Source organism: Tomitella biformata AHU 1821 (assembly GCF_000524475.1).
GTDB lineage: Bacteria > Actinomycetota > Actinomycetes > Mycobacteriales > Mycobacteriaceae > Tomitella > Tomitella biformata.
This window is the reverse complement of the sequence record NZ_BAVQ01000070.1, coordinates 115,344-227,597: the sequence shown is the minus strand read 5'-3', so window position 1 is coordinate 227,597 and position 112,254 is coordinate 115,344. Positions and strand designations below refer to the sequence as shown.

At 69.1% G+C, this 112,254-nt stretch carries 109 protein-coding genes, 2 pseudogenes and 3 riboswitches (2 of these 114 running past the window's edge); of the genes and pseudogenes, 55 read left to right on the top strand and 56 right to left on the bottom strand.

The annotated features are described in order from the left end of the window. Positions 1 to 498: the beginning of a PPE domain-containing protein gene (locus TBIF_RS16330; protein WP_439654237.1), read on the bottom strand. Its footprint begins 642 nt before the window's first position; 498 of the gene's 1,140 nt are visible here — the first part of the coding sequence; it begins with the start codon at positions 496 to 498; the stop codon falls past the left edge of the window. Between the two features lie 91 nt (positions 499 to 589). Further along, positions 590 to 904, bottom strand: coding sequence for a PE family protein (locus TBIF_RS16325; RefSeq protein ID WP_024795841.1), 315 nt, complete (start codon positions 902 to 904; stop codon positions 590 to 592). Positions 905 to 1,152: 248 nt separating this feature from the next. Here TBIF_RS16325 and TBIF_RS16320 point away from each other — a divergent pair, with 248 nt between their 5' ends. The 6 genes and pseudogenes from TBIF_RS16320 to mnhG all read left to right on the top strand — a co-directional run bounded on the left by TBIF_RS16320 (position 1,153) and on the right by mnhG (position 7,243). Continuing rightward, a complete protein-coding gene (locus tag TBIF_RS16320; protein ID WP_024795840.1) occupies positions 1,153 to 3,978 on the top strand; it encodes a Na+/H+ antiporter subunit A in 2,826 nt (941 codons plus the stop codon). Then, positions 3,975 to 4,412, top strand: a pseudogene (locus TBIF_RS16315) (Na(+)/H(+) antiporter subunit C); the annotation flags it as partial. The gene TBIF_RS16320 and the pseudogene TBIF_RS16315, both read left to right, overlap by 4 nt. 26 nt (positions 4,413 to 4,438) lie before the next feature. Beyond that, the gene (locus tag TBIF_RS16310; protein ID WP_024795838.1) at positions 4,439 to 6,043 is read left to right on the top strand and encodes a Na+/H+ antiporter subunit D; all 1,605 of its coding nucleotides are present in this window, start codon (positions 4,439 to 4,441) and stop codon (positions 6,041 to 6,043) included. Next, positions 6,040 to 6,636, top strand: coding sequence for a Na+/H+ antiporter subunit E (locus TBIF_RS16305; protein WP_235174801.1), 597 nt, complete (start codon positions 6,040 to 6,042; stop codon positions 6,634 to 6,636). The genes TBIF_RS16310 and TBIF_RS16305 overlap by 4 nt, the downstream gene beginning before the upstream one ends. Continuing rightward, entirely contained in the window at positions 6,636 to 6,896 is a 261-nt protein-coding gene (locus tag TBIF_RS16300) for a monovalent cation/H+ antiporter complex subunit F (protein WP_024795836.1), read from the top strand. The genes TBIF_RS16305 and TBIF_RS16300 overlap by 1 nt, the downstream gene beginning before the upstream one ends. Further along, the gene (gene mnhG / locus TBIF_RS16295; protein WP_024795835.1) at positions 6,893 to 7,243 is read left to right on the top strand and encodes a monovalent cation/H(+) antiporter subunit G; all 351 of its coding nucleotides are present in this window, start codon (positions 6,893 to 6,895) and stop codon (positions 7,241 to 7,243) included. The genes TBIF_RS16300 and mnhG overlap by 4 nt, the downstream gene beginning before the upstream one ends. 11 nt (positions 7,244 to 7,254) lie before the next feature. On the opposite strand, the gene TBIF_RS16290 is transcribed toward mnhG, so the two are convergent. The 4 genes from TBIF_RS16290 to napA form a co-directional block, all read right to left on the bottom strand. Continuing rightward, entirely contained in the window at positions 7,255 to 8,379 is a 1,125-nt protein-coding gene (locus TBIF_RS16290; RefSeq protein ID WP_024795834.1) for a glutamate--cysteine ligase, read from the bottom strand. 10 nt (positions 8,380 to 8,389) lie between these two features. Then, positions 8,390 to 9,010: a superoxide dismutase family protein gene (locus tag TBIF_RS16285; protein ID WP_024795833.1), complete on the bottom strand. Its 621-nt coding sequence runs from the start codon at positions 9,008 to 9,010 to the stop codon at positions 8,390 to 8,392. Between the two features lie 75 nt (positions 9,011 to 9,085). Continuing rightward, positions 9,086 to 9,667, bottom strand: coding sequence for a LytR C-terminal domain-containing protein (locus TBIF_RS16280; protein ID WP_024795832.1), 582 nt, complete (start codon positions 9,665 to 9,667; stop codon positions 9,086 to 9,088). 10 nt (positions 9,668 to 9,677) lie between these two features. Continuing rightward, a complete protein-coding gene (napA, locus tag TBIF_RS16275; RefSeq protein ID WP_024795831.1) occupies positions 9,678 to 10,016 on the bottom strand; it encodes a nucleoid-associated protein NapA in 339 nt (112 codons plus the stop codon). A gap of 129 nt (positions 10,017 to 10,145) precedes the next feature. Here napA and TBIF_RS16270 point away from each other — a divergent pair, with 129 nt between their 5' ends. Further along, a complete protein-coding gene (locus TBIF_RS16270) occupies positions 10,146 to 10,742 on the top strand; it encodes a peptide deformylase (protein ID WP_024795830.1) in 597 nt (198 codons plus the stop codon). Continuing rightward, positions 10,743 to 11,546 carry a GNAT family N-acetyltransferase, cg3035/Rv0428c family gene (locus TBIF_RS16265; protein WP_024795829.1) on the top strand — a complete coding sequence of 268 codons (804 nt, stop codon included), beginning with the start codon at positions 10,743 to 10,745 and terminating at the stop codon, positions 11,544 to 11,546. It abuts the gene before it with no gap. Here TBIF_RS16265 and TBIF_RS16260 read toward each other — a convergent pair. The 3 genes from TBIF_RS16260 to TBIF_RS16250 all read right to left on the bottom strand — a co-directional run bounded on the left by TBIF_RS16260 (position 11,522) and on the right by TBIF_RS16250 (position 14,452). Next, positions 11,522 to 11,878, bottom strand: a complete 357-nt coding sequence (locus TBIF_RS16260; RefSeq protein ID WP_024795828.1) for a GNAT family N-acetyltransferase — start codon at positions 11,876 to 11,878, stop codon at positions 11,522 to 11,524. The genes TBIF_RS16265 and TBIF_RS16260 overlap by 25 nt on opposite strands. Positions 11,879 to 11,981: 103 nt before the next feature. Beyond that, entirely contained in the window at positions 11,982 to 12,875 is an 894-nt protein-coding gene (locus TBIF_RS16255) for a diacylglycerol kinase (protein WP_024795827.1), read from the bottom strand. Further along, positions 12,872 to 14,452 (bottom strand): FAD-binding oxidoreductase, encoded by a 1,581-nt coding sequence (locus TBIF_RS16250; RefSeq protein WP_024795826.1) that lies wholly within the window; start codon positions 14,450 to 14,452, stop codon positions 12,872 to 12,874. Before TBIF_RS16250 ends, TBIF_RS16255 begins: the two co-directional genes overlap by 4 nt. A gap of 47 nt (positions 14,453 to 14,499) precedes the next feature. Between TBIF_RS16250 and TBIF_RS16245 the strand changes: the two genes are divergently transcribed. From TBIF_RS16245 to TBIF_RS16235, 3 genes are all read left to right on the top strand, one after another. Further along, the gene (locus TBIF_RS16245) at positions 14,500 to 15,090 is read left to right on the top strand and encodes a TetR/AcrR family transcriptional regulator (protein ID WP_024795825.1); all 591 of its coding nucleotides are present in this window, start codon (positions 14,500 to 14,502) and stop codon (positions 15,088 to 15,090) included. Beyond that, positions 15,087 to 16,598, top strand: coding sequence for a glycerol-3-phosphate dehydrogenase/oxidase (locus tag TBIF_RS16240; RefSeq protein WP_038171538.1), 1,512 nt, complete (start codon positions 15,087 to 15,089; stop codon positions 16,596 to 16,598). The genes TBIF_RS16245 and TBIF_RS16240 overlap by 4 nt, the downstream gene beginning before the upstream one ends. A gap of 200 nt (positions 16,599 to 16,798) precedes the next feature. Next, entirely contained in the window at positions 16,799 to 17,599 is an 801-nt protein-coding gene (locus tag TBIF_RS16235; protein WP_024795823.1) for an exodeoxyribonuclease III, read from the top strand. 20 nt (positions 17,600 to 17,619) lie between these two features. On the opposite strand, the gene TBIF_RS16230 is transcribed toward TBIF_RS16235, so the two are convergent. Then, a complete protein-coding gene (locus TBIF_RS16230; protein ID WP_200182756.1) occupies positions 17,620 to 18,327 on the bottom strand; it encodes an alpha/beta fold hydrolase in 708 nt (235 codons plus the stop codon). A 207-nt stretch (positions 18,328 to 18,534) separates the two neighbouring features. Here TBIF_RS16230 and TBIF_RS16225 point away from each other — a divergent pair, with 207 nt between their 5' ends. The 3 genes from TBIF_RS16225 to thiD all read left to right on the top strand — a co-directional run bounded on the left by TBIF_RS16225 (position 18,535) and on the right by thiD (position 21,800). Beyond that, entirely contained in the window at positions 18,535 to 19,185 is a 651-nt protein-coding gene (locus TBIF_RS16225; protein ID WP_038171536.1) for a TetR/AcrR family transcriptional regulator, read from the top strand. A 53-nt stretch (positions 19,186 to 19,238) separates the two neighbouring features. Further along, positions 19,239 to 19,347, top strand: a riboswitch (TPP riboswitch). Beyond that, positions 19,339 to 20,988, top strand: a complete 1,650-nt coding sequence (gene thiC, locus TBIF_RS16220) for a phosphomethylpyrimidine synthase ThiC (RefSeq protein WP_024795820.1) — start codon at positions 19,339 to 19,341, stop codon at positions 20,986 to 20,988. (Overlaps the previous riboswitch by 9 nt.) Then, a complete protein-coding gene (gene thiD / locus TBIF_RS16215) occupies positions 20,985 to 21,800 on the top strand; it encodes a bifunctional hydroxymethylpyrimidine kinase/phosphomethylpyrimidine kinase (protein WP_024795819.1) in 816 nt (271 codons plus the stop codon). The genes thiC and thiD overlap by 4 nt, the downstream gene beginning before the upstream one ends. A gap of 98 nt (positions 21,801 to 21,898) precedes the next feature. Here the strand turns inward: thiD and TBIF_RS16210 are convergent, their stop codons facing one another. Genes TBIF_RS16210 through thiO form a run of 6 tightly spaced genes read right to left on the bottom strand, consistent with a single transcriptional unit; the run spans position 21,899 to position 26,505 of the window. Beyond that, complete coding sequence (locus TBIF_RS16210; protein WP_024795818.1) at positions 21,899 to 22,720, bottom strand: adenylate/guanylate cyclase domain-containing protein; 822 nt, start codon at positions 22,718 to 22,720, stop codon at positions 21,899 to 21,901. 32 nt (positions 22,721 to 22,752) lie between these two features. Continuing rightward, complete coding sequence (locus tag TBIF_RS16205; protein WP_024795817.1) at positions 22,753 to 23,523, bottom strand: ABC transporter permease; 771 nt, start codon at positions 23,521 to 23,523, stop codon at positions 22,753 to 22,755. Next, positions 23,520 to 24,470 carry an ABC transporter ATP-binding protein gene (locus TBIF_RS16200; protein WP_024795816.1) on the bottom strand — a complete coding sequence of 317 codons (951 nt, stop codon included), beginning with the start codon at positions 24,468 to 24,470 and terminating at the stop codon, positions 23,520 to 23,522. Before TBIF_RS16200 ends, TBIF_RS16205 begins: the two co-directional genes overlap by 4 nt. Beyond that, complete coding sequence (locus tag TBIF_RS16195) at positions 24,463 to 25,209, bottom strand: thiazole synthase (protein WP_051461596.1); 747 nt, start codon at positions 25,207 to 25,209, stop codon at positions 24,463 to 24,465. Before TBIF_RS16195 ends, TBIF_RS16200 begins: the two co-directional genes overlap by 8 nt. Before the next feature lie 43 nt (positions 25,210 to 25,252). Next, on the bottom strand, positions 25,253 to 25,450 hold the full coding sequence (thiS, locus tag TBIF_RS16190; protein WP_024795814.1) for a sulfur carrier protein ThiS: 198 nt from the start codon (positions 25,448 to 25,450) through the stop codon (positions 25,253 to 25,255). Next, entirely contained in the window at positions 25,441 to 26,505 is a 1,065-nt protein-coding gene (gene thiO, locus TBIF_RS23810) for a glycine oxidase ThiO (RefSeq protein ID WP_051461588.1), read from the bottom strand. Before thiO ends, thiS begins: the two co-directional genes overlap by 10 nt. A gap of 6 nt (positions 26,506 to 26,511) precedes the next feature. After that, positions 26,512 to 26,622, bottom strand: a riboswitch (TPP riboswitch). A gap of 25 nt (positions 26,623 to 26,647) precedes the next feature. On the opposite strand from thiO, the gene thiE reads away from it, so the two are divergent. Next, entirely contained in the window at positions 26,648 to 27,289 is a 642-nt protein-coding gene (gene thiE / locus TBIF_RS16180; RefSeq protein WP_024795813.1) for a thiamine phosphate synthase, read from the top strand. After that, on the top strand, positions 27,286 to 28,236 hold the full coding sequence (locus TBIF_RS16175; protein ID WP_024795812.1) for an alpha/beta fold hydrolase: 951 nt from the start codon (positions 27,286 to 27,288) through the stop codon (positions 28,234 to 28,236). Before thiE ends, TBIF_RS16175 begins: the two co-directional genes overlap by 4 nt. Before the next feature lie 155 nt (positions 28,237 to 28,391). Here TBIF_RS16175 and TBIF_RS16170 read toward each other — a convergent pair whose 3' ends face one another. Continuing rightward, the gene (locus tag TBIF_RS16170; protein WP_024795811.1) at positions 28,392 to 29,240 is read right to left on the bottom strand and encodes an NUDIX domain-containing protein; all 849 of its coding nucleotides are present in this window, start codon (positions 29,238 to 29,240) and stop codon (positions 28,392 to 28,394) included. A 46-nt stretch (positions 29,241 to 29,286) separates the two neighbouring features. Beyond that, positions 29,287 to 30,063, bottom strand: coding sequence for an SDR family NAD(P)-dependent oxidoreductase (locus TBIF_RS16165; protein WP_024795810.1), 777 nt, complete (start codon positions 30,061 to 30,063; stop codon positions 29,287 to 29,289). A 272-nt stretch (positions 30,064 to 30,335) separates the two neighbouring features. Here TBIF_RS16165 and TBIF_RS16160 point away from each other — a divergent pair, with 272 nt between their 5' ends. From TBIF_RS16160 to TBIF_RS16145, 4 genes are read left to right on the top strand one after another with little or no spacing between them, the layout of a single operon-like run. Further along, entirely contained in the window at positions 30,336 to 31,559 is a 1,224-nt protein-coding gene (locus tag TBIF_RS16160; protein WP_024795809.1) for a GlnX family signal transduction membrane protein, read from the top strand. A 7-nt stretch (positions 31,560 to 31,566) separates the two neighbouring features. Beyond that, complete coding sequence (locus TBIF_RS16155) at positions 31,567 to 32,547, top strand: glutamate ABC transporter substrate-binding protein (RefSeq protein ID WP_024795808.1); 981 nt, start codon at positions 31,567 to 31,569, stop codon at positions 32,545 to 32,547. A gap of 37 nt (positions 32,548 to 32,584) precedes the next feature. Further along, positions 32,585 to 34,840, top strand: a complete 2,256-nt coding sequence (locus TBIF_RS16150) for a serine/threonine-protein kinase (RefSeq protein ID WP_024795807.1) — start codon at positions 32,585 to 32,587, stop codon at positions 34,838 to 34,840. 60 nt (positions 34,841 to 34,900) lie between these two features. Next, positions 34,901 to 35,893 (top strand): alpha/beta hydrolase, encoded by a 993-nt coding sequence (locus TBIF_RS16145; protein ID WP_024795806.1) that lies wholly within the window; start codon positions 34,901 to 34,903, stop codon positions 35,891 to 35,893. 11 nt (positions 35,894 to 35,904) lie between these two features. Here the strand turns inward: TBIF_RS16145 and TBIF_RS16140 are convergent, their stop codons facing one another. Continuing rightward, positions 35,905 to 36,945, bottom strand: coding sequence for an LLM class F420-dependent oxidoreductase (locus tag TBIF_RS16140; protein WP_024795805.1), 1,041 nt, complete (start codon positions 36,943 to 36,945; stop codon positions 35,905 to 35,907). Positions 36,946 to 37,081: 136 nt separating this feature from the next. Between TBIF_RS16140 and TBIF_RS16135 the strand changes: the two genes are divergently transcribed. After that, positions 37,082 to 38,158: an alpha/beta hydrolase gene (locus TBIF_RS16135; RefSeq protein WP_024795804.1), complete on the top strand. Its 1,077-nt coding sequence runs from the start codon at positions 37,082 to 37,084 to the stop codon at positions 38,156 to 38,158. Between the two features lie 13 nt (positions 38,159 to 38,171). Here the strand turns inward: TBIF_RS16135 and TBIF_RS16130 are convergent, their stop codons facing one another. The 3 genes from TBIF_RS16130 to fgd are packed head-to-tail and all read right to left on the bottom strand — an operon-like array spanning position 38,172 to position 42,508. Then, entirely contained in the window at positions 38,172 to 39,359 is a 1,188-nt protein-coding gene (locus TBIF_RS16130; RefSeq protein ID WP_024795803.1) for an acetate/propionate family kinase, read from the bottom strand. Next, the gene (pta, locus tag TBIF_RS16125) at positions 39,356 to 41,443 is read right to left on the bottom strand and encodes a phosphate acetyltransferase (RefSeq protein WP_024795802.1); all 2,088 of its coding nucleotides are present in this window, start codon (positions 41,441 to 41,443) and stop codon (positions 39,356 to 39,358) included. The genes TBIF_RS16130 and pta overlap by 4 nt, the downstream gene beginning before the upstream one ends. A 48-nt stretch (positions 41,444 to 41,491) precedes the next feature. Beyond that, the gene (fgd, locus tag TBIF_RS16120; RefSeq protein WP_038171530.1) at positions 41,492 to 42,508 is read right to left on the bottom strand and encodes a glucose-6-phosphate dehydrogenase (coenzyme-F420); all 1,017 of its coding nucleotides are present in this window, start codon (positions 42,506 to 42,508) and stop codon (positions 41,492 to 41,494) included. Between the two features lie 139 nt (positions 42,509 to 42,647). Between fgd and TBIF_RS16115 the strand changes: the two genes are divergently transcribed. Beyond that, on the top strand, positions 42,648 to 44,255 hold the full coding sequence (locus tag TBIF_RS16115) for an HNH endonuclease signature motif containing protein (protein ID WP_158506351.1): 1,608 nt from the start codon (positions 42,648 to 42,650) through the stop codon (positions 44,253 to 44,255). Positions 44,256 to 44,287: 32 nt separating this feature from the next. Here TBIF_RS16115 and TBIF_RS16110 read toward each other — a convergent pair whose 3' ends face one another. From TBIF_RS16110 to TBIF_RS16085, 6 genes are all read right to left on the bottom strand, one after another. Next, positions 44,288 to 45,643, bottom strand: coding sequence for a bifunctional adenosylcobinamide kinase/adenosylcobinamide-phosphate guanylyltransferase (locus tag TBIF_RS16110; RefSeq protein ID WP_024795799.1), 1,356 nt, complete (start codon positions 45,641 to 45,643; stop codon positions 44,288 to 44,290). Further along, the gene (locus tag TBIF_RS16105) at positions 45,643 to 46,464 is read right to left on the bottom strand and encodes an ABC transporter ATP-binding protein (protein WP_024795798.1); all 822 of its coding nucleotides are present in this window, start codon (positions 46,462 to 46,464) and stop codon (positions 45,643 to 45,645) included. Before TBIF_RS16105 ends, TBIF_RS16110 begins: the two co-directional genes overlap by 1 nt. A gap of 13 nt (positions 46,465 to 46,477) precedes the next feature. Next, the gene (locus TBIF_RS16100) at positions 46,478 to 47,509 is read right to left on the bottom strand and encodes a FecCD family ABC transporter permease (RefSeq protein ID WP_024795797.1); all 1,032 of its coding nucleotides are present in this window, start codon (positions 47,507 to 47,509) and stop codon (positions 46,478 to 46,480) included. Beyond that, positions 47,506 to 48,405 (bottom strand): ABC transporter substrate-binding protein, encoded by a 900-nt coding sequence (locus TBIF_RS16095; protein ID WP_024795796.1) that lies wholly within the window; start codon positions 48,403 to 48,405, stop codon positions 47,506 to 47,508. Before TBIF_RS16095 ends, TBIF_RS16100 begins: the two co-directional genes overlap by 4 nt. Positions 48,406 to 48,424: 19 nt before the next feature. Then, positions 48,425 to 48,580: riboswitch (cobalamin riboswitch) on the bottom strand. Between the two features lie 22 nt (positions 48,581 to 48,602). Beyond that, positions 48,603 to 49,817: an O-succinylhomoserine sulfhydrylase gene (locus tag TBIF_RS16090; protein WP_024795795.1), complete on the bottom strand. Its 1,215-nt coding sequence runs from the start codon at positions 49,815 to 49,817 to the stop codon at positions 48,603 to 48,605. Between the two features lie 60 nt (positions 49,818 to 49,877). After that, positions 49,878 to 50,288, bottom strand: coding sequence for a rhodanese-like domain-containing protein (locus TBIF_RS16085; protein WP_024795794.1), 411 nt, complete (start codon positions 50,286 to 50,288; stop codon positions 49,878 to 49,880). A gap of 309 nt (positions 50,289 to 50,597) precedes the next feature. On the opposite strand from TBIF_RS16085, the gene TBIF_RS16080 reads away from it, so the two are divergent. Both TBIF_RS16080 and TBIF_RS16075 read left to right on the top strand, forming a co-directional pair. After that, a complete protein-coding gene (locus TBIF_RS16080) occupies positions 50,598 to 51,896 on the top strand; it encodes a ferredoxin--NADP reductase domain-containing protein (RefSeq protein WP_235174798.1) in 1,299 nt (432 codons plus the stop codon). A 71-nt stretch (positions 51,897 to 51,967) separates the two neighbouring features. Next, positions 51,968 to 52,426, top strand: coding sequence for an Rv1443c family protein (locus tag TBIF_RS16075; RefSeq protein WP_024795792.1), 459 nt, complete (start codon positions 51,968 to 51,970; stop codon positions 52,424 to 52,426). On the opposite strand, the gene TBIF_RS16070 is transcribed toward TBIF_RS16075, so the two are convergent. The 3 genes from TBIF_RS16070 to TBIF_RS16060 are packed head-to-tail and all read right to left on the bottom strand — an operon-like array spanning position 52,419 to position 54,288. After that, positions 52,419 to 52,904 carry a DUF456 domain-containing protein gene (locus TBIF_RS16070; RefSeq protein WP_024795791.1) on the bottom strand — a complete coding sequence of 162 codons (486 nt, stop codon included), beginning with the start codon at positions 52,902 to 52,904 and terminating at the stop codon, positions 52,419 to 52,421. The genes TBIF_RS16075 and TBIF_RS16070 overlap by 8 nt on opposite strands. Next, positions 52,901 to 53,479 (bottom strand): TetR/AcrR family transcriptional regulator, encoded by a 579-nt coding sequence (locus TBIF_RS16065; RefSeq protein ID WP_038171528.1) that lies wholly within the window; start codon positions 53,477 to 53,479, stop codon positions 52,901 to 52,903. Before TBIF_RS16065 ends, TBIF_RS16070 begins: the two co-directional genes overlap by 4 nt. 5 nt (positions 53,480 to 53,484) lie before the next feature. Further along, positions 53,485 to 54,288 (bottom strand): esterase/lipase family protein, encoded by an 804-nt coding sequence (locus tag TBIF_RS16060; protein WP_084611736.1) that lies wholly within the window; start codon positions 54,286 to 54,288, stop codon positions 53,485 to 53,487. A 95-nt stretch (positions 54,289 to 54,383) separates the two neighbouring features. On the opposite strand from TBIF_RS16060, the gene TBIF_RS16055 reads away from it, so the two are divergent. The 15 genes from TBIF_RS16055 (at position 54,384) to TBIF_RS15985 (ending at position 72,247) form a co-directional block, all read left to right on the top strand. Next, the gene (locus TBIF_RS16055) at positions 54,384 to 56,258 is read left to right on the top strand and encodes a multicopper oxidase family protein (RefSeq protein ID WP_024795788.1); all 1,875 of its coding nucleotides are present in this window, start codon (positions 54,384 to 54,386) and stop codon (positions 56,256 to 56,258) included. Further along, positions 56,255 to 57,415, top strand: coding sequence for an alpha/beta hydrolase (locus TBIF_RS16050; RefSeq protein ID WP_024795787.1), 1,161 nt, complete (start codon positions 56,255 to 56,257; stop codon positions 57,413 to 57,415). Before TBIF_RS16055 ends, TBIF_RS16050 begins: the two co-directional genes overlap by 4 nt. Before the next feature lie 29 nt (positions 57,416 to 57,444). Beyond that, entirely contained in the window at positions 57,445 to 58,728 is a 1,284-nt protein-coding gene (locus TBIF_RS16045) for an oxygenase MpaB family protein (RefSeq protein ID WP_024795786.1), read from the top strand. 28 nt (positions 58,729 to 58,756) lie between these two features. Further along, on the top strand, positions 58,757 to 59,812 hold the full coding sequence (locus TBIF_RS16040) for a lipocalin-like domain-containing protein (RefSeq protein ID WP_024795785.1): 1,056 nt from the start codon (positions 58,757 to 58,759) through the stop codon (positions 59,810 to 59,812). Then, positions 59,809 to 61,155 (top strand): homogentisate 1,2-dioxygenase, encoded by a 1,347-nt coding sequence (gene hmgA / locus TBIF_RS16035; protein WP_024795784.1) that lies wholly within the window; start codon positions 59,809 to 59,811, stop codon positions 61,153 to 61,155. The genes TBIF_RS16040 and hmgA overlap by 4 nt, the downstream gene beginning before the upstream one ends. A gap of 11 nt (positions 61,156 to 61,166) precedes the next feature. Beyond that, positions 61,167 to 62,642 (top strand): aldehyde dehydrogenase family protein, encoded by a 1,476-nt coding sequence (locus tag TBIF_RS16030; protein ID WP_024795783.1) that lies wholly within the window; start codon positions 61,167 to 61,169, stop codon positions 62,640 to 62,642. A gap of 35 nt (positions 62,643 to 62,677) precedes the next feature. Beyond that, on the top strand, positions 62,678 to 63,883 hold the full coding sequence (locus tag TBIF_RS16025; RefSeq protein ID WP_024795782.1) for a CaiB/BaiF CoA transferase family protein: 1,206 nt from the start codon (positions 62,678 to 62,680) through the stop codon (positions 63,881 to 63,883). Between the two features lie 94 nt (positions 63,884 to 63,977). Then, positions 63,978 to 64,748: an MlaE family ABC transporter permease gene (locus TBIF_RS16020; protein ID WP_038171524.1), complete on the top strand. Its 771-nt coding sequence runs from the start codon at positions 63,978 to 63,980 to the stop codon at positions 64,746 to 64,748. Continuing rightward, a complete protein-coding gene (locus TBIF_RS16015; RefSeq protein ID WP_024795780.1) occupies positions 64,742 to 65,593 on the top strand; it encodes an MlaE family ABC transporter permease in 852 nt (283 codons plus the stop codon). Before TBIF_RS16020 ends, TBIF_RS16015 begins: the two co-directional genes overlap by 7 nt. Further along, a complete protein-coding gene (locus TBIF_RS16010) occupies positions 65,590 to 66,789 on the top strand; it encodes an MCE family protein (RefSeq protein ID WP_024795779.1) in 1,200 nt (399 codons plus the stop codon). Before TBIF_RS16015 ends, TBIF_RS16010 begins: the two co-directional genes overlap by 4 nt. Next, a complete protein-coding gene (locus TBIF_RS16005; protein ID WP_024795778.1) occupies positions 66,786 to 67,808 on the top strand; it encodes an MCE family protein in 1,023 nt (340 codons plus the stop codon). The genes TBIF_RS16010 and TBIF_RS16005 overlap by 4 nt, the downstream gene beginning before the upstream one ends. Further along, positions 67,805 to 68,806, top strand: a complete 1,002-nt coding sequence (locus TBIF_RS16000; RefSeq protein WP_024795777.1) for an MCE family protein — start codon at positions 67,805 to 67,807, stop codon at positions 68,804 to 68,806. Before TBIF_RS16005 ends, TBIF_RS16000 begins: the two co-directional genes overlap by 4 nt. Then, positions 68,803 to 70,020, top strand: coding sequence for an MCE family protein (locus TBIF_RS15995; protein ID WP_024795776.1), 1,218 nt, complete (start codon positions 68,803 to 68,805; stop codon positions 70,018 to 70,020). Before TBIF_RS16000 ends, TBIF_RS15995 begins: the two co-directional genes overlap by 4 nt. Beyond that, entirely contained in the window at positions 70,017 to 71,063 is a 1,047-nt protein-coding gene (locus TBIF_RS15990) for an MCE family protein (RefSeq protein WP_051461586.1), read from the top strand. Before TBIF_RS15995 ends, TBIF_RS15990 begins: the two co-directional genes overlap by 4 nt. Then, entirely contained in the window at positions 71,060 to 72,247 is a 1,188-nt protein-coding gene (locus tag TBIF_RS15985; protein WP_024795774.1) for an MCE family protein, read from the top strand. Before TBIF_RS15990 ends, TBIF_RS15985 begins: the two co-directional genes overlap by 4 nt. Here TBIF_RS15985 and TBIF_RS15980 read toward each other — a convergent pair. Next, positions 72,244 to 73,533 carry an adenylosuccinate synthase gene (locus TBIF_RS15980; protein WP_024795773.1) on the bottom strand — a complete coding sequence of 430 codons (1,290 nt, stop codon included), beginning with the start codon at positions 73,531 to 73,533 and terminating at the stop codon, positions 72,244 to 72,246. The genes TBIF_RS15985 and TBIF_RS15980 overlap by 4 nt on opposite strands. 172 nt (positions 73,534 to 73,705) lie before the next feature. Between TBIF_RS15980 and TBIF_RS15975 the strand changes: the two genes are divergently transcribed. The 3 genes from TBIF_RS15975 to TBIF_RS15965 are packed head-to-tail and all read left to right on the top strand — an operon-like array spanning position 73,706 to position 76,274. Beyond that, positions 73,706 to 74,320 carry a hypothetical protein gene (locus TBIF_RS15975; RefSeq protein WP_235174796.1) on the top strand — a complete coding sequence of 205 codons (615 nt, stop codon included), beginning with the start codon at positions 73,706 to 73,708 and terminating at the stop codon, positions 74,318 to 74,320. A gap of 15 nt (positions 74,321 to 74,335) precedes the next feature. Continuing rightward, positions 74,336 to 75,106 (top strand): site-2 protease family protein, encoded by a 771-nt coding sequence (locus TBIF_RS15970; protein ID WP_024795771.1) that lies wholly within the window; start codon positions 74,336 to 74,338, stop codon positions 75,104 to 75,106. 10 nt (positions 75,107 to 75,116) lie between these two features. Further along, positions 75,117 to 76,274, top strand: coding sequence for a S1C family serine protease (locus TBIF_RS15965; protein ID WP_024795770.1), 1,158 nt, complete (start codon positions 75,117 to 75,119; stop codon positions 76,272 to 76,274). A 13-nt stretch (positions 76,275 to 76,287) separates the two neighbouring features. On the opposite strand, the gene TBIF_RS15960 is transcribed toward TBIF_RS15965, so the two are convergent. The 4 genes from TBIF_RS15960 to fbaA all read right to left on the bottom strand — a co-directional run bounded on the left by TBIF_RS15960 (position 76,288) and on the right by fbaA (position 79,618). Beyond that, the gene (locus tag TBIF_RS15960; protein ID WP_024795769.1) at positions 76,288 to 77,253 is read right to left on the bottom strand and encodes a cation diffusion facilitator family transporter; all 966 of its coding nucleotides are present in this window, start codon (positions 77,251 to 77,253) and stop codon (positions 76,288 to 76,290) included. A 72-nt stretch (positions 77,254 to 77,325) separates the two neighbouring features. Continuing rightward, a complete protein-coding gene (locus TBIF_RS15955) occupies positions 77,326 to 77,916 on the bottom strand; it encodes a class I SAM-dependent methyltransferase (protein ID WP_024795768.1) in 591 nt (196 codons plus the stop codon). A gap of 93 nt (positions 77,917 to 78,009) precedes the next feature. Then, positions 78,010 to 78,426, bottom strand: coding sequence for a DUF3151 domain-containing protein (locus TBIF_RS15950; protein WP_024795767.1), 417 nt, complete (start codon positions 78,424 to 78,426; stop codon positions 78,010 to 78,012). Between the two features lie 157 nt (positions 78,427 to 78,583). Beyond that, positions 78,584 to 79,618, bottom strand: coding sequence for a class II fructose-bisphosphate aldolase (fbaA, locus tag TBIF_RS15945; RefSeq protein ID WP_024795766.1), 1,035 nt, complete (start codon positions 79,616 to 79,618; stop codon positions 78,584 to 78,586). Positions 79,619 to 79,782: 164 nt separating this feature from the next. On the opposite strand from fbaA, the gene TBIF_RS15940 reads away from it, so the two are divergent. The 4 genes from TBIF_RS15940 (at position 79,783) to TBIF_RS15925 (ending at position 83,153) form a co-directional block, all read left to right on the top strand. Continuing rightward, on the top strand, positions 79,783 to 80,535 hold the full coding sequence (locus TBIF_RS15940; protein WP_038171522.1) for a VTT domain-containing protein: 753 nt from the start codon (positions 79,783 to 79,785) through the stop codon (positions 80,533 to 80,535). A gap of 2 nt (positions 80,536 to 80,537) precedes the next feature. After that, the gene (locus TBIF_RS15935; RefSeq protein ID WP_235174792.1) at positions 80,538 to 81,179 is read left to right on the top strand and encodes a DedA family protein; all 642 of its coding nucleotides are present in this window, start codon (positions 80,538 to 80,540) and stop codon (positions 81,177 to 81,179) included. A gap of 110 nt (positions 81,180 to 81,289) precedes the next feature. Beyond that, entirely contained in the window at positions 81,290 to 82,417 is a 1,128-nt protein-coding gene (locus tag TBIF_RS15930; RefSeq protein WP_024795763.1) for a TIGR03364 family FAD-dependent oxidoreductase, read from the top strand. A gap of 31 nt (positions 82,418 to 82,448) precedes the next feature. After that, entirely contained in the window at positions 82,449 to 83,153 is a 705-nt protein-coding gene (locus TBIF_RS15925) for a phosphonatase-like hydrolase (protein ID WP_024795762.1), read from the top strand. Positions 83,154 to 83,166: 13 nt separating this feature from the next. Here the strand turns inward: TBIF_RS15925 and TBIF_RS15920 are convergent, their stop codons facing one another. Continuing rightward, entirely contained in the window at positions 83,167 to 83,865 is a 699-nt protein-coding gene (locus tag TBIF_RS15920; protein ID WP_235174790.1) for a TrmH family RNA methyltransferase, read from the bottom strand. A gap of 70 nt (positions 83,866 to 83,935) precedes the next feature. Between TBIF_RS15920 and TBIF_RS15915 the strand changes: the two genes are divergently transcribed. Then, on the top strand, positions 83,936 to 84,301 hold the full coding sequence (locus tag TBIF_RS15915) for a hypothetical protein (protein WP_024795760.1): 366 nt from the start codon (positions 83,936 to 83,938) through the stop codon (positions 84,299 to 84,301). Here the strand turns inward: TBIF_RS15915 and TBIF_RS15910 are convergent. Beyond that, a complete protein-coding gene (locus tag TBIF_RS15910) occupies positions 84,298 to 85,098 on the bottom strand; it encodes an SDR family oxidoreductase (protein WP_024795759.1) in 801 nt (266 codons plus the stop codon). The genes TBIF_RS15915 and TBIF_RS15910 overlap by 4 nt on opposite strands. Positions 85,099 to 85,414: 316 nt before the next feature. Between TBIF_RS15910 and TBIF_RS23805 the strand changes: the two are divergent. Beyond that, positions 85,415 to 87,231, top strand: a pseudogene (locus TBIF_RS23805) (zinc ribbon domain-containing protein). 82 nt (positions 87,232 to 87,313) lie between these two features. Next, a complete protein-coding gene (locus TBIF_RS15900; RefSeq protein WP_024795758.1) occupies positions 87,314 to 87,760 on the top strand; it encodes a hypothetical protein in 447 nt (148 codons plus the stop codon). A gap of 4 nt (positions 87,761 to 87,764) precedes the next feature. Here TBIF_RS15900 and TBIF_RS15895 read toward each other — a convergent pair whose 3' ends face one another. From TBIF_RS15895 to TBIF_RS15870, 5 genes are all read right to left on the bottom strand, one after another. Then, positions 87,765 to 88,523 (bottom strand): lysoplasmalogenase family protein, encoded by a 759-nt coding sequence (locus TBIF_RS15895; protein ID WP_084611733.1) that lies wholly within the window; start codon positions 88,521 to 88,523, stop codon positions 87,765 to 87,767. Positions 88,524 to 88,534: 11 nt separating this feature from the next. Next, a complete protein-coding gene (gene pyrE, locus TBIF_RS15890) occupies positions 88,535 to 89,068 on the bottom strand; it encodes an orotate phosphoribosyltransferase (protein ID WP_024795756.1) in 534 nt (177 codons plus the stop codon). 165 nt (positions 89,069 to 89,233) lie between these two features. Continuing rightward, positions 89,234 to 90,010 (bottom strand): SDR family NAD(P)-dependent oxidoreductase, encoded by a 777-nt coding sequence (locus TBIF_RS15880; RefSeq protein WP_024795755.1) that lies wholly within the window; start codon positions 90,008 to 90,010, stop codon positions 89,234 to 89,236. A gap of 32 nt (positions 90,011 to 90,042) precedes the next feature. Continuing rightward, entirely contained in the window at positions 90,043 to 90,747 is a 705-nt protein-coding gene (locus TBIF_RS23800) for a TtfA family protein (RefSeq protein ID WP_038171519.1), read from the bottom strand. Positions 90,748 to 90,816: 69 nt separating this feature from the next. Continuing rightward, a complete protein-coding gene (locus tag TBIF_RS15870; protein WP_024795754.1) occupies positions 90,817 to 91,527 on the bottom strand; it encodes a DUF5666 domain-containing protein in 711 nt (236 codons plus the stop codon). Positions 91,528 to 91,660: 133 nt separating this feature from the next. Here TBIF_RS15870 and TBIF_RS15865 point away from each other — a divergent pair, with 133 nt between their 5' ends. Then, positions 91,661 to 92,092: a VOC family protein gene (locus TBIF_RS15865; RefSeq protein WP_024795753.1), complete on the top strand. Its 432-nt coding sequence runs from the start codon at positions 91,661 to 91,663 to the stop codon at positions 92,090 to 92,092. Between the two features lie 162 nt (positions 92,093 to 92,254). On the opposite strand, the gene TBIF_RS26490 is transcribed toward TBIF_RS15865, so the two are convergent. The 6 genes from TBIF_RS26490 to TBIF_RS15835 form a co-directional block, all read right to left on the bottom strand. Beyond that, positions 92,255 to 92,386: a hypothetical protein gene (locus TBIF_RS26490; protein WP_268746916.1), complete on the bottom strand. Its 132-nt coding sequence runs from the start codon at positions 92,384 to 92,386 to the stop codon at positions 92,255 to 92,257. A gap of 168 nt (positions 92,387 to 92,554) precedes the next feature. After that, on the bottom strand, positions 92,555 to 95,101 hold the full coding sequence (clpB, locus tag TBIF_RS15855) for an ATP-dependent chaperone ClpB (RefSeq protein ID WP_024795752.1): 2,547 nt from the start codon (positions 95,099 to 95,101) through the stop codon (positions 92,555 to 92,557). A gap of 159 nt (positions 95,102 to 95,260) precedes the next feature. After that, entirely contained in the window at positions 95,261 to 96,865 is a 1,605-nt protein-coding gene (locus tag TBIF_RS15850; protein ID WP_162472301.1) for a flavin-containing monooxygenase, read from the bottom strand. Positions 96,866 to 96,992: 127 nt separating this feature from the next. Beyond that, the gene (locus TBIF_RS15845) at positions 96,993 to 97,802 is read right to left on the bottom strand and encodes an SDR family NAD(P)-dependent oxidoreductase (RefSeq protein ID WP_024795750.1); all 810 of its coding nucleotides are present in this window, start codon (positions 97,800 to 97,802) and stop codon (positions 96,993 to 96,995) included. Positions 97,803 to 97,812: 10 nt separating this feature from the next. Further along, on the bottom strand, positions 97,813 to 98,640 hold the full coding sequence (locus tag TBIF_RS15840) for a mycofactocin-coupled SDR family oxidoreductase (RefSeq protein ID WP_024795749.1): 828 nt from the start codon (positions 98,638 to 98,640) through the stop codon (positions 97,813 to 97,815). Position 98,641: 1 nt separating this feature from the next. After that, a complete protein-coding gene (locus TBIF_RS15835) occupies positions 98,642 to 99,439 on the bottom strand; it encodes a mycofactocin-coupled SDR family oxidoreductase (RefSeq protein ID WP_024795748.1) in 798 nt (265 codons plus the stop codon). Positions 99,440 to 99,666: 227 nt separating this feature from the next. Here TBIF_RS15835 and TBIF_RS15830 point away from each other — a divergent pair, with 227 nt between their 5' ends. From TBIF_RS15830 to TBIF_RS26735, 3 genes are all read left to right on the top strand, one after another. Beyond that, on the top strand, positions 99,667 to 100,428 hold the full coding sequence (locus TBIF_RS15830; RefSeq protein ID WP_024795747.1) for an IclR family transcriptional regulator: 762 nt from the start codon (positions 99,667 to 99,669) through the stop codon (positions 100,426 to 100,428). 24 nt (positions 100,429 to 100,452) lie between these two features. After that, positions 100,453 to 101,391 (top strand): LipP1 family hormone-sensitive lipase, encoded by a 939-nt coding sequence (lipP1, locus tag TBIF_RS15825; protein ID WP_024795746.1) that lies wholly within the window; start codon positions 100,453 to 100,455, stop codon positions 101,389 to 101,391. Positions 101,392 to 101,578: 187 nt separating this feature from the next. Further along, positions 101,579 to 101,782: a hypothetical protein gene (locus TBIF_RS26735; RefSeq protein WP_372435124.1), complete on the top strand. Its 204-nt coding sequence runs from the start codon at positions 101,579 to 101,581 to the stop codon at positions 101,780 to 101,782. Here the strand turns inward: TBIF_RS26735 and TBIF_RS15815 are convergent, their stop codons facing one another. Together TBIF_RS15815 and TBIF_RS15810 are read right to left on the bottom strand one after the other, a co-directional pair. Continuing rightward, positions 101,783 to 102,448, bottom strand: coding sequence for a PadR family transcriptional regulator (locus TBIF_RS15815; protein ID WP_024795745.1), 666 nt, complete (start codon positions 102,446 to 102,448; stop codon positions 101,783 to 101,785). Positions 102,449 to 102,488: 40 nt separating this feature from the next. Next, positions 102,489 to 104,033 carry an AMP-binding protein gene (locus tag TBIF_RS15810; protein ID WP_038171596.1) on the bottom strand — a complete coding sequence of 515 codons (1,545 nt, stop codon included), beginning with the start codon at positions 104,031 to 104,033 and terminating at the stop codon, positions 102,489 to 102,491. Between the two features lie 280 nt (positions 104,034 to 104,313). Here TBIF_RS15810 and TBIF_RS15805 point away from each other — a divergent pair, with 280 nt between their 5' ends. Then, the gene (locus TBIF_RS15805; RefSeq protein ID WP_024795743.1) at positions 104,314 to 105,474 is read left to right on the top strand and encodes an FAD-binding oxidoreductase; all 1,161 of its coding nucleotides are present in this window, start codon (positions 104,314 to 104,316) and stop codon (positions 105,472 to 105,474) included. Here the strand turns inward: TBIF_RS15805 and TBIF_RS15800 are convergent. The 5 genes from TBIF_RS15800 to TBIF_RS24575 all read right to left on the bottom strand — a co-directional run bounded on the left by TBIF_RS15800 (position 105,471) and on the right by TBIF_RS24575 (position 110,297). Next, positions 105,471 to 105,887: a heat shock protein transcriptional repressor HspR gene (locus TBIF_RS15800; RefSeq protein WP_024795742.1), complete on the bottom strand. Its 417-nt coding sequence runs from the start codon at positions 105,885 to 105,887 to the stop codon at positions 105,471 to 105,473. The genes TBIF_RS15805 and TBIF_RS15800 overlap by 4 nt on opposite strands. Then, a complete protein-coding gene (gene dnaJ / locus TBIF_RS15795) occupies positions 105,887 to 107,047 on the bottom strand; it encodes a molecular chaperone DnaJ (protein WP_024795741.1) in 1,161 nt (386 codons plus the stop codon). Before dnaJ ends, TBIF_RS15800 begins: the two co-directional genes overlap by 1 nt. Before the next feature lie 91 nt (positions 107,048 to 107,138). After that, positions 107,139 to 107,795 carry a nucleotide exchange factor GrpE gene (grpE, locus tag TBIF_RS23790; RefSeq protein WP_024795740.1) on the bottom strand — a complete coding sequence of 219 codons (657 nt, stop codon included), beginning with the start codon at positions 107,793 to 107,795 and terminating at the stop codon, positions 107,139 to 107,141. Beyond that, complete coding sequence (dnaK, locus tag TBIF_RS15785; protein WP_024795739.1) at positions 107,792 to 109,645, bottom strand: molecular chaperone DnaK; 1,854 nt, start codon at positions 109,643 to 109,645, stop codon at positions 107,792 to 107,794. The genes grpE and dnaK overlap by 4 nt, the downstream gene beginning before the upstream one ends. Positions 109,646 to 109,955: 310 nt before the next feature. Next, positions 109,956 to 110,297: a hypothetical protein gene (locus TBIF_RS24575; protein ID WP_148302295.1), complete on the bottom strand. Its 342-nt coding sequence runs from the start codon at positions 110,295 to 110,297 to the stop codon at positions 109,956 to 109,958. 685 nt (positions 110,298 to 110,982) lie between these two features. Here TBIF_RS24575 and TBIF_RS15770 point away from each other — a divergent pair. Continuing rightward, positions 110,983 to 112,254, top strand: partial view of a (Fe-S)-binding protein gene (locus TBIF_RS15770; protein ID WP_024795736.1) — the 5' portion only. It continues 1,836 nt past the right edge of the window; the window shows 1,272 of its 3,108 coding nt (coding positions 1-1,272); its start codon is at positions 110,983 to 110,985; its stop codon lies off the right edge, out of view.

The following is a 112,254-nucleotide window of genomic DNA, read 5'->3' as shown; positions in this document are numbered from 1 at the left end:
CAGGGTGGAGGCGGACTCGTAGCCCTCCATGGCGAGAGTGGCGCGGATGTCCATCTCCCGCTCGGCGGCCTCGTTCGCGGCGACAGCCGCGCCCAGGCCCGCGCCGGTCGACGCGGCGGCGACGGTGGTGGCGGCCATCGCGGCCTTGGTGATCGCGATCTCCGCCGGGCTCGGCATCACCACCGCCGAGGCGAGGTACGAGGCGGCGCCCGCGCCGGTGGTCCCGCTCATCCGACCGGCATGCTCGATGGTCTCGCCCATCCACACCCCAAAGTTGGCGAAGCTCGCCAGGGCCATATCGCCGGCCGGGCCGCGCCAGCCCGCGGCCAGGCCGGTGACGGTGCCGGCGAGGATCACCGAGGCCTCGGTCAACTGCGTGGCCAACGCGCCCCACGACGCGGAAGCCGCGCCCAGCGGCACCGGCCCCGGCCCCCCATAGAGTTCAATCGACATCCTCGTGGCCCCCCGCGGGAACCAGACCACCCCTGTGAAACCCATCATTTGCGCCCACCCCTAAATGAGACATCCCGGCCCGCGAAAAATAGCTGAGAACCACGACATATAGCGTCAATTTCAACTGTTGGACTACCTACAGAATGATGTCGAGGGCAGCCGAAGTGATAATTTCCTGTTGCAGATAAGCGGCGGCCTGCACGCGTAACAACTCTGCGGCGCGGCGCAATTCCCGGGCGCCGGTCTCAGCCGCGATATCGAAGCTGTCGGCCACCTGGTGCTGGTTGCGCGAGACTGATCGGGAGACTTCCTCCAGCGCAGCGGGCATTACGTGCACCGTCGGGCTGTGCGCGGCGCGGGAGATGCTGATCTGCTCCGCGATGCCGTCTAATTGCGCCGCGGCGGCGACAAGCGCGGCCGGGCTGACAAAAACAAAAGTGCCATTCCCCATAAAGATCTCCCCCAGGTGCCAATCCCACAGTGCAATCTCGACCGACCACGTGGCGTTAGCAACCCCTGCTACCCGGCCGGTCGAGATGTGCTCTTACCTGTCCCCCCAATGCGACGAAAAGAAATTACCACAGGAGGCGGATCCGCGTCTAACTTTTTTCGGTTTTTAGGGCCGCTGACCTTGCGAACAGGGGCGTAACACTAGGATTAACGAGTCCCAACCGTCGACGAGCCCGGCTGGAGCAGTACTTGATCACCATTCTCGGCGCGCACGCGCTCGCTGCCGCACTCGCGCCACTCCTCGTGCGCTGGCTCGGTCGCAACGCGTTCTATCTGCTCGCCCTAGTGCCCCTCGGGGGCCTCGTCTGGGCGATCACGGACTGGGACTCTGGGGCCCGCATCGACCGTGCGTGGGTGCCCGAACTGTCGATGAACTTCTCGTTCAGATACGACTCGCTGGCCCAAGTGCTGGTGGTCCTTGTGCTCGGCGTCGGGGCCCTGGTGCTGGTCTACTGCGCGCGGTACTTCAAGGACACAGAGCCGCGCCTCGGCCTGTTCGCCGCCCAGCTCACGGCGTTCGCGGGCGCGATGTTCGGCCTCGTGCTCAGCGACAACATGCTCCTACTCTATGTCTTCTGGGAGATCACCACGGTGCTCTCCTTCCTCCTCGTCGGCCACTATGCGGAGCGTGCCACCAGCCGCGACAGTGCCACCAAGGCCCTGCTGGTGACGACTGCGGGCGGGCTCGCCATGCTCGTCGGCATCATCGCCCTGGGCCAGCGCAGCGGCACCTACCTCCTGTCGGAGCTGGTCGCGGACCCGCCGACCGGCCTGCTGGCCAACGTCGCCGTCGTGCTGCTGCTCATCGGCGCGCTGAGCAAGTCCGCCATCGTGCCCTTCCACTTCTGGCTCCCCGGCGCCATGGCCGCGCCCACCCCCGTCAGCGCTTACCTGCACGCCGCGGCGATGGTCAAGGCCGGCATCTTCCTGGTGGCACGGCTGGCGCCAGGCTTCGCGGACGCGCCGACCTGGCGGCCGACGGTCATCACGCTCGGCCTGCTCACCCTGATCCTCGCCGGCTGGCGGGCGCTGCGGGAGCACGACCTCAAGCTAATCCTCGCGTTCGGCACCGTCAGCCAGCTGGGCTTCATGATGGTGCTCATCGGCATGGGCACGCGCGACGCCGCGCTCGCCGGGCTCGCGATCGTCGTGGCGCACGCGCTGTTCAAGTCCGCCTTGTTCATGATCGTCGGAGCGGTCGACCACACCACTGGCACCCGCGATATCCGGGAGCTCGCGGGGCTCGGCCGAAAATCGCCGGTGATGGCGATCATCGCCGTGGCCGCGGCGGCCAGCATGGCTGGCGCGCCCCCGTTCCTGGGCTTTGTCGGCAAGGAGGCCGCCTTCGCGGCGATGGAGGACAGCCCGGTGTTGGCGTGGGTGGTGCTCGGCGGTCTCGTCGTGGGCTCTACGTTCACCGTGGCGTACACGCTGCGGGTGCTCTCCGGCGCGTTCGCGGGCAAGGGCGTCCCGCCAAGCCCCGCCGTCGTCTCGATGCACAAGCCGGGCGTGCTGCTGCTGCTCGCGCCGGGCACTCTGGCCGCGTTGGGACTGGTCGCAGGCCTGATGCCGGGGACGATGGATCGCCTGCTGGTGCCGTACGCGGACACTGTCGGCCCCGCTTCCGACCATCCGGGTTACCTGTCGCTGTGGCACGGCTTCTCGCTGCCGCTATGGCTGACCGTCCTGGTGTTCGCCGCCGGCATCGCGTTGTTCTTCGCCCATGGCCGCGTGACCAAGGCGCATCTGCGCAATCCCCCGCTCGGCAACGCCGACCGCGTCTACGCCTGGGCGCTGCGCTCGGCGGACCGCATCTCGCTGCGGATGACCACCTCCACCCAACGCGGCTCGCTGCCCCTGACACAGGGCACCATCCTCGTCACACTCGTCCTGCTGCCGTCGGTCACGCTCTTGGTGTTGGGCCGCCCGCAGCTGGACCTGAAGCTGTGGGACGTGCCGTGGCAATTCGCGATCGGGCTGCTCATGGTGGTGCCCGCCCTGGCCGCCACGGTGCTGCGCAACCGCCTCGCCGCGGTGCTGATGATCGGCTTCACGGGCTACGGGATGGCGATGATCTTCGCCCTGCACGGTGCCCCGGACCTGGCTCTGACTCAGTTCCTCGTGGAGACCCTGCTGCTGGTGGTGTTCGTGCTGGTGCTGCGCAAGCTCCCGCCCGAGGCGGCCCCGCGAGTGGAGACGCACCGCGCGCTGGCCACGTTCCGGAGCATGCGCGTGGCGGTCTCCGTGCTGGTCGGCACCATGATCGCGCTGCTTGGCGCGTATGCGATCAACGCCCGCACCGCGGCCCCGATCTCCGCGCTTTTGCCCGAGGCCGCGTATGACCGCGGCGGCGGCAAGAACGTCGTCAACGTCCTACTGGTCGACATCCGCGCGTGGGACACGCTCGGCGAGGTGTCGGTGCTGCTGGTCGCGGCCACCGGCGTCGCGAGCCTGGTCTTCCGCCACCGCCGCTTCGGCGCGGCCCTGCGGGTGGCCGACGCACCGGACGAGCTGTACCGCAAAGACACGCGCGTGACCCGCCTGCGCGGGTCCGGTCTGACGGACACCATGGCCCGCTCCCTGGTGCTGGAGATGACGACGCGCCTGGTCTTCCCCACCGTCATGGTGCTCTCGCTGTATTTCTTCTTCACCGGCCACAACCATCCCGGCGGCGGCTTCGCTGGCGGCCTGACGGCGGGCCTGGCGCTGACGCTGCGTTACCTCGCGGGTGGGCGCTATGAGATCGGCGAGGCGCTGCCGGTGGACGCCGGGAAGCTGCTGGGCGTCGGCCTGCTGTTCTGCACGGGCACCGCGGTGGGGTCATTGCTGCTCGGCGCCCCGGTGCTGTCATCGGCGATCTTGGAGGTGACGCTGCCGCTGCTCGGCGAAATCAAGCTGGTCACGGCGCTGTTCTTCGACGTCGGCGTGTATCTGATCGTCGTCGGCGTGGTCTTGGACATCCTCCGCAGTCTCGGCGCGCGACTCGACTCGAAGACGGAGGTGAAGCTGCAGTGACCGCAGATTTCGGCCTGCTCATCGTCGTCGGCGTCCTCGTCGCCGCCGGCGTCTACCTGCTGATGGACCGCTCCATCCTGCGCATGCTGCTGGGGCTCATGCTCGCGGGCAACGGCATCAACCTGCTGATCCTCGTCGCCGGCGGTGCGGCCGGGACCGCGCCGATCATCGGCAGCAGCTCCAACGTCTACACGACGATGGCCGATCCCCTGGCCCAGGGCATGATCTTGACCGCGATCGTCATCTCGATGGGGCTGGCCGCGTTCGTGCTGGCCTTGGCCTACCGCGCGTTCACCGCCAGCAACACCGATGACGATATTGAGGACGATGAGGAAGACACCAGGTTGAGCCTGCGCACCGCCGCCGAGGACCCGGCGCTCGACCGTTCGAGCGATCCGCGCACCGGCGAGGCCACCAAGGCAGGCGACGTGTTCGGCCCCGAGAACGCCGGTGAGCGCTGATGGACGAGGCGAACATCATCGACACGCTCATCCCGCTGCCCGTGCTCCTGCCGTTCTTCGGCGCCGGCATCGCCATGGCGCTGGGCCGCTTCCGCCGCGCCCAGCAACTCGTCAGCATCGCGGTCCTCGCCGTCGGCGTCGTCGTGGCCGGCGCCCTGCTGGTGTTCGCGGACCGGCATGGGGCGCGCGCGCTGCAGGTCGGCGGCTGGGACACCCCGATCGGCATCACGCTGGTCTCCGACCGGCTGTCGGCCCTGATGCTGGTGATCGCGTCGATTGTGCTGCTCGCGGTCATGGTCTACTCCGTGGGCCAAGGTATCCGCGACGGCGACGAGCACCAGCCCGTCTCGATCTTCCAACCCGCCTACCTGGTCATGGCCGCGGGCGTGTCCAACGCGTTCCTGGCCGGCGACCTATTCAACCTGTATGTCGGCTTCGAGGTGCTCCTGGCCGCGAGCTTCGTGCTGCTGACCCTGGGCGCCAGCGCGGACCGCGTCAACGCGGGCGTCACCTACGTGATGGTCTCGATGTTGTCCTCGCTGGTGTTCCTCGCCGGCATCGCGTTCACCTACGCCGCGACAGGCACGTTGAACCTGGCGGACCTGGCGAACAAGCTCCAGGACGTGGACGTGGGGGTCCGCAGCGCCATCTTCGCGGTGCTGCTGGTGGCGTTCGGCATCAAGGCTGCGGTGTTCCCGCTGTATAACTGGCTGCCAGACTCCTACCCCACCGCACCCGCCCCGATCACCGCCGTGTTCGCGGGGCTGCTGACCAAGGTCGGCATCTACGCCATCATCCGCACGCACACGCTGATGTTCCCCGGCGGGGAGCTGAACACGGTGCTGATGGTCGCCGGCCTGCTCACGATGCTGTTCGGGATATTCGGCGCGATCGCGCAGTCCGACATCAAGCGGCTGTTCTCCTTCACCCTGGTCAGCCATATCGGCTACATGATCTTCGGCATCGCCCTATCCAGCTCCCTGGGCTTGACCGGCGCGATCTTCTACGTGGCGCACCACATCATCGTGCAGACGTCGCTGTTCCTGGTGGTCGGGCTGATGGAGCGCCAGGCCGGATCGGCGTCGCTGCTGCGCCTGGGCGGACTGGCTGCCGCGAGTCCGCTGCTGGCGCTGCTGTATCTGATACCGGCGCTGAACCTGGGCGGCATCCCGCCGTTCTCCGGGTTCATCGGCAAGATCACGCTGTTGCAAGCGGGCGCGGAGGACGGCTCAGCGCTCGCTTGGGTGCTGGTCGGCGGCGCGGTGATCACCAGCCTGCTCACGCTCTACGCCGTGACCCGCGTGTGGACAAAGGCCTTCTGGCGACCGCGCGATGACGCCCCCGATGGCGATATAGTCGCGGCCCGCCCGCAGGTGCTTCTCGACGACGTCGGCGACATCGCCCTGCAGGACCGCGAGGACGTCGGCCGGATGCCGGTGCTCATGGTCGGCGCGACGGTCGCCCTGGTGGCCGTGGGCCTGGCCATGACAGTCTTCGCCGGCCCCCTCGTCGGCTACAGCGAGCGGGCCGCCGACGGGCTGCTCGACCGCTCCGTCTACATCGACGCCGTGCTGGGCGACACTGGATTGGGGGGTGGGCAGTGACCAACTTCGTCGAGCGCCTCCGCATGCCGATGACACGCCGGGACGTCCTGATCCGGGTCTGGGCGATGGCGTGGCTGACGTTCGTCTGGGTGTTGCTGTGGGGACAGATCACCATCGCGAACATCGTCGGCGGCATCTTGGTGAGCCTCATCGTGCTGGTGCTCATGCCATTGCCGCCGGTCCCCGTCGAGGGCAAGCTCCACCTGCTCTCGGCACTGCGCCTGCTCGGCCGCATCCTGGTGGACCTCGCCAAGTCCAGCGTCGAGGTCGCCTGGCTGGCCTGCCGGCCAGGCTCCCCGCCGTTGACCGCCATCTTGAAGGTCAACGCGAAGGTGAAGTCCGACCTGGTGCTGGGCCTGCTGGTCGACGCGATCAACGTGGTCCCCGGCACCATTGTGCTGGAGGTCGATCGCACCAAGCGCGACCTCTACATCCACGTGCTCGACGTCGGCACCCCCGAGCGGATCGAGCGGTTCTACACGATGGTCGCGCACTTGCAGCACCTGTTCATCCGGGCCTTCGAGCGCGAGGAAGACTGGCAGCCACACGAGTACCCCAGCGACTCGTTCCACCACGGGGAGGAGACCCCCTGATGACCGTGACCATGACCATCGCCGGGATCTTCCTGGTGCTCGCCGCGCTGCTGTCGATGTTTCGGCTACTGCGCGGGCCCAGCACCCTCGACCGCCTGGTGGCCCTGGAGATGGTGGCGTCCGTGTCCCTGTCCGGCATGGCCGCGTGGGCCGCGTTCAGCCAGGAGTCCGCCGTCCTACCCGCGCTCGTCGCGCTGGCGCTGCTCGGCTTCATCGGCTCGATCAGCGTGCCCCGATTCCGGGTGCGTGACCGCGGATGAACACCTTCCTCGACATTGTCGCCAGCGCCCTGGTCCTGATCGGATCCTTGTTCGCGCTCACCGCGGCGATCGGCTTGGTCCGATTCCCAGACACCATCAGCCGCATGCACCCGTCCACCAAGACGCAGGTCTTCGGCCTGCTGCTGATCCTCATCGGCGCCGGCATCCGGCTGCGCGGCAACGTCGACATCGGCATGCTCGTGCTCGCCGGGCTGTTCACCTTCATCGTCTCGCCGGTGTTCGCGCACTTGGTGGGCCGCACGTCCTACCGTGAGCGCGGGCTGCGCGCGGACCTGGTGACGCGGGATGAGATGCCGCCGGAGGATGAAGACGACGACGACCTCTAGCGGTTCAACCTCTAGCGGTCTAGCTCGTGGACCAGTGAGTCCACGACCGCGCGCAAGTCTCCGCCCGTGGCCTTCGCGACCGCGCGCTGGCGTTGATACGACGCGCCCCGACGGGGGATCTCCGACACCTGGGAGAGCTCGCGGACGCACCCGAGTTCGGCGGCGATCGGCTCCAGGCGGTTCAGCAGCTCGTCAAGGTCGTCGGTGACGAGGCGCTCGGAGTTGTCGGCGCCCACGATCACCTCGGCGTCTAGGCCGTAGCGGGCGGCGCGCCACTTATTCTCCTGCACGTGCCAGGGCTGCAACGACGGCAGTGTCTCGCCCGCGTCGAGCCGGCGGTCCAGGTCCACCACGAGGCATTGGATGAGCGCGACGATCGACTCGAGCTCCGCCACGGTGGGGATGCCGTCGCACACCCGGATCTCGATGGTGCCCAGGTGCGGGGCGGGGCGGATGTCCCAGCGGATCTCGTTGAGGTGGTCGATGATGCCGGTGGCCATCTGGTCGCCGATGAAATTCTCGTACTCGGACCACTCGGCGAATTGGAAGGGGAGGCCGGCGGTGGGCAGCTGCTGGAACATCATCGCCCGGTTGCTGGCGTAGCCGGTGTCCTGGCCCGCCCAGATCGGCGAGGACGCGGACAGCGCCAGCAGGTGCGGATAGTGCAGCAGCAGCGCGTTGAGAATGGGGAACACCTTGTGCTCCGAGGAGATGCCCACGTGCACGTGCACGCCCCAGATGAGCATCTGCCGGCCCCACCACTGGGTGCGGGAGATCAGCTCGAGGTAGCGGTCGCCCTCGGTGAGCTGCTGCTCGTTCCACTGTGCGAAGGGATGTGCCCCCGCGGAGATCAGGTCGATGCCCAGCGGGTCCGCCGCCGCGCGCACCACGCGCAGGCTGCCGCTCAGGTCGTCCATCGCCTGGGGCACGGTCTCGCAGATGCCAGTGACCAGCTCGACAGTGTTCTTCAGCAGTTCTTTGTGCACGTGCGGGGTCACGCCGCCGAGCTGGCGCTGCACAGCCTCGAACAGCGGATCCGCATCGTTGCGCAGGTCTCGCGAGGCGCGGTCGACCAATGCGAGTTCCCACTCCACGCCAATAGTGGGACGTGGAGAGCCTGCGAAGGGAACTCGCATCGGCCTGTGACTACTTGTGCTCGATGACGCCGCACGCGATGCGGGACGACGCGTCCGCGTCCCCGCCGATGACCAGCGCGGTGCCGGGCGCGTTCGTCAGCTCGTCGACCTTGAAGCCGCCGCTGGTGGTCGTCAGCGTGCCGATGCCGTCGCCGTCGACCAGCAGGGTGGGCAGGTCGCCGGCCTTGGGCACGCCCGGGGTGCTGTTGGTCGGGTCGTTCAGCACGTCGCCGGCCGACGCGAAGTCGACTGCCGCGTCGCACACGCCGGCCGAGGTGACGGCCAGGCTGTGGAAACCGGGGGTCAGGCCGTTGACGGCCAGGGTGACAATGGTGCCCAGTCCGGAGCCCTGGAACTCCGCCGTGCCGACATTCGCGCCCGAGGCGCTCTTGAGCGTGGCGACAACCAGCGGCTCATCGACGAGGCCGATGTCCTGGGTGCTGGCGACCCCGCTGGCTGTGGGGGCCGGCGACGGGGTGAAGACGGGGGGCAGGGTGCCGATGCCGGGCGGCTGGTCGCTGGGCTCTTGATGCGCGCTGCACGAGGACAGGGCGATGGCCGCGATGACCGCAACCGGGACCACGGCCAGCAGTCGGCGACTCTGCCGCACGTGCTGTGAACTATTGCTCATGTGTCTACTCCTTCGAAGTTAATGGAGAGCATATCGAGGCGTCGGGCCAATAGCGCACGGCCGTCAGCACTGCGGCTAATTCGTGCCGTCGCCGGCGAGAATCACGATGAGGCCGGCAGGCGCGTCGGCGATGCCGTCGAAGCGGGGGGCGACGGTGAGACCCATGTCCTTGCCCAGCTTGTCCGCGGCGTCCTTCGCGCCGGACTCGGTCCCGTAGAAGACCGTGCTCTCCGAAATCTGCCCCTCGGCGTAGTTGCTGACGTCGGTGACAGTCCAGCCTCCGGCGCGCAGATGGTCGGCGGCCGTGGCGGCCAGGCCGTCGACCGTGCTGTTGTTGTAGATCCGCACCGGCACGCGCTGCAGGGCCGCCGAGTTGGCGGTGGTGCTCGCGCCCGTGGAGGTGGCGGTGCTTGCGGGCGTGCTCCCGGCGGGCGGCGCCGCGGTGGCGGCCGTGCTGTTGGCGGGCGAGGTGTTGGCGGGCGTGGTGGCGGGCGGAGCCGGGGTGGTCGTCGCGGCCACGGCCGTCTCGCTCCCGTCGCTGTCGGAATCGCTGAGGCCAAGCCAGCCGAGGCCGGCGAACACGATGGCGGCAGACAGCAGGACCATCGCTAGGGCACGGAGTGGCAATCCCGGGGATTCGGGCGAAGGTGTACTCACCGCTGAGAGTTTAGGTGACCTGGAACCCGAGCCGACGGGCCGCTCGCGCCTTTTGCCTGCTGGCACGCAAACGGCGCAGTCGCTTGACCAACAACGGGTCGGCGGCGAGGGCCTCGGGACGGTCCACCAAAGCGTTCAGGACCTGGTAATAGCGAGTGGCCGACATACTGAACATCTCCTTGATGGCCTCCTCCTTCGCGCCAGCGTACTTCCACCACTGGCGCTCGAAGGACAAGATGTCATGCTCACGTCGGCTCAGCCCGTCCGCACCCGTGACATGCACGTCCACCGCCGACTGATCGACCTGCGGCTCCTGGGCCTGAGACTTTCGCGCCGTTGCGCCGTCCATCGTGCTCCTCAACCACTGAATTACAACCCTGTAGTTCCCCGGGCCATTCAACCACGCCAGCGGCCCTAAAGCGCGGCGGTGGCAAGGCGCGTCGGAAGTCCGGGCGCCCGCCCACTATTCTCTTCAGTCATGGCAATCCTCCCTATCCGGATCGTGGGCGATCCGGTGCTGCATGAACCCACCAAGCCGGTCACCGGTGAGATCTCTGAAGTGGCACAGCTGATTCAAGACATGTACGACACCATGGATGCCGCGCACGGGGTTGGCCTGGCCGCGAACCAGGTCGGCGTGGCGCTGCGCATCTTCGTCTACGACTGCCCCGACGAGCGGCGCGACGGCATCAGCTCTGATGTCCGCCGCCGCGGCGTGGTGATCAACCCGGTCCTGGAGACCTCCGAGATCCCGCAGACCATGCCGGACGAGGACGACGACGTCGAGGGGTGCCTCTCAGTCCCCGGCGAGCAGTACCCGACGGGGCGCGCCGACTGGGCGAAGGTCACCGGTGTCGACGCCGAGGGCCAGCCCATCGAGATCGAGGGCCACGGCTTCTTCGCGCGCTGCCTGCAGCACGAGGTGGGCCACCTTGACGGCTTCCTCTACCTGGACTGCCTCATCGGCCGCAATAAGCGCGCCGCCAAGAAGATCGTCAAGCGGATGGGCTGGGGCGTCCCCGGCCTGGAATGGGTCCCCGGGGAGCAAGACGATCCTTTCGGCCATGACGACTAGATGAGCAACCCTCAGGTGGGCGCCCGCGTCGTGCTGCGGTATCGGCGGCCGGCGGGCTCGGTGCCCTCGCAAACCGACGTCATCGGCATCCTCGAGGTGCTGCGCCCCCACGTGGGAGTGCGCGGCGCCGACGGGACGCTGACGACGGTGGCCCCCGCGGACGTGATGGTGCTCAAGGCCATCCCGGCCAAGCCGGTGCGCACCTCGAGCATCCGCACGCTCGAGCATGCTCTGGCCCTCGCGGACCCGGCGACGGAATGCGAGTGGGTGGCGGGCTGGGTGGTGCGGGCTGGGGCCGCTGCGGTCCCCCTGGCTGACCCCTCGATGCCTGAGGGCGGCTACTTCCACGACCTGCTGGGCGAGCCCACGATGCGCGCGCTCACCGCCTGGTACGCCGCACGTGGGCTGGCCCTGCAGCTGCGGCTGCCGGACCGGCTGGCTCGACCTCCCGCTGGCTGGCACACGTTCGGGGAGCGGCTGGTTCTCACGATGGATCTGCCCGCAGACCTGCCCAGCCCCGAGCCCGCCCCGCTGGACCGGGTGCTGCTGTCTGCGGCGCCCGACGAGCCGGCCTGGGCCGTGCTCGAGCTGGGCAGCGATACTGGAGACGTGGATCCTGAAGAGTTGCGCCAGCGCATCGGGGCGCTACTTGGCGAGAGTGCCCGACGCGGCGCGGACCGGGCGGTGATCGAAGTGTCCTCGGCCCTAGAAGAGGCCGCGGCGCGCGGGTTGGGCTTCGGCGATCACCACCGGGTCCGGCACGTGCGGGTCGAGCTAACTCACTCGACCAGCAGCGACGCGTAGTCCGGGTTCTTCCCGACGAACGCCTGCACGTAGGTGCAGACGGGCTGAATACGCCAGCCGCGTTCGACCGCGGTGTCGAGCGTGTGCCTGACCAGCACCGCGGCCAGGCCACGATGCCAGTAGTCCTCCATCACCACGGTGTGCATCAACGCCACGACACAGCCCGCGCCCGCCCGGCCCGGGGTGCAGTCATCGCCCTCGACGGAGTACCCGATGATCCCGACCAGGTCGCCCTCCACCCACAGCTCGAAGCGGTCCTGCGCGGTGTTCTCGATTATCTGCAGCGATGGCGTGCCGACGCCGCCCGTCGTGGCTGCCTTGTTCACTGTCATCGCACCTCCTCCGCTCGATGGTGTCACTGTCCTGTGTAACACCGAATTCTAAGAGAATGGTCCTCATCCTCTCTTAGTTATCAGGCGTTCCGTGGCCGATCGGCTATTCCGGCACCAGCACCGTGATCGCCTCTGGCACGGCCGTCACAGTTACCGGCAGTGGTCCCACATATTCTCCGTCCGCATACGCGTTGATCCCGGGCGCGGAGATCTGCACGCTGGCCACGCGGTGCGTCTCCACCGCGTCGAGCTCGATGTGCGTGCCTTTGAACACCGTTGGGAACAGCCGCGCCAATCGCAGCCGGGAGACAAAGTTGATGATGGTGATGTCCACCAGTCCGTCCAGCGGGTCGGCGCCGGGACAAATTTGCATGCCGCCGCCGTAATACTGGGTGTTGCCGACGGCCGCGAGCACGACGGAGCGCTCGAGCACCTCGCCGCCTGCGAGGGTGAGGCGGAACTTCAGGGGCTTGAGGTTGAGGAACTCCGCGACGATCGCCAGGTTGTAGCGCATCCGCCCGTGCGGCCAGGTCATCCGGTTGGTCCGGTCGCTGACGAGGGAGTCGAAGCCCGTCGCCAGGACGGTCCCGAACCATTTCGCGGAGCCGTCGGCCATCTGCGCGTGGCCCAGATCCATCGTCTTGCCGTGGCCTGCCAAGATCACATCGGCAGCGGCCTCCGGATCGCCGGTGGGGACGCCGTGCTCGCGGGCGTGGTCGTTGCCGGTGCCTGCGGGCACTATGCCGAGCGGGATGCGGGTCTGGGCGAGGGCCTGCAGGGCGATCGAGATCAGCCCGTCACCGCCGACCGCCACAAACGCGTCGGGCCGCTCCGCCACTGCTGTGCGGGCCTGTGCGAGGGAGTCAGCCGCGTCGGCGCCGACGATCTCGGTGACCTCCGCGCCCTTCGCCCGCAATCGCGCGATCGCGCGGTCCGCGATGTGCCGGGCCTTGCCGTGCCCGGCCAGGGGATTCGTGAGCACCACGACGCGTGTCATGGGATGAGCTTGCCAGGGTTGAGGATGCCCGCGGGGTCAACCGTGTTCTTCACCGCCCGCAGGATGGTCGCGCCCAGATCACCGATCTCGCTCGCCATCCAGTCCTTATGGTCCGCGCCGACTGCGTGATGGTGCGTGATGGTGCCGCCGTTCCCGACGATCGCGTCCATCGCGGCCGTCTTCGCCTTGTCCCACTGCTCGAGCACATCGCCGCGTTGGCCGGCGACAACGGTGAAGTACAGCGACGCGCCCGTCGGGTAGACGTGCGAGATATGGCACATGACCAGGGCGGGGGTGCCAGTTTCGGCGAGTGTGTCAACCAGAGCGGTGGTGACGGCGGCCTTAAGGTGGTGCAGGTTGGCCCAGGTGGTGGCGGTCTCGAGCGTCTCGCACAGCGCGCCCGCGGCGAGGAGTCCGTCGCGCAGATAGGGCGCGCCGAAGCGGCCCTGCTCCCAGGCCTGGGCGGGCTCCGCGCCGAGCGAGCGGCCGCCGTGGGCCAGGAGAACCGCGCGGGTCTCGTCGTGGCGAGCCGCGGCGTGCTCGACGGTGCCCTCGAACGTGGTGATGGCCAGGCAGCCACCGGTGATCTGCTCCCCGCCAATCTTGTCCGTGGTGGCGAGGTTGACGCCGGTCTCCATCTCGTCGGACAGCCGCATCACGGTGGGTCCGGCGCCCTGCTGCTCGACGGCGCGCAGCGCGGTGGCGCCGGCGGCGAAGTCCTCGAACGTCCACGCCTCGTAGTGGGTGGCCTCGGCGACGGCGTGCACGTGCAGGCGCACCGAGGTGATCACGCCCAGGGTGCCCTCGGAGCCGGCGAACAGCTCCCGCAGGTCCGGGCCGGCGGCGGAGGCTGGAGCCCGCCCGAGGTCTAGGAGGCCGACCGGGGTAATCACGCGGAGGCCGGCGATCATGTCGTCAAAGCGGCCGTAGCCGGCGGATGCCTGCCCGGACGACCGGGTGGCCGCGAAGCCGCCGATGGTGGCGAACTGGAAGCTCTGCGGGAAGTGGCCCAGCGAGAAGCCGTGCTCGCCGAGGAGCCGCTCCGCCTCGGGGCCGGTGACGCCCGCGCCCAGCACGGCCTCGCCGGAGATCACGTCGATGGACTCGAGCCGGTCGAAGCGGCGCAGGTCGAGGGAGATCACGGCCTGGAACTGGCCACGAATGGGGTCGACGCCGCCGACGACACTGGTGCCGCCGCCGAACGGGACCACCGCGATGGCGTGCTCGGCGCAGTAGCGCAGAATCTCCGCGACCTCGTCCTCCGTGCCAGGGAGCACCACGGCGTCGGGCGCATCCTGCTCGCCGGTGTCCTTGCGGCGCAACAGGTCCGGAGTGGATTTGCCGCCAGCGCGCGGGAGCCGGTCACCGTCGAGGACGCTCACGTACGCGGCGCCGACGAGCACGGCGAGGGCGTCGAGGTCCCTTTCGGAGATCGCGGAGGGGCGCAGCCGAACCTCGGCGGCCGTGAGTTGCGGGGCCTCGTCGGCCTCGACGCCCAGCGCCTGCTTCAGGAGCCCCTTGAGGCCCTCGCTCAGCGGCTTGGCGGCGGCGGGGTCCCCCCAGGCGTCCCACTTCATGGGCGGAAGGTCCAGCGTGTGATCAGTCATGCGTTACAGTATTACATATGCTGGAACTCCGTAACGATGAATTGACCGAGGCGGATCCCCTAGAGTCCGCGATCCTCGACGCCGCCGCCAGCTGCGTGCTCGACCTCGGCCCGGACCGGATGACCATCGCGGAGATCGCCCGGCGCGCGAACCTGAGCCGGCCCACCATCTATCGCCGCTGGCCCAGCGTGGAGGCGATCGCGGTGGCCCTCCTGACCCGCGAGATCCTCACCGTCGCCGGCCGAGCCCCGTGGCAGGGCGATAACCGCGAGGCCCTCGTGGCGCGCGCCGTCGCCGTGGCGGACCTCGTCGGCCGCAGCCCGGTGTTCGAGGAGCTGCTGCTGGCGTCCCCGCAGATGTTCATGACCTACACCTTCCAGCGCCTCGGCACCAGCCAGCGCGCGCTGATCGACGTCATAGCCGGGGCCCTCGAGCTCGGCCAGGCCGGTGGCTCCATCCGCGCCGGGGACCCGCGCCAGCTCGCGGCCATGGTCCTGCTGACTGTGCAGTCCACCATCCAATCCGCCCGCATGGTGGAGCCCATCCTCGACGCCGCAGCCCTACGCGCCGAGCTCACCCATCTGCTGAACGGATACCTCCGACCATGAACGCACCAGCCGTGAACACTTCTCTGAACGCCGCCCGCCGCACCGCCGACCTCGCCGCATTGGCCGATGCCGGCTCCGTGGATCTGCTGGTGATCGGCGGCGGCATCACCGGCGCGGGCATCGCACTCGACGCGGCCGCGCGCGGGCTCTCGGTCGCCCTGGTGGAATCCCGCGACCTGGCCTTCGGCACCAGCCGCTGGAGCTCGAAGCTGGTGCACGGCGGCCTGCGCTACCTGGCCACAGGCAACGTCGGTATCGCGCGCCGCAGCGCGATGGAGCGCGGGATCCTCATGACCCGCACCGCCCCGCACCTGACAACCGCGCTGCCGCAACTAGTTCCGCTGCTGCCCTCGATGAGCCCCTTCGCCCGGGTCCTCGTGCGCGCCGGCTTTTTCGCCGGCGACGTGCTGCGGATCACCGCGCGGACCCCGTCGTCCGTCCTGCCCCGCAGCCACCATGTTTCCGCTCAGGCCACGATCGAGTTGTCCCCCACCGTCGCCCGCGCCGGACTCAAGGGCGGCTACGTGAACTACGACGGACAGCTGATCGACGATGCCCGCCTCGTCGTCGCCGTCGCCCGCACCGCGGCAGGGCTCGGCGCGCGCATCCTGACCCGGGTGGCCGCCAGCGACGTCACCGGCGAGCAGGCCACGCTCACCGACACTGTGACCGGCGCGGCCTTCCAGCTGCGCGCGAAGGCCGTCGTCAACGCCGCCGGAGTGTGGGCCGGCGAGGTCGACGAGTCCATCAAGCTCCGCCCCAGCCGCGGCACGCACCTGGTGTTCGACGCCGCCGCCTTCGGCAACCCCACCGCCTCGCTCACCGTCCCCATCCCGGGCGAGACGAACCGCTTCATCTTCGTCATGCCGGAACAGCTCGGCCGGGTCTACTTGGGCCTGACCGACGAGGACGCGCCCGGCCCCATCCCCGACGTCCCTGAGCCCACCGAGCCGGAAATCGACTTCCTCCTCGACACCATCAACACGGCCCTGGACCGGCAGGTGACCCGCGCGGACATCACCGGCTCCTACGCCGGGCTGCGGCCGCTGATCGACAACGGCGAGGGCCGCACCTCCGACCTCTCGCGCGATCACGCCGTCCTCGAGTCCCCCAGCGGCATCGTCAGCGTGGTCGGCGGCAAGCTCACCGAATACCGGCATATGGCGGAGGACACCGTCGACCGGGCGCTTAAGCTGCGCGGGCTCACCGCACGCCCATGCACGACGCGCAACCTGCCGCTGGTGGGCGCCTCCGGTCCGGTCGCGGGGCCCGAGTCGCTGATCGCGCGGTTCGGCGGGGAGTCCGCCGCTGTTCTTTCCGAAGCCACCTGCCTGAACCCCCTGGAGCCGCTGGTCGAGGGCCTGGACGTGACCCGGGCCGAGGTGGAGTTCTCCATCGCGCACGAGGGCGCCCTGGACGCCGACGACATCCTGGACCGGCGCACGCGCATTGGGCTCGTCGCGGCAGACCGGGAGCGGGCGCTGGACGCAGTGGAGGCGTTCTTCTGACCTGACCGCCTGCCCCCGCTATCCGCCGCGGCTTTCCCGATTCGCCGCGATTGCAATCACGGCGGCGCGGTGAAGCTGAGGCGTCTGGCGAAAGACCTCGCCTCGCTGACGCACCTTGACCTCGCTGACGTTGCAACCGGGGCGAGGACAAGGTGCGGGGGCCAGGCCGAGGATGGGCGTGACCCGATAGCCTGGGCGGCATGCGAATTGCTACGTGGAACGTGAACTCTGTGCGGGCTCGGGTAGACCGGATCACCGACTGGCTGGTGCGCACCGAGACCGATGTCCTGCTCGTGCAGGAGACCAAGTGCAAGGACGCCCAGTTCCCCACCGAGCGGTTCACCGAGCTCGGCTACGAGGTGGCGCACTTCGGCCTCTCGCAGTGGAACGGTGTCGCGGTGATCTCCCGCGTCGGGCTCGAGGACGTGCAGACGCAGTTCGCCACGCAGCCCGGCTTCCACAAGGACCCCGAGGAGGAGCAGGCCCTCGAGGCCCGCGCGATCGGCGCCACGTGCGGCGGCGTGCGCGTGTGGAGCCTGTACGTGCCGAACGGGCGCGAGCTGACGGACTCGCACTACACGTACAAGCTGGACTGGCTGGCCAAGCTCAAGGACGAGGCCGCATCGTGGCTTGCAGCCGATCCCCAGGCGCAGATCATGCTGGCCGGCGATTGGAACGTCGCGCCCACCGACGAGGACGTCTGGGACCCCGCCGTGTTCGAGGGCAAGACCCACACCTCCGCGCCCGAGCGCGCGGCCTACTTCGCCTTCGAGGACGCCGGCTTCACCGAGGTCACCCGCCCGCACACCCCCGGCCCCGGCGTCTACACGTACTGGGACTACACGCAGCTGCGCTTCCCCAAGCGCCAGGGCATGCGCATCGACTTCGCGCTGGCCTCCCCCGCGCTGGCCGCCCGCGTCACGGGCGCGTCGATCGACCGCGAGGAGCGCAAGGGCAAGGGCGCGAGCGACCATGCGCCGGTGATCGTGGAGCTGGACTGACTCGCCAGGCCCATTCCTGACTACCGAGTGGTGACCAGCGACTGAAAGTACTGCCCGACGGCCGCCCCGAGGGCGGCCGAGTCCACCTGATGCGTCTGTCCGGGCAGCACCGTCAACGTCCCAGCGGAGAGGCGTTGCGCGAGTTGCTCGGCCGCGATCGACAGCCACGCGGGGCTGTCTCCACCGCTCATCACCAGGGTCGGGGTGTGCACGCCCGCGAACACGTCCAGCGAATCAGGACGCCCACGCATCGTGTCGTCCATGATCCGGCCGTCGTAGGCGACGGTGTGGCCGATCTGCTCGAACATCGCCCAGAACGGCTGGTCGACCATGCCCGCCACCATCTCAGCCGGCAACCCCACCGCCTCGGTCATCATGATGTGCACCGCGTCGCCGGGCCGGCCCGCCGCGACGACGGCATCGAGCCGCTCGACGTAGTCGCCCGGGACGGGGTCCCGATCCGTCGACACAACGAAGGGCGGCTCGTAGCATGCGAGGCCGTCAATAGGCAGACCGGCAAGTGCGGCACGCAACGCGAGGACGGCGCCCGACGACACCCCCAGTGCGAAACCGTGCCCGCCGAAGTGCTCGAGGAGAGCGCCGATGTCCTCAATCTCCCGCTCGACGGCATAGGTGCCCCCGTCGCCGCTTTCCCCCCGTCCGCGACGGTCATAGGTGACCACTCGGAACCGATCGCCGAGCTGGCGCCCGAGCTCACCTTGGCTCATGTCCAATGCACGGAACTGAGTCGCGCCGTCGATGCTAATGACGACAGGGCGGCCTTCCTCTCCGATGACGCTATACGCGATCGCGGTACCGTCTGCACTCCGGACTGTGTGGCTGTTCATAGCGGTTCCTTCAGTTCAGCTAATTTCGGTACCGATCGGTACCCATGGGAATTACGGTACTGTTCAGTACTGTGGAGATCAAGGCTTATGAGTGAATCACCTAGAACTGGTGGCCGGACCGCCAGCGAGAAAGCCGATGCGAAACGTCGGCAGATGATCGAGGCGGCCCTCGAGGTCTTCATCGCGAACGGCTATGTCGGCACCTCCACCGACGAGCTGGCCGCCGCCGCCGCGGTCTCCAAACAGACGCTCTACCGGGTCTTCGGCGACAAGGAAGGCGTGTTCGCCGCGCTGATCCACGATGCCAGCGACCGTATTGACGATCCTTTCGCGCCCTTGGCGGAGCAGATGGCGGACGCAGAGACGGCCGAGGCAGCGGTACGGCTATTAGCGATGCAGTTCGCCCGCTCGATCATGAGTCCACGAGTACAGCAACTGCGCCGCCTCGTCATCGCCGAGGCCAACCGCTTTCCCGAACTGGGGCTGCTCTTCTGGCAGCGTGGCTTCGTCCGCGTCTCGGACTCGGTGGGCCGCTGCCTGCAGATCCTCGACGATAGGGGGCTGTTGGCGATTCCCGACACCGCGATGGCAGTGCAGCATTTCGCCGGAATGCTGCTCTGGATCCCCAGCAACCAGATCATGTTCGCCGGAGCCACCTTGCCTGTCTCGGGAGAGGAGCTCGAGCGGATAATCGCTGCGGGAACCACGGCGTTCCTGCGCGCCTACCAACCGGGCTGACGGACCCCGGCGCCATGGTCTAGCCTGGGCACGTCACTACGACACCACGACAATTTCATCACCACGGGGGCTCGCACCAGCGGGCTGAGAGGACGGCTAGGGCCGTCGACCGTATGAACCTGACCGGATAATGCCGGCGTAGGGAGATCTCACATGCTCGACAATTCTGCGGCCATCACCTTGGGTCCCATCCAGGGCAGCCACAAGATCCACCAGCCGGTTCCCGGCACCGCTCTCACCTTCCCCGCCCGCCGGATCAAGCTCACCAACGGCGAGCACCTGGATGTGTATGACACCTCCGGCCCATATACCGACACCGCCGCGAATATCGACCTCGACAAGGGCCTTGAGCCCATGCGCGACGGGTGGTCACGGCCCGAGCCCATCGACGGCGCGGCCACCCAGCTGGCCTGGGCTCGCGCCGGCATCATCACCGATGAGATGCGCTATTGCGCTGCGCGCGAAGGGGTCTCACCAGATTTGGTGCGGGACGAGGTGGCCCGCGGGCGCGCCGTGATCCCCGCCAACCATAAGCACCCGGAGTCCGAGCCGATGATCATCGGCAAGGCCTTCGCGGTGAAGATCAACGCGAACATCGGCAACAGCGCCGTGCGCAGCTCCATCGCGGACGAGGTCGAGAAAATGGTGTGGGCCACCCGCTGGGGCGCGGACACCATCATGGACCTGTCCACCGGCAAGGAGATCCACACGACGCGCGAGTGGATCATGCGCAACTCCCCCGTCCCCGTCGGCACGGTCCCGATCTACCAGGCCCTCGAGAAGGTCGACGGCGACCCGACCAAGCTGACGTGGGAGCTGTACCGCGACACCGTGATCGAGCAGTGCGAGCAGGGCGTGGACTACATGACCGTGCACGCGGGCGTCCGCCTGCGCTTCGTCCCGCTCACCGCCAAGCGCGTCACCGGCATCGTCTCGCGCGGCGGCTCAATCATGGCCGCCTGGTGCCTGGCGCACCACCGCGAGTCGTTCCTCTACGAGCACTTCGAGGAGCTCTGCCTGATCCTGCGTAAATACGACGTGACCTTCTCCCTGGGCGACGGGCTGCGCCCCGGCTCCATCGCCGACGCCAACGACGAGGCCCAGTTCGCGGAGCTGCGCACGCTCGGCGAGCTGACAAAGGTCGCGAAATCCCATGACGTGCAGGTGATGATCGAGGGCCCCGGCCACGTGCCGATGCACAAGATCGTCGAGAACGTCCGCCTCGAGGAGGAGCTGTGCGAGGAGGCTCCCTTCTACACTTTGGGCCCCCTGGCGACGGACATCGCGCCCGCGTACGACCACATCACGTCCGCCATCGGCGCGGCGATGATCGCGCAGGCCGGCACCGCGATGCTCTGCTACGTCACGCCCAAGGAGCACCTGGGCCTGCCAAACCGCGACGACGTGAAGGTCGGTGTGATCACCTACAAGATCGCCGCGCACGCCGCCGACCTGGCCAAACAGCACCCCGGCGCGCAGGACCGCGATGACGCCCTCTCCCGCGCCCGCTTCGAGTTCCGCTGGGTCGACCAGTTCAACCTGTCGCTGGACCCGGACACCGCCCGCGAATACCACGACGAGACGCTGCCGGCGGAGCCCGCGAAGACCGCCCATTTCTGCTCCATGTGCGGGCCGAAGTTCTGCTCCATGCGCATCTCCGCGGACGTGCGGGCGTATGCCGAGGAGAACGGCCTCGAGACGCAAGAGGACATCGACCGCGTCATCGCGGAGGGCATGGCCGCGAAGTCCGCGGAGTTCGCCTCGCGCGGCAACCGCGTCTACCTCCCGCTGGCCACGTCATGACCGCCGTCCCGACTCGCGTCCTGACCATCGCCGGTTCAGACTCCGGCGGCGGGGCCGGCATCCAGGCCGACCTGCGCACCATGGCGATGTCCGGCGTCCACGGCTGCGTCGCCATCACCGCCGTCACGGTCCAGAACTCCTTGGGCGTCACCGAGATTCATGAGATCCCGCCCGAGACCGTCGCCGCGCAGATCCGCAGCGTCGTCACCGATATCGGTGTGGGCGCGGCCAAGACCGGCATGCTCGCGTCGGCCCCCATCATCGAGGCGGTGGTCGAGGCCTGCACCGAGGTCGGAGTGGGGTCAGGCGGCGTCCCGCTGGTGGTGGACCCCGTCTGCGCGTCGATGCACGGGGACTCCCTGCTGGCGCTGGACTCCCTCGACGCGCTGCGCACGAGGCTGTTCCCCATCGCGGACCTCGTCACCCCGAACCTCGACGAGGTGCGGCTGCTCACCGGCATCGATGTGGTGGATGCCGCCGGCCAGCGCAGGGCCGCCGAGGCGCTGGTGGGCCTGGGCGCGCGGTGGGCGCTGGTCACCGGCGGGCACCTGCGCACCGCCGAGCGCAGCGTCGACGTGCTCTTCGACGGCGACGAATGGTTTGAGCTGACCCGGGACTGGGTGCCGACGCCGCACGATCACGGTGGCGGGGACACCCTGGCGGCCGCGATCACGTGCGCGCTGGCGGCAGGGCTGGACATGCCGGAGGCCGTCGCGCACGGCAAGGAGTGGGTGACGCGCTGTCTGCAGGCGGCCTATCCGCTGGGCTCGGGGCGCGGGCCGGTCTCCGCGTTCTGGCGGCTGGACGGCTGACGCGGCCGACACCCTCGCCCCCGTACCTCGGCCCCGCCCCAGTTGCAACGTCAGCCAGGTCAAGTTACGGGGGCGAGGGCGCAACTGGGCGGCGGGTGCTAGCAGCGCACGAGCTGGAACATCCGCAGATCCTCGGGGACCCCGCGGGCGCGGTTGAGGAAGAACCTGCGATGCTCCTTCACCTTGAGCCCGCGCTGGCGCAGCCAATCCGCGTCCAACGCGTCGAGGACCACCTCGGAGACCACGACGTTGCCGTCGCGGCCGGCCTCCATCATGCGGGCGGCGATGTTCACGTCCACGCCCAGCCAGTCGTCGCCGATCCGGCGGGGATGCCCGCTGTGGATGCCGACGCGCATCGCAGGACGGTAGCCATCGAGGTCCACCTCAGCCAGATTGGCGAGCGCGGCGTGCATCGCCTCGACGGCGACTGCGGGTGAGCGGAAGTCCGCCATCAGCCCGTCCCCCATGCGCTTGACCACCCGGCCGCCACGGGCCACGATCTCCGGCTCCACGGCCGTCGCGACAGCGCGCAGGAGCCGTAGGGTGTCCTCGTCACCGACCTCTAGTGCCCAGGTGGAGAACGCGACGAGGTCGGTGAAGACCAGCGTGACCTCGGCGTCGCCCTCGCCCTTGCCGGACCATTCGCGCAGCGCCTGCCACATCTGCAGCGCGGCGAAGCCGACCTCCCGGGACGCGCCCGGCGAATCGTGGAACAGCTTGTCCGCGGCCCGGGCGATCGCGCGGGCACTGCCCTCGCCGGCCGCCGAGAGCGGATCGCCGAAGCTGTGATCGCCCGGCAGAACCCGGCGCATACGGCGGACCGCCTCGACCGCATGCGGCGCCTGGTCCAGGCTGCGTAGGCGCTGGGCGGCCCGGGCAACGCGGCTGGGCTCCTGCGAGTCGGACTGAGGGTTGCTCACCCGCACAACACTAGGCGACCGACCGCATATTCTCAGGCATCGCGCTTGTTGACCACAACCATGCTCAACCCCAGCACCACCGCGACGAAGCCTGCGAAATACGCGAGACCGCCCCACGGACCCCAGTGGAAATCGAATCCGGTGGACTGCAAGGAGATGAAGTGCAGCATGTTGGCGAATGGCAGAAACACGTAGATGTCCCGGCCGATGCTGCCCATCACGCCGATGATCGACTCGATCACTAGCGGCCACAACACCAGCAACGCGATCGCGCCCGCAGACTGGCGCAGCAGAGCGCCCACCGCGACAGCCAACACGGCCGCCAGCACCGCGTAAATCACGAGCCCGTAGATTGCCCGCCACTGATCCGCCGACGTGATGTCCATGTGGATGAGCGGGCCGGTCCCCGCGATCGCCTTGGCGAGGTAGTACGCGCCGAAGGTGACGACGCCGATAAGGACCGCCGCCAGCACCGCAAGGTTCAGCGCCTTCGCGCCGATCACCAGCGAGCGGTTCGGCACCGCCTGGAAGGTTGAGCGGATAACACCGAATCGGTACTCGGTGGTGACTGCGAGGGCCGCCATGATCATCACGACGAGGATCCCGAACTGGGAGATGCCAGAGACCGCGACGTCCGGCGTCAACAAGAACTGGTTGGCCGGGTCGCCGGTGTCCAGGTTGCTGCGGCCCAAGAGCGCCATCAGCACAGCGATGCCCAACCCCAGCGCAGCGATGGCGAAACTGCACCACCACGGCGACCGGGTCGAGGTCAACTTGATCCGCTCCGCGGCGAGAACACTCATGACTGGGCCTCCAAAGACTGTGCCGCCGGGTTGCTTTCGGACGCGCTGCCATGGAATTCCACCTGGTCAGCGGTGAGGTTCATGAACGCCTCCTCCAGGGAGCCGGTGTGCCCGGCCAGCTCGTGCAGGGCGAGCCCGCTCGCGGCAGCCAAATCGCCGATCTGGTCCGTGCTGGCGCCCGAGGCGATCAGGGTGTTGGTTGTGGGTTCGTCGATGACGTCGATGCCCGCCTGCTGGAGCATCGCGCGCAGTGCGTCCAGCCGCGGCCCGCGCACCCGCACGGTCGATTTGGTCGAGCGGTCGACGAACTCGTCGACGGTCGAGTCCGAGATCAACCGGCCCTTGCCGATCACGATCAGCTGGTGCGCCGTCAGCGACATCTCGGTGAGCAGGTGGCTCGAGACCAGCACCGTGCGGCCCTCCGCGGCCAACTGCTGCATGAACTTTCGGATCCAGACGATGCCCTCAGGGTCAAGACCATTGACCGGCTCGTCGAACAACAGCACCTCTGGGTCGCCCAGCAGCGCGCCGGCCAGCCCCAGGCGCTGTGCCATGCCCAGGGAGAATCCGCCGGCGTTCTTGCCGGCGACGTCCGAGAGCCCGACCAGACCGAGCACCTCGTCCACGCGCGCGACGGGCAGGTTGTTGGACGCCGCCATCCAGCGCAGGTGCGCGTGCGCGGACCGGTTGGGGTGCACCCACTTGGCGTCCAGCAGAGAACCGACGGTCCGCAGCGGCTGCTTGAGAGCCCGATACGGCTGGCCATTGATCGTGGCGGTCCCCGCGGTGGGCCGGTCCAGGCCCAGGATCATGCGCATGGTGGTGGACTTGCCAGCACCGTTCGGCCCCAGGAAGCCGGTGACGATGCCTGGCTTGACGATGAACGTCAGATCGTCGACCGCGAGCGTGCTGCCGAACTTCTTAGTCAGCCCCTTGACTTCAATCATGGCTACCAGCATGCACGCCGGAGCCCAGAATCGCATACTTTCCGGGCGAGGACGCCTGCGCCCAAAATCGTTTCGGGACCCGCCCCGCCCTGCGCGCCAACCGGCCCCCCGTCACGGCAGCGGCCATTGCCGACGCCATCATCGCGGGATCCTCCGCCCGGGTCACGGCGGTGGCCAGGAGCACCGCGTCGCAGCCGAGCTCCATCGCCAGGGCCGCATCCGACGCCGTGCCGAGCCCCGCATCGAGCACCACGGGCACGCCGGCCTGGGCGACGATCATCTCAATGTTGTGCGGATTCAGAATGCCCAGCCCGGTGCCGATGGGCGAGCCCAGCGGCATCACCGCCGCGCAGCCGATGTCCTCGAGCCGCCGGGCCAGCACCGGATCGTCGGTGGTGTACGGCAGGACGGTGAAGCCATCGTCGACGAGTTGCTCTGCGGCGGAGACCAATTCGACAGCATCGGGCAGCAGGGTGCGCTCGTCGGCGATCACCTCCAGCTTGACCCAGTTGGTGCCGAGCGCCTCGCGGGCCAGCTGCGCGGTGAGCACCGCCTCGGCGGCCCCGCGGCAGCCAGCGGTGTTCGGCAGCAGCGCGATGCCGAGGCGCCGCAGCAGGTCCAGCACGCCGGTGCCGCCGGTCGCGTCGACCCGTCGCATCGCCACCGTGGTCAGCTCCGTGCCCGACGCGATAAGCGCCTGCTCGAGTGAGTCCAGGCTCGACGCGCCGCCAGTGCCCATGATCAGGCGGGAGCTCAGCTCGCGGCCGCCGATTCGCAACAGATCAACCACCTTGCACCGCCGTGAGGACCTCGAGCGCCCAGCCGTCGCGCACGTGCTCCCCCCACCGTGAGCGGGGCAGCACAAACCCGTCGAGCGCCACCGCGACGCCCTCGCACGGCAGCCCGAGCCGGTCGAGCAGCTCCTCGACGGTGCACGGCGCGGCGATCTCGTGCGTGTCTCCGTTGATCGTCAATTCCATGAGAACCTCCCTGGATCAAGGCATTTCATCTGAGGCAGCGGATTGCCGCCCAGTTCGGCGAGCACCGTGTCGACGGTGATCGCCATCATCAGCACCCCGTTGCGGCCGTGCCCGGTGGCCGCGATCGTGGTGTCGGACAGTCGGCCGACGAGCGGCAGGTTGTCGGGGGTCATGGGGCGCAGGCCTGCCATCGCATCGGCCAGCTCGTATTCGGCGATCGAAGGCAGCACGGCCTCCGCGTCGGCGAGCAGATCCCTGACCCCGGCGACGGTGACCTGGCGGTCCTCGCCGTGCTCGCACATCGTCGCGCCCACCACCACGCCGTCGGGTCGCGGCACGAGGTAGACATGTCGCCCGCGGACGAGGGCACGGATCGTGCAGGTGGGCGGCTCGGGGGTGCCGGGGCGGCGGCGCAGCCGGAGGATCTCGCCCTTGACCGGGCGCACGGGCAGGCCGGGCCGCAGGGCGGCGGAGTCGCTGCCGGCGGCGAGCACCACCTGGCCGGGCAGGTCCGTCACCAGGTGCGGGATCAGCTCGGCCCCAGCCTCGGCCGCCGCCGTGCGTAGCGCGCGCAGCAGGGCCCGGTTGTCGACGGCCAGCTCCGGCTCGACCCACAGCCCACCGCGCAGGTTCTTCGCCAGGGCTGGCTGCGCGTCGCGGACCTCGCCGCGGCCCAGGCGCTGGAAGGCGTGGCCCTGCGCGCGCAGCCAGCGGTCCTGGGTGTCCAGCTCCGCGGCGTCGGCGCTGTCGGCCGCGACGAGCAGGGTGCCGCGCCCGGTGAGCACGTCGATCCCGGTGTCCGCCAACAGCTCTGCCGCGAGTGCGGGCCACCGCGCCAGGGACTGGGCACCGACATCGAGGACCTGGTCCTCACCGGGCCAGCCCTCGCTGAACGGCGCGAGCATCCCGCCCGCCGCCCAGCTCGCCCCGGTCTGGGGCACACCGTCGGCCAGCAGGGGGTCGTAAATTCGGACTGTGTGGCCGCGCCGGGCGGCCTGCCAGGCGATAGCCGCGCCGATCACGCCGGCGCCCACGATGGAGATATCTGAATTCACCGCTTGTGTTCCCACTGCTCCTCTTCCTGCGCCGGCATGATCCGGATCAGGTTTGACGGTCGGAGCGGCGCGCTCCCTCTCAGCCCCGCGAACCTCGGGACTCCCGTGTGACAGCTCCACCCTAGTCGCTACGGTCGAGCACATGCAGACCCCTCGCGAAAGACTGGCCGACGCCCGCCTCTATCTGTGCACCGATGCCCGACGCGCCACCGGCGACCTCGCCGAGTTCGCGGAGGCGGCCCTGCGCGGCGGGGTCGACGTGATCCAGCTGCGGGAAAAGGGCCTGGAAGCCCTGGAGGAGCTCGCCGCGCTGGCGATCCTGGGCGCGGCGGCCCGGCGCCACGGCGCGCTGCTGGCGGTGAACGACCGCGCGGACCTGGCGTTGGCTGCCGACGCGGATGTGCTGCACCTGGGCCAGGGCGACCTGCCGGTGGCGCAGGCGCGGCGGATCGTCGGTGACCACGTGGTGATTGGGCGCTCCACCCACGACTCCGCCCAGGCCGCGGCGGCCGCGGCCGAGCCGGGCGTGGACTACTTCGCCACCGGCCCCTGCTGGATCACACCTACCAAGCCGGGCCGTCCCGCGGCGGGGCTGGACCTGGTGCGATCCACCGCGGCAGCCGCGCCGACGCGGCCCTGGTTCGCGATCGGCGGCATCGACCTCGAGCGCGTGCCCGAGGTACGCGCGGCCGGGGCGGATCGGATTGTGGTGGTCCGCGCGATCACCGAGGCAGCCGACCCTGAGGCGGCGGCCCGGGCGCTGCGTGCGACGGTGACGGCATGACCCAACTTGAGAACGGTCTATTCATCGAAGAGGCCAGGCCCGCCGCGGAGACCGGCGTGCCCGTCGTGCTCTGCCACGGCTTCCCCGGCTCCTGGCACAGCTGGCGCAACCAACTTCCCGTCCTCGCCGCCGCGGGCCATCGCGCGATCGCCCCGGACATGCGCGGGTACGGACGCAGCCTGTCGCCGAAAGACCCCGCCGACTATGACCGCGCCACCACCGTCGCGGACATGACCTCGCTGCTCGACGAGCTGGGGATCGAGAAAGCAGTGTTCGTCGGCCACGACTTCGGCGCGCAGCTGACCTGGGACCTGCCCTCATGGGCCCCGGAGCGGGTGGCCGGGTTGATCCAGCTCAGCGTGCCGCGGATGCCGCGCTCCCCCATCGCGCCGTCGCAGGCCTACGCGTATATGGCCCGAAAGCACTTCCTGCACTTCCACTACTTCAAGGAGACGGGCGTCGCGGACGCCGAGCTCGACGCGCGCCCCGCCGAGTTCCTGCGCCGACTCTTCTTCGCGCTCAGCGGCGCCGGCGACTACCTCTCCTGCTGGGACTTCCCGGCCGAGGGGAACGGGTATCTCGATGTGCTGCCCGAGGCTCCCGCGCTGCCGTGGCCGTGGCTCTCGGAGGAGGACTTCGCCTACTACGTCAGCGAGTTCACGCGGGCGGGATTCACGGGCGGGCTCAACTGGTACCGGGCGGCCGACGCGGTGTGGGAGCAGAACGCGGGCCGCGACGACCAGCCGATCACGGTGCCGACGGCCTTCATCGCCGGGGCCGAGGACCCGGTGCTGACCATGATGGGCCGGGAATGCCTCGACACCATGGCGGGGCTGGTCCCGGGCCTGCGCTCCACCACCGTGCTGCCGGGCGCCGGGCACTTCGTGCAGATGGAGGCGGCCGACAAGGTCAACGCGGCGATGCTGGAGTTCTTAGGCGGGCTCTAGCAGCCGCCGGCCATCCACGCCGCGGCTTCGTAGATCCGCTGCGCTTGCAACCGCAGCGCGGATGGAAAGCCGCGGCGACAACCATGAAGGCGGACTCGTCGCCGGCCCGCACGTCGGTTGGGCCCAGACCGGGAACCAGTCCCACCCAGCCAGTCCTACCCCAGCCAGTCCAGCACCCGCCCCGGCGAGAGCACCTGCGCGGAGACCGGCAGCCGGGCCCGCAGGCCGCGGTCGGCGGTGACCACCAGCGTGGTCACACCAGCATCGGTCGCGAACTCGTGGGCCAGGTCGGTGATGGCGTCGTCGCCGCTGCCGGCGGCCCGCAGCACGCGGATGCCGTCCTGGTCGGCGGCGGCCCGCGCGTGGCCCTCGAGCACCGCGACGATCTCGGCGGGCCAGCCGAAGGCGTGGTCGGGCAGCTCAAGGGTGCGGGGCAGCGCGGCGCGCAGTTGGGCGAGCATGCGCTCGGCGGCGCCGGGGCGGTCGCGCCACCAGCCGTCGGGCCGCGAGCCGACGAGGTTGGCCATGTCGACGAGCAGCCGGGTGGGCCGGACCCGCAGGTCCGGCCAGGACGCGCCGAAGCCCGGGTGCAACGGCATCGTCGCCACCTCGGCCTCCGGCACCCACGCCAGCTCCACGCTCTCGTGGTTCGCGACGGTCGCCAAAGCTGTTGCGGCGTCGGCGATCACGGTGGTGTAACACCAGGTGGCGGGGTCGCCGGCGGTCCGCCGGTGGGTGCGCACCGCGATGGAAATCGGTTCTAGACCGCCCTCCTCGGCGGCCTCGCGGACCGCGGCGGCCACCACGTCCTCGTGGCTGTCGCGGGCGCCGCCCGGGATAGACCAGGTGCCGCCCTCGTGGCTCCACGCGGCGCGGTGCTGCAGCAGCACAACAGGATTGCCGTCGGACCCGGGCGCGCGCAGCAGCAACCCGGCCGCGCCGAACTTGCCCCAGTGCTTCTGCCCGTCCGAGCCCTTGGCCCAGCCGTCACCATCACCCTGCATCGATGCCCACCTCCGCGTTTCCGACCCCAGCGTAGGTCGTCCCGGATCAGCTCGGCGTGCCAGGCAGGCCCGGGTAGTAGGTGCCGGCCGACCAGCCGCCGTCGACGGCCAGCTCCGCGCCGTTCATGTACGAGGCGTCGTCGCTCGCCACGAACGCCGTCACGCGCGCGACCTCCTCGGGCAGCCCGATCCGGCGCAGCGGCACGTTCTGGTAGTTGGCCTGCAGCTCATCGCCCTCACGGCCGAAGGGGTTGCCCAACGCGGTGTCGACGCCGCCGGGGTGCACCGAGCACACGCGGATGCCCGACGGGCCCAGCTCCAGCGCCTGCGTCTTCGTCAGCCCGCGCAGCGCCCACTTGCTCGCGGTGTAGGCGCTGAGCCCGTTCACGCCGCGCAGCCCGTCCACCGAGGAGATGTTGACGATGACGCCCTTGCCGGCCGCCTTCATCACGGGCACCACATGCTTCGCGCCCATCATCGGCCCCAGCAGGTTCACGCCGAGCAGCGTCCGGGTGGCGTCGACGTCAAGGCCCTCGACGGACGAGAACTGCAGCATCCCAGCGTTGTTCACCAACACGTCGACGCGGCCGAAGCGCTCCACGGCGAAAGCTACGACGGCGGCCCAGCTCGCCTCGTCGCTCACGTCGAGGCCTCTGAACACCGCGTCGCCACCGATGTCCGCCGCCAGCGCGCGGCCCTTCTCCTCGAGCACGTCGGTGATGACGACCGTCGCGCCTTCGGCGGCGAACAGCCTGGCGGTGGCCTCCCCCATGCCCTGCGCCGCGCCGGTGATGATCGCTACCCTGCCGTCAAACCTGGACATCTCGCACCCTTCGTAGTGGAGGGCCATTGTCGGCCCCACCCGCGACGTGCCGCCCGGGTTCTTCCGCCAGCCAGGACGCCGGATTCAGTACATACTGTGCGGTGTCCGCATAACATGCAGAATTGCACGTGTTGTCGAAATCTGGGCACAAGGCGAAGGGGGTAGCGGTGCTTGAGCGTGGTCGGAGCCGGCTGCACGCCTGGCGGCCCCCCACCCCGTCACGATCCGACCTGGCCAGGGCGCGCCGACGCGCCAGCGGTTGGCAGGACATTGTGGCGTCCACCCCTGGCCGGCTGGCCGGCATCGGCGTCGTGCTGATCCTGCTGGCGCTAGGCGCGGGTTTCCTCGCGGGCTCTGGCACAGACGCCCAGCAGGTCCGCATCAAGACCCTGCGCCAACATTCCGAGCCGCTGGCCAACGCCGCGCAGGGGCTCTACAGCTCGCTGTCGGTGGCCGACGCGTCCGCGGGCACCGCGTTCCTCGCGGGCGGGCTGCAACCCGTCGAACTGCTGGACCGCTACAACCAGGCGCTCGGCACCGCGAGCGCCGCGCTGTCCACTGCTGCGATCGGTGTGGACCCCAGCGACGCCGAGGCGAAGCACCTGCTGGCACAGATCGGCAGTCAACTCCCGATTTACACGGGCCTGGTCGCAACCGCCAACTCCAACAACCGGGCCGGCAATCCGGTAGGCGTGAGCTACCTCAGCGAGGCATCCAACCTGATGCAGGGCACCATCCTGCCGGAGGCGCAGCAGCTGTACTCGGATCAAGCTGCCATCGTGAGCCAGCTGGAAAAACGCAATTCGACGCTCGATTGGGCGCCGCTCGCCCTGACCGCTCTCACCCTCGTGATGCTCGTGTACTTCCAGATCCGCATCGCGCGGCAGAGCCGTCGAGTGTTCAACTTCGGGCTCCTGCCGGCGACGCTGGCGATGGCAGTGCTGCTCGGGTGGCTCCTCACCGCGGGCCTCATCTCCAGCTCCTACAGCCAGCGCGCGCTCACTGAGTCCAGCCAACCGATGGGCGAGCTGACCAGCGCGCGCATCCTCGCGCAACAGGCCCGCACCGACGAGACGATGAACCTGCTCCAACGCGCCAACACGTCGATACAGTACAACGCGTTCGAGGACCGTCTCGACGAGATCAGCCGGCTGATCAGCGAGGTCTCGAAGCCCGGGTCCGGCGACACCACCACCCAGATCGACGGCTGGCGGCGCTCGCACCAGATCATGGAGGACCGGCTCGGGTCCGGGGACTACCCCGGCGCGGTCGCGGCCACCATCAGCACCGACTCGGCGTCGTCCGCCAGCCATTTCATCGCGCTGGACCGGGACCTGAGCGAACAGATCGGCCAGTTGCGCGGCAACGGCCAATCCGCGGTGAACAGCTCCTATAATGCGTTGACACTCTTGGACGTCGGCTCAGGCGTGCTGTCAGTGGCGGCCGCGCTGCTCATCGGCCTGGGCCTCTGGCCCCGACTCAGCGAATACCAGTAGGTGCGATATGCGTAGGCCGTTGCTCACGTCCGTCGGAGTTCTCGCCTCGCTAGTGCTGCTGGCCGGTTGCGGCACAAGCGATTACGCGGCGCCCATCGTCGCCGAGTCCGTCGGCCCGCCGCTGCCCAGCGGCGCCGTCCTTCTACCGTCCACCGGCACCCCTGCCCCCGTCGCGGTCAATTGCGCCGATGCCGGGAGCCTGCGCCCCGACCCCGCCGTCCAGGCCGATCGCGTGCGCACCAGCAGCGGCTCGGTCGAGCGCATCCGCGAGCGCGGCCGCGTCATCGTCGGGCTGGACCAGGGCAGCAACCTGTTCAGCTTCCGAGACCCGCTCAGCGGCGATCTGCTGGGCTTCGACGTCGACGTCGCACACGAGGTGGCCCGCGACCTGTTCGGCAACCCGGACCGGGTGGAGTTCCGCTTCCTCAGCTCCGCCGAGCGCGAGCAGGCGCTACAGGACAGCACCGTCGACATGGTGATCAAGACGATGACGATCACGTGCAAGCGCGCGGAGACCGTGTCCTTCTCCACCGTCTACTACCTCGCGCACCAGCGGATCCTCGTCACCGCGGACTCTAAGGTCGAGGACGCTTCAGGCCTCGCCGGCAGCCGGGTCTGCGTCGTCGCTGGCACCACCTCCATTGGCGCGCTCAAACAGGCCCAGCCCGCCGTCTCGATCATGACGGTGCCCAGTTGGGGCGACTGCCTGGTGGCGCTGCAGCAGCGGCAAGTCGACGCCGTCAGCACCGACGACACCATCTTGGCCGGCATGGTCGCGCAGGATCCCAACCTGAAGATCGTCGGCCCGCCCATCGAGGCCGAGCCCTACGGCATCGGCATGCACAAGGGCGACGACGACCTAGTCCGCTTCGTCAACGGGACGCTCGAGCGGATCCGGCAGGACGGCCGCTGGAATCAGTTCTACGATCGGTGGCTGAAGGTCCTCGGCCCCTCCCCCGGCCCCCCGCCGGCGGTCTACTCAGACTAGTTCCCGCCCCCCAGATCGAGAAAGGCCCGGTCCCAACATGATTGAGGAATATGGTCTCGAGCCCACCATGCGCGGCACCCGGGGCACGATGCGATCACGGCCAGCTGTGGGCACGCCCACCAGCACCAGCAGCACGGGAACCCGGCACACCCGGGCCCGCACCCGCGCGGGTGCCGCGCGGCTCGCGGACGGGCTCGTCGAGGTCCCGATCGTGGAGCCGGCCGATCCCGCGTCGGCGGTATTGACAACCCCGATCGTCGCCGAGGGCCGCCGGTTCTGCGGCAAGTGCGAGAAGCCGGTCGGCCGCGCCAGCCCAATGGGCCCCGGCCAGCCAAGCGGGGTCTGCGCCGACTGCGGGGCCCCCTATAACTTCACGCCGCTGCTCCAGCCGGGCGATGTGGTTGCCAATCAGTACGAGGTCCAAGGCTGCCTGACACACGGCGGCCTCGGCTGGATCTACCTGGCTATCGACCGCAACGTCAGCGACCGCTGGGTGGTCCTCAAGGGCCTGCTGCATTCCCAGGACCCCATGTCACAGGCCGTCGCCCTGGCAGAGCGCGAGTTCCTGGCGGAGCTCTCGCATCCGAGCATCGTGAAGATTTTCAACTTCGTCGAGCACCCTCGGCCCGACGGCGGCGTGGTCGGCTACATCGTCATGGAGTACATCGGCGGGGTGTCCCTCAAGGGCCTGGCCGACGGCGGGAAGCTGTCGATCGAGCACGCCATCGCCTACGTGCTGGAGATCCTGCCCGCCCTCGAGTACATGCACTCGCTGGGCCTGGCCTATAACGACCTGAAGCCGGACAACATCATGATCGAGGAGGACCACCTCAAGATCATCGACCTCGGGGCGGTTGCCGGCATCGACAGCTACGGGTTCATCTACGGCACGCTCGGCTTCCAAGCCCCGGAGATCATCGAGACGGGGCCCAGTCAGGCGTCGGACATCTACAATGTGGGCCGCACCCTGGCCGTGCTGACCGTAGGCGTCGCCAAGAAGCACGACCGTTACCTTGACGAGCTGCCCTCACCGGAGGATGAGCCGCTGTTCATCGAACACGAGTTTTACTATCGGCTGCTCCTGCGCTGCACTGATCCCGACCCGGAGCTGCGCTACCCGACCGCCCGCGCGCTCGCCGCGGACCTGACCGGGGTGCTGCGCGAGCTCCTGGCCAAGAAGACCGGCATTCCCATGCCAGGGCTGTCCACGCTGTTCAGCCCCCCGCGCACCAGCTTCGGCACCAACCTCGCGATTGCCAGCACGGACCAACTCGTCGACCGGAACGCCGAGCGCCCGCTACTGCAGGCTCGGACCATTGCCGACGCGCTCCCCGTGCCGCTGGTCGACGGGGAGGACCGGGCGGCCCTGCAGATCGCGGCGGCCGCGCACAGCCAGCCCGCAGAGGCCCTCGACATGCTGCGCCGCATCCACGACGAGCACCAGCGCGACGCGGCCGCCGACGCCACTGAGGGCCGATCCGGTCCGCCCAGCGTCGAGATCCCGCTCGCCGAGGTGCGCGCCTACCTGGACCTGCACGAGGCCAACCACGCGCTGGAGCTACTGGACCAGTTGCGCCGAGACCATCCCCCGAACTGGCGCTTCGACTGGTACGGCGGCGTCGGCGCGCTGCTGACGGGCGAGCTCAACGACGCCTTCACCCAGTTCGAGTCGGTGCTCTCCGACCTGCCCGGCGAGCAGGCCCCCAAACTGGCGCTGGCGGCGACGGCCGAGCTGGTGCTGGACCACTGGGAGAGCGACGAGCCCGACGAGTGGCGCCACCTTGCGAAGCGGTATTACCGCAGCCTCTGGTGCAGCGACCGTGCGGTGGTCTCGGCCGCCTTCGGCCTCGCCCGACAGCTCGCCCCGCTGGGCGACCGCGCCGGGGCCATCGAGGCCCTGGACCAGGTCCCGACCAGCTCCCGGCACCGCGACGAGGCCCAGATGACGGCAGCGCTGCTGCTGGTCCACAACCGCGATATCGCCACCATCACCGAGGCGGATCTGGCGGACGTCGGCCGTCGCATCGAGTCCCTGCCCCCAGATGAGCGGCGCACGCTCCAGTTGCGAGCCATGGCCTCCTCCATCGCGCTCACGTGGCTGCGCGATGGCGGAGCCCCCAGCGGAGCGCCATTCCTCGGTGCGCCATTCCTCGGGTCGTCCTTCACCGAGGCCGGTCTGCGCGGGACCACCGAGCAGACGCTGCGCGCGCTCGCGCGGAACGTGCCCAACCGCCGGCACCGCTACCGGCTGGTGGACCTCGCGAACAGGGTGCGGCCGCGCACGTGGCTGTGAACTAGTCCTATTTGGGATATCCTCCCCGGGAGCACGAATTCCCGAAGTTCTAGGAGCATCATGTCTGGCCTCAGACTATTCAGCCGCCGCGCCGCGATCGCCAGCGCCGCAGCGATCGGCGCAGCGATGAGCCTCGTGGCCCCCGCCGCCGCCGCGCCCGCGCCGCACATCACCGGCATCACCGAGATCGGCCCGCAGATCCTGCAGGTCGACGTGTACTCGCCGAGCATGGACCGGGTCATCCCCAACACCGTCCTGCGTCCCCGCGGCGGCGGCAGCGCGCCCACCCTGTACCTGCTCAACGGCGTGCGCGGCGGCACGGACGGCATCGGCTGGCTGAACAGCAGCGACTATGAGGACTTCTTTGCGGACAAGAACGTCAACGTGGTCACCCCCATCGGCGGCCCGTCGAGCAACTACACGGACTGGCGCTTCGACGACCCCCTCCTCGGCCCGGCCCAGGCCAACCAGTGGCAGACGTACCTCACCCAGGAGCTGCCCGGCGTGATCGACGCCCAGTTCCACACCACCGGCCGCAACGCCATCGCGGGCCTGTCGATGTCCGCAGGCCCGGCACTAGACCTGGCCATCCAGGCTCCCTGGCTCTACGACGCGGTGGGCGCGTACAGCGGCTGCCCCATGAACAGCGGCATCTTCGGCACCGCGCAGGTGGCTGGTGTGGTCGCGGCCTCGGGCGGCAACGCGTTCAACATGTGGGGCCCGCCCGGCGATCCGCACTGGGCGGCGCATGATCCCTACCTGCGCGCCGGCGAGCTCCGCGGCACGGCCGTCTACCTATCCGGCGCGTCGGGCATCCCCGGCCCTGTCGACAAGCTGCCCCCGCTCATGGTGGTCGGCGCGGCCGTCGGCGGCGGCACCGCCGTCGAGGCGATCGCCAACGCGTGCACCGCCACGATGTCCCAGCGGCTGAACGAGCTCGGCGTCGCGCACACCTACAACTACCGCGACCAGGGCGCCCACACGTGGGGCCTGTTCGAGGCGGACCTGCGCAACTCCTGGTTCACCACCCTGGGGCCGGCGCTGAACAGCTGAGGTTCGGACAGCTAGCCGCAGATCTCGCGGAGCTGCTCAATCAGCGCGATCCGGCCAGCCGCGTCGGCGGCCAACGGCATGACGTTCAGGGTGGTCACCCCGGACTCCGCGAACGCGGCGACCCGCTCCTCGACATAGGACTTCGGGCCGATGAGGTTGGTCGCGCGCACCAGCTCGTCGGGCACCGCGGCTGCGGCCTCCTCCTTGCGGCCGGCCAGGTACAGCTCCTGGATCGTCGCCGCGGCCTCGCCGTAGCCGTAAGTCGTGGCGAGGGTGTTGTAGAAGTTCTTGCCCTTCGCGCCCATGCCGCCGATATAGAGCGCCATGTGCGGCTTGACCCACTCATGCATGTGGTCGACGTCGTCGCCGATCGCAAGGGCCGGGGAGGCGTAGACCTGCAGCTTCCCCAGGCTCGCGTCGCGCTTGGCTTTGCCGGCGGCCAGCGCCGCGCCCCACGCGTCCTGCGCCCGCTCCGGGTGGTAGAAGATCGGCTGCCAGCCCTCTGCGAGCTCCGCGGTGAGCTCCACATTCTTCGGCCCCAGCGCGGCCAAGATGATCGGGATGCGCTCGCGGACCGGGTGGTTGATCAGCTTGAGCGGCTTGCCCAGGCCCGTGCCGAACTCGGCGGGCAACGGGATCTGGTAATTCTTGCCCAGGTGCTCCACCTTCTCGCGGCGCCACACCTGGCGGCAGATCTCGATGATCTCGCGGGTGCGGCCCAGCGGGGCGTCGTACTTGACGCCGTGGAAGCCCTCGATCACCTGCGGGCCCGACGCGCCCAGGCCCAGCGTGAAGCGGCCGTTGGACACGAAGTCCAGGCCGGCGGCGGTCATCGCGGTCAGCGTGGGCGTGCGCGTGTAAATCTGCAGGATGCCCGACGCGAGCTCCAGGTTGGTCGTCTTCGCGGCGAGGAAGCCGAGCTGGCTCACCGCGTCGAAGGAGTACGCCTCGGGGACGAACGCGATGTCCAGTCCGGCGCTCTCGAGATCCGCCGCCTCGGCCGCGGTCTCGGCGAAGCCGCCGCTGTAGTTAAGGGCCATGCCAATGCGCATTCGGTACCTCGCTCTGGGAGTCACTCGGGTGTCTTCCGACAGTCAACCAGACGGTGACTGGGCGCACTCTATGAGCCGACACGCGCTATTGTTCTCAAATACAACAGCTAGCCTCTCCCGCCAGATCGGAACCGCCATGCTCGACATCTCCTCTCGCCCCGACGCCGGCGCCCTGGCCGTCGCCGCTCGCAACGCCTGGGCGCTGTCCCCGTTCGGCGAGGGCATCGAGGCACCGAGCCCGCTGCCGTCCACCGTGGTCTACTCCGCGGCGCACTGCACGGTGCGGCTCTACCACGGCCCCGCCGACGCCAGCCTTAACCCGGTGCTGCTGGTGCCGCCCCTCGCGGTCCCCATCAGCTGCTACGACCTGCGCGCGGGCCAGAGCTTGGCCGCGCACCTCGTGGCCAGCGGGCGGCCCACGTACGTGGTGGACTACGGCCGGATCCGCTACGCCGACCGCGGTATGGGCTTCGAGGACTGGTTCGCCGACATCGTGCCCACGGCCCTCCGGCAGGCCTCCGCGCACGCGGGCGGGGCCCAGCTGGACATCATCGCGTGGAGCCTCGGCGGCACCATCTCGCTGCTGACCGCGGCCGCCAACACCGGCCTGCCGCTGCGCTCGATCACCACGCTCGGCACCCCCATCGACTACCGCCACAACCCCAGCACCACACCGCTGCGCCTGGTCGGCAAGCTCGTCCCACCGGCCGTCATGTCGTCGGCCCTGTGGGCGGTCGGCGGCATCCCGTCCCCGCTCGTGAAGGTCAGCTACCGGTCGACGGCCCTGCAGCGCGAGCTCACCCGCCCCTGGTTCATCACCCGCAACCTGGCCAACTCCGAGTCGCTCGCCCAGATGGAGGCCATCGACCGGTTCATGTCCGCGATGCCCGGCTACCCGGCGCGGCTCTACACACAGATGCACCAGCGCCTAATCCTGCGCAACGACCTGATGCGCGGTGTGCTCCGCTTCGGCGAGCACCGGGTAAACCTCGCGGACGTCGACGTCCCCGTCCTTGCCTTCGGTGGCGCCAGCGATGTGCTGGCGCCCCTCGACTGCGTCGCGCCGATCGCGGACGTGCTCACCGGCGCCCCGTCCGTACGCGTCGAGGTGGTGCCGGGCAGCCACCTGGGCATGGTCTCCGGCAACCAGGCGGAGGAGCACACCTGGCCGGTGATCGACGAGTTCCACTCGGAGCTCTGCGTGCCGGTTTAGGCTTCAGTCCGGTTTAGACGAACTTCCAGGCCGCCTTCGCGATCGCGAGCTCCTCATTGGTGGGCACCACCAACACCTTCGTCCGCGAGCCCGGCGTCGAGATGATTCGGGCCTCGCTGGACCGCTGGTCGTTGGCCGCGATGTCGATCTCGATGCCGAGCGGCTCGAGGCCGGAGAGCGAGTCCGCGCGGATCGAGGCCGCGTTCTCGCCGACCCCCGCGGTGAACGCGATCGCGTCGACCCGCCCGAGGACCGCCAGATATGCGCCGACGTATTTGCGCAGCCGGTGCGTGTACACGTCGTAGGCCAGCTTGGCGCGCTCGTCCCCCGCCGCGACCTTGAGCGTCAGCTCCCGGAAATCGTTGCCGCCGGACAGGCCCTTGAGCCCCGAGCGCTGATTGAGCAGCTCATCGAGCTGCGGGACATCCATCCCCGCCGCCCGGCCCAGATGCAATAGGGCGCCGGGGTCGATATCGCCCGGGCGGGTGCCCATGACCAGGCCCTCTAGGGGCGTCAAGCCCATCGAGGTCTCCACCGCGACGCCACCGCGCACCGCCGAGGCCGACGCCCCGTTGCCCAGGTGCAGGACGATTGTGTTGACGTCTGCCAACGGACGGTCCAGCACCTTCGCGACCTGCTCGCTCACATACTGGTGCGAGGTGCCGTGGAAACCGTAGCGCCGCACCCCGTACTTCTCGGCGACCTCGGTGTCGATGGCATAGGTGACGGCCGCCTTCGACATCGTGTGGAAGAAGCCGGTGTCGAACACGCCAACGTGCGGCAGATCCGGGAACCGTGCCTGGGCGACGCGGATACCGATCACGTTGGGCGGATTGTGCAGCGGCGCCAGATCCGCGAGCCGCTCGATCTCCGCGATCACCTCGGGTGTGATCAGCGTCGGGTCATAGAACACCTCGCCGCCATGCACGATCCGGTGTCCAATAGCCGCGATCCCCGCGTCCTCAAGGGCCAGCCCGGTGTCCGCGAACATCCGGTAGGCCAGATGCAGGCCCGCCTCGTGGTCCGGGATCGGCCCCTGGAACTCCGACTTCACGCCGCGGTACTTGTGCTCGATATGCCCCTCGACCTCGCCGATCTGCTCCACCAGCCCAGATGCCACGACGGCCTCGGCGTTCGGGTCCAGCAGCTGGTACTTGATCGAGGAGGAGCCGGAGTTGACGACCAGCACGAGCTTGCTCATTCGGTGACGCCGTTCTCTTGCGCTTGGACGGCGGTGATCGCGACGGTGTTGACGATGTCCTGCACCAGGGCCCCGCGGGAGAGGTCGTTGATCGGCTTGTTCAGGCCCTGCAGGACCGGACCGATCGCGACCGCGCCCGCGCTGCGCTGCACCGCCTTATAGGTGTTGTTGCCGGTGTTCAGGTCCGGGAAGATCAGCACCGTGGCCTGCCCCGCCACGGCCGAGCCGGGCATCTTCGAGGCGGCAACGCTCGGCTCGACGGCCGCGTCGTACTGGATGGGCCCCTCCACCAGCAGGTCCGGGCGGCGTTCGCGCACCAGCGCCGTCGCCTCCCGCACCTTGTCCACGTCCGCGCCGGAGCCGGACTCCCCCGTCGAATAGGACAACATCGCGACTTTGGGGTCGATGCCGAACTGCGCGGCCGTCTGCGCCGAGGAGATCGCGATGTCCGCGAGTTGCGTGGCAGTGGGATCGGGCACGACGGCACAGTCGCCATAGGCGAGGACCCGGTCCGACAGGCACATTAGGAAAATGCTGGACACCGTGGACACGTCGGGCACCGTCTTGATGATCTCGAAGGCCGGGCGGATGGTGTGCGCGGTGGTGTGGATCGCGCCGGAGACCATGCCGTCAGCCTTGCCCAGGTGCACCATCATGGTGCCGAAGTAGGAGATGTCGTTCAGCACCTCGGCGGCCCGGTCCTTGGTCATGCCCTTGTGGGCGCGCAGCCTCGTGTACTCCTCCGTGAACTCCTCGCGGAACTCCGAGGTGGCGGGGTCGAGGATTTGCGCATCGTCGATCTCGAGGCCCAGCTCCGCGCCGCGCTGCCGGATCGCGGTCTCGTCGCCGAGGATCGTCAGGTTCACGATGCGCCGGCGCATCAGCCGGCCCGCGGCACGCAGGATGCGGTCGTCGGAGCCCTCCGGCAGCACGATGTGCTTGCGGTCGTTCCGGGCCCGGTCCAGCAGGTGGTACTCGAACATCTGCGGGGTGACCACCGACGGGATCTGCACCTGCATCCGGCCCAGCAGCGCCGGCCCGTCGATGTGCTGCTCCATCACGGCCAGCGCGGTGTCCACCTTGCGCATCGAGCCCACGCCCACGCGGCCCCGGGTGCGCGACGCCGTCTCCGCCGTTTTATACGTGCCGAACTCCGAGGTGACCAGTGGCAGCCGCGGCTTGAGGCCCTTGACCAGAGCGTCGATCGCCGGGTGCGGCATGAGGCCGCCGTTCAAGATAATGCCGGCCAGGGATGGGAAGCCCTCGGCCTCGTGCGCCATCACCAGCGCTAGGAGGACGTCGGAGCGATCCGCCGGGACGATCACGACCTGCCCCTCTTGGACACGCTCGAGGATGTGCTCGGCGGTCATGCCGCCGACCATCACGCTCATCGCCTCGCGGCGCAGCAGCTCCGGGTCGCCCGAGTACAGCTCGCCGCCCATTGCGTCGCGCAGTTCCCCCATCGTGGGCGCGACCAGCAGCGGCACCTCCGGCAGCACCCACGCGGGCAGCTCGGTTGCGCCGACTGCGGTCTTGATGGCGTCGAGCTGGTCCGGGTCGCTGCGGTTGACGATGATCGCGACCGCGTGCGCCTTGACGGCGCGCAGCTCGGACAGGCACATCTGGGCGATCTTCTCGATCTCGGATGCGGTGCGCTCGCGGCCGCTGATCGCCACCAGCACCGGCGCCCCGAGGTTGACCGCGATGCGCGCGTTGAACGTCAGCTCGGTGGGGCTGACGACATCCGTGTAGTCGCTGCCGATGATGACGACGGCATCGCACTGGCTCTCGACCTCGTGGTACGCGGCCACGATCTCGCTGAGCGCGGACTCCGGGTCCTCGTGCACCCGCTCGTAGGTCACACCGAGGCATTGCTCGTAGCTCAGATTCGCGGTGGCATGCTCAAGCATCAGCTCGAGGATGTAGTCCGGCTCCTCCGTCGACCTCGCGATCGGCCGGAACACACCCACCCGCGCGGCCGAGGCTGCCAACAAGTGCAGCAGCCCCAGCGCGATGGTCGACTTACCTGTGTTCCCCTCCGGGGAGGCGATGAAGATGCTGGAGGCCCTTGGCTCGGCGGTCATGGCTGACAGCGTAGTGGGGACCGCCGACAGCCGTCAGCCCAGCGTTGCTTATCCGAGGGCGCGCAGACGCGGCGCCAAGTCCCGCTCGAACAGTTCCAGGAAGCGGCGCTGGTCATGGCCGGGAGCGTGGAAGACCAAGTGGTTCAGGCCCGCATCCGTGTACTGCTTAACCTGCGCGACGGCATCCTCCGGGTCCGAGGCCACAATCCACCGCTTCGCGATCTGCTCGATCGGCAACAGATCCGCGGCCCGCTCCATCTCGATCGGGTCGTCAATGGAGTGCTTCTGCTCCGCCGTCAGCGACAGCGGCGCCCAGAACCGGGTGTTCTCCAGCGCCTTCTCATGGTCGGTGTCGTAGGAGATTTTGATTTCGATCATCTTGTCGATCTCGGCGACATCCCGCTCCACCTTCGCCGCGCCCTCGTGCACCGCGGGGATCAGCTTCTCGGTGTACAGATCCATGCCCTTGCCCGACGTGCAGATGAACCCGTCCCCCGCCCGGCCCGCATAACGCGCCACAACAGGCCCGCCAGCGGCGATATAAACGGGAATGCCGCCCTCGGGCACGTCGTAGATCGACGCGCCGCGGGTGGAGTAGTAGTCACCGTCGAAGTCGATGCGGTCCCCGGTCCACAGCTCCCGCATCAGCCGCACGGACTCACGCAGCCGGGCGAAGCGCTCCTTGAACGCGGGCCACTCACCCGTGAAGCCCGTGGCGATCTCGTTGAGCGCCTCCCCGGTGCCCACACCGAGCATCACGCGGCCCGGGAACAGGCAGCCCATCGTCGCGAAGGCCTGCGCGATCACGGCCGGGTTGTAGCGGAAGGTCGGGGTCAACACGGAGGTGCCGAGCTGGATTCGCTCGGTGCGCTCGCCGACCGCCGCCATCCACGCAATAGAGAACGGGGCGTGCCCGCCCTCGTGGCGCCAGGGCTGGAAGTGGTCGGACACGGTGGCGGAGTCCATGCCGTGTTTTTCGGCGAGCACCGCGATCTCGACTAGCTCACGCGGGCCGAACTGCTCCGCCGACGCCTTGAACCCAAGCTTCAATTCAGTGCTTGCCACTTTGCGCTCCCTTATTGCCCTGGTTGTTGACGGGCGATTCTCGTTGCTCGAAATCTAGCAGCAGGCTCTGACATGTCTGCCGGGCATATTTGATTTCCCTGAAATCCCTTCCGATTTGATACGAATGGATATACGATGGATGACAACATCGAACCAATGGGGGTATCCGATGCTCGCGGATTTGAAGATTTTGGGCGATCTTTCCCACTGGCGCGAGTCTCTGCCGGATCCCGCCACGTTGAGCGCCATCGCGGTCGCAAACCTATTGGATGACCTGCATCGATTAGAGGCATCCTTCTCGGAGGCCAAGCTCGCGGCCGTCGCGCAATTCACCGACCAGCGCACGGAGGATTACCACAAGATCGGAGTAATGACCTCCGACGCCGTCGAACTCGTGGAATCCGAGATCGGTGTCGCGATCACCGTCAGCCGGACCCAGGCAGGCGGGCTCATCGGCCTCGCGATGTCCCTGCGAGACCGCCTCCCCCGCGTACGCGAGGCGCTCAAGTTGGGCCAGCTGGACACCTATCGGGCCCGTCAGATCGACTCCGCCACCGCCAATATCGGCGAGGACCTCATCGACACCGTCGAGAAGGAGTCGCTCAAAAAGATCCTCGCCGGCCCCGGCAACAAGCACCACGGCCTCACCGGCAAGCGCCTGACCAACGCGGTGGGCCGCGTCATCAACAAACTCGATCCGGACGGCGTCCGCGAGCGCCGCGAACGCAAGCGGGACGGGCGTTATGTCGGCATCAGCCCGGAGGACAACGGCAGCGTGTTCCTAAACGGCAGCCTGCCCGCAGAAGACGGCCGCAAGCTCGACAGCCGTCTGCGCGAGCTCGCCGGCACTGTATGCCGAAAGGACGGCCGCACCTTCGACCAGCGCAAGGCCGACGGTCTCATGGCCCTGGTCGACGGGCAGTCTGCGCTACGTTGCCTTTGCGGGAACCCGGACTGCGCCCACACGGGTATGCCCCTGGCGACCGCCCGCAAGCCCTTGGTGCACCTGATCATGTTGGGCTCCACCCTCGCCGGCGAGGACGAAGAGCCCGGCTATCTCGACGGCCACGGGCTCGTCGATGCCGACCACGCCCGCAATATCGCCAAGGACGCGGATCTCGCGCCGGTGCAGCTGCCTGACGACGTCACGGCAGAGCGGGCATCCCCCAGGTCCTCGCCACCGGAATCGGCCCTGCGTTACCGCCCCTCGGCCGCACTCGACACCTGGGTCCGAATTCTCGGCGGCATGTGCCAATGGCCGCACTGTGATGCCCCCGCCTGGAACTGCGATCTGGACCATACGACGCCCTTCGACCACGAGAATCCGGGTGAGGGCGGTCCCACCACATCCGGTGGGCTCACGCCGTACTGCCGCAATCACCACCGCATCAAGCACTCCGGGCTTTGGGACGAGAGCCGGGACGACAACGGCGACATCATTTTGGCCTCGCCCATCGGACTGCTCTACCGGACCCCGGCCGCGGGACTGCTGTCCGTGCTGGGCATCACCCCCGACGAAGTGGTGGACCCCAAAAAATCTCAGAACACAGCAAAATCCCAGCGCCGCAGACGAACTCGCCAGGAGGACAAGGCGGCGAAGGTGCGGGCGGAGCGCAACCGCCAGCACACCCGCAGGCTCCGTGAAAACGCCGAGAGAACTCGTGCCCGGGCCGCACGCCAGCGGGAGCGGATCGCGGAGAACTGGGAGAAGTTCGGCTGGAGCCCGGATGACCCGCCCCCGTTTTGACCCTCCCACTTTTTGATCAGCCCACTTTCTGATCAGCCCCGCAACGGCACCGGGATACCGGCGACGACGAGCACCACCTGCTCGGACTCGGCCGCCATCTGCGAGTTCAGTTTGCCGAGCAGGTCCCGGAACAGCCGCCCCGATGCCGTCGCCGGCACCACGCCGCTGCCGACCTCGTTGCTGACCGCGACCGCCCGCGCGGGGCAGGCCCGCCACGCCGCGACCAGTTCCCGCATGTCCTCCTCCACGAGCTCGATGGGCCCGCCATCCCAGGCCTCGCGCAGGTCGATCCGCGCGGTCAGCCACGTGCCGAGGCAGTCCAGCAGGATCGGGATCGTGGCCGTGCGCAGCAGCTCCGCTATCTCGACGGTCTCGGCTGTGCGCCAAGCCGCCGGCCGCCGCCCCTGGTGCAGCTCCACCCGCGCGGCCCACTCTGGATCATCGCGCCCGCTGCCGCCCGTCGCCAGGTATGTCACAGCGGGCTCGGCCGCCAGCAGTTCCTCGGCGTGCACGGACTTCCCGGACCGCACCCCGCCGAGCACCAGCGTGCGGCTGGCAGCACCCGCGCCCTGACTGTCACCCTGGCCAAGTTTCATGATCTCTCCGTCCGCACCGGCGCGTGCCCCCCACCCGCGCAGTATCTCCGCCAGCTCGTTCGGCGGCGGGTTGTAGTGGCTCAGATGTACAGCGACCACCTCCGTCGCCGCGTTGGCCGCCCCGGATTCGCGCAGCTGGGCCAGGGTCCGGGGGAAGGACTCCAGATCGTGATGGCCGGCGTTGTGCCCGCGCAGGTTGCCGAAGGTCTCCTCGAGGAACACCGCGTCGAAGCCCGCGCCCGCGATCGCCGCGTGGGTCCCGGCGGGCAGCGGCCCGGTGTCAGTGGCCCACAAGAGTCGGTGACTGCCACGCGAGACGTCGTAGAGCACCGCGCCGCCGCCCAGCACCGACGGATGCGCGGCCTCGAGCACCTGTACCCGGTAGGCGCCGCGCTCGGAGACCAAGTCCACCGAATCCCCGGGCTCGACCTCGAGAAAGCGCACCAGGTCCGCCGGGCCCACCCAGTCCCGGCACTGATCCAGCGCCTCCTTCGGCCCCACCAAGTCCAGGGGCTCGGCACGGTCGGCCCAGTGCCGGAACAACAGCGCCGCCGGCCCCACATGGTCGGGATGGCCGTGCGTGAACAGAATGTGGCGCACGTGCTTCAGGGTGTGCCCCGCCCGGACCGCGGCGCGTGGGGCTTCCGGCCCGCAGTCCAGCATCAGGGTCTGGTCGACCAGCGCCGCCGTCTGGCCACGCACATTGCCCTGCGCCGCCGCGCAGGAGGCGCAGCCGCAGAACGGGCTCGGCCACCCGTCCGCGCTGCCGGTGCCGAGCAGCAGAATCTCCATCAGCGAACCTCCTCGTCAAGTGCGGCAGCGGGCGGGCGCAGCGGCAGCACCGCCAGCAGGCCGCCGCGTTCGAGGACCTCGACGCGGGCGCCGTACACCTCCGCGATCCGGTCAGCCCGCAAGACTTCCGCGGCGGAGCCGTCGGCCACCACCGTGCCGTCGGCCATCATCAGCATCCGCCGTCCATATTGGCTGGCCAGCGTGAGGTCGTGCATCGCCGCGACCACCGTGATGCCATCCGCCACCCGCATGCTCTCGACGAGCTCGAGCACCTGCTGCTGATGGCCGATGTCGAGCGCGCTCGTCGGCTCGTCCAGCAGCAGGATCTGCGGCTGCTGCGCAAGGGCTCGGCCGAGCACCACCCGCTGCAGCTCGCCGCCGGACAGGTGCGTCGCCTGCCGGCCAGCCAGCCCACCGAGGTCGAGCCGGTCGATGATCTCCTCCACCACCTGGCGGTCCGCCGCCGACTCCACGCCGAACCGCGGCAGGTGCGGGGTGCGGCCCAGCGAGATCAGCTCGGCGACGCTGACTCCCTCGGGGACCACCGGGCGCTGCGGCATCAGCGCCACGGCCCGGGACATCTCGCGTCGGCTCGCGGACAGCGGATCCAGGCCGCCCACCATCAGCTGGCCGGTGATCCGCGTCCCCTTGCCCACCGGCAGCAGTCCCGCCAGCACATGCAACAGCGTTGTCTTGCCCGCCCCGTTGGGCCCCACCACCGAGACCCAGTCGCCGCAATCCACCCGCAGGTCGACCCCGCGCAGCACCGACTGGCCACCGCGGGTCGCGCTCAGGTCCGAGCAGCTCAGCACCGTCGTCATGCCAACACCGCCGTCATGCCACGCCCCGGCTACGCCGCAGGACCACCAGGAAGAACGGGGCGCCGATCGCCGCCGTCACAACGCCGATCGGCAGCTCGGCCGGCGACATCACGGTCCGCGCCAGCAGGTCGGCGAGCACCAGGAATGTCGCGCCCACCACCAGCGACAGGGGCAGCAACAGCCGATGGCCCGGGCCGACGAGCAGGCGCACCGCATGGGGCACCACAATGCCGACGAAACCGATCAGGCCGCTGACGCTGACCACGGCCGCGGTGCCCAGCGTCGCGATCGCCACCAGGAGCAGGCGGACCCGCGCCGGGTTGACGCCCAGGCTGGCGGCCTCGACGTCGCCGACCGCCATCACATCGAGCATCCGCCCGAACAGCAGGATCACGACGATGGTCACCGCCACGTACGGCAACACCACCACCACATCCGTCCACCCATTGGTGCTCAGCCGCCCCAGCAGCCACGAGTACACCTGCTTGAGGGAGTCGCTGTAGCGCTGCATCACGAAGGTCTGGCCCGCGTTCGCGAAGGCCGCCACCGCAACGCCCGCGAGGATGATCACGACCTCGCTGCGGTTCCCGCCCACGCTGCGTCCCAGCATGTAGGTGGCCGTCACCGCCGCCACACCACCGACGAACGCGGCCACGGGAATGCCGAAGGTCCCCGCCCCCAGACCCGCCACGATTGCGAGCGTCGCCCCCAGCCCCGCGCCGCTGGAGACGCCCAGCAGGTACGGATCAGCCAGAGGATTGCGGAATACGCCCTGGTAGGCGGCCCCCGCGATAGCGAGGGTCGCACCCACCAGGGTGCCAAGCACGACGCGCGGCAGCCTGATGTTCCACAGGATGGCGTGCTGCTGCGCGGTCAGGCCGGAGTCGACATCGACCAGCGGCACCGCGTTGAGCAGGTCCAGCAGGACGCCCCGCGGGGACAGTCCGGCCGGCCCCACCAGCGTCGAGCACAGCAGCGCGCCGAACAGCACCACCACCGCCGCGATCACGATCAGGGTCTTGCGGGTGGTCCCAGTGCTGGTCACCGCACGGGCTGCGGGGCGGGACTGCTCTGCATGATCTGCGCCAGCGACTCGACCATGTCGACGATCCGCGGGCCCCACCGGCTCGCAATGTCAGCGTCGAGCGCGTAGATGCGGCCGTCCTTGACCGCGGCGACCTCGGCCCAGCCGGCCCGCGCGCCCACCGTCTCGGCGGTGACCGAACAGCACTGGGCGTCGGCGAGGAAGATCACCGACGGGTTCGCGGACACCACATACTCCGACTGCAGCTGCGGGTACGGGTTGCCGGCTCCGACCGCGTCGGCGATGTTGTCCAGGCCGAACAGTCCGTAAACCTGGCCGAGGAACGACGCGCTGGTGACGGTGTAGAGGGTGTCGTCGAGCTCGTGGAAGTAGGTCAGCGGCGTCTCCGCGGCCGGCACACTCGCGACCGCCGCGGCGATCTCCGTCTGCATGTTCTTGACCAGCTCTACCGCCTCGGCGATGTGGCCGGTAGCCCCGCCGATCTGCTCAATCTGGGCGTACGCGTCGTCGAGGGTGGCCGGCGCCGACAGCTGGAGCAGCTCGACACCCGCGGCCTGGAGGCTAGAGGCCAGGTCATCCGGCGCGTCCATCGCGATTACCAGATCCGGCGAGTGGCCGAGGATCGCCTCGACGTTTGGCGTGAAGCCGGACAGCTCGGTCGTGGGCACGCCCGCCGGGTAGTTGGACTGGTCGTCGACCGCCACCACCTGATCCCCCGCGCCGACCGCCCACAGGCTCTCCGTCGCGGACGGGCTCAGCGAGATGATGCGCGACGGCGTCGGGCCGACTTCACCCTCGGAGCCTGAGGACTCCGAGTTGACGCCACAGCCCGCCACGACCACCGCCACCAGCAGCGCTATCAAAGTCGAGAACAGCAGCTTCCAAGATTTCCGCACAGCGCAAGTCCTTCATCCGAGGATCGACCGCCGCGACACAGCTGACCTGGCTTATTCGGACCGCGACGAGGTGGCGGCCGACTTCACAGTTGCGGGACAGCGCCGGATTCCACCGGACTTCACTGGTTGACGCGGCGCCCCGACAGGAGTCGGGACGCCTCGCAGTCTAGCCGTCGGGCTCGGCCCTCCCAGCCCAGCTACGGGCGGAGCGCCTGCTCCAGGTCCTCGAGGAGGTCGTCGATGTGCTCGAGGCCCACCGAGAGCCGCACGACGCCGTCGGTGATGCCAATCGCGGCGCGCCCCTCCGGGCCCATCGCACGGTGCGTCGTCGTGGCCGGGTGCGTGGTCATCGACTTCGCGTCGCCCAGGTTGTTGGAGATGTCGATGATCCGCAGCTTGTTCAGGAACGCGAACGCCCGCGCCTTCGCCTGGTCGGCCGGGGCATCGAGCTCGAACGTGATCACGGTGCCGCCGCCGGACATCTGGGTCTTCGCCAGCTCGAACTGCGGGTGGGAGGCCAGGAACGGGTACTTGACCCAGCTCGTCGCCGCGTTGTCCTCGAGGAACTGAGCGATGGTCAGCGCGTTGGAGGCCATGCGCTCCACCCTCATCGCCATCGTCTCCAGGCCCTTGACCAGCGTCCACGCGTTGAAGGGGCTCAGCGATGGGCCGGTGTGGCGGATCAGGTGTTTGACGGGGCCGCCGATGAAGTCCGCGTCGCCCAGGATCGCCCCGCCCATCACGCGGCCCTGGCCGTCGATGTGCTTGGTGCCCGAGTACACGGTGATGTCCGCGCCCAGGTCGAAGCTGCGCTGCAGGATCGGCGTCGCGAAGACGTTGTCGAGCACCACCTTCGCCCCCGCCGCATGGGCGAGCTCGCTGACCCGGCGCACGTCCACGACCTCCTGCATCGGGTTCGACGGCGTCTCGAAGAACACTGCCGCCGTCGGCACGGACAGCGCCTGCTCCCACTGGTCGAGGTCGGTGCCGTCGACGAACACGGTCTCCACGCCCCAGCGCGGCAGGATCTCGTTGCAGATCACGAAGCAGGAGCCGAACAGGCTGCGCGAGGCCACCAGCCGATCGCCCGACCCGCACAGTGCGGCGAGCGCCGTGAACACCGCGGACATGCCCGACGCCGTCGCGTAGCAGGCCTCCGCGCCGTCGATCAGCTTCATGCGGTCCTGGAACATCTCGACCGTCGGGTTGCCGTAGCGCGAGTAGACGAAGCGCTCCACCTCGCCGGTGAACGACGCCTCCGCATCCTCCGCCGTGTCATAGACATAGCCGGAGGTCAGGTACAGCGCCTCGGACGTCTCCTGAAACTGGGACCGCGCGAGGCCACCGCGGATACCGAGCGTCTCGGGGCGGACGGTGTCGGGCAGTTGACTCTTGTCGGGCAGCAAGCTCATGTCGGGCTCCAAAATTCGATCAGTCAGAAGAGGGGGCGGGGCAGGTCGAGTGCGGACAGCTCACGACTGCCGCCACGGCAGTCCAACCGCTCGCCAGCCCACCGCGCCGCGACGCCCGTTCTCATCCAGACCGCCCTCGAAGCCGTCGAGCACGTTGTAGGCCGGGCCCAATCCCGCGTCGGTCGCGGCGATAGCGGCACCGATGGACCGCTGGCCCGAGCGGCACACGAAGATCACCGGACCCGACTCGATGCCGTGCTCACGCAACTGCTCCACAAACCCCTGGTTCGGGGCGCCGGAGGGGAACCCCACCCACTCGACCAGCAGCGCCGGCCGGCCCAACTCAGCGGTGTCCGGCACTCCGACGAACTGCCACTCGGCGGCGGTCCGCACGTCTACGAGCACCGCGTCCGGATGCTCTGCCAGCATCTGCCACGCCTGCTCCGGGGTGATGTCGCCCGCGTAACCCACAGCCATCGAACTCGCCACATCCACCACCGCTATTTCTCCCACACTTGGTTTGCCAACATGCTATGCGCGCCAGCATCGGCACGCTCCCCATTTTGCACCGGCCTGGAATCGAACTCCACGCAGGTCTGGCTAGGCACGCGGACCGGCGGCGGTGACACTGTCAGCTAAATCACATTCATACTTAGGGTGCACTGTGCCCTAGACTGGCCATTCATCTATCTGCAACCGAGAAGGTATGAAGTGAATCGTCCACTGCGCGTCGCCATTGTTGGAGCAGGGCCTGCTGGTATTTATGCCGCAGACGCCTTGATGAAATCCGATACTGCGACGACCGGTTGTGGGGTTTCAATCGATCTTTTCGAGCGCATGCCCGCCCCCTTCGGCCTCATCCGCTACGGCGTGGCCCCCGATCACCCGCGGATCAAGGGCATCGTGAACGCCCTCCACAAGGTGCTCGACAAGCCCAGCGTGCGGCTGCTCGGAAACATCGATTACGGCACTGACATCACCCTAGAGCAGCTGCACTCGCTCTACGACGCCGTCATCTTCTCCACCGGCGCCAACGCGGACCGGCCCCTCGACATCCCGGGCATCGACCTCGACGGCAGCTACGGCGCCGCCGACTTCGTGTCCTGGTACGACGGCCACCCCGACGTCCCGCGCACCTGGCCCCTCGATGCCAAGCACGTCGCCGTCCTCGGCGTCGGCAACGTGGCGCTCGACGTGGCCCGGGTGCTCGCCAAGACCGGCGACGAGCTCCTGGCCACCGATATCCCCGCCAACGTCTACGCCGGCCTCAAGGCCAACAAGGCGACGGATGTGCACGTGTTCGGCCGTCGTGGCCCGGCGCAGGCGAAGTTCACGCCGCTCGAGCTCAAGGAGCTCAACCACTCGCCGACCATCGAGGTCATCGTCGCGCCCGAGGACATCGACTACGACGAGGCCTCCGAGCTGGCACGCCGCAACTCGAAGATCGTGGACCAGGTCGCGAACATCATCCAGGACTACGCGCTGCGTGACCCGGGTGAGAGCCTCAACCGCATCCACCTGCACTTCTTCGAGAGCCCCGTCGAGATCCTCGGCGCCGATGGCAAGGTCACCGGCCTGCGCACCGAGCGCACCGAGCTCGACGGCACCGGCAACGTCCGCGGCACCGGCAAGTTCAACAACTGGCCCGTCGAGGCCGTGTACCGCGCCGTCGGCTACCTCTCGCAGAACATCAAGCAGCTCCCGTTCGACGAGCAGGCGGGCACCGTTCCCAACGAGGCCGGCCGCGTCACCACCGAGGACGGCGGGCACTTCGACAAGACGTACGTCACCGGCTGGATCAAGCGCGGGCCCGTCGGCCTGATCGGCTCCACCAAGGGCGATGCCAACGAGACCGTGGCCTGCCTGGAGGCTGACTTCCTCGCCGGCAAGCTGGCCGCTCCGACCGACTCGTCCGAGGACGCCATCATCACGCTGCTCGACAGCGCGCAGAAGGCGTACACAACCTGGGATGGCTGGCACAAGCTCGACGCCTACGAGCGCGGGCTCGGCGAGCCCGAGGGCCGCGACCGCGTGAAGGTGGTCGAGCGCGAGGACATGCTCCGCGCGTCGCGGGAGTGACCACCTAGAACCGCGATGTGGGCCGGGCCGAAATGGCCTGGCCCACATGCATATTTCACTAGGGGCGATCCATGATCATCGAACGAGCTTCCGTCATCGACGCACCGGCTGACAAGGTCTGGATCCGCGTTGTGACCCCGGAGGGCATCAACCACGAGATGCGCCCCTGGATGACGATGAGCATGCCACGAGGAGCCGACTCCATGACCATCGACAACATTCCCGTCGGCCAACCCATCGGCCGGGCCTGGCTGCGCCTATTCGGCATCGTGCCATTCGACTACGACTCCCTGACCATCGCCGAACTCGATCCCGGCCGACGGTTCCACGAAAAGTCGACGATGCTGAGCATGCGACGCTGGGAGCACGAACGCACCCTCATCCCCCGCGAGGACGGCCGTACCGGACTGCACGACCGAGTCACCTTCGAGCCCCGTGGCCCAATATCGCTCGCGGCACCCGTGATCGGGCGCGTGCTGCACGCCTTCTTCGGCCACCGACACCGGCGCCTCCAGAGCTACTTCAGCTGAAGGCCACCACCGCGGCCAGCCACAGCCCCGCCGCCGCCAACGCCCCCACCAGCTCCACCAGCATGGACAGCCCGACGGCCTTTGTCGCGGCCCACGTCGAGACCCAGGCTGGGCTGACGGCGCGCAGCCGGATCAGCTCTGCCACAAAGGTGCCCAGGAGGAAGCCGAGGACCAGGCCCACCACCGGCACCACGAAGAAGCCGACGATGCCGACGAGCCCGCCCACAATCAGCGCGCGCGTGGGCACCCCGCCGTCGCGGAGCCGCTGCCCCGGCCAGGTGTATTTGACGATGCCCGAGCCCACCAGCAGCACGAACGCGATCGCGAAGACCACCCAGGCGGCCGTCGTGCCCGTCATGATCGCCCACACCAGGAGTGCGATGCCGATGATCAACGCCCCCGGCAACACCGGCAACACAACCCCGACGAGGCCGACGAGGATGGCCAGCCCGATGAGGAGTTCCCCCGTGGCGCTCACGCGAGCGGGCGGTTGCCGGAGGTGAGCACCGCGATGATGTCGCGGACCTCGGCGAGGGTGGGGGTGGGCAGGCTGCCGCGGCCGTGCACGAAGCCAATGCCAGCGTAGACCAGGGTGCCGGCCCGCAGCCGCGCGTCGGCCTCGTCGAAGCCGAGCTCCTCCATAGTGTTTGTGACGACCTCGAGAATGCGCTGGTCGAGGCTCTGGACAGACGCTGCGACCTGCTCGTTGGTGCGCGCCCAGTCCCGGACCGCCCGCTCCACCGACCAGGCGCGGTCCTCGATGAGCAGGCTGGCCATCCACTCCAGCCGCTGCTCCACGGGCATCGTGGCCAACACGTCCAAGCCTCGCACCGCGTCATTCTGACTGGCGCACCACTGGTCTGCCACCGCCGCCATCAGCGCGTTGATGTCGACGAAGTGCCAGTAGAAGCTGCCCTTGGTGACGCCGAGCTCCGCGCACAACGTGGAGATCTTGACCCCGGCCACCCCCTCGCGGACCAGCAGGTCGAGGGCCGCGGAGGTCCAATCGGCCACGGACAGGCGTACCGTCCGGGGTTTTTCCTGAGCCGTCATGTGCTCTAGCTTCCCACTTCCGCGAGTGCTTCGAGCAACAGCACCTGCACGTCGGGATCGTCGGCCAGCCCGAAGTGCGTGGCGGTGTTGGACGGGTACCGGTCCTGCACGATCACGCCGGCCATCTCCGGAGCCAGCCCCGCCAGCGGCGGCTGCTCCAGCAACCCGGTGCGCGACGCGATGTTGGTGTACTCGACTCCCGCCGTTACGAGGCCGTCGCGGCGCAGGTCCACCAGGAAGTCCGAGCCCGCGATCAGGTCGCGGCAGCCCGCGCAGACCGGGTCGACGATGGGCCGCTCGAGCTCTAGAACCGCGTCGTAGGCGCCCACCTCCCGGCTGATCCGCTCCATCGTCGCCAGCTCGCCGATGTTGGTTCCGTTCCACAGCGGGCCCAGGGTGATGAGCGCCGCGATGCCCGACGTGGACGGGGCGCGCTGCAGATGCCGCTGCGCCGCGAGGGAGCCCGCGCCATGGCCGACGAGCACCACCGGGCCCGCCCGGTCCAGCGTCTCCTCGATGGCCGCCCCGACCTCCCCCGACGCCGAGTCGAGCGCGCCCCGGCCGGCGAAGGGCCCGAGCGGCTCACCGTAGGTGAGCGCCTCGACGCACCAGCCGGCGGCGCGGAGCACCTCGGCCGTGCTGTCCCACTCGCCCGCGTCACGGGCCATGTCGTGGATCAAGACCACGGTGGCGGGGCACGTGGGGACGGCCGCCTGCGCCCCGCCTGCCAGCAGCGTTCCCGTGAGCAGGAGCGCCGACACCGCCGCGCCCAGCCAGGGCCGCCGCTTCGATCCGCGTGATCTAACCATTGACTCTCCTCATTCAGCCCGTCATGATGTGATCCATACCATACAGTTTGGTACGGAGTTGCGGACGAAACTTTGAGACCCGGAGGCAGTAGAAGATGGATCGTGGTGGATGGCCCGAGGTGCTCGCGCCGGGTCGGGTGGGACGGCGAGAGGTGCTGCGCGGGCTCGCGCTGGGCGGTGCGGTTCTAGGCGGCGGCCTTATGGCGGCCGGCGGCGCGGGACTGCTCGGCGCGCGGCGTGCCCAGGCCGAGTCCGCCGAGTTCCGCAGCCCACTGATCTTCCACTCCCCACGGCTGGAGCCCTTCGCTGACGAGCTCCCGATGCTGCCGACGATCACCGGCAGCGCCCTCACCCTCGCCGCACGGGTCGGCTCGCACAGCTTCCACCGGGACCTGCCGGCCGTCCCCTCCCTGGGCTACAACGACATGGACCACCTGGGCCCGACCATCGAGGCCCACACCGGCCAGCCCCTGCACCTGACCTTCCGTAACGAGCTCGGCGCACATCCCCTCGGGCGCGACATGGACCACACCCTGCACGGGGTCGACCACTCGTACATGACCCACCCGCCCACCTCGTTCCACCTGCACGGCGGGGCCACCCCGCCCGAGAGCGACGGGAACGCGATGCAGATGTCGCGGCCCGGGCAGGCTCACGACCACCACTTCCCCAACGCGCAGCAGTCCTCCCAGCTCTGGTACCACGACCACGCGATGGGCATCACGCGGCTGAACGTCTACGCCGGCCTGGCGGGGATGTACCTGCTGCGCGACCAGTACGACACGGGCCTGCCCGGCAACCCCCTGGGCCTGCCGGCCGGCGAGTTCGAGATGCCGCTGGTCCTGCAGGAGAAGATCTTCACCGACTCCGGCGCGCCCAGCGCCCGTTCCACGCCAGTGGTGCCGGAGGGCAGTTGGGAGGGCGGCGCCGTCGGGGACGTCGGCCTGGTCAACGGCAAGGTGTGGCCGCGGCTGGCCGTCGCGCGCGGGCTGTACCGCTTCCGCCTCATCAACGCCGCCTCCTTCAGCGTGTGGACCCTGTATCTGAGCAATCACATGCGGTTCTGGGTGATCGGCAACGACGGCGGCCTGCTCGACGCGCCCGTGGCCGTCGACCGGCTGCGCGTCGCCCCCGCCGAGCGCTACGACATCCTCGTCGATTTCTCCGGCCTAGCCCCCGGCGAGAGCGTCGAGCTGCGCAACGACGAGGAGCCGCCGTTTCAGGCTGCGATTCTCGGCGAGGTCGCGATGCCGGTGTTCTGCCGATTCATCGCCGGCGCCGGCAGCGGATTCACCGGCCCTATCCCGCAGTCCCTACGCGGCGGGCCCTGGCAGCCGCCCGCACTGCCGCCGGCGGACACTCCGACGGTGTTCCGCGACGTCACCGTCAGCCAGCCGTACGCGCTGTGGATCCCGCCCGCGATCATGACCCTGAACAACCTGCACTACACGGACCCGGACATCGAGATGCCGCGCCAGGGGACGGTCGAGCAGTGGAACATCATCAACATCACCCCGGATCCGCACCCGATCCACCTGCACCTGATCATGTTCCGCATCCTCGGCCGCCACCCCCTGCGCACCCTCGAATACCAGGCGGCCCACCCGCAGCCGGCGGTAGGCACCAAGTGGACGCCATCCGCCGAGAACTTCCTCGGCGGCCCACTGATCCCGCCCCAGCCGTGGGAGAGCGGCTGGAAGGACACCGTGCTGGTGCCCGGCGGATCCGTCACCCGGATCATCGTCTACTTCCCCACCGCCGACGAGCTGGGCTTCGACCCCGACGCCGTCTTCTCCAGCCAGCCGAGCCAGCCAGGAAATATCGCGCCCGCCCACCACGAGGACATGCACGGCGGCGATCAGCAGGGCGGCGATCTGCAGGGCGGCGACCTGCAGGGCTACGTCTGGCATTGCCACTTACTCGACCACGAGGACCACGACATGATGCTCCGATTCCGGACAATCGTATGACCACCCAACCGGCTGACCACTTCCAGCGGATCCCGTACGAGCCGGCTGCCGACGGCCGCATCGAGATGCACTCCGGGCTCAGCCGCCACTACCCGGTGCTGCACGGCAACCTCGTCGAGCCCGACGGCCCCGCGCCCTCCCGCGAGGTGGGCGTGCTCATGGCGCATCCGGCGTCGAACTTCCTGTCCCACTTCCTACTTCGGCCCATCGCGGCCGCCGGAATCCCGATCATGGCGATGAACACCCGCTACAGCCAGAACGAGCCGGCGCTGATCATGGAGCGGGCCGCCGTCGACCTCGGCGCGGGCATGCGCTGGATGCGCGAGGAGTTGGGCTTCAAACATGTGGTGCTGCTGGGCTTCAGCGGCGGGGGTCCCCTCTCCTCCTTCTATCAGGCGCAGGCGGAGAACCCCACCGTCACACACACCCCGGCCGGGGACCCCGCCGACCTGGCCGCCGCGGGCCTGATACCGGCCGACGGGCTCACGCTGGTGGGTGCCCATGCCGGCCGCGCCCGGGTGCTGCGCAATTGGATCGACCCCGCCGTCACCGATGAGGCCGACCCCACCGCCACGAACCCCGGGCTGGACCTTTACGCGCCGGGGCGCACGCTGCCGCTGGACCGCAAGTGGGTCGCCGAGTATCGCGCGGCGCAGCTGGCCAGGATCGACCGCATCGACGACTGGGCCCGCGCCGAGTTGGAGCGGGCGACCGCGCGCGGGGACTCGGACCGGGCGTTCACCGTGCACCGCACCGTGGCGGATCCGCGCTTCCTCGACACCACCCTGGACCCAGGCGATCGCCAGCCCGGCTGCATGTATGGCGACCCACGCCCGGCCAACACCGCCGCGGGCGGCCTCGCCCGGTTCTGCACCGCACGGAACTGGTTGAGCACGTGGAGCTTTCGTCAATCCAACGCCGACGCGCTGCGCAATCTGCCGCAGGTGAAAGCCCCCGTGCTGGTCGCGCCGCTCATGGCAGACCAGGCCGCGTTCCCGTCCGAGTCCCGCGCCATGTTCGACGCCGTCGGCGGCCCCGAACGCGAGCTCATCGAGCTGGCCGGGCTCAACCACTACCTGGTCGACCAGCCGGACGGGCCCGGCGTCGTGGTCCGCACCATCCGCGACTGGCTCGGCCACCGCAACCTCATCGCATAGCCGCAATCTCACCTGATTAGGAGCAAACCATGACCGTCACCCCGCTAGCAGACGCGGCCCCGACCACCGCGCAGGACCGCTGCCCCCAGCACTTCCGATACTGGGAGAACCTCGCGGACCCCCGCGTGCAACGCGTGGTCCGGGGCGTCAAGAAGGTCACCGGTTTCGACCTGTTCCCCACGACCGCGCAGGCCACCGCCTTCTGCGATGACATGTACGCCGGAGATCCCGTCGCCGAGTTGTTCGTCGCCGAGGTCTTCGACGGTGCCATCGGGCCCGCGGAGGGCCGCGCGATGGTGCTCCAGGCCGTCCAGCACGGTGTCGAGACCGTGCCGAACGCGCCCGAGTCCATGAAGACGCTGTTCCGCGAGTTCGAGGATGTCCCCGCCTGGGTGGACCCGGACCTTGTCGAGGCTGGCGCCGCGGTGTGGCGGCGCTGGGGCACCATGCTCTTCAGCGTGGCCGGCGCGACCACCCTCGAGATCTACACCGAGGCCGCCGTCGCCACCCCGCTCTCCCTGGCCGGGGGTTACGCGGGAGACAACGCGCTGCGCAGGTTCCTGGAGACGGCCAAGTTCTGGATCGACCTGTCCCAGCCCGGCGCGCTACTGACCCCCGGCTCGCAGGGCCGGGCGACGGCGATGATGGTGCGCGTCATGCACGTGAATGTCCGTCGGCGCGTCGCCGAGCACCCCGAGTGGCGCGCGGAGGACTGGGGCCTGCCGATCAGCCAGGCCTACATGCTGCTCACCCTCATCGGCGGCAGCGTCGCACCGGCGGTGGCGCTGTGGCCGCTCGGCTACCAGACCACGCCCACCGACATGCGCGCGCTGCTGCACTTCCAGCGCTACATGGGCTACCTGCTGGGGATCCGCACCAAGTGGTACCCGGAGTCCGTCGGCGACTGCATCCGCGCGCTCGCGATGACGATCATCTCCCGCTCCTACGACGCTGGCGAGCACGGCGCGGAGCTCGTCGAGTCCTTCCCCCGCGCGTTCGGCCCCCGCGATGGACACCGAGGCCTGCGCCGCCTGCGCGAGGGGTACAACCTGCGCATCTACTCCGCCTACACGGCGCTGTTCATGGCCCCGCGGACCCGGGCGCGCTACGACATGCCGCGCGCGTTCCCGTGGGTGCTCATCCCCATCGCGCGGATCCCGCTGGTCACGACGATGGAGCTGGCCCGCCGGTTCGTCCCCGGCGCCGGCCCGGCCCTGGAGAAGCTCATGGTCTGGCACCGCGAGAACTGGCACCACGCGCAGATGGACGGCCGCGAGGCCGAGTTCGAGGCCAAGGGCGCCCTGCGCCGCTAACCCACCCCACCGAACAACGGAGAAGAACATGGCAGTGCGCACAGTCGTCGAGGCCTGGACCGGTCCCGGTCGGAAAGACGGCGCCATCGCGCCGTTGGCCCCCGAGTCCAACGGCGCCCACCCGACGGACGACAAACTCGGCTTCGAGCATTGGTACTTCGACGCCCTCCTCGACGACGGCCACATCATCGTCGGGTTCCTGCAGACCCGGGAGCTGGTGGCCCGCAAGGCCGGGGTGGAGCTGCACGTCTACTCCCCCGACGGGTCCCGGCGCGAGATCATCCGCCATTACCCGGACTCGCAGGTCAGCGCCGCAGCCGACCACTGCAAGGTGCAGATCGGCCAGAACACCGCCGAGGCGTTCTTCGACGAGGGCGAGCTGCCCGTGCACCGGGTGCACCTGGCAGAGGACGACCTGGTCTTCGACCTCACCTTCCACAGCGAGGTCCCCGGCTGGATGCCCGGCCGCGGCGAGACCACCTATGGCGACCGCGAGTTCTTCGCCTGGGCCGTCGGCGCGCCGCGCGCGAAGGTGACGGGCACGGTGCGGATCGGCGACCGCGTCATCGAGGCCACTGGCCGTGGCTACCACGACCACAACTGGGGCGTTGGCGACATGAAGCGGATCATCGACCGCTGGTATTGGGGCCGGCTGTACATGGACGACTTCACGCTGGTCTACGCGACCGTGCTGACGCAAAAGGGGTACGGCGCGCACTGGGCCACCCCGCTGATGCTCGCGCACGGCGCGGACATCGTGCTCAGCACCGGCGAGCTCGAGGTCACGCCTGGACCCATGCGCTTCCACCCCGTCGCCAACCGCGAGTACCCGTCCTCGCTGCGGTTGACCGTCGACGGGCAGGTGGACCTGCTGCTGGAGGTCCAGGAGATCGTGCACGCCCACGACTTCCTGGCCGATGTGCCCGTGGTCCGCACCGCCCTCATCAAACCTCTGGTCAACAAGCTTCTCGGCCGGCCCGGGTACTTCCGATTCCGCTCCAACTTCACGCTGACCGTCACCCTCGACGGCGAGACGCATACCCGGACTGGCACGACGCTGCATGAGATGGTGGCCTTGAAGTGACGGTGCTGGACTACCTGTCCGGTTTCGGCAACGAGCATCAGAGCGAGGCCGTCGCCGGGGCGCTGCCACGCGGGCAGAACTCGCCGCAGCGCGCGCCGCTCGGGCTGTACGCCGAGCAGCACAGCGCCACCGCGTTCACCGAGCCTCGCGCGGTCAACCGGCGCAGCTGGGTCTACCGCATCCACCCGTCCGCGCGGCACGGCGCGTTCCGGCCGCTGCCCGAATCCCCCCCGGCGCACCCCGGCTGGGCCAGCGCGCCGATCGCGGCGGGGATCGCCGACCCGAACCGTCTGCGCTGGGACCCGCGGCCGGCGCCCACCGGCCCGACGGACTTCCTCGACGGCGTCGAGACCGTCGCCGCCAACGGAGATGTGCTGCAGCGCAGGGGGATCGGGATCCACCTGTACTGGGCCACCGCCCCGATGGCGGACCGCTACCTGTGCAACGCCGACGGGGAGATGCTGATCGTCCCGCAGGACGGGGCGCTGCTGCTGCGCACCGAGTTCGGCCTGCTGCGCGTCGAGCCCGGGGAGTTCGCCGTGATCGGGCGCGGCGTGCGGTTCGCAGCCGACCCCGCTGGCGCCAACCACTCGGCCCAGGCTCCCCAGGCTCCCCACGCTCCCCAGTCCAAGGGATACGTCTGCGAGAACTACGGGCAGCCGTTCACGCTGCCGGAGCTGGGCCCCATCGGCGCGAACGGCCTGGCCCACGCCCGGCATTTCCACTACCCCGTGGCCGCCTATGAGGACCTCGAGCGCGAGGTCACGCTGGTGCAGCGCTTCGGCGGCCAGCTGTGGGAGACCACGCTGGACCACTCGCCGCTCGACGTCGTGGCCTGGCACGGCAATCACGGCGCGTATAAATACGACCTCGCGGATTTCGCCATCATGGGCTCGCTCAACGTGGACCACCCCGATCCGTCGATCTTCACCGTCCTGACCTCGCCAAGCGGGATCCCGGGGCAGGCGAATGTGGACTTCGCCGCGTTCCCGCCGCGCTGGGTGACGGCCGAGCACTCGTTTCGGCCGCCGCATTTTCACCGCAACGTGATGACGGAGTTCATGGGCCTGGTGCGCGGGGTCCACGACTCGAAGGCCGAGGGGTTCGTCCCCGGCGGGGCCAGCCTGCACAACATGTGGGCGGCCCACGGCCCGGACCGTGAGACGTTCGACCTCGCGTCGCACGCGGAGCTGGCCCCGCAGTACCTCGCGGGCTCGCTGCCGTTCATGTTCGAGACCCGGCTGCCGCTGACCGTCACCGCCGCCGCGCACGCCGCCGCCCACCGACAGCCCGACTACGACCACTCGTGGTCGGGACTCGCCCGCCAGTTCCCCCGTGATTGAGAGGATCCGCCATGACCAGCACCGCCCAGGCTCTCCCGTACACGATCCCCACCCCCGAGCTCTTCATCGACGGGGACTACCGCCCCGCCGTCTCCGGCGCCACCTACACCTCGGTGAACCCGGCCACCGAGGAGAACGTGGTGGACGTGTCCGCCGCGGATAAGGCCGACATCGACATCGCGGTGCGCATCGCGCGGCTCGCGTTCGAGCAGGGCCCGTGGTCGCGGATGTCGGGGCCGGACCGCGGCAAGATCCTGATCCGCGCCGCCGAGCTGATCGAGGCCGACGCGGAGAACCTCGCCGGGCTCGAGGCCATCGAGATGGGCAAGCTGTTCGGGCACTCCGTCGCCGGGGACGTGCCGTGCGCGGCGGACACGTTCCGGCACTTCGCCGGCTGGGCCGACAAGATCACCGGGACCACCGCGCTGCTGCCCGACTTCGGCCCGCAGCCGCGGTTCGGCTTCACCATCCGCCAGCCGCTCGGCGTGATCGGGTGCATCACCCCGTGGAACAACCCCCTCGTGATCGCCGCGTGGAAGGTCGCGCCCGCCCTCGCCGCCGGCAACACCGTGGTCCTCAAGCCCGCCGAGGACGCGGCGCTGTCGACGCTGCGGCTGGCCGAGCTGCTCGCCGCGGCGGGGCTGCCCGCCGGGGTGTTCAATGTGCTGCCCGGGCTCGGCGAGGCTGCCGGCGCGGCGCTTGCCGCGCATCCGGGGATCGACAAGATCTCGTTCACCGGCAGCGCGCGGGTGGGCCGGCAGATCCAGTCGCTGGCCGGCGACACCTTTCGCAAGGTGACCCTGGAGCTGGGCGGCAAGTCCCCGCAGCTGATTCTCGCGGACGCGGACTTAGAGCAGGCCATGCCGTGGATCGCGATGGGCAACTTTTACCACCAGGGCCAGGTCTGCGCAGCCGGCACCCGGGTGCTGGTGCACGAGTCCCGGCTCGACGAGGTGGTGGCCGGGCTCGCGGAGGTGGCCCAGTCCAGCGTCGTCGGCGACCCCTTCGACGAGGCGTCCACCATGGGCACCATCGTCAACCGCAAGCAGCTGGACCAGATCTTGCGCTATGTCGAGACCGGCCGGGCGGAGGGCGCGACGCTGGTGACCGGCGGCAACCGGATCGGCGAACGCGGCTACTTCGTCGAGCCCACGGTGTTCGTCGGCCACAACGACCTGACGATCGCGCGCGAGGAGATCTTCGGCCCCGTCGCCACCGTCATCCCCTTCCACGACCTCGACGAGGCGGTGCGCCTGGCCAACGACACCAAGTACGGGCTCAACGCGATGGTCTACTCGCAGAACCTCTCCGCCACCCATTCCCTCATCCCGCGCCTGCGGGTGGGCACAGTGTGGGTCAATGGCTGGGGAGTTCCCGACGTGAGCATGCCGTGGGGCGGGCGCGGCGGCAGCGGTATCGGCCGCGAGCTCGGCCGCAGCGGCCTCGAGGCGGACACGGAGGAGAAGACGGTCTACCTGGGACTCTGACGGAGAATCGACCAGCGAGCAGAGTGGAGTGGGACATGGGCGAGGCAGGGGCACTGGATGGCTACCGGGTACTGGAGCTGGGCACGCTGATCGCCGGGCCGTTCGCGGGCCGGCTGCTCGGGGACCTCGGCGCGGACGTGATCAAGATCGAGGCCCCCGACCGCCCCGACCCGCTGCGCACCTGGGGCCAGGCCGAGCAGGACGGGTACCGCTTCTTCTGGACGGTCCACGCCCGGAACAAGCGGTCGATCACCCTGGACCTGCGCCAACCCGCCGGGCAGGAGGTCTTCCTCCAACTCGTCGAGCAGTCGGATGTGGTGGTGGAGAACTTCCGGCCCGGCACCCTCGAGCGCTGGGGGCTCGGCTACGACGTGCTCAGCGCCCGCAACCCCGGCCTCGTGCTTGCGCGGGTCTCGGGCTACGGGCAGACGGGCCCGATGGCCGACAAGCCCGGCTACGCGTCCGTCGCCGAGGCCGTCAGCGGGTTCCGGCACCTCAACGGCTATCCAGGCGAGGCGCCCCCGCGGATCGCGCTCTCGCTCGGCGACTCCCTGGCCGGGATGTTCGCCGCGCAGGGCATCCTCGCGGCGTTGCTCGCGCGCCAGCGGACCGGGCGCGGGCAGGTGGTGGACGTGGCGCTGACGGAGTCCTGTCTGGCGGTGCAGGAGTCCGCGATCCCCGACTTCGACCGCGGCGGGGTGGCCCGCGGGCCGTCGGGCACCCGCTTGGACGGGATCGCGCCGTCCAACATCTACCGCTCCGCGGACGAGAAGTGGGTGGTGATCGCGGCGAACCAGGACACCGTCTTCGCCCGGCTCTGCGCCGCGCTGGGCCGGCCGGAACTGTCCACGGACCCGCGGTTCGCGGACCACCTCGCGCGGGGCCGCAACCAGGACGAGCTGGACGCGATCATCGCGGCCTGGGCCAGCGTCCGCCAGGCCGGCGAGCTCATCGAGACCCTCACCGCGGCCGGCGTCGTGGTGGGCCCGGTGAACACGATGGCCGAGGTCTTCGCGGACCCGCAGGTGCGCGCGCGGGAGATGCTCGTCGAGCACCACGACGAGCGGATCGGCGAGGCGGTGCTGGGGCCGGGGATCGTGCCCAAGCTCAGCGACACCCCAGGCTCGGTACGCCGGGCCGGGTCCGCCGCGCCCGGCCGCCACAACGACGAGGTGCTGGGCGATCTCCTGGGCCTCTCCCCGCAGGCCCAGCAGCAATTCCAGGACGACGGCGTCATCTGAGGAGCAGCCCGGATACTATGTGACGATCACCACATGTAGACCAAACCATACTGTATGGTCTTGAGAATCTCTGCTCACATCAACTGGAGGCCGCATGGGCGCGAATAATTTCGCCAGCACCGCAGCACGCGGCCTCGGCGAGTTCTACGCGATGTGCGTCGACACCTTCCGGGCGCTGGGCCGACGCCCCTTCCAATGGCGCGAGTACCTGCTGCAGTGTTGGTTCATCGCCCGGGTCTCCATCCTGCCGACGGCGCTGATGGCCCTGCCCTTCACCGTCCTGGTGGTGTTCACCCTCAATTCCCTGCTCACCGAGATCGGGGCCAGCGACCTCAGCGGGGCCGGCGCGGGCCTGGGCGCGATCACCCAGATCGGCCCCCTCGTCACCGTCCTCGTAGTCGCCGGAGCCGGGGCCACCGCCATCACCGCCGACCTGGGCTCGCGCACCATCCGCGAGGAGATCGACGCGATGGAGGTCCTCGGCCTGGACCCGGTGCCGCGGCTGGTGCTGCCCCGCATGCTCGCGTCGATCACCGTTGCGATGCTGCTCAACGGCGCCGTCTGCGCCATCGGGATCGTCGGCGGCTTCTTCTTCTCCGTGTACCTGCAGGACGTGACGGCCGGCGCCTACGCCTCCGGCATCACCCTCCTCGTCGGCCCCGGCGACCTGGTGCTGTCCGAGATCAAGGCCGGCCTGTTCGGCATGATCGCCGCGCTCGTGGCCTGCCACCGCGGGCTGGCGGTCACCGGCGGGCCCAAAAGCGTCGGCGAGGCCGTCAAGGAGACCGTCGTCTTCGCCTTCATGGCCCTGTTCGTCGTCAACACCATCCTGACCTCGGTCGGCCTGACGCTGAATTCGTGGTGACCGCGATGAGCACGCAGTTCCCCCGCACCCGCCGCGGCTACCGGCGGGTGCTCGGGGTCGTGGACACCATCGGCGACCAGGCCACGTTCTACGTCTCCGCGATCTTCTCGATGGGCCGCGCCCTGCGGGTCTACCGGCGTGAGACCGTGCGACTGCTCGCCGAGATCAGCATGGGCACCGGCCTGCTCGCGGTGATCGGCGGCACCGTCGTGATCATGGGGTTCCTGACCCTGTTCGCCGGGGCCACCGTCGCGGTCCAGGGGTACAGCTCGCTCGGCGAGGTCGGCGTGTCCGCCCTGACCGGCTTCCTCAGCGCCTACGTCAACATCCGCGTCGTTGCGCCCGTCACCGCCGGCATCGGGCTGGCCGCGACCATCGGCGCAGGCACCACCGCCCAACTCGGCGCGATGCGGATCAGCGAGGAGATCGACGCCCTCGAGGTCATGGCCATCCGCTCGATGCCCTTCCTGGTCAGCACCCGCGTGCTCGCCGGGCTCATCGCCGTGGTGCCGCTCTACTCGATCGCCGTGCTGGCCTCGTTCCTCGCCAGCCGCATCGCGACGGTGCAGTTCCTCGGCCAGTCCGCCGGCGTCTACGACCACTACTTCACGACGTTCCTCATCCCGTCAGACGTCCTGTGGTCCTTCGCCCAGGCCATCGCGATGGCGCTGATCGTCATGCTGATCCACTCCTACTACGGCTTCCGCGCCACCGGCGGCGCGGCCGGCGTGGGTGTGGCGACCGGGCGGGCGGTGCGGGCCTCCCTGATCGCCGTCGTCACCGTCACCCTCCTCATCTCGCTCGCCCTCTACGGCGGCGCCCGACAACTCCACCTCGCCGGATGAGCGGCCGACGCTCCGAGGCGCGCGCGACGGTGCTGCGCCGGCTCGCCGCACTGGGCCTGGTCGCGGCCCTCGGGGCGGTGATCGCGCTCTCGCTCGCGTCCTATCGCGGCGGCGTCGGCGGCGCGGTGGCCATCACCGTGGACAGCAGCCGCTCGGGGCTGGTCCTCGAGCCGGGGGCGATGGTGAAGATGCACGGCGTCCAGGTCGGCACCGTCACCACCGTCGCCCACCACGGCGCCGGGGCCCGGCTCGAACTGCGGCTCGACGCCGACTCCGCGCGCCTCATCCCCCAGGACGTGGCGGCGGAGATTAGGTCCACCACCGTGTTCGGCGCGAAGTTTGTCCGCCTGAGCGCGCCCACCCCGGCCACACCGGCCCAACCCATCGCGGCGGGGACCGTCATCCCCACCGACCGCGTGACGGTGGAGATCAACACCATCTTCGAATCGCTCACCACCGTGCTCTCCGCCGTCGAGCCGCAGAAGCTCAACGCCACGCTGACCGCCCTCGCGCAGGGGCTCCAGGGCCGCGGCGACGCGCTGGGCGAGTCCGTCGAGAACATCAACGTCTTCTTGGCCGAGCTGAACCGCCGCCTGCCCACCCTTGAGCACGACATCACCGCCGCCGCCGATCTCGCCGTCGTCTACGCCGACGCCGCCCCAGACCTGCTGGCGACGCTCGCGCACCTCACCCCCACCGCCCGCACGATCGCCGAACGCGACGCCGAGCTGCGCGCCACCCTGCTCGGCGCGATCTCGATGTCCGACGCCGGCCAAGCGCTGCTGGCCGAGAACGCCGACGACATCGACGCGGCCCTCGCGACACTGCGGCCCACCGCGGCCCTGCTGGGGCAGTACTCCGGCGGCATCACCTGCTTCCTGATGGGCGTCGACGAGACCCGCAAACTCGCCGAGCCCGTCTCCGGCGGCAACGGCGCCACGATGCTGCTGAACTCGACGCTGCTGCTCGGTGTCGAGCCCTACACCACGCCCGAGAACCTGCCGGTGGTGCAGGCTTCGGGCGGTCCCCGCTGCGGCGCGCTGCCCAAGCTGACCATCGCGGACGTGCCCGCGCCGTATCTGGTGGCGGACACCGGCGCGAACCCGTTCGGGCTGGGCCAGACCGCGCCGCAGCTGCGGCCGGACTCGCTGCTGCGGGTCCTGCCGTTCCCACCCGCGGTTCAGGGACCGCGATGAGCCTGCGGCCGGTGGTGCTCCGGCTCTCCGTCTTCGTCACCGTGATGGTGCTGATCCTGGTCGGCATGTTCATCGTCCTGGGCGAGTACCGCTTCGAGTCCCACACCACCTTCGAGGCCGAGTTCACCGACGCGTCCGGGCTCAAACGCGGTGAGTTCATCCGGGTGGCGGGGATCGAGGTCGGCACAGTGTCCGACGTGCGGGTGACCGCCGACGGGCGGGCGTTGGTGACCATGGACGTGCGCCCGGACTACCCGGTCACCGGCCAGACCCACGCGAGCGTCCGCTACGCGAACCTGGTGGGCGATAGGTACTTGGAGCTGCACAGCGGACCAGGCGACCCAACCCCGCTGCCCGCCGAATCCCGCATCGGGGCCGACCGCACGTCGCCCGCGCTGAACTTGGACGAGCTGCTGGGCAGTTTCAAACCGCTGTTCCGGGCGCTCGACCCGCCCCAGGTGAACAACCTGACCCAGGAGCTCATCGCCGTGTTCCAAGGCCAGGGCGGCACCGTCGCATCGGTGCTGGCGCACACCGCCACCCTGACCGCCGCCATCGCGGACCGCGACGAGGTGGTCGGCCGGGTGGTCGAGAATCTCAACACTGTGCTGGGCACCCTGTCCGACCAGCGGGAGGACCTCGTCGCGGCGCTCGGCCACGCCCAAGAGCTCGCCACCGGGCTCGCCCAGGACAACGCCCGCTGGGGCCCGGCGCTGGCGAGCATCGACGAGTCCGCCATCGCCATCACCGGCCTGCTCACCGAGGCCCGCCCGCCCCTGGCGGAGACCGTCCACGAGCTCGGCCGCGCCGCCGCCCAACTGGACGAGGGCCAGGCCACCCTCGAGAGCGTCATCACCCGGCTGCCCGCGGCATATGACTCGCTGAGCCGACTCGGCGCCTACGGCAACTTCTTCAACTACTACCTGTGCGGCATGCGCATCAAGATCAGCGGCCCGGACGGCCAAGACCTGGCGATGCGCTTCTTCGGGCAGACGACGGGCAGGTGCGCGCCGCGATGAGACAGGCCAGAGAGCTCAACCCCATCCCGATCGGGATCATCGGCACCGTGGTGATCGCGCTGCTCACGCTTGCCGCGCTGAACCTGCGCGCCCTGCCCTTCGTGGACAGCGCCACCGGCTACCGTGCCCTGGTCACCGAGACTGCGGGCCTGAGCGTCGGCGATCCCGTGCAGGTGGCCGGCGTGACCGTCGGCTCCGTGCGGGAGGTCCACATCGAGGGCGCGACGGTGGCCATCACCTTCGGGGTGGACGACGCGATCGAGATGGGCGAGCAGACCCGCGCCGACATCGCCACCGCGACCGTGCTCGGCACCAAACTGCTGCGCGTCACCCCCGCCGGCGAGGGCCGCCTCGATAAGGGCGCGACCATCCCGCTAGAGCGCACCAGCTCGCCGTATCAGCTGACGAACGCGCTGGGCGACCTCACCGACACCGCCCGCGAGATCGACTCCGGCCAGCTCTCCGACTCCATGCGCGAGCTCGCGGGCGTCCTGCGCGAGACCCCCGAGGACCTCAGCGCAGCCCTCGACGGGGTGACCCGGCTCTCCCAGACCGTCGCCTCGCGCGATGAGTCCCTGCGCGAACTGCTCGAGCACGCCGAGAACGCCACCGGCGCGCTGGCCCAGCGCAGCGAGCAGGTGGAGGCCCTGCTCGTCGACGGCGACGCGGTGCTGGTGGAGCTGATCCGGCGTGCGGCGGCCATCGAGTCCCTGAGCACCCAGATCGGCACGCTGTCCCAGCAGCTGACCGGACTCGTCGCGGACAACCGGGACCAACTCTCCCCCGCGCTGGCCCACCTCGAGTCGGTGCTGGCCATGCTCAACGCGAACCGGGACGACATCGCCGGCGCCATCGAACGCCTCGGGCCGTACGTGACCGAGCTCGGCGAGGCCGTCGCCAGCGGTCCGTACTTCAACTCCTATATCCAGAACCTGCTCCCCGGCCAGCTGATCGAGCCATTCGTGCGAGCCGCGCTGGGCGAGGAGGCGCCGAAATGACCGGCCGCCACAAGCTCCTGGCCGCCGCGCTCGGGCTCCTGCTCCTAGCCGCCATCTCCTACGCCTGGGTGCCGCGCGCCACCACCACCGAGGTCACCGCCCTGTTCAGCAGCACCACCGGCCTCTATAAGGGCGACGACGTGCGGATCATGGGCGTGCGGGTCGGCGAGATCACGTCCATCACCCCCGCCGGCGACCTGGTGGAGGTCGCATTCGAGTTCGACGACGCGTACCCGGCGCCCGCGGACGCGCAGGCGCTGATCGTCTCGCAGAGCCTGGTCTCCGCGCGGTTCATCCAGCTCACCCCTGCCTATACCGGCGGGCCCCGGCTGGCCCCCGGCGCGCTGATCCCACCGGCCCGCACCGCGTCCCCCGTCGAATGGGACGAGATGAAGGCCCAGCTGGCCCGCCTGGCGCAAGACCTGGGGCCCGATCCCGGGCAGGACTCCGGCCCACTCGGCGAGGTCGTCGACGCGCTCGATGAGAACCTGGCCGGCCAGGGGCAATCGCTGCGCCAGACCCTCGACACCCTGAGCGCCGCGCTACGCACCCTGGACGGCGGCAGCGAGGACCTGTTCGGCATGGTCGGCAACCTGCGCGTCTTCGTCTCCGCCCTGGCCGGCAGTAGCGGGCAGATCACCGCCTTCAACGAGAACATGGCGGTGGTCTCCGGGATTCTGGCGAGCAACGGCCCGCAGCTGGAGACCACCCTGGCCGAGCTCGACGTGGCCCTGCGCGACGTCGAATCCTTCGTGCGGGACAACCGTGGCCAGCTCACCAGCTCGGTGGCCGAGCTTGCGGGCACCGTCGACCAGCTCGCCGCGCAGCGCGCGGGGCTCGCGCAAATCCTGCACGTGGCGCCGACGGCGCTGTCGAACCTGACCAATATCTACCAACCCGCCCACAACGCGGTGGTCTCGGCGCTGGCGCTGAGCAACTTCGCGAACCCCGCCAACTTCATCTGCTCCGGCCTGGCCGCCGCCGAGCAGGTGGGTCCGGAGCGCGGCGCGCAGCTGTGCGTCGAGGAGCTGGGGCCGGTGCTGCGCCTGCTCACCACCGCGTACCCGCCGATCGCGTCGAACCCCACCCGGGGCGTCGGCGCGCTGCCTGATCAGCTGGTCTACTCCGAGCCCCACCTGGCCCTGCCCCTGCTGCCACCCGCCCGCGAGACGACGTCCGTATTGGATCTCCTGACCATCGAGGTGCCCGAATGATGCGGTTCGGATCCAGATTGCTCGCCCTAGTTCTGTTGGCGGCCACCGCGCTCTCGGTCGCGGGCTGCCAGTGGCGCGGTGTCAACTCCCTGCCCCTGCCGGGCACCGAGGGCCGCGGCGACGGGGCCTACGCGGTGCACATCCAGCTGCCAGACGTCGCCACGATCGACCGCAACTCCCGGGTACGGATTGGGGACGTCACCGTCGGCCGCGTCTCCGACCTCGCCCTCCAGGGCGAGCACGCGCTGGTCACCGTGATGGTCAACGGCGATGTGGAGCTACCGGCCAACGCGGTCGCGAAAATCGGCCAGACCTCCCTGCTGGGCTCGCCGCACGTGGAGCTGTCGGCCCCGGTGTCCGAGCCCGCGCACGGCCGGCTCGAGGCCGGGGCGACGATCCCGCTGGCGCATGCCGGGGCCTATCCCACCACCGAGCAGACGCTGTCCTCGCTCGCGGTGGTGCTCGGCGGCGGGGGCCTGGACCGGATCCGCGAGATCAATGTGGAGCTGAACTCGGCGCTCAGCGGCCGCGAGGATGCCGTCCGAGACCTGCTCGCACATCTCGACGAGCTCCTGACTTCAATGGACGGGCACCGCGCCGAGATCACCCGCGCCATCGACGGCCTGGACCGCCTGGCCGTGGAGGTGGCCGCGGAGTCCGACGTGCTCGCCGAATCCATCACCGTGCTGCGGCCGGCGCTCGGCGTGCTCGCGGAGCAGCGGCACGAGCTCACGTCGGCGCTGGAGTCCCTGGGCCAGCTCGGCGATGCGGCGACCCGCGTCATCGACAGCACCCAAGCCGACCTGGTCGCCAACCTGCGGGACCTCGCGCCGGTGCTCGCCGCGCTGGCCAACTCCGGCCCCTCGCTCACCGACTCCACCGGCTACATGTTCACGTTCCCCTTCCCCCTCGACACGTACGCCAACGCCGTCCGCGGGGACTACGCTAACGGCGAGGTGACCCTGGACCTGCGGCTGCCGACACTCGATGACGCGCTGCTCCTCGGCACCCCGCTGCACGGCTCGCTGGGCGGGAACCCATGAGGCACACCAGACTCGTGCGCGTGCAGCTGGCGCTGTTCACGGTGTGCGCGATCCTCGGCATCGGGGCGATCGGCGTGTACTACGCACAGATCCCCCAGTCGCTGGGCATCGGCCGCTACACCGTGACAGTCGAGCTCGCGGACGGCGCGGGGCTGTACCCGAACGCCAACGTCGCCTACCGCGGCACCACCATCGGCAAAGTCGAGTCGCTGACGATGACGGCCGCCGGCGCGACGGCGACGCTGTCCCTCGAGTCCGCCGCCCCGGTTCCCGCGGACCTCGACGCGAGCGTGCGGAGCATGTCCGCGATCGGCGAGCAGTACGTGGACCTCGCGCCGCGCCGCGCCGGCGGGCCGCAGCTGGCCGACGGCGACGTGATCACCGCCGACCGCACCAGCCTGCCCGAGGACATCGGGCCCCTCCTCGACCAGCTCGAGGCGGTGCTCGACGACTCCGGCCTCCAGTCGCTGCGGTCCGTGTTGGACGAGTCCAATCTGGCGCTGCAGGGCACCGGTCCGCAGTTGGCCCAGGGCGCGGACGCGCTCATCGGCCTGTCCACCGGGGCCGCCGGCGCCAGCGCGGACCTCGGGGCACTGCTCGACGACTCCGCGCCGCTGCTCGACGCGCAACTGGCCAGCAGCGACGCCATCGCCGGTTGGGCCCGGTCGATGTCCACGTTCACCACACATCTGAGCGCCGCGGACAGCTCCCTGCGCGGGGTCCTCGAGCACGGTGGGCCTGCCGCCGCGGAGACCTCCGCCCTGCTCACCGCCCTGTCGCCGGAGGCCCGTCGCCTGCTGCCCGCACTGCTCACCGTGGCGGAACTGGCGAAGGTCTACAACGCGTCCATCGAACAGATCCTGGTGCTCTACCCCGCGATCATGGCGACCACCCAGTCCGCGGGCCTGCCCAATGTGGACGATCCCGGCCAGAACACCTTCTTCGTGAACGAGCTCAACGACCCACCCCCCTGCATCACCGGCTTCTTGCCCCCGGCGGAGCGGCGCTCGCCCACCGAGACCGATGTGCCGGCGACGCCGCGGGACCTGTTCTGCAAGCTGTCGCAGGACTCCCCCATCGCCGTGCGCGGGGCCCGCAACCTGCCGTGCCAGGAGAACCCCGGCCGCCGGGCCCCCACGGTCGCGCTGTGCCAGGACCCGGTGGGGTTTGTGCCGGAGGGCTAGCGGATGATCTCCCGGCGCACGATGGTCTCGTCGCGGCCCGGGCCGACGCCGATGCAGGACATGTACGCGCCTGAGAGCTCCTCGAGCCGCAGCACGTAGGCCTGCGCGGTGGCGGGCAGATCCTCGAACGTGCGGGCCGCGGTGATGTCCTCGGTCCAGCCCGGCATCTCCTCGTAGATCGGCTTCGCGTGGTGCACGCCGGTCTGCGACATCGGCATCTCCTCGACGCGCTCGCCGTCCACGTCGTAGGCGACGCAGATCGGGATCGTGTCCAGGCCGGAGAGCACGTCGAGCTTGGTCAGGAAGTAGTCCGTGATGCCGTTCACGCGGGTGGCGTAGCGGGCGATGACGGCGTCGAACCAGCCGGTGCGGCGGCCGCGGCCGGTGGTCACACCGACCTCGCCGCCCTTGTCGGCCAGGTACTCGCCGAACTCGTCGAACAGCTCCGTCGGGAACGGGCCCGAGCCCACGCGCGTGGTGTAGGCCTTGAGGATGCCGAGCACGGTCGTGATCTTCGTCGGGCCGATCCCCGAGCCCACCGCGGCGCCGCCGGAGGTGGGGTTCGAGGACGTCACATACGGATATGTGCCGTGGTCGACGTCGAGCAGCGTGCCCTGCGAACCCTCGAGCAGCACCGTGTCGCCGGCGTCCAGCGCCTGGTTCAGCCGCAGGCGGGTGTCCGTGATGCGGTGCTTGAAGCCCTCCGCCTGCTGGAGCACCTCGTCGACAACCTGCTGCGGGTCGAGAGCCTTGCGGTTGTAGATCTTGACCAGCACCTGGTTCTTGAACTCCAGGGCGGCCTCGACCTTCTGCGTGAGGATCTTCTCGTCGAGCACGTCCGCGACTCGGACGCCCACGCGGGCGATCTTGTCCTGGTAGCAGGGCCCGATGCCGCGGCCGGTGGTGCCGATCTTCTTGGCGCCGAGGTAGCGCTCGGTGACCTTATCGATGGCCACGTGGTACGGCATGATCAGGTGCGCGTCGGCGCTGATCAGCAGGCCTGTGGTGTCCACGCCGCGGGCCTCGAGGCCGGCCAGCTCGGTGAGCAGCACGCCGGGGTCGACCACCACGCCGTTGCCGATGACATTCTGCACACCCGGGGTGAGGATGCCCGACGGGATCAAGTGGAGGGCGAACTTTTCGCCGTTCGGCAGAACGACGGTGTGCCCGGCGTTGTTGCCACCCTGGTACCGCACCACCCATTGGAGGCGGCCACCAAGAAGGTCTGTCGCCTTGCCCTTGCCCTCATCGCCCCACTGGGCGCCGATCAAGACGATCGCCGGCATCGTTTCTCCTGTTGTCGATTCGAAGCTGCAGGTCACTGCCAATCTCAGGCAGTAGCCAGTAGGCCAGCCTAGTCCAGGGGTCCTCCCCGTATCGACTCAGCACCAAAAACTCAGGATCGCCCCACCGTGTCGCTACGATGGGCGGGTGCTGCTGCGCTGTGGAAATACGCCCGTGCCGGTCACGTTGTCGAGCCAAGACCTCGTGGCCGTTTCTGCTGTCCCCACCCGTGAGGAGCTGTTGGACAAGTTGCCCCGCGGCGGCACCGGGCCCCGGATTGTGGTGATCGGTGGCGACGCCGCATTGGCCGCGGTGCTCACGCACCTGATGCGGCACGAGCGGCTCGACGTCGAGCTGGCGTTTGTGCCCGAGTCCCGCACTCCCGCGTGCAAGATCTACCGGCTCGACCATGGCTCCAAGGCCGCCAAGCGCGCGCTCGACGGCGAGGCCCGCGCGACGCCCCTGATCCGGGACGACCTCGGCGTCGCCCTGGTCGGCTCGGCCGTGCTCAGCGGCCCCGACGGCGGCAAGCTCACCGGCGAGACGTACGTCGACAATTTTCAGCTGTTCACCGGCATCGGCCCCGGCGTGGAGATCCGGCCCCTCGCCAAGGCGCCCGGACTCGAGGCCGCGCGGGTGGGCGGCCTGCGCCGCAAGTGGGCGAGGGGCCGCGCCGCGCAGACCGGCGCCGTCTCCGCCCGCCTGGTGCGCGACGGCATCCTCGAGCGCAAGCAGCTCAAGCGCTCCACCTTCTATCGCGACGCCAACGACTGGCTGCTGGTCCGCTAAAAGCGGCGGTTGCAGATGACAAGCCACCTGAGCCTCCGCCAGATTCGTCCGAGCCCCGTGTTCGTGGGCATCCTCGCCGTGACTATCGTGGCCGGCGTATTCGCCTGGACCATCGAGGGGAACCTGACGGCCACCCGGATCAGCGTGTTCGTGCTGGTCTTGGCGGCCTGGGTCGTGTCGCTGTGCCTGCACGAGTTCGCGCACGCGGTCACGGCCTGGCGGCTCGGCGACCTCGATGTCGCCGCCCGCGGCTATCTCACCCTGAACCCGCTCCGCTATAGCCACCCGCTGCTGTCGCTGGTGCTGCCGCTGGCGTTCATCGCGCTCGGCGGGATCGGCCTGCCCGGCGGCGCGGTCTACCTCAACACCGCCCACCTGTCCCCCGGCCAGCGCCGACGGATCTCCCTCGCCGGGCCCGCGGTGAACCTGACCCTGGCCGTGGTCCTGCTCGCCGTCATCGCCGCGTTTGGCCGCGACGGCACCCATCAGGGCTTTTGGTTCGGGCTCAGCTTCCTCGCGTTCCTGCAGGTGATGGCGACGGTGCTCAACCTGCTGCCGATCCCTGGCCTCGACGGTTACGCGCTCCTCGAGTCCAGGCTGTCGGGCGACACCCGTCGGGCCCTCGACCAATTCGCCCCCTTCGGGCTGCTCGCCGTGTTCGCCCTGCTCACCATCCCCCAGCTCAACCGCGTCTTCTTCGACGCCATTTACTGGCTGTTCGAGCTCTCAGGGGTGCCTCGTGGCTACTCGATGACAGGCTTCGCGTTGTTCAGGTTCTGGTCATGAGGCGGGTCAGGTGAGCCGACGGCTATTCACCGCAGTCGCCGCCACCGCCCTGGCCGCGACCCTCGCGCTGGGCGTCGGGGTCGGCGAGCTCTCCCCCCACACGATCACCACCCTGGCCCCGGCCCTGACGGCCCCCGCCGAGCAGGACACCACGGGCGGGCTCGCGACCGAGCTCCCCCCTCTGCCCAATCCCGACCCCACCGCCCCGCCCGGCGCGGACGCCGACGCGCTGTCGGCGAGCATCCGGCCGAGCGTGGTCACCATCTGGTCGGACCTGCCCGCGGAGCCGGGCTTCACGCTGCGGGGCGCGGGCACCGGGGTCCTGCTCGGCGAGGACGGCCTGGTGCTCACCAACAACCACGTGATCGCCGGGGCCACGGGGGTGCGCGCCACCCATGTGGACACCGGGGCGGACTACTCGGCCGAGGTGCTCGGCTACGACCGCACCCGCGATATCGCTGTCCTGCAATTGCGCGACAACGCCGGGCGGACTCCGTCGGGGCTGCCGGCGGCGTCGCTGGGCGACTCCGCGAGCGTCGACGTCGGGCACCTCGTGGTCGCCGTCGGGAACGCCGGCGGCACCGGGGTGCTCACCACGTCTCCGGGCACCGTGACCGCGCTGAACCAGTCCATCACCGCGCAGGATGACAACGGGCGGGCAGAGCAGCTCGGCGGCGTGATCCAGATCGAGGCCGGCATCCGCCCAGGCGACTCCGGCGGGCCACTGCTCGACGCCACCGGTCGCGTCATCGGCATCAACACCGCCGCCTCCAAGTCCGCGGACCCCGACGTGCCGGGTGGGCGCGGTTTCGCGGTGCCCATCTCCGACGCGATGGCCGTGGCGGACCACGTGCGCGGCGGCGCCTCGATCGACACCGTGCATGTGGGGCCCACCGCCGTGCTGGGCGTGCGGGTGACCACGCGCACGGACGTCCCAGCCGGCGCCGAGGTCATCGAGGTCTTGCCCGGCACCGCGGCCGAACGGATCCGGCTGCGCCCCGGCGACGTCATCATCAAGGTCGACGACGTCCACATCGCTGACGCCGCGGCGCTGACCGCCCTGATCGACCAGCGCGGGCCGGGCGATGCGCTCGTGGTGCACTGGCTCGACTCCGGCGGCAACCGCTTCAGCGCGACCGCCTACCTCACCGAGGGCCTACCCGCCTGAGGGTTCTGAGGGTTTAGCGATCCCCCAGCACCCGCTCCGGGCAGTCGTCCCGCGACCTCGCGTCGTGCTCGCCGCTCATGGCCGCGTGATCCACCTGCAGCGTCGTGTGGGTGATCTCGAAGCGCTCATGCAGCATCTCCTCGAGCTGGCCGCGCACCGCATGGCAGGGCGCGTCGTCCTCGACGATCACATGGGCCGACAGGGACGGGAACCCGGAGGTCACCTCCCAGATGTGCAGATCATGGACCTCCACCACCGTCGCGGTCGCAGCGATCTCCGCGGAGACCACGAGGGGGTCGATCCCCCGCGGCGCCGCCTCCAGCACCACCCGGCCGCCCTCGCGCACCAGCGAGTAACCGGCCTTGAACATCAGGGCCGCCACCAGCAGCGACGCGATGGCGTCTGCCCGCACGAAGCCGGTCAGGTAGATCACCGCGCCCGCGACCGCCGTGCCGATGAACGCGTACAGATCCGTGAGGATGTGCTGGTAGCTGCCCTCAACATTCAGCGACTGCCGATTGGCCTTGCTGAGCACCCACGTCGCGAGGAGGTTCACGGCCACCCCGACCATCGCCACGATGAACACCAGCGCGCCGTCCACCTCGCCGGGATTGAGCAGTCGGCGGATCGACTCGAAGGTGAAGTACACGGCCAGCACCAGCAGCGTCGCACCGTTGAGCAGGGCAGACAGGATCTCGGCGCGTTTGAAGCCGAAGGTGTATGAGCCCGTGGCCGGGCGCGCGGCCATTGCCATCGCAAATAGCGACAGCGCGATCGCGCCCGCGTCCGAGACCATGTGCGCGGCATCCGCGAGCAGGGCGAGGGAACCGGCCATGATGCCGACGACGATCTCGCCCGCCATCAGCGCCAGCAGCAGCGCCAGGGCGATCCATAGATAGCGCCGGTCCGCGTCGGCACTGATCGTGTGGCTGTGCGCGTGGCTGTCCTGGACGGCAGCGTGATTGTGGGTCGACGACATACCTCGCATCATATGCAGACATGCGCATGAATGCCAGGGGTAGTCCTGCGCGCGGTGCGCCCGCGCCTCGAGTCAGGCCCGGCGCAGGACGCTGACCGCGAAGTCGGCGTCCGCGGTCCACGGCTTCAGATCCCACGTCGCGAACCGCTGCTCCACGCGCAGCCCGGCCGCCGCGACATGCGCGTCGAACTCGTCGACGGTCAGCGTGCGGCCCATCCCGAAGCCCACCACCAGCACGCCGTCCGGGGTGAGGTGCCGCGCGACGGCCGCCAACACCTCGGGCTCGGTGCCAGGCGCGACGAAGCAGATGACGTTGCCGGCCATCACGGCCAGGTCGAAGGGCTCGCGCGGCGCCAGGTCCAGCTCCGCCAGGTTCTGCACCAGCCACTCGGGCCCGGGGTGGTCCTCCCCGGCGGCCGCGATCAGCGCCGGGTCCACGTCGACACCGACCACACGGTGCCCCCGCTGGTGCAGCTCGCCGCCGAGCCGGCCGGGCCCGCAGCCCGCGTCGAGCACGTGGGCGCCGCGGGGCGCCATCGCGTCGATCAGCCGCGCCTCCCCCGCGAGGTCCGCGCCCTGGGCGGCCATCTCGCGGAAGCGGTCGATGTACCACTGGGAGTGATTTTCGTCGTTCTCGGAGAACCAGCGCGGGGTAGAGGTCATGCCCTGCACACTAGCCACCGCGTCGACTTCTGAGACACGGCTGCCCCGCCTGGCATCGCCAGACGGGGCAGATCAGTCGCGGTCAGCGAAGCTCTAGCCCAGGCCCAGCTCGCCGGCGGCCTTGGGATCGCAGTCCTCGAGCAGTGCGAGGCAGCGCTCGAACTCCTCGGTCTCGCCGATCTCGCGGGCCGCGCGGGCCAGCGCCGCCACCGCGCGCAGGAAGCCGCGGTTGGGCTCGTGGCTGTAGGGCACTGCGCCGAAGCCCTTCCAGCCGTTGCGGCGCAGCTGGTCGAGGCCCCGGTGGTAGCCGGTGCGGGCGTAGGCGTAGGCCATAACGGGCTCGCCGGCCTCGAGTGCGGGCTCGGCCAGGGCGGCCCAGGCGATGGAGGCAGAGGGGTGCTCGGCCGCGACGGACTTGGGGTCGGCGTGGTTGAGCAGCGCGGACTCGGCGTCGTCGTCGCCGGGCAAAAGGGTGGGCGCGGGGCCCAGGAGGTCACCAAATGAGGTCATGGGTCCATTGTGCGCGACCAGGCGACGCTCTGGCCAACCCGCGGTGACCACTCCACAGGCCAATCCAACGCACTTCGCGGACGAAACTGAGCGTGGCGGCCGCTGTAACGACCGCAAACTCACGTTTCGCCCGCGAAGTGGGGAGAGCTGGAAAAAATCAGGCGCTGACGGACTTGCCGGCGGAGTTGAGGTCCTGGCAAGCCTCGACGACGCGGTCGGTCATCGACTGCTCGGCCTTCTTCAGGTAGCTGCGCGGGTCGTAGAACTTCTTCGAGCCGACCTCGCCGTCGACCTTCAGGACGCCGTCGTAGTTGCTGAACATGTGGGCGGCGATCGGACGCGTGAACTCGTACTGTGTGTCCGTGTCGACGTTCATCTTGATGACGCCGTAGCCCAGCGCCTCCTCGATGTCCTCCACCGACGAGCCGGAGCCGCCGTGGAAGACGAAGTCGAACGGGTTCGAGCCCTCGGCCAGGCCCAGCTTCTTCTCGGCGATGCGCTGGCCCATGGCCAGGATTCCGGGCGTGAGCTTGACGTTGCCCGGCTTGTACACGCCGTGCACGTTGCCGAAAGTGGCGGCGAGCAGGTAGGCGTGCTCGTTGCCGGCGCCCAGCGCGTCGACGGTCTTCTCGAAGTCCTCGGCGCTGGTGTAGAGCTTCTCGTTGATGGCGTTCTCGACGCCGTCCTCCTCGCCGCCGACGACGCCGATCTCGACCTCGAGGACGATCTTCGCGGCGCGCGAGAGGTCGAGCAGCTCCTTGGCGATCACGAGGTTGCGCTCGATCGGGACTGCGGAGCCGTCCCACATGTGCGACTGGAACAGCGGATTCTGGCCCTTGTTCACCCGCTCCTGCGAGATGGCGATCAGCGGGCGCACGAAGTTGTCCAGCTTGTCCTCGGGGCAGTGGTCGGTGTGCAGTGCGACGGTGATGTCGTACTTCGCGGCGATGACGTGCGCGAACTCGGCGAGCGCGACGGAGCCGGTGACCATATCCTTGACACCCAGGCCGGAGCCGAACTCCGCGCCACCGGTCGAGAACTGGATGATGCCGTCGCTGCCGGCCTCGGCGAAGCCGCGGATCGCGGCGTTGATGGTCTCGGATGAGGTGCAGTTGATAGCCGGGAAGGCGAACGTGTTCTTCTTGGCACGCTCCAACATCTCGGCGTAGACCTCGGGAGTTGCGATAGCCACGAAACGGACCTCCATGAAGAGTTTGCTGAGGCGGCGCCGGGCAAGGCGAAGCCGCCGTCTGGTACCTGCAGTATGGCAAGGCCGGGGCGAATAGTCTCCCCTGCGTCCATTGAACCCGTCACAGCGTCCCCGTCTCGCCGCCGCCAACGGGTACTGTGGGCCGAGTGATTACGCTGGCGGCCTCTGAGTCCGTGACAACCAACCTGGCTCTCCTGCCTAGTTTCCTGGACCCGGTCAACCTGCTGAACTCCTTCGGCACGTGGTTCCTGCTCGGGCTGCTCCTGATCGTCTTCATCGAGTCAGGCCTGTTGTTCCCGCTGCTGCCCGGCGACTCTCTGCTGTTCACCGCGGGCCTACTGGTCGCCGGCGGAGCCGCCGTCAGCGAGGTGGGGATCAATCCCGACGCGCAGGGTGCGTTCGCTCCGCTGTGGCTGCTGCTGATCGCCATCCCCATCGCCGCGATCCTCGGCGATCAGGTGGGATACATCATCGGCAAGAAGGGCGGCGCCGCCCTGTTCAAGTCGAACGACGCCAAAATCTTCAAGAAGTCCTACATCGACGAGGCCCACGCCTTCTTCGAGAAGCACGGCCCCATCACGATCTTCCTGGCCCGCTTCGTGCCGATCGTGCGGACCTACGCGCCGCTGGTCGCTGGCGCCTCGAACATGCGCTACCGCACGTTCATCACGTACAACATCATCGGCGGCATCGTCTGGGGCGCGGGCGTGACCTTGCTGGGCTACTGGCTGGGCCAGATCACGTTCATCCAGAAGAACATTGACATCATCTTCATCGGCATCGTCTTCGTCTCCGTGATCCCGATCATCATCGAGGTCGGCAAGCGCTTCCTGGCCTCCCGCAAGGCCGCTCCCGCTGCCGCCACCGCTCCCGCCACCGCCGTGCTCGACGGCGAATGAACGTGGGCGCGATACTCGAGCATCTCCAGTCCGCCGGACCCAGCATGATGTGGCTGGTGATCGTCGCGGTGGTGTTCGTCGAGTGCGCCTTCCTGGTGGGTATCGTCCTGCCCGGCGATTCCATGCTGCTCGCCGCCGGCATCCTGTTCGCGTCCGCCCACGCTCCCGGGCGGGTCACCGCGCTGGCCATCGGAGTGTTCGTGGCCGCGATCGCCGGCAACCACCTCGGCTACCGCATGGGCAATCGCTGCGCCCATAAGCTCTCCGCACGCGAGAACGCCAAGCTGATCACCCCGAAGAACCTGGCCAAGGCGACCCAACTGCTGGACAAGTACGGATTCTGGGGCGTCGTCCTCGCCCGCCTGGTCCCGTTCGTCCGCACCCTCTGCCCGCAGGTGGCTGGCGCCGCGTCGATGAATCAGCGCACCTTCGCCTCCGCCACCGCGGTCGGGGCCCTGCTGTGGGCGCCCGCGGTCCTGCTCGTCGGCTACTTCGGCGGCGCGCAGATCGAGAAGGTGAGCTGGCTGATGCCGGCCGTGCTGCTGGGGATGCTGGCCTTCCTCGTCGCCTCGACCGCCCTCGGCTACTACAAGCTGCGCTGCGACAAAGCCGAACCGGCCGCGCTCGAGCCCGCCACCAGTTAAATAGCATGGGCCTGCCCCGTTCGGGGGTCCTCCGTGAACTACTCGCACTGTTCACTTTTCGTTCGCCAGCTTTCCACCGCTAGGCCAGAGACGTCCTAGATAGTCACCTCATGCACATAGTGGTGATTGGCGGCGGAGTTCTGGGCACGGCCCACGCTCTCGAGGCAATCCGGCGCGGGCACAGCGTGACCCAGCTCGAGCGCGAGCCCGAGTCGCGCGGCGCGACCGTCCGCAACTTCGGCCTGGTCTGGGTCAGCGGGAGCACCGGCGGCGAGCTCGCCCCGGCCCTGCGCTCCCGACAGCTGTGGGCAGACCTCGCGAAGGACGTGCCCGGGATCGGCTTCCGCGCCGCCGGCTCGATCACCCTGCTGCGCACCGAGGCCGAGTTGGCCGTCGCCCGTGAGGCCGCGCAGCGCCCCGACGCCGCCGAACGCGGCTTCACCCTCGTGGACCCCGAGCAGGCCCGGGCCCTGAACCCCGCCCTGCGCGGAGAGTTCCTCGGCGGCCTGCACTGCGCCAACGACGCCGCCGTCGAGTCCCGCATCGCCCTGCCCGCCATCCGCAAGCACCTCCACGCCAGCGGCCGCTACACCTTCCTCGGGGGCGCCGAGGCCCGGGCCATCCACTCGCACAGCGGCGGGGTGTCCATCCGCGACGAGCACGGCGGTCGCCACGACGGCGACCTCGTCATCTTCTGCCCCGGCGCCGCGCTCGGCGGCCTGGCCCGCGAAGTCGCCGGAGACCTCCCCCTGCGCCGCGTCCGGCTGCAGATGATGCAGACCGCGCCGCTCGGCGAGCAGCTGACCACCGCGATCGCCGACGGCGACAGCCTGCGCTACTACCCCGGCTTCGCCGGCCCAGCCCTCGACGAGCTGCGCGCCGCCCAGCCCCAATCGCCGGTGGCGGCCGAGCACAAGATGCAGCTGTTGTGTGTGCAGCGCCTGCACGGCGGTCTGACCATCGGCGATACCCATGAATACGACGAGCCATTCAACTTCGACGTCGACGAGGCCCCCTACCAGCACCTCGCCGGGACCATGGAGGAGCTGCTCGGGCGCGTCCTGCCGCCCATCACCCGCCGCTGGGCCGGCGTCTACAGCCAGTGCCTGGATCCGGACGAGCTGGTGCACCGCAGCGAGGTCGCCCCCGGCGTCTGGGTCATCGCGGGCCCGGGCGGGCGCGGCATGACACTCGGGCCCGTTCTCGGCGAGCAGACGGCCGACCTCCTCGGCCTCTGACATCTCTTCCCACCGAACAGTAAGGACCACCATGAAACCGCACCACCCCATCCGTCTCGCCGTCCTCGACATGGCCGGCACCACGATCGCCGACGGCGGACTCGTCATCCAGGCCTTCGAGGAGGCCGCGTCCATCGTCGGGCATGACGAGATCGTGCTCTCGGATAACGGCACACCCGCCCCCGAGGTGGCCCGCCAGTTCGCTCTCGACACGATGGGCCAGCCCAAGATCGTCGTGTTCCGCGAGATTTTCGGCGACGAGGACCGCGCCCAGCTGGCCAACCGCGTATTCGAGGACTCCTACGACCGCCTGATCCAGGAGGGCCAAGCGGAGCCGATCCCCGGCGCGGAGGAGTCCATCAGGGCGCTGCGCGGCGCCGGCATCAAGGTGGCCCTGACCACCGGTTTCAGCCGCGTGACGAAGGACCGCCTGCTCGACGCCCTCGAGTGGCACGAGATCGCCGACCTCACGCTCGCCCCGTCGGACGCCGGCCGCGGCCGCCCCTACCCCGACCTGGTGCTCACCGCCGCGCTGCGCCTCGAGATCGACGACGTGAAGCAGATCGCGGTCCTCGGCGACACGGCCAGCGATATCGCCACGGGCTTGAGCGCCGGCGCGCAGATCGTGGCCGGCACGTTGACCGGGGCGCACTCCGCCGACGAGCTGACCGCCGCCGGCGCCACCCACATCGTCTCCAACGTGAGCGACTTCGCCGCACTGCTGCTCAGCCGCTAATCACCGGGCAGGTCTACCAAGCGGCGGCCAGGTCCGCATGCTGGCGCACCCAGGTGTGCATGACGATGCCGGCCGCGACCCCGGCGTTGATGCTGCGGGTCGACCCGAACTGCGCGATCGAGACGGTCAACGCCGCCTGACGCTGCGCCTCGGCGCTGACCCCCGGGCCCTCCTGGCCGAAGAGCAGCAGGCAGTTGCGCGGCAGTTCGACGCGCTCGATCGGCTCCGAACCCGGCACGTTGTCCACCGCCACCACCTCGAGGCCGTGCGCCGACGCGTACTCCATCAGCTGCTCCACATCCTCGTGGTGCTCGAGGTGCTGGTAGCGGTCGGTGACCATCGCCCCGCGCCGGTTCCAGCGCCGCCGACCCACGATGTGCACGGCCGCGGCGGCGAAGGCGTTGGCGGTGCGCACCACGGTGCCGATGTTCGCGTCGTGCCCGAAGTTCTCGATGCCGATGTGCAGCGGATGGCGCCGCGAGTCGATGTCCTCGACAATGGCGCCGCGGGTCCAATAGCGGTACGCGTCGACCACGTTGCGACGGTCCCCGTCGGCCAGCAGCTCGGGGTCGTAGCGGGGGTCGGTCGGGAGCGGGTCGGTCCGCTCCTCGCCCCACGGTCCGACTCCCACGGGGTGCGAGTTCCACTCGGTGGGGCCGGCCGCGGGGTCAGCGGGCACGGGCGGGGGATTCTCGGAAATGGGCTGGGGCACGGTCCGACCGTACTCTGGAGCGGGCCGCGACCACGCTGGCCGTCCTCTGCCGTTCGATACAGGAGATTTTGTGAGCATCAACCGATTGATCGTCCGCCTGCTCGCGCCGCTCGCCATGGCGCTGTTCGTCGTCGCGATCACCATCGGCCTGTCCCAGCCGACGCTGGTGGAGACGGCCAACGGCGCCGTCGTCTGCGCGTCCGCCTTCGGCACCGGCGATATCAGCGGCGCCACCGAGACCGGCCAGGCGAGCTGCGCCGCGCTGACCTCCGAGCGCCAGATGTGGTCCTTCAGCCTGTTGGGCATCAGCCTCGGCCTGCTGGCCGGCGTGTTCTGGGTCGCGCTCTCGACCAGCCGCACCCCGGAGCAGACGCCCGCCACCCAGTGGGTCGACTACCCAGCCGCCGGCCCCGTGGATCCCGCCGACCCCCGCTAGGCCTTCGTGATCCGGCCGTTGATCACCCGCAGCAGCCAGCTGGGGGAGATCGCGGCCAGCGAGAACATCGCCCGGGCCTGCAATCCGACCGGGCGATGGGCCGAGCGGGCCAGCGTCGCCAGCCAGTGGCTGGGGCCGCGCACGGTTTCCAGGATGGCCTCGGCGACATCCTCGGCGGTCAGGTGCACGCCAAGCGACCTCGTCGAGCCCGTGTCCATCCCCACGATCATCGACGTGTCGACGAACAGCGGCCACATGGCGGCGACGCGGATATTGTCGGCCCGCCACTCCAGGTCCAGCGCCTCGGTGAGCCCGCGGACCGCGAACTTGGTCGCGCCATATGTGGCCAGCTCGGGCTGCCCGTAGATCGCGGACGCCGAGCACAGGTTGACGACCTGCGCGTTCGGCGTCCCCTTCAGATACGGGAAAGCGGTGTGACAGCCGTTGAGCGTGCCCAGCACGTTGACGTCGACCATCCGCTGCTGCGCGGCCAGGGGGACGTCGGCGAAGCGGCCCGAGGACAGCAGGCCGGCGTTGTTGATCAAGATCGTGAGCCGGCCGTCGTCCGGCTCGGTGAATTCCGCGAGCCGCGTCTGCCAGGCGTCGGCGTCCGTCACATCCAGAATGCCGGTGCTGATCTGCCGGCCGGACTTCGCCGACTCCTTGGCCAGCGACGCGAGCCCGGTCTCGTCGACGTCGAACGCCCCGACTCGATAGCCGGAGCGCGCGAAGAGCAGTGCGGTGGCGCGGCCGATACCGGACGCGGCGCCGGTGATCACGACAGATGGTGTTGGCATCACACCAGGCTAGTCAACGATGGACCCAGATTCATCCACAACCGGACATCGACCTTCGCCGTCTCCCGGCCATGGTCCAGTGGACAGGGGAGGAAAGTCAGGTTCAGGACCGATATGGATCCGCAGTCAATGTCAGAGGTCGGGGTTACTCTTGAGTCCCTGGATAGGCAGACAATTGAAACCCCTGGCAGAGGAGCTAATGGATGACTTCACTGCGCTGCTCGCTTCATTCTCCGGATGCCGCAATCAGTTCTAGGCGGGGACCCGCTACCATCGACCGCTCGAGGCCGCCGCACCGTATCCCTGGACACCAACCATGACCAGCGCGGGATTGTTAGTTGCGCGGAAACTGGCCGTCACCAATCGTGCATTCATGGCGGTCGACGACGCAACAGGGGACCCGATTGGGCTTGACGACATAGATACTCGCGCCGGGTGGCTGCTCGACTTGATCACCGAGTCCGGGGCGGAGCTACTGGGCCGGCTGTGGCGGCCCACCACCTTCGACACCCTCGCCGCGGGCAGGGACCGGACGGCCCGGCGTCTGCCCCTGCAGGGGAATGCCGTGGCCGCGCGACTCGGCTGGACCCCGCACTACCCAGACGGCGTCTACGTCCCGTCTCGAGTGGGCCGTGTGGTGACCGGGCAAGTCGTTGCAACCCTGCGCACCCTAGCCCACCGTGACCGCGCGATCATTGCGCTCGCCGCCCGATTCGACCCCGAGAGCGGTCACCTTGCGCCACAGATGAAGGAGGATGTAGATGTGCCGGCGGCGTTCGCCCGCGGGGTGTACCGGCAGCTGGTCGCCTGGGCTCGCCGCCACGCCCAGGATAACGGCGGGCAAACCGTGTCGACGTCGGTGTCGCGATTGCGGGTCACCGACATGCAGGCCGTACCCGGGTTCGCACGGATCGCGAGGCTTGCCGCTGCCGACAAGCAACTCGCCCACCTCGCCGCGAACGACACCGACCTCGTGCTGACGGTGACGATGCCGACCTGCCCGAACCCTGCCCACCGAGCGGATTGGCGGCGAGTGCGGCTCACCGCTGCGATACCCCCACATCTGCGTGATCGTCCAATTACCCAGTGGCATCTGCCCACCCTGGAGATCGATCACCGGGGCTTATTGTGGCGGTGCGCGATAACCGAGTTGGTGCCCGCCACGAATGCGGACACTGCGACGCGGGCTGTGGGGGTGGACTGGTCACCTGCAACGTTGGGGGCTGCCGCCGTCGTAGCCGAGATTGCAGATGGGCTGGTGTCGGACTTCCACGGCTGGACCTACGACGACCGCGGCCTCGGAATCAAGCTCGCCCGCCTACAGATCGAGGGGCAGATGCTCCACCGCAAGGCCGCCCGGCTACGCCAGCTCGCCGCCACCGCCCCCGCCCGTGTTCGCGTCCAGCTCGAGTCGAAAATCTCGGCCTGGACGGTCACCGCACAGCTGTGGGGACCAAACGGCGAAGGATCAATCGGGAGTTGGCATTCCACTTCGCCCGTCAGACCACCGATTACGCGACTGCCGCAGGAGCGCAGGCAATTGGAGTGGAGGACCTCGCCACCCTGGAGCCGCGGGGGCATGGGCGGGTCAACAACAACCGTGCCGCACAGTCCGCCCGCCGCAAGGCCACCGACGCGCTCGCTCACACTGCGGCTGGGGCCGGTATCGAGGTAGTGATGGTGCCCGCGCGTGGGTCGTCCTCACTGTGTCCAGGCTGCAACGAAAGAGTCTCCCGCCCCAGCGGATACCACTCTGCGTGGTGCGCCCGATGCCGGGTTGGAGGAAATCGGGATCATGTGGCGGGGGTCAACTTGGCCAAGCGAGTTCTGGTGGGCAAGTACAGGGTGGTGCGCCGGCGCGGGCAGATGCCGCGCGTGAAGACTGCGGAGCATCAGCCGGTGCGCAAATGCCGAGACAAGACCGGGCCGACCCCTCCGCGGCCACGACATCGCCGAGTCCGCCACAGTAACAACGGACCCCAGCTTTCAGGGTCGGGGGTGAAATCCAAGAATCATGTTCCTGCGCCACAAGCGTCGGTGTGGGACACAGTCAAGCCCGTTGCGCCGCAAAGCGTGGCGGGTAGCCGTGCATCACATGGCCTGCACCTAATGCCGTCAAGGTGTCGGAAGTAGCAGATTCATGTAGACGCTAGACTGAATATCCCGCACCTTCATGCGGGAGTCGGTTTTGCTGCCAAGTCTTTGGAGCTGGGCCATGGACCACAAGAGAGCAATCCGGGGCGTGATCGCGGTGACCGCCCTATTCTTCGTCGCCCTGGCGATCTGGGTGACCTTCCTCGCGCCGCACGCGCCCGAGGGCACCCTGCCGTACGAGATCGCCATCCTTGTCTTCGGCTACGGGTTCCTGCTGGGCCTCGCGCTGCTCTGGGCGCAGCGCGCCTCACGCGCCGATCGCAAGCTCTACAAGCACGGCTATGAGGGCTGGGCCACCATCACCTCGGTGCGAACCATCCCAGACCCGGACGCCGCCGGCGAGCGCGCCGAGCTGGAGTTGAAGTTGACGGTGCCCGGCTCAGAGTCCTACGCCGGCAAGCTGGTGCGCACGATGAACCGGCATGAGAGGACGGTGCTGGTCGTGGGCGCGACCGTCCCCATTCGCGTCGACCCACACAATAGGGACCACATCATGTTGTGCCCGTAGGTCGTCAGCGCCTGCGCAGGCGCAGCATCCCCTCAATCAGCATCACGTGCGCGGCCGCATAAGTCGCGATGACGAGGCCCTCGGCGAGTCGCTTGCTGGTCTCGCCCTTGAGGAACATCCGGCGCACCACGATCGACGCGTCGGACACCGAGAAGACGAGGCCGCCCGCGGCCAGCCAGGTCCGCGGGTCGTTCCGCTCCGGCACCGGGATCCCCGCGACCTGTCGCGCGCCGGGGGCCAGAGCCGGGTCCGACGCGAGGGTGGCGGTGGCGCCCAGCGCGAAGCTGTAGGCCGACAACGGCTTCGCCACCGCCGGCAGGCGCCAGAACAGCAGGCCCGAGCCCGCCGCGGCTGTCGCGGCCTGTGGCAGCGCGGTGGCCACATGCGGCTTGGCCCCCGCCTGGCGCAGCACCGTGGTGTAGGCGGACTGCATCACTCCGAAGGACGAGGCCCCGCGGACCAGTCGGTCGTCGTTGTCCGCGTCCACCATGAACACGTCGCCGACGGTGGCCGCGGCCAGGCCGACGAGCAACAGCGTGGTGTCGATGCCGTCGAGGCGCTTATCGCGGTACTCGCGGATGACCCGGGCAGCGAGCGCCGGCGCCATCACGGACTTGGACGCGTACTGCAGCCGCTTGTCGCCGCTGAGCGCGAGCACGGTCGTCGCCACCGAGGACGCCAGGTAAACGCTGTGCTCGGGCAGCACCTCGCGCTTGCCGCGGATCACGTCCGCCAGCGCGGCGCGGACGTCAGCTGCCTTCATCCGTGAGGCCTTCATGCCAAGCCCAGATCGTCGAGCCCCAGCAGCGCGCGGTACGGCACTCCCTCAGCCTCGATGACCTTGTCGGCGCCGGTGGCCCGGTCCACGACCGTCGCCACGCCGACCACAATCGCCCCGGCATCCCGCAGCGCACGCACGGCGGTCAGCGGCGAGTTGCCGGTGGTGGTGGTGTCCTCCACCACGAGCACTCGCTTGCCGACAATGTCCGGGCCCTCGACCTGGCGTTGCATGCCGTGCGCCTTGGCGGCCTTGCGGACCACGCAGGCGTCGATGGGCCGGCCGGGGGCGTGCATGATGGCCATCGCCACCGGGTCCGCGCCCATCGTGAGCCCGCCCACCGAGTCGAAGTCCCAATCCGCGGTCAGCTCGCGCAACTGCGCGCCGATCAGCGGCGCGGCGCGGTGGTGCAGCGTCGCACGGCGCAGGTCCACGTAGTACTCGGCCTCCTGGCCGGAGGACAGCGTCACCTTGCCGTGCACCACCGACAGCTCGCGAACCAACTGCGCCAACTCGTCTCGATCGTTCATCTGCCACCTTGCCTATGCGGGGCGTCGTGCCCATGTCGTGCCTGAAAGTCTGCTATTTCTTGTTCTGCCGCCGGCCCCGCAGCACACTGCGGGTCGCCAACCCCATGAACGCGAGCACCGGCAACACCCCGAACAACACTGTTTCCATCTACCCTCCCCAACCGGCTAGGTGCGGCCGCGCGCCTGTCCGAACCTGCCCGCCACCTGCCGCACGATCCCGCGTGGGATCAGCCGGCTCGCCGTGGTCAGCACCTTGTACTGCGCGCCCGGCACGCTGATCACCTTGCCCTTGGCCAAGTCCCGCATCGCCGCCGCGACCAGCTTGTCGACGGTGAGCCACATGAACGACGGCATCGTGGACATCTCGATCCCCGCGCGGCTGTGGAACTCCGTGCGCACAAATCCCGGGCACAGTGCCATCATCCGCACGCCGGTGCCGGTCAGCCCGCCGTCGAGGCCCTCCGTGAACGAGACCACCCAGGCCTTGCTCGCCGAGTACGTCGAGCCGCGGCCGGACACCAGCCCGGCGACGCTCGCCACGTTGACGATGCGGCCGCTGCCGCGCGCGATCATGACCGGCAGCGCGGCACGGGTTAGGTCCATGACGGCCGTGACGTTCACGTCGAGCTGGCGCTGCAGCAGCGCGTGCTCGGCGGTCCAGAACTCGCCGCTGGTGCCAAAGCCCGCATTGTTGACCAACACGTCCACCCCGGCCGCCAACCGCTCGGACACCTTCTCGCGGTCCGCCGCGACCGACAGATCCGCGGCGAGCACCTCGACCTCGACGCCGTGCGTCAGCCGCAGGTTCGCCGCGAGGGCTGCGAGCTTGTCCGCATCACGCGCGACGAGCACCAAATCGTGTCCGTCCACGGCGAACCTCGTCGCGAAACCTGTGCCGATGCCGGAGGTCGGGCCGGTGATGAGGGCGACGGGTCTAGTCATGCGGTCGAGCCTACGTCGTGCTCGGCCGTCGGTCACGGATGTCCGGGGTCGTGGACAGCGGGCGTCGGCGCGGTGCGGGGGCGATCTGGCGGCAGCACCCGCAGCAGGCTCGAGAACCTGGCCAGGGCGGCGATCGCGTCGTCCCAGTCGTTCGCGCTCGCGGTCTCGGCGAGCCAGCAGAACGACCAGTCACCCTCGCTCCAGAGCACCTCGATCACCTCGGGGGCGGCCTCAGCGAAGGCGACCATGCGGCGATCACAGACGCGCCGGGCCACATCGAGGTCGTCGGAGAACGCGAAGAAGCGGCCCACCGCGCCCAGGATGTTGACCTCGTCCTCGCGGGGTGCCGGGGAGGTCTCCGAGCGCAGGTCGAACACCACGGCCGAGCCGATAGGCCGCTGCAGCGCGAGGATCGTGATTGTCTCGACCTGCTCGGACTGCTTGCCGCCCGGCGTCTCGACGACATCGGCGAAACGGAGATCGAAGAGATACAGCTGGGATCCCTCGTAGAGTCCGCCGGCGACCTCGACAGCGTGACCGTCCTCGACCTCGTCGAACACGCCGCGCTTCCAGCGGCCCTCAAGAGAGTCCATCGCGGGTGTGTAGTCGAGGCCGCGGATGGCCGCCCACTCGGAGCGCGAGTGCTTCGCCGGCTCCGGGCGCGCGCGGTCCAGATACATCAGCATGACGGCGCCCAGGAGCGCCAGGCCAGCGAGGACAAACCAGAATGTAGACATCACCTGACAGTTTAGGCAATGCGGCCGGAGCCCGGTGAGACTGTCCTGCGAAATGGCGTCCGGACGCGTTTAGGAGGTGCCGCTGCCGAGGTCGGGGAAGGCTCCCGCGATAACCAGTTCGGCGGTCATCACGCCGTCAGGTCCGCTGACGCCTTTGACCAATACCGGGTCGCCCACGGACAGGTTGCGGACCCCGCCGCTGCCGCGCAACGTCGCGACGCGGGTGCTGTTCGTGGTGGTCACCCGGCAGGAGACGCCGTCGAGGCCCTGGACTGTGAAGTTCGCCCCGTTGATCGCGGACACTGTCCCCACCGCGGCGCCGAGGGCGATCGTCGTCGAGGACACCCCCGCGTCGGTGGTGCTCGGTGCGCCAACTGCCGGCGACTGCGCGGCGGTGGGCGCAGGGTCCGTCGTCGCCGGGGCCTGGCCGCCGATCTGCGCCTGCCCGGTCGTGGTCACCGACGCCAGCCGCTGGGTGGAGTTGTCGCCGCTGCCACCGATCAAGTATCCGCCGGCCAGTCCGATCACCAGCAGGCTCGCGCCCGCGACGCTGGCCCCGACCAGGCCGACCGTGCGCCGCGCCCGCTCAGGCTGCGGCGCGGACGGAGCGGGGCTGACGGGAAACGGATAGCCGGGGGCTGACGGGTGGTTCGGCGTCGACCACTGGGTTGCTGGACGCTGCGTTGTCGGATGCTGTGCCGCCTGCGTGGGAAACTCCCGCGTGGAATTGCTGGCATCGGGTGCGTCGCCATAGGGCCATTTGTCCTCGTTGTCTGCCATCAGTCCTGTCAACCTCCCTCGCGAAGTCCGGTTCGAGTGTCCGTGTTGGATAGTGCGTCCAGGCTAGGCGCCCATCCTGAGTGCAGCCTGTGAACAGGACGTTCCCCCACCCTGATCCACCTAGAATAGGGCGATGGATCAGCGCGTGCATTTCCTCACCTTGTCCACCGCCGACCTCGACGCCGCCCGCGCGTTCTACGCGGACGCGCTGGGCTGGACCCCTGCCCTCGACGTCCCCGGCGAGATCCTCTTCTTCCAGGTCGCGCCCGGCCTGATGCTGGGACTATTCGACGCGGTGAAGTTCGCCGAGGACCTGGGCGGAGGCGGCGAGGTCGGCCCGCCGGCCGGGGTGACGCTGTCGCACAACGTCGAGAGCCCGGCCGCCGTGGCGACGCTCGTCACCAAGATGGCCGATGCCGGCGGCACCGTCCTGAAGGCGCCACAAGAGGGGAAGTTCGGCGGCATCTTCCACGCTCATGTGCGTGATCCCAACGGCGTGGTCTGGGAGATCGCCCACAACCCGCACTGGCGGGTCGACGCCGACGGCCGGGTCATTCTGGGCTGAGCCTGCTCCTCCCCCCCATTCGCCGCGGGTTTCCATCCGGGCCGCGCTTGCAACCGCGGGACGGCTGGAAAGCCGCGGCGTTCTGCGCGTGGCACGAACTCCCCCTCGCACAGCACTGCGCCCGAGTCCTAGAACAGAGCTCGGGCGCAGTTGTCGTCTGGGTTAGCGGCGGCTGGAGCGTGCTCTCACCGTCTGCCGCTCGTCGCGCGCGCTGAAGTTCAGGTCGCGCCCGTCACCGGACATGCTGACGGCCACCACGGCCACGATGGCGATCAGCGTGATTGCGATAATCATTGGCTCATCCCTTCTGCTTTGCCCCCTGCAACTAGGGCGGTGGGCCGCACAATGCGGTCCACTTCGATCGAACCAGTCCGCCACACTCGGCGTCTACCTGTAACTGTCGGTAACGTGCATGATCTGCGTCATGCCCGGCACCGACAGGAGGCCGGCGTCACAGAGGCGTCAGCCGAGCACCAGGCCCGAGCCGTCCTCCGCCACCGTGACCGGCACCGGGTCGCCGTCGCGGATCTCGCCGGCGAGGAGCTTCTTGGCAAGCTGGTCGCCGATCGCCTGCTGGATGAGCCTGCGCAGCGGCCGCGCGCCGTAGGCGGGGTCGTAGCCACGGCTCGCGAGCCACGCCTTCGCGGGCTGCGAGACGTCGAGGGTGAGCCTGCGCGCCGCCAGCCTGGTGGCCAGCTGCGCCAGCTGGATGTCGACGATCGACTCGAGCTGGAGCTCCGAGAGCGGGTCGAAGATCACGACGTCGTCGAGCCGGTTGATGAACTCCGGCTTGAACTTCGCCTTGACCGCCGCCATCACCTGCTCCTTATCGCCGCCGGCACCGAGGTTCGAGGTGAGGATCAGGATGGTGTTGCGGAAGTCGACCGTGCGGCCCTGGCCGTCGGTGAGCCGGCCGTCGTCGAGGACCTGCAGCAGGATGTCGAACACGTCCGGGTGCGCCTTCTCGACCTCGTCGAACAGCACCACCGAGTACGGGCGACGCCGCACGGCCTCCGTGAGCTGGCCGCCGGACTCGTAGCCGACATAGCCGGGGGGCGCGCCGACGAGCCGGGCCACCGAGTGCTTCTCGGAGTACTCGGACATGTCGATGCGGACCATGGCGTGCTCGTCGTCGAACAGGAAGTCCGCGAGCGACTTCGCCAGCTCGGTCTTGCCCACGCCGGTCGGGCCGAGGAACAGGAACGAGCCCGTCGGCCGGTTGGGGTCGGCGACGCCAGCCCGGGCGCGCCGCACCGCGTCCGAGACGGCCTGCACCGGCTCCGCCTGGCCGACCACGCGCTTGCCCAGCTCATGCTCCATGCGCAGCAGCTTGGCGGTCTCGCCCTCAAGCATGCGGCCGGCGGGGATTCCGGTCCACGCCGCGACGACGTCGGCCACATCGTCCGGGCCGACCTCCTCCTTGAGCATGAAGTCGGCGTTCGCCCCGGGCTGCGGGGTCGCGGCCTCGAGCTGGCGCTCCAGCTCGGGAATGCGGCCGTAGCGCAGCTCCGCGACTGCGCCGAGGTCGCCGTCGCGCTCCGCACGATCGGACTCCCCGCGCAGCGCCTCGAGCTGCTCCTTGAGCTCGCGGACCGCGTCGATGGACTGCTTCTCGTTCTGCCAGCGCGCCATCAGCTGGTTGAGCTTCTCGCGCTCGTCGGCCAGCTCCTCGCGCAGCTTGGCCAGTCGCTCCTTCGAGGCGGCGTCCTCCTCCTTGGCGAGGGCCACCTCCTCGATCTCGAGCCGGCGCACGATCCGCTCGACCTCATCGACCTCCACGGGCCGCGAGTCGATCTCCATGCGCAGGCGCGACGCGGCCTCGTCGACCAGGTCGATGGCCTTGTCCGGCAGGAAGCGGGAGGTGATGTAGCGATCCGACAGCGTCGCGGCCGAGACCAGCGCGGAGTCGGTGATGCGCACGCCGTGGTGCACCTCGTAGCGCTCCTTGAGCCCGCGCAGGATGCCGATCGTGTCCTCCACCGACGGCTCGCCGACGAAGACCTGCTGGAAGCGGCGCTCCAGCGCGGCGTCCTTCTCGATGTACTTGCGGTACTCCTCGATCGTGGTCGCGCCCACGAGGCGCAGCTCGCCGCGCGCCAGCATCGGCTTGATCATGTTGCCGGCGTCCATCGCGGACTCGCCCGTGGCGCCGGCGCCGACGATGGTGTGCAGCTCATCGATGAACGTGATGATCTGGCCGTCGCTGCCCTTGATCTCGTCGAGCACGGCCTTGAGCCGCTCCTCGAACTCGCCGCGGAACTTCGCGCCGGCGACCATCGAGCCCAGGTCCAGGGAGACGACGGTTTTGCCGCGCAGGGACTCCGGGACGTCGCCGTCGATGATGCGCTGGGCCAGGCCCTCCACGATCGCCGTCTTGCCGACGCCCGGCTCGCCAATGAGCACCGGGTTGTTCTTGGTGCGCCGGCTCAGCACCTGCACGACGCGGCGGATCTCCGTGTCACGCCCGATCACCGGGTCGAGCTTGCCCTCGCGGGCCACGGCGGTCAGGTCCGTCGAGTACTTCTCGAGGGCTTGGTAGGTGTTCTCGGGGTCCTCGGTGGTCACGCGAGTGTTGCCGCGGACGCTGACGAAGGCCGCTCGCAGCGCCTCGGCGCCGGCCCCCTGCCCGGAGAGCAGGCGCGCGACGTCGGAGTCGCCAGTGGCCAGGCCCACCAGCAGGTGCTCGGTGGAGACGTACTCGTCCGACATCTCCGCGGCGAGCTTCTGCGCGGTGGTGACCGCGGCGAGCGACTCACGGGAGAGCTGCGGCTGCGCCGAGGCGCCGGAGGCCGACGGCAGCGCCGTGACCAGCCGCTGCGCCTCGCCCTTCACCAGTGCCGGGTCGACACCGACGGCCTGCAGCAGCGGACCGGCGATCCCGTCGGACTGCTCGAGCAGCGCCACCAGCAGGTGCCCCGGACGAATCTCCGGATTGCCGTTGGCCGCGGCCGATTGCAGGGCGGCGCTGAGCGCCGCCTGGGTCTTCGTCGTGGGATTGAATGCGTTCACTGGCCACCCCTTTGGTGAGACGTTGGTGCGTTCGCAGCCCGGCGGTCGCTGTGGACCAGCCTAGTCAGCCTGGCATCAGCCGGGCCACAAACTTGCTATTGCCTCACTCAACTACCATCAAGTTGAGTCTATTCCGCTCAACCTTACGAGTGGCCGAGATCACCGCGCCGGAACCAGCTCGAAGCCCTTATAACCCGCCGCCGCAACCTCCGCGATCTGGCGGCCGTAGTTGCCGAAGCCGCCCGCGTAGAGCATGAACACCCGTGGCTTGCCCTCGATGTTGGCGCCAAGATACCACGAGTTCGCCTGTGGGAAAAGGGTTTTCGCGGCCAGCTCACCGCACTGGGCCATCCACTCCGCGGCGGCGTCCGCGGCGGCCTCGGCGGTCGCGAGCCCGTTCGCATCGAGGTGCGCAATGAGGGCCCCGATCCAGTCCACATGCTGCTCGGAGGCGAGCACCATGTTCGCCAGCACGCCGGGGCTGCCCGGGCCGGTCACGGTGAACAGGTTGGGGAAGCCGGGCACGCCGATGCCGAGGTAGGTCTGCGGGCCGGCCGTCCACTCCTCGCGCAGCAGCGCACCACCGCGGCCGCGAATGTCAATGCGGTCGAGGGAGCCTGTGATCGCGTCGAAACCAGTGGCGAACACGATCGCGTCGAGCTCGTAGTGCGCATCCGTCGTCTGGATCCCCGTCTCGTCGATAGCCGCGATGGGGGCCGCCCGCAGGTCGACCAGCGTGACGTTGTCGCGGTTGTACGTCTGGAAGTAGCCGGAGTCGGTGACGATCCGCTTCGTGCCGATGGGATGGTCGGTAGGCACCAGCGCGTCGGCGATCGCCGGGTCCTCGATGACCGCGCGGATCTTGCGCTCCGCGAAATCGCGGGCCAGATCGTTGGCCTCGAGGCTGCTCATCTGGTCCGCGAACGTCTTGCCGAACAGGACGCCGCCCCTCTCCCAGTAATGCTCGAACTCCGCCTCGCGCTCCGCCGCCGACACCTCGAGGGCGCTGAGCGGGTTGGGCACGAATGGGGAGCCGCCGCCGCTGAGGAAGGACTTGCGGCGGCGCTCGGCGTAGCCGGCCTTCTGCTCGCTGCGGGTGGCCTCGTCCAGGGGCCGGTTGCAGGCGGGCACCGAGAAGTTGGGCGTGCGCTGGAATACCTTGAGCTCCGCGGCCTGCTCCGCGATCAGCGGGATGGACTGGATGCCCGACGACCCGGTGCCGATCACGCCGACGCGCTTGCCCGAGAAGTCGAAGCCCGCGTGCGGCCAGTTGCCCGTGTGCAGGATCTCGCCGGCGAAGCTGTCGCGACCCGGGACGTTTGGCAGGTTGGTCGTGGACAGCGCGCCGGTGGCGAACACGCAGAACCGCGCGGTGACCGCGTCGCCCTGGTCCGTGGTGACGCGCCAGGTGCTTGCGTCCTCGTCGAAGGTCGCCGACTGCACGCGGGTGTCGAAGCGGAACCCGTCGCCCAGGCCGAACCGGTCCGCGACGTGCTCAAGGTAGCGCAGGATCTCCGGCTGGGTGGCGTAGCGCTCGGACCAGTCCCACTCCTGCTGCAGCGCGTCGTCGAAGGAGTACGAGTAGTCGACGGACTCCACGTCGCAGCGGGCGCCCGGGTACCGGTTGAAGTACCAGGTGCCGCCCACGCCGGAGCCCGCCTCGAAGCCCTGGACGCTCAGACCTTGCCCGCGCAAGCGGTGCATCGCGTACAGCCCCGCGATGCCCGCGCCGACCACCACCACGTCCACGTTTTTTCTCGCCATGCCCATTCCCGTCTCACTCAATTAGCTCGTCTGACCTGCACGCTACGATCCGCGCGGCCCTCCCGGAATAGCCCCTTCCACCAGGTGGGCCATTCTCAATGCTGTTTTGGCACAACAGATCTGACGGTCAGGTCTCACCGGGACGTAGCGCGCCAGACAGCGTCCGAGCCCGGATGCCGGCCAGCCGCTCGAAGGCCTCGGAGTGCGTGAGGATCCAAAACTCGTCGCGGGCGATGCCGTCGAACAGCAGCCGTGCGGCCGTCTCCGCACTGATCCCCTGCTCCCGCACCGCGTCGCGCCAGCGCGCCATCTCGTCGGTCGCCCCCGGGACGGGCTCCGCGTCCTCGAAGATGTTGGTCGCGACGTGGGCGGGCGCGAATACCGACACCTTCACCTGCGGGAATTCCGCCGCGCACTCCAGGTAGAGGCACTCGGTCAGCGCCTGTACTGCATGCTTGGAGGCGGTATAGGCCGCCATCCGCGGCATGATTCCGATGCCGCCAACAGAGCTGGTGTTGACCACCCGCGATGGGCGCGGGTCCGCGCCCATCCGCGGCACGAAGGAGCGGATGCCATGGAAGACGCCGTTCACGTTCACCTCCAGGACCCGCCGCCACTGCTCGGCCGGGATGTCCCAGGTAGGCCCCACGGATTCGAGCCCCGCGTTGTTCACCAGCAGCTCGACGGCACCGAACTCCCTGTAGACGGCATCCGCGAGCGCGTCGACCTGATCCGGGTCGGTGACGTCCGTGGGCACCGCGAGCACCGAATGCCCCTTCGCTGCAAGTTCTCCCGCGACCTCCGCCAGACGCTCCACAGAGATGTCCGCCAGCACCACGCTCATCCCGGCCGCGGCGGCATGCCGGGCTATCGCCGCGCCGATGCCGCTGCTGGCACCGGTGACGACCGCCGTGCCGCCGAACCCCTGTGAGACCATCGCCATTCTCCTATCGCGCGCAGTGGCCGGCGTCGACGGGCAACGTCGCGCCGGTGATGTATCGAGCCTCGTCGGAGGCCAGGAACAGGCTCGCGTTCGCGACGTCCCGCGGGTCCAGCAGCGGGACCGGCAACAGGTGCATCGTCTGTGCGGCGGCCTCGAACTGCGCCTGCGTCGGCTCCGCCACCCCGGGTACGAAAGTCCGCATTGTGGCCGGGTTCTGCACCATGTCCGTGCGGGTGTTCGCGGGGTGCACGGTGTTGACCCGGATGCGGTGCGGCGCAAGCTCCTTTGCCAGAGACCGCATGAGCCCGACGACGCCGTGCTTGGCCGCGGTGTAGTGGCCGACGCCCACCAGCCCGCGCAGTCCCGCGATGGAGCTGACCAGGATTATCGAGCCGCCCTGGTCGGCGTTGATCATGTGCGGGATCGCCGCTTTGCAGGTCTTCCAGACACCGGTGAGGTTGACGTCCAACATCGTCTGCCACACCTCCGCCGGCATCGTGTCAGCCGGACCGGATGAGCTGATTCCCGCTGTGGCGCAGACGATGTCGAGCCGTCCCAGCTCCCTCACTCCCCGCGCGACAGCGGCGTCCAGCGCCTCCTGGTCCCGCACATCCGCCACCGCCGCAATGGCCCGACGCCCGAGCGCCTCGACCTGCCGCACCGTCTCCGCGAGATCTGCGCTGGTCGCGCCTGGCGTCGTGGAATGTTGCACCGCCGCGCAGCGGTCCACCAGGATCAGGTCCGCGCCCTCCTCCGCGAACCGCACCGCTTGCGCTCGCCCGATCCCGCGCGCCGCGCCGGTGATCAGCGCGGCGTTTCCGTCGAGTCTCATATCAGCCCACCTTCTGCGTCAGTCCGGCGTCTACCACCATTTGCAGCCCCGTGATGTAGCGGGCCTCGTCCGAGGCGAGGAACAGGACCGCGTTGCTCACGTCCACTGCCTCCACCCACGGCACCGGCAAAAGGTGGTTCCTCGAGAGGACCTGTGCCACGTCGTCGGCCGTCGGGGCCGCGAGGTCCGGTCGCAGCCGCGCGAAGGTCGCGGGATTGATGGTCATCGCCGTGTCCACTGCGCCGGGGTGCACGGTGTTGACCCGGATCGACCGCGGCCCAAGCTCGTTCGCCAGAGTCCGGGCCAGCCCGACGACGGCGTGCTTGGCCGCGGTGTAGTGCGAGGCGCCGGCCACCGCCTTGATGCCAGCGGTCGAGCTGATGATGATTACCGAGCCGCCGCCGGGCCCCAGCGCAGCGACCCCCGCCTTCACGGTGTGCCAGACGCCGGTGAGGTTCACGGCCATCGAGCGCTCCCAGAGGTTCTCGTCGATGGTCCACGACGGCCCCGGGTTCTCCGTCACGCCGGCGTTCGCGACGATGGTGTCGAGTCTGCCCAACTCCGCCACGCCCGTGCCGACCCCGGCCTCGACGGCTGCCAGGTCGCAGACGTCGGCGACGGCCGTCACGACGCGCCGCCCATGCGCCCGCACCATCATCGCGCTCTCCGCCAGCGCGCCTTCAGCGACGTCGAGCGCGATGATGTCCGCGCCCTCCTCCGCTAGTCGCACTGCGTGCGCACGCCCCATCCCGGCTCCCGCGCCGGTGATCAGCGCGACCTTTCCTGCCATCCGCAACATTGGTGGTCCTCTCTGTTCATGCGCTGACGTTATGGACAGTGGTCGCCGTTCAGCGGACGGTCGCCCATCTGACGGGACATTCCCGCCGGGGTAGACGGAGAGATGGATCAGACCCGGAGCACTTAGCCCGATCCCCTTCCCAACCCCGCCCCAATGTGCAACCATTGTCCTAACAGAAACTAGCAGTTCAACACCACATTACGACGTGAATCCTCGAAGGGGTCCGCATGACCACAGCCGATACCGCGCCGACGGCCATCATGGAACGCATCTCGCTGGTCCTCGACACCTTCGAGGGGCCGGGCCACCTGACATTGGCCCAGGTCACCCGGCGGACCGGCCTGCCCCGCTCGACAACCCACCGCATGCTGGAGCGGCTGGTGGCTATGCGGTGGCTCAGCCGCGAAGGCAGCAACTACGAGCTCGGGACCAGGCTCATAGAGCTGGGGTCGCTTGCCGTGCAGCAAAACCGTCTCCACAGCGCGGCGCTGCCGGTGCTGCATGAGCTGCACCGCGTGACCGGACACATCGTGCACCTGGGCATCCTCGATGGCCCGGACGTGGTCTACCTGGCGAAGATCGGTACCCCCGGCGCGGCCGTGCCGGAGAGTCGCGTCGGCGGCCGAATCACCGCAGCGCGGTCCCCCATTGGCCGCATCCTGCTGGCGGACACCGTCCACCACTCCGCGGATCCCCACCTCTCGCGGATCCGCGACGACGGCATCGCCTTCGTCAACGCGGGCGTGGTCTGCGGGATCGGCGCGCCGGTCGCGCACAACGGCTCAGCCATCGCCGCCGTCTCCATCTGCGGTCCGTCCGCGACCCTCAGACTGGACCACAACGCCGCGGCCCCCGTGCGGATCGCGGCGAGCACCATCGTGCGTCGACTCCGCGCCGACGACGGCCACCTTGCGCCGGTCCTGCAGCGTCGAGACCAATTGCGGGCCATGCCCACCGCGACGCCCCGCCCCCACCTGCAGTACGCCTAGCCCCCCGCACAGTTGAGGAACCCCATGCCGCTCGCCGACGACGCCCAGACCATGCTCGACGCCCTGAACGCCAGCTTCCCGCGCGTCGAGGAGATGACTGGGGCTGACGCGCGTGCCGCGGTGCTCGCCCGAAAGCGGCTCTCGGACAATCCCGAGCGTGTCGGCTCGGTCGAGGACCTCGTCATCGACGGCCCCGGAGGCGCACTCCCGCTGCGGGTCTACCAGCCGCTAGTCGTCCCCCACGGCGGCCCTCGACCCGCCGTGGTCTTCGCGCATGGCGGCGGCTTCGTCTTCTGCGACCTCGACACCCATGACGAGCTGTGCCGAACCATGGCCAATGCCGTTGGCGCGGTGGTGGTCTCGGTCGACTACCGGCTAGCCCCCGAGCATCACGCGCCAGCCGCCGCACAGGACGTCTACGCGGCTCTGGCGTGGACCCGGGCATCCTGCGCCCAGCTACACGCGGACCCGGCGCGCATCATCGTCGCGGGCGACAGCGCGGGCGGCAACCTCGCGGCGGTCACCGCACTGATGGCCCGCGACCTCGGCGGCCCCGCGCTCGCGGCGCAGGTCCTAATCTATCCGGTCATCGGCGACGACTTCGCCACCCCGTCCTATCTGGAGTTCGCCGAGGGCCACTTCAACACCCGGGCTGCCATGCGTTGGTACTGGGAGCAATACGCCCCCGGCGGCACGAGTGCCGCGGCCGAGCCGCACCGAGTCTCCCCCATCCTGGCCAGCACCCTGGCCGGCCTGCCCCCCGCCGTCGTCCTCACCGCCGCATGCGACCCGCTCGACTCCGAGGGAAGCGCCTACGCCGACCGGCTCCGCGAGGACGGTGTGCCCACCATCCACCGCCGCCACGACGGCATCTTCCACGGCTTCCTCACAATCCCGTCGCTGGCGATCACCGGCCGGGCTCGCGCGCAGTTGTGGGCCGATTTGGCAGTACTGATTGCCTGATGGACGCGCGGAACTAAAATCGGGTGATGCGCGAAAGCCCTGACGAGCTCGACCAACTCCAGGATCTACTCGATGCGTCCCTGGCCCTGTCCACCGTGACGGCGACGGGCGAACCGCCGCCAAGGCTCGTCACCTCGCCGCCCGCCCGGCCGCCAGCATCGCGCACCTGCGCGGCGAGGACCTTGGCGTGTTCGCGCACGGCTCGGTGGAGATCCTCAACCCCAGCGAGCGCGAGCCCGCCGAGGACTGGCCGAGACTGCTTCCCTACTTCAAGGGCTTCTACGGCAACGACGCGTTCGACTGGGAGAACGAGGTCGTCTACTACCGGCTCCGGCCACACTGGATGACCGTGTACGCACCCGACGTCGAGAGGCTGACCGCCGGGCGCTGATCAATCCTCGAGGAAGTCCTCGATGGCCCGCCAGCGGCCCGGCTCGATTGGCACCGGATTGCCCAGGCCGTCCTTGTGCTTGACGGTGGCCAATTGCCGTGCGGCCTCGTCGATGTCGTCGAGCAACGCCCGCGCGAGGTCCAGCTCCGCGTCGAAGTAGCGCGTCGCCCACGTCAGGCTCATCGTCGGGAAGGCCCAGCCGGGCTCGGCGCGGGAGTGCTCGGCTCGCAGCGCGGCCTGCGCGCGCTGGCCCTCGATATTCTCGATGTGCGCGCGCACGATGGCCTTGAGTTCCTCGGGCTTGTTGAGGTGCCCCATCCACAGGCGCAGCATCACACCGTGCTTGAGCACCGGAGCCTCCACCGGCGCCTCCCGCGACCAGTCCCGCGCGGCCCGGGTGCCGAGCTCGGTGATCGCGTACTCCCGGCGATCGCGCTCCCCCGCCTGCGTGACCACCCGGGACTCCGCCAACCCCAGCGACTCCAACTTCTTCAGCTCCGCGTAGACCTGGCTGATCGATGGGCTCCAATAGAAGAAGCCGATGCTCCAGTCCGCCCACTTCTTGGCGTCGTAACCGGTCAACGGCTCGCTGTGCGTGAGCATCCCGAGCACCGCCCAGCTCGTCGCCGGGAGGTTCGGATATGCGGGATCGTTCGGCGAGACCATGCGCCGATCCTAACAACGCGCAGGTCGAGAGCCACCGGCCCTAGACCTGCCGCGCAGCGCCCTCCCAGTACCGCGCGCGCAGAGTCTTCTTGTCCGGCTTGCCGAGCGCGGTCAGCGGGATCGCGTCGAGCACGTCGACGGACTTCGGCGCGTGCACCGAGCCCTTCGCGGATTTGACCATCTCCGTCAGGACGGCCGCGTCGGCGCTCTGGCCGGGGCGGAACACGACGCACGCCTTGACGGCCTCGCCCCACTTCTCGTCCGGCACGCCCACCACGGCCACCGCGGCGACGGCCGGGTGCGCGGAGATCACGTCTTCGATCTCGCGGGGAAACACGTTGAAGCCGCCGGTGACGATCATGTCCTTCTTGCGGTCCACGATCGACAGGAACCCCTGTCGATCCGCCCGCGCGATATCGCCGGTGTGCAGCCAGCCGCCGCGTAGCGCCTCCGCCGTCTCCTCGGGCTTGTTCCAGTAGCCCTTCATCACCAGCGGCCCGCGCACGCAGATCTCGCCGAGCTCACCCTGGGCCACCTCGTTCAGGTCGTCGTCGAGCAGCCGCACGTCCAGCCACGGCACCGGCCGGCCGCACGACGCGAGCCGCTCCGGGTTGTCCAGGTCATGCTCCTCGCGGTGCAGCACCGCGATCGACATGCCGCACTCCGACTGGCCGTAGAACTGGAAGAACACCGGGCCCAGCTTCTCGATACCCTCGCGCAGGCGGGCCGGTGCCATCGCCGCGGCGCCGTAGAACAGCGTCTCGAGGCTGGATAGGTCGCGGGTGTCGATGTCGGGGTGGTCCAGGAGCATGTAGATCATGGTCGGGACCAGCATGGTCGCGTTGATCTTGTGCTTCTCGATCGCGGCGAGCACCGCGCCGGGCTCGAAGGCCGGCAGCACCACCAGCGCTCCCCCGCGCAGCAGCGTCGGCAGGAAGAACGCGGCGCCGGCATGCGAGAGGGGCGTGGCGACGAGAAAGCGCACTTCCTCGGGCAGCTGCCACTCCGACATTTGGATCTGCGGCAGCGTCGCGCCCGAGCGATAGGTGTTGACGACGCCCTTCGGCTTGCCCGTGGTGCCGCCGGTGTAGACCATGCTCGACGGGTCGTCGCCGTCCACGTCCGCCGCCACGAGCCGCCGCGGCTCGAACGTCGCGGCCAGCGCGAGGATGTCGACGCCCACCTCAGACGGGCCGAGCGAGAGCAGGAGCGTGATCGACGGGCACGACGCCTTGAGCGCCGCCGCCCGCTCCTCGAAGTGGACCGGGTCGAAGACGATCATCTCGATCTCCGCGTCCGCCACCACATACTGGTGATCGTCGAAGGAGCCCGACGGGTTCAGCGCGGTGTTGCGGCAGCCGGCGACGATGGTCGCGCCCATGCTGATGAGCACCTCCGGGCGGTTCTTCGACAGCATCGAGGCGGGAGTGCCCTTGCCGATGCCCAACGAGTCCAGGGCCTGGATGAAGCGGCTGATCTCATCGCGCAGCTCGCCAGCCGTCAGGACGACATCGTCCAGGTACAGGGCCGGGCGGTCGGCGTTGCGTTCCAGCGCGCGGATCAACAGGTCCGGCATGTACTGCATCCGGTGCAAAGCGTCGCCCTGCTCCTGTGCCGTATTATTCTGGGCTGCCGACTGGATGGACTCGTGCTCAATGGACATTGCCGCTCCGCTCTCGTGGTGATCTGTCTTACACTAGAACAGAAACTGATACAGGTTCTAATTCCGCCCCCCATACACGAGAAGTCCGGCGCGCATGAGCACTCGGGAAAACTAGTAATCTATGGGCCGGTCGCCCACCAGAGCCAGCCAGAAGAGGGGGTCAGCAGACTTGGCACCGTCGCACCGCCTACATACCCTGCCGATGACCCCGTCCGCAGAGCTCATCTCAATACTCGAAGAAGACTCCGATCGGTTCATGGCCGATTTCTACGCCCACTTCTTCGCCCTGGCCCCCGACGCCCGGGGGATGTTCCCCGCGAATATGGTCGACCAACGCCAGATCCTGTTCCAGGTGCTCGAGTACGTCCTGGAGACCCTCTACAGCCGCATCGGCGAGGCGGAGATGATCGCGTTCTTGAGCCAGCTGGGCCGTGACCACCGCAAATACGGCGTCACGTCCGCGCACTACAAGGCATTCAGCACGGCGTTGGTCAAGGAGATCATCCGCTGCCTGGACGATCGCCGTACACCCGCGATGAACAACCTCATCACCCAGCTCATCACCCTCACCGCCGGCGTCATGGACGCCGCCGCGCAGAGCGAGGCGAAGACTCTGCCCCCCTACTGGGAGGCGACGGTGGTCGAGCACATCAGGCTCGGCCGCGACCACGCGCTGATCCGGCTCGAGGCCGACGGCCCACTGCCCTATGCCGCCGGCCAGTACATCAGTGTCCAGACGCCGCAGCAGCCCGGCACCTGGCGCTACCTCTCGCCGACGATGCCCGCGGACCCCCACGGACTGCTGGAGTTCAACGTCAAGGCGATCGAGGGCGGCGCGGTCAGTCCGCTGCTGGTGTCCAGCACTCGGACCGGCGACCGCTGGCGGATCGGCGCGCCCCACGGATCTCTCCACGTGGACCGCGAGAGCGGGCAGGACGTGTTGATGGTGGCTGGCGGCACCGGCATCGCGCCACTCCGCGCGTTGATCCTCGAGATGTGCAAGTACGGCCACAATCCCCGCGTGCACCTGTTCTACGGAGCGAAGTATCCGGGTGAGCTCACGGAGATGGCCACGCTCTGGCAGCTATCGATCACGAATCCGTGGTTGACCGTCGTGCCGGTGTCCGAGGAGGAGGACGATCCCTGGTGGCTGGCCAGCGGCCGATCCGCGCAGCCGGGGAATCCGCACACCGGAATGCATGCCCGGCAGACCGGCACGCTCGCCGACATCGTCACCTCATATGGCGGCTGGTCGGATCGGCAGATTCTCATCAGCGGCGCGCCCGGGATGATCCAGCACACCATGCGCAGGCTCGTCGAGCGCGGGGCCCCGCCGGCGGGTATCTCCTACGACCCCTACTAGCGCTGGTTGCGGGGCTTCCAGACCACAATCGCGCTGCCCGGCCGGAACGGCACGATGTCCGCGCGCGGGCGGCCGGTCCGCGCCTGCAACTGCGCTATCTGCTGGTCCATCTCCGCGACCCGCTGGCTGAGCGCCTCCACCTGGGTCGTCAGCTCGATGATCCGCTTGATGCCCGCGAGGTTCACGCCCTCGTCCTGAGACAGCCGCTGCACCTCGCGCAGCAGGTCCACGTCCCGGTCCGAGTATCGCCGGCCGCCGCCGGACGTGCGGGCCGGCTTGACTAGCCCGATGCGGTCGTAGGTGCGCAGCGTCTGCGCGTGCATACCCGCCATCTCCGCGGCCACGGAGATGCCGAACAGCGTCGCCTCAACGGCGCTGCGCGGTGCCCGTTCGTCCCGTCCCGACGTGTTCATCACACACCTGCCCAATCCTCACGTGGATCGAAGCCGCATTCCTTCTCCGCCGCGGCGTACGCCTCGAGGGCCGCTATGGCCTCCGCGCTCAGCTTCGGCGGTACGGCGGTCCGGACGGTGACCAGCAGGTCGCCGGCGCCGCCCTTGCGTCGCGGCACGCCCTTGCCGCGCACGCGCAGCGTCCGGCCATCCGCGGTGCCGGCAGGGATCTTCATGCCAACCTTGCCATCGAGCGTCGGGATCGACACCGTGGTGCCGAGCGCCAACTCGCTGAAGGAGACCGGCACGGTCAGCGTCAGATGATCGCCGTCGCGGGCGAACACCCGGTCCGCGGTGACGTGCACCGTCACATAGAGGTCGCCGGAGGGCGCGCCCCGCAGGCCCGCCTGGCCCTGGCCCGCAAGCCTGATCCGCTGCCCGTCCTTGACCCCCGATGGCACCCGCACGCTGATAGTGCGGGTCCGAGTGGTCACGCCGGTGCCGGCGCAGTCCCCACAGGGGTTCTCCACCGTCGAGCCGGTGCCGCGGCAATCCGAGCAGGGCTCGCTGAACGCGAAGTGCCCCTGGTTGCGGTTGATCACGCCCGCGCCGTTGCAGCTGGCGCAGACCTTCGGGCTGGTGCCCGGGCGCGCTCCGCTGCCATGGCAGGTGGTGCACGGGCTGGGGCTGGTCAACTGCAAAGGCACGACAGACCCGAGCGCCGCCTCGCGGAACTCCAGAGTCGTTTCCGTCTCGATGTCGTTGCCGCGGCTGGGCCGGCTGGGCCGCGAGCCACGGTTGAACAGCCCGCCGAACATGTCGTTCATGCCGGAGCTGCCACCCGAGCCGCCCTGCCCGAAGAGGTCGCTCAGGTCGATGTTCTCCGAACGGAAGCCGCCGCGGCCGGTGCCGGGACGAAAGCCCCCGTTGCCGAGGCCGCCCGACGCGAAGACCCGCCTGGCCTCGTCGTACTCCTTGCGCTTGGCCTGGTCGGCCAGCACCGCATTGGCCTCGCTGACCGACTTGAACCGCGACTCGGCCTTCTTGTCCCCCGGATTGGCATCCGGATGAAGTTCCTTGGCCAGCTTTCGGTAGGCCTTCTTGATTTCGTCCTGTGTTGCGGTGGACGAGACACCCAGGTCTGCATAGAAATCTCGCTCCACCCACTCGCGCTGCGTCACTGGGCGCCTCCTCCCTCCGTAAGTACTGCTATCGATGTTGGGCCTGATAGCGCGAGACCGACGATCACCGGTCTCGCGCTATCATGCCTGGTCACTCTGTTTGCGCGTCGCCTTCTGGGCTATCCCCAGCGGGACGGTCCTCGACGACGACCATTGCGGTGCGCAATACCCGGTCGTCCGCGCGGTAGCCGCGCCGCAGCACCACCGCCAGCACCGGGACGTCGCCGTCACCGGAATGCTGCACGGCCTCGTGTAGCTCCGGGTCGAAGCCGTCGCCGACCTCGCCGAAGGCCGTCAGGCCCTGGCCCGTGAGCGCGCCGAGCAGCTTGTCGGAGAACGCGCGGAGCGGGCCCTCCTCCAGGTCGCCGTGCGCTCGCGCCCGATCCACATCGTCCAAGACATCCAGCATTGACGCGAGCACCGCGCCCTTCGCCTTCACCTTGGCGTCCTCGATGTCGCGCTGGGTCCGCTTGCGGAAGTTCAGGAACTCCGCGTGCTTGCGCTGCAGGTCGTTGGTCAGCTCGGCAATCTTCGCGTCGTGATCCGACTCGCCGCCAGTGGCCTCGGCGGCATCTGCCGCGTCGAGCACCTGGCCGTCGAGCACCTGACCATCGAAACCCTGGTCGTCTCCCACTGGGGCGTCAGCCGCGGGGCCGTCCCCGGCGGGCTGCCCCGCCGGGTCCGTCTCGCGAGCCTCGCCCAGGTCGGGGCGCTCGCCCGCCTTGGGGTTCTGGGGCTCGTTCGTCACTTCTGCTCCTGGTCCGATCCCGCGTCGTCGACAACCTCGGCGTCAACGACATCGTCGTTGCCATCGGCGCTCTCGCCGCCGTCAGCGCCGCCCTCGGCTGCCGAGGCGTCGTAGATCGCCTGGCCCAGCTGCTGCGAGTCGGTGTTCAGCTTCTCCACCGCAGTCTTGATCGCGGAGATGTCGCCACCGGCCAGCGCATCCTTCGCGCCCTGGATGGAGGCCTCGACGGTCTCCAGGATTTCATCGGAGACCTTCCCCGGGCTCTCCTTGTTCTCCTTGACGAACTTCTCCGTCTGGTAAACGAGAGACTCGGCCTGGTTGCGGACGTCGGCCTCCTCGCGGCGGGCCTTGTCCTCATCGGCGTGCGCCTCAGCGTCCTTGACCATGCGGTCGATCTCTTCCTTGGACAAGCCGGAGCCGTCCTGGATCTTGATCGTGTTCTCCTTGCCGGTGCCCTTGTCCTTGGCCGTGACGTGCACGATGCCATTCGCGTCGATGTCGAAGGTGACCTCGATCTGCGGGACGCCGCGGGGTGCCGGCGGGATGCCCGTCAGCTCGAAAGAGCCGAGGAGCTTGTTGTGCGCGGCAATCTCGCGCTCACCCTGGAACACCTGGATCTGCACCGACGGCTGGCTATCGTCCGCCGTGGTGAAGGTCTCGGAGCGCTTGGTCGGGATCGTGGTGTTGCGCTCGATGAGCTTGGTCATCACGCCGCCCTTGGTCTCGATACCCAGCGAGAGCGGGGTGACATCGAGCAGCAGGACGTCCTTAACCTCGCCCTTGAGCACGCCAGCCTGGAGCGCGGCGCCGACTGCGACGACCTCGTCCGGGTTGACGCCCTTGTTGGGCTCGCGGCCGCCGGTCATCTCCTTGACCAGCTCGGTCACGGCGGGCATGCGGGTGGAGCCGCCGACGAGGACCACGTGGTCGACATCGCCGATCGCGACGCCCGCGTCCTTGATGACGGACTGGAACGGCGTGCGGGTGCGGTCCAGCAGATCCTGGGTGATCTTCTGGAACTCGCTGCGCGTGAGCTGCTCGTCGAGGAACAGCGGGTTCTTGTCCGCGTCCACGGTGATGTAGGGCAGGTTGATGGACGTCGACTGCGAGCTGGACAGCTCGATCTTCGCCTTCTCCGCGGCCTCGCGGAGACGCTGCAGGGCCATCTTGTCCTTGGTCAGGTCAATGCCGCTGCTGGCCTTGAACTTGTCGACGAGCCAGGTGACGACGCGCTCGTCCCAGTCGTCGCCGCCCAGGTGGTTGTCGCCGGAGGTCGCGCGGACCTCGACGACGCCGTCGCCGATCTCCAGCAGGGACACGTCGAACGTGCCGCCGCCGAGGTCGAAGACCAGGATGGTCTGTTCCTTCTCACCCTTGTCCAGGCCGTACGCCAGTGCGGCGGCGGTGGGCTCGTTGACAATCCGCAGGACGTTCAGTCCCGCGATCTGCCCGGCTTCCTTGGTGGCCTGGCGCTGGCTGTCCTCGAAGTACGCGGGGACGGTGATCACGGCGTCCGTGATCTCCTCGCCCAGGTACGCCTCGGCGTCGCGCTTGAGCTTCATCAGCGTGCGGGCGCTGATCTCCTGCGGGGTGTAGTTCTTGTCGTCGATGGCGACCGACCAGTCGGTGCCGATGTGGCGCTTGACGGACCGAATGGTCCGGTCGACGTTGGTGACGGCCTGGTTCTTCGCGGGCTGGCCCACGAGGACCTCGCCGTTCTTCGCGAAGGCCACGACGGAGGGCGTGGTGCGCGCGCCCTCGGCGTTGGCGACGACGACGGCCTCGCCGCCCTCGAGTACCGAGACGACCGAGTTGGTCGTCCCGAGGTCGATTCCGACCGCACGTGCCATGATTTCCTCCTGTGATTAGGGACTTTGCATTCGCTGCTTCGTCTAGCTCAGATGTGCCGCGCTGAACCCGCGGCACAAAGTCGCGGGCTCAACGTGCCCCCACTACCCCGGGGGACGTTGAGCACTATGCGCTCAATCTTGCATCAGGCGACTGGCGCCCGTCAAGTGGAGTTGAGTCACATACACTCAAGCTAGTCAGTAGCCCCAACCATCCTCGTCGCGGATTTGTTCCCGACGCACGCCCTGCCGCTCGGGCACAGCAGCGCGGCCCGGGCACCGCTTGGGTGCCCGGGCCGCGCAATGCAAACTTCTAGCCAGCGGGGAACAGCGACGGCAGCGCGAACGAGCCGCCGATCAGGGTTCCGATAAGTCCGCCGATGCCAGCCCCCGCAGTGCAGCCGGCGATGCTACCCGCGATGGGCGCCGCGGTGCCCGCCGCGGTGCCCAGCAGCAGGCAACCAATGCCAGCGCCAACCGCGGTGCCAGCAAATCCGCCAATTGTCGTGTAGGTGCCAAGCTGATCTGCGAACCCCTCGAGATTCAGCGCCGGGGGCGCCGGCTCTGCGGACGCGACGCCGGCCACGCCGACCGTCGAACCGATGACAATGGCTGCGGCCGCCACAGGAGCGGCAATCATACGTGCAAGCTTCATGGGATTCTCCTACGGGTGAATATCGTGGACACCGCGCTTGTGCGCGGGGAAATCAGTGAGTAAAGCCATCAACTACGGGACAAGCGTCGGAAGCACTACGGCACCTAGCCCAATGGAACCGCCAAGCAATTCGCCGATTAGGCCAGCAGCGCCCTGAAAGTTCGCAAGGTCGCCGCCTGCGGATCCAAGACCCATGTCTAACAAGCCCCCAATAGACCCGCCGACCTGCATACCGGTCCCAATTCCGCCAGCAATGTCCCCAATCGGGTCTGCCGCCGCAACACCTACCGTCGAGACCATCAACCCCGCCACCAGAAGCGGTGCAGCCACAAACGTCATACGTTTCATTGTCGGCCCATTCCCTTGACCTCACGGTGAGCTGCGCGACAGCTCATCTTTGGCTCAGATAGTAACCGACACCACAGGTGGAACACAATAAACGACTTCGGTCCTCGGATTAATTTGCACCCAGCCCCAGCAGCGCCGATGGTGCACACGGGACCCAGAGCCCTGCCAGATATGGACACCCTTCCCTCGCTCACCCGAGGGCGACCACCTACGCTGATCGCTAAGACTGGGAATTTTCAGTCGTCCAGCCTGGATAGACACGGTGTACCCGCCAGTAACATAGATCTAGTTACCAGCCAGTAACCCGCCTTGTGACCGCCCCGAAGAAGGGACCGAAATGAATGCCCTGACAATCACGTTGGGCACCATCGCCGCTTTGATCAGCCTTGTCTGTTGGGCATCATTCGGCTCTGGCGTCTGGCGAATCGTCAAGACCATCTCGCTCGGCCAGCCCGACCGGACCCGCAACGGCCCGTTCGTGCCGCGCCTGAAGACGATGGTCGTCGAGTTCATCGCGCACACCAAGATGGTGAAGATCCGCAGCGTCGGCATCTTCCACTGGCTCGTGATGATCGGCTTCCTCGGCGGCGCGCTCCTGTGGTTTGAGGCCTACGGCGAGATCTACAGCCCGAGCTTCCACTGGCCCATCTTCGGCGCGTGGAACATCTGGTCCCTGTGGAGCGAACTGCTGGGCATCGGCACCGTCATCGGCATCACCGCGCTGATGATCATCCGCCAGATGAACCACCCCCGCACCCCCGCCAAGATGGCCCGATTCACCGGCTCGGACTTCAAGGCCGCCTACTTCGTCGAGTGGGTCGTGCTGGTCGAGGGCCTGGGCATGATCTTCGTGAAGACCTTCAAGATCGCCAGCGGCATCGAGGACCCGCCGATCTGGACATCGTTCTTCACCCACTACTTCGCGATGCTCTTCGACGGCATCCCCGAGATCTCCGTCAGCTACGCGGCCCTCGTCAAACTGCTCTCCGGCATGCTGTGGCTCGCCGTCGTCGGCCGCTACGTCACCTGGGGCGTCGCCTGGCACCGCTTCTCCGCGTTCTTCAACATCTACTTCAAGCGCGAGGACGACGGCGGGCCCGCGCTCGGCGCGGTCAAGCCGATGATGTCCGGCGGCAAGATCCTGGATATGGAGGAGGCCGACCCCGACGTCGACGCGTTCGGCGCCGGCAAGATCGAGGACTTCTCCTGGAAGGGCTGGCTCGACTTCACCACGTGCACCGAGTGCGGCCGCTGCCAGAGCCAGTGCCCCGCCTGGAACACGGGCAAGCCGCTGAGCCCCAAGCTGATGATCATGTCGCTGCGCGACCACGGCTTCGCCAAGGCCCCCTACCTCCTTGCCGGCGGCAAGAAGGACATGGAGGGCAACGAGGTCGGCTTAGTCGACGCGGACGGAAACCCCGATGAGGCCAAGCTGGCCGCCATCCCCGAGGCCGCCCGCCGGGAGGCCGACCGCAAGCTGGTCGGCGACCTGATCGAGGGTGAGCTCGCCCCCGTCTTCGACGCCGAGGCGCTCTGGTCCTGCACCAACTGCGGCGCGTGCGTCGAGCAGTGCCCGGTGGACATCGAGCACGTTGACCACATCGTCGAT

Excerpts from the sequence above, each read along its gene's own strand:
- TBIF_RS16165 (WP_024795810.1), bottom strand. The coding sequence starts at position 30,063 with ATGTCCAGGTTTGACGGCAGGGTAGCGATCATCACCGGCGCGGCGCAG.
- TBIF_RS16060 (WP_084611736.1), bottom strand. The coding sequence starts at position 54,288 with ATGGTTAGATCACGCGGATCGAAGCGGCGGCCCTGGCTGGGCGCGGCG.
- TBIF_RS23800 (WP_038171519.1), bottom strand. The coding sequence starts at position 90,747 with ATGTCTACATTCTGGTTTGTCCTCGCTGGCCTGGCGCTCCTGGGCGCC.
- TBIF_RS16325 (WP_024795841.1), bottom strand. The coding sequence starts at position 904 with ATGGGGAATGGCACTTTTGTTTTTGTCAGCCCGGCCGCGCTTGTCGCC.
- TBIF_RS15880 (WP_024795755.1), bottom strand. The coding sequence starts at position 90,010 with ATGACTAGACCCGTCGCCCTCATCACCGGCCCGACCTCCGGCATCGGC.
- TBIF_RS16260 (WP_024795828.1), bottom strand. The coding sequence starts at position 11,878 with ATGACAGTGAACAAGGCAGCCACGACGGGCGGCGTCGGCACGCCATCG.
- TBIF_RS16195 (WP_051461596.1), bottom strand. The coding sequence starts at position 25,209 with ATGGGCACTGGCGGCGCGTCGAGCCTGGACTCACTCGAGCAGGCGCTT.
- TBIF_RS15840 (WP_024795749.1), bottom strand. The coding sequence starts at position 98,640 with ATGAGACTCGACGGAAACGCCGCGCTGATCACCGGCGCGGCGCGCGGG.
- TBIF_RS16240 (WP_038171538.1), top strand. The coding sequence starts at position 15,087 with ATGAACGCACCAGCCGTGAACACTTCTCTGAACGCCGCCCGCCGCACC.
- TBIF_RS16050 (WP_024795787.1), top strand. The coding sequence starts at position 56,255 with ATGACCACCCAACCGGCTGACCACTTCCAGCGGATCCCGTACGAGCCG.
- TBIF_RS15805 (WP_024795743.1), top strand. The coding sequence starts at position 104,314 with ATGACCCCGTCCGCAGAGCTCATCTCAATACTCGAAGAAGACTCCGAT.
- TBIF_RS16285 (WP_024795833.1), bottom strand. The coding sequence starts at position 9,010 with ATGAGCAATAGTTCACAGCACGTGCGGCAGAGTCGCCGACTGCTGGCC.
- TBIF_RS16230 (WP_200182756.1), bottom strand. The coding sequence starts at position 18,327 with ATGAGCCAAGGTGAGCTCGGGCGCCAGCTCGGCGATCGGTTCCGAGTG.
- TBIF_RS15835 (WP_024795748.1), bottom strand. The coding sequence starts at position 99,439 with ATGTTGCGGATGGCAGGAAAGGTCGCGCTGATCACCGGCGCGGGAGCC.
- TBIF_RS16080 (WP_235174798.1), top strand. The coding sequence starts at position 50,598 with ATGAAATCCGATACTGCGACGACCGGTTGTGGGGTTTCAATCGATCTT.
- TBIF_RS15800 (WP_024795742.1), bottom strand. The coding sequence starts at position 105,887 with ATGAACACGTCGGGACGGGACGAACGGGCACCGCGCAGCGCCGTTGAG.
- TBIF_RS15910 (WP_024795759.1), bottom strand. The coding sequence starts at position 85,098 with ATGCCAACACCATCTGTCGTGATCACCGGCGCCGCGTCCGGTATCGGC.
- TBIF_RS15960 (WP_024795769.1), bottom strand. The coding sequence starts at position 77,253 with ATGTCGTCGACCCACAATCACGCTGCCGTCCAGGACAGCCACGCGCAC.
- TBIF_RS16155 (WP_024795808.1), top strand. The coding sequence starts at position 31,567 with ATGCGTAGGCCGTTGCTCACGTCCGTCGGAGTTCTCGCCTCGCTAGTG.
- TBIF_RS16020 (WP_038171524.1), top strand. The coding sequence starts at position 63,978 with ATGGGCGCGAATAATTTCGCCAGCACCGCAGCACGCGGCCTCGGCGAG.
- TBIF_RS15930 (WP_024795763.1), top strand. The coding sequence starts at position 81,290 with ATGCACATAGTGGTGATTGGCGGCGGAGTTCTGGGCACGGCCCACGCT.
- thiD (WP_024795819.1), top strand. The coding sequence starts at position 20,985 with ATGACCGCCGTCCCGACTCGCGTCCTGACCATCGCCGGTTCAGACTCC.
- TBIF_RS16010 (WP_024795779.1), top strand. The coding sequence starts at position 65,590 with ATGAGCGGCCGACGCTCCGAGGCGCGCGCGACGGTGCTGCGCCGGCTC.
- TBIF_RS24575 (WP_148302295.1), bottom strand. The coding sequence starts at position 110,297 with ATGAAGCTTGCACGTATGATTGCCGCTCCTGTGGCGGCCGCAGCCATT.
- pyrE (WP_024795756.1), bottom strand. The coding sequence starts at position 89,068 with ATGAACGATCGAGACGAGTTGGCGCAGTTGGTTCGCGAGCTGTCGGTG.
- TBIF_RS15955 (WP_024795768.1), bottom strand. The coding sequence starts at position 77,916 with ATGACCTCTACCCCGCGCTGGTTCTCCGAGAACGACGAAAATCACTCC.
- TBIF_RS16145 (WP_024795806.1), top strand. The coding sequence starts at position 34,901 with ATGTCTGGCCTCAGACTATTCAGCCGCCGCGCCGCGATCGCCAGCGCC.
- TBIF_RS15845 (WP_024795750.1), bottom strand. The coding sequence starts at position 97,802 with ATGGTCTCACAGGGGTTCGGCGGCACGGCGGTCGTCACCGGTGCCAGC.
- TBIF_RS15990 (WP_051461586.1), top strand. The coding sequence starts at position 70,017 with ATGATGCGGTTCGGATCCAGATTGCTCGCCCTAGTTCTGTTGGCGGCC.
- lipP1 (WP_024795746.1), top strand. The coding sequence starts at position 100,453 with ATGCCGCTCGCCGACGACGCCCAGACCATGCTCGACGCCCTGAACGCC.
- TBIF_RS16055 (WP_024795788.1), top strand. The coding sequence starts at position 54,384 with ATGGATCGTGGTGGATGGCCCGAGGTGCTCGCGCCGGGTCGGGTGGGA.
- TBIF_RS16250 (WP_024795826.1), bottom strand. The coding sequence starts at position 14,452 with ATGAAGTGGGACGCCTGGGGGGACCCCGCCGCCGCCAAGCCGCTGAGC.
- TBIF_RS15950 (WP_024795767.1), bottom strand. The coding sequence starts at position 78,426 with ATGACCTCATTTGGTGACCTCCTGGGCCCCGCGCCCACCCTTTTGCCC.
- TBIF_RS16000 (WP_024795777.1), top strand. The coding sequence starts at position 67,805 with ATGAGACAGGCCAGAGAGCTCAACCCCATCCCGATCGGGATCATCGGC.
- TBIF_RS16270 (WP_024795830.1), top strand. The coding sequence starts at position 10,146 with ATGGCAATCCTCCCTATCCGGATCGTGGGCGATCCGGTGCTGCATGAA.
- TBIF_RS16135 (WP_024795804.1), top strand. The coding sequence starts at position 37,082 with ATGCTCGACATCTCCTCTCGCCCCGACGCCGGCGCCCTGGCCGTCGCC.
- TBIF_RS16170 (WP_024795811.1), bottom strand. The coding sequence starts at position 29,240 with ATGCAGGGTGATGGTGACGGCTGGGCCAAGGGCTCGGACGGGCAGAAG.
- TBIF_RS15995 (WP_024795776.1), top strand. The coding sequence starts at position 68,803 with ATGACCGGCCGCCACAAGCTCCTGGCCGCCGCGCTCGGGCTCCTGCTC.
- TBIF_RS16245 (WP_024795825.1), top strand. The coding sequence starts at position 14,500 with ATGCTGGAACTCCGTAACGATGAATTGACCGAGGCGGATCCCCTAGAG.
- TBIF_RS15895 (WP_084611733.1), bottom strand. The coding sequence starts at position 88,523 with ATGAAGGCAGCTGACGTCCGCGCCGCGCTGGCGGACGTGATCCGCGGC.
- TBIF_RS16150 (WP_024795807.1), top strand. The coding sequence starts at position 32,585 with ATGATTGAGGAATATGGTCTCGAGCCCACCATGCGCGGCACCCGGGGC.
- TBIF_RS26490 (WP_268746916.1), bottom strand. The coding sequence starts at position 92,386 with ATGATTATCGCAATCACGCTGATCGCCATCGTGGCCGTGGTGGCCGTC.
- pta (WP_024795802.1), bottom strand. The coding sequence starts at position 41,443 with ATGACCGCCGAGCCAAGGGCCTCCAGCATCTTCATCGCCTCCCCGGAG.
- TBIF_RS16130 (WP_024795803.1), bottom strand. The coding sequence starts at position 39,359 with ATGAGCAAGCTCGTGCTGGTCGTCAACTCCGGCTCCTCCTCGATCAAG.
- TBIF_RS16205 (WP_024795817.1), bottom strand. The coding sequence starts at position 23,523 with ATGAGTGTTCTCGCCGCGGAGCGGATCAAGTTGACCTCGACCCGGTCG.
- TBIF_RS16115 (WP_158506351.1), top strand. The coding sequence starts at position 42,648 with ATGACAACATCGAACCAATGGGGGTATCCGATGCTCGCGGATTTGAAG.
- TBIF_RS15810 (WP_038171596.1), bottom strand. The coding sequence starts at position 104,033 with ATGCAGTACATGCCGGACCTGTTGATCCGCGCGCTGGAACGCAACGCC.
- TBIF_RS16045 (WP_024795786.1), top strand. The coding sequence starts at position 57,445 with ATGACCGTCACCCCGCTAGCAGACGCGGCCCCGACCACCGCGCAGGAC.
- TBIF_RS15985 (WP_024795774.1), top strand. The coding sequence starts at position 71,060 with ATGAGGCACACCAGACTCGTGCGCGTGCAGCTGGCGCTGTTCACGGTG.
- TBIF_RS16175 (WP_024795812.1), top strand. The coding sequence starts at position 27,286 with ATGACCCAACTTGAGAACGGTCTATTCATCGAAGAGGCCAGGCCCGCC.
- TBIF_RS16090 (WP_024795795.1), bottom strand. The coding sequence starts at position 49,817 with ATGAGCTTGCTGCCCGACAAGAGTCAACTGCCCGACACCGTCCGCCCC.
- TBIF_RS15815 (WP_024795745.1), bottom strand. The coding sequence starts at position 102,448 with ATGGTCTCGCCGAACGATCCCGCATATCCGAACCTCCCGGCGACGAGC.
- TBIF_RS15970 (WP_024795771.1), top strand. The coding sequence starts at position 74,336 with ATGACAAGCCACCTGAGCCTCCGCCAGATTCGTCCGAGCCCCGTGTTC.
- TBIF_RS15900 (WP_024795758.1), top strand. The coding sequence starts at position 87,314 with ATGGACCACAAGAGAGCAATCCGGGGCGTGATCGCGGTGACCGCCCTA.
- TBIF_RS15980 (WP_024795773.1), bottom strand. The coding sequence starts at position 73,533 with ATGCCGGCGATCGTCTTGATCGGCGCCCAGTGGGGCGATGAGGGCAAG.
- TBIF_RS16040 (WP_024795785.1), top strand. The coding sequence starts at position 58,757 with ATGGCAGTGCGCACAGTCGTCGAGGCCTGGACCGGTCCCGGTCGGAAA.
- TBIF_RS16065 (WP_038171528.1), bottom strand. The coding sequence starts at position 53,479 with ATGACGGCTCAGGAAAAACCCCGGACGGTACGCCTGTCCGTGGCCGAT.
- TBIF_RS16200 (WP_024795816.1), bottom strand. The coding sequence starts at position 24,470 with ATGATTGAAGTCAAGGGGCTGACTAAGAAGTTCGGCAGCACGCTCGCG.
- TBIF_RS15830 (WP_024795747.1), top strand. The coding sequence starts at position 99,667 with ATGACCACAGCCGATACCGCGCCGACGGCCATCATGGAACGCATCTCG.
- TBIF_RS16105 (WP_024795798.1), bottom strand. The coding sequence starts at position 46,464 with ATGACGACGGTGCTGAGCTGCTCGGACCTGAGCGCGACCCGCGGTGGC.
- TBIF_RS16310 (WP_024795838.1), top strand. The coding sequence starts at position 4,439 with ATGGACGAGGCGAACATCATCGACACGCTCATCCCGCTGCCCGTGCTC.
- thiC (WP_024795820.1), top strand. The coding sequence starts at position 19,339 with ATGCTCGACAATTCTGCGGCCATCACCTTGGGTCCCATCCAGGGCAGC.
- TBIF_RS16225 (WP_038171536.1), top strand. The coding sequence starts at position 18,535 with ATGAGTGAATCACCTAGAACTGGTGGCCGGACCGCCAGCGAGAAAGCC.
- TBIF_RS16265 (WP_024795829.1), top strand. The coding sequence starts at position 10,743 with ATGAGCAACCCTCAGGTGGGCGCCCGCGTCGTGCTGCGGTATCGGCGG.
- thiE (WP_024795813.1), top strand. The coding sequence starts at position 26,648 with ATGCAGACCCCTCGCGAAAGACTGGCCGACGCCCGCCTCTATCTGTGC.
- mnhG (WP_024795835.1), top strand. The coding sequence starts at position 6,893 with ATGAACACCTTCCTCGACATTGTCGCCAGCGCCCTGGTCCTGATCGGA.
- TBIF_RS15925 (WP_024795762.1), top strand. The coding sequence starts at position 82,449 with ATGAAACCGCACCACCCCATCCGTCTCGCCGTCCTCGACATGGCCGGC.
- dnaK (WP_024795739.1), bottom strand. The coding sequence starts at position 109,645 with ATGGCACGTGCGGTCGGAATCGACCTCGGGACGACCAACTCGGTCGTC.
- TBIF_RS16140 (WP_024795805.1), bottom strand. The coding sequence starts at position 36,945 with ATGCGCATTGGCATGGCCCTTAACTACAGCGGCGGCTTCGCCGAGACC.
- TBIF_RS15865 (WP_024795753.1), top strand. The coding sequence starts at position 91,661 with ATGGATCAGCGCGTGCATTTCCTCACCTTGTCCACCGCCGACCTCGAC.
- TBIF_RS16290 (WP_024795834.1), bottom strand. The coding sequence starts at position 8,379 with ATGCGAGTTCCCTTCGCAGGCTCTCCACGTCCCACTATTGGCGTGGAG.
- napA (WP_024795831.1), bottom strand. The coding sequence starts at position 10,016 with ATGGACGGCGCAACGGCGCGAAAGTCTCAGGCCCAGGAGCCGCAGGTC.
- TBIF_RS16110 (WP_024795799.1), bottom strand. The coding sequence starts at position 45,643 with ATGGAGATTCTGCTGCTCGGCACCGGCAGCGCGGACGGGTGGCCGAGC.
- TBIF_RS16025 (WP_024795782.1), top strand. The coding sequence starts at position 62,678 with ATGGGCGAGGCAGGGGCACTGGATGGCTACCGGGTACTGGAGCTGGGC.
- TBIF_RS16075 (WP_024795792.1), top strand. The coding sequence starts at position 51,968 with ATGATCATCGAACGAGCTTCCGTCATCGACGCACCGGCTGACAAGGTC.
- thiS (WP_024795814.1), bottom strand. The coding sequence starts at position 25,450 with ATGGAATTGACGATCAACGGAGACACGCACGAGATCGCCGCGCCGTGC.
- TBIF_RS16300 (WP_024795836.1), top strand. The coding sequence starts at position 6,636 with ATGACCGTGACCATGACCATCGCCGGGATCTTCCTGGTGCTCGCCGCG.
- TBIF_RS15850 (WP_162472301.1), bottom strand. The coding sequence starts at position 96,865 with ATGGCGAGAAAAAACGTGGACGTGGTGGTGGTCGGCGCGGGCATCGCG.
- TBIF_RS16030 (WP_024795783.1), top strand. The coding sequence starts at position 61,167 with ATGACCAGCACCGCCCAGGCTCTCCCGTACACGATCCCCACCCCCGAG.
- TBIF_RS16235 (WP_024795823.1), top strand. The coding sequence starts at position 16,799 with ATGCGAATTGCTACGTGGAACGTGAACTCTGTGCGGGCTCGGGTAGAC.
- TBIF_RS16255 (WP_024795827.1), bottom strand. The coding sequence starts at position 12,875 with ATGACACGCGTCGTGGTGCTCACGAATCCCCTGGCCGGGCACGGCAAG.
- TBIF_RS15870 (WP_024795754.1), bottom strand. The coding sequence starts at position 91,527 with ATGGCAGACAACGAGGACAAATGGCCCTATGGCGACGCACCCGATGCC.
- TBIF_RS16005 (WP_024795778.1), top strand. The coding sequence starts at position 66,786 with ATGAGCCTGCGGCCGGTGGTGCTCCGGCTCTCCGTCTTCGTCACCGTG.